This is a genomic window from Pseudomonas laurylsulfativorans, from assembly GCF_002906155.1.
GTDB lineage: Bacteria > Pseudomonadota > Gammaproteobacteria > Pseudomonadales > Pseudomonadaceae > Aquipseudomonas > Aquipseudomonas laurylsulfativorans.
In genome coordinates, this window is record NZ_MUJK01000003.1 from 1 (window position 1) to 113,441 (window position 113,441).

A 113,441-nucleotide genomic window follows, 5' to 3' on the forward strand; every position below is an offset into this window, starting at 1 on the left:
AAAGCAGCGGACCTATCACCCCCGGCACCTTCACCGGCACTTACGGCACCCTGGTACTGAATGCCAACGGCACGTACACCTACACCCTGAACACCAGCGATGTCGACTTCAAGGCGTTGCACGGCGGCGGCAACGGCACCGAAACCTTCACCTACACCATCACCGATGCGGACGGCGACACCAGCACCGCCAACCTGGTGCTCAACGTCCACAACAACGATGACCTGGTCACCCTCAACGGCCTCGACGTGTATGGTGGCGAGCTGACGGTCTACGAGAAAAACCTCAGTGATGGCACCAGCCCCAGCACGTCGGCCCTGACCCAGAGCGGGACCTTTACAGTGACTGCCCTCGATGGCCTGCAGACCTTGACCGTAGGCACCATCACTGTCATCAGCGGTGGTGTGGTCGCCGGCTTCCCGCAAACCGCCGTCACGCCGTTGGGCAGCACCCTGACCATCACCGGGTTCAACGCCACCACCGGGGTGATCAGCTACAGCTACACCCTCAACGATAACGAAACCCATCCAACGGCCAACGGCGCCAACAGCCTCATCGAGAACTTCAACGTCGTCGCTACCGATACCGATGGCGACAGTGCGACCGGACAGATCAACGTCAACATCGTCGATGACCTGCCGAGCGCCAAACCTGATTCGTCGTCGGTGACGGAGGGCGGCACAGTCAATATCAGTGTGCTGGGCAATGACATCAGCGGCGCCGATGGTCCGGCGACGGTGGTCGGCGTGCGCGCCGGTAGCAATACCGCGACGTCAGCCGTCGGTGGGTTGGGCAACCCGATCACTGGCACCTATGGCTACCTGACCCTTGATGCCAATGGCAACGCGGTGTATCACAGCAACCCGAATTCGGTCGGCGCTGCCGGGGCCACTGATACCTTCACCTACACCGTGCGCGACTCCGATGGCGATGAAAGCACCACCACCGTCACCATCAACGTGGCCAACAGCAACATCAAGGCCAACCCCGACAGCGACGTGACGGTCTACGAAAAAGCCCTCGACCTGAGCAAGGACGGCCAGGACCTGGCTGCCGGTACGGTCACCGGCAGCGACCCGGGCAATACCGGTGAAACCGCGTCCGGGACCCTGGTCGGATCTGTCTCGGGTGCCAGCGGCGCGCTCACCTATACGCTGGTCGGCAGCGCCACCGGCACCTACGGGCAGATGCTGCTCAACCCCGACGGTAGCTACACCTACACCCTGACCTCGGCACCGAAAACCTCGCCGAATGCCAACGATGGACCGAACAGCCTGAGTGAGAGCTTCACCTACAAGGCCACCGATGCGTCGGGCAACAGCAGCACCAGCACCATTGTGGTCAACATTGTCGATGACGTGCCCAAGGCGGTGGCCTCGGATCGCTCGGTGGCGGCCGTGGAGATCGATTCCAACCTGCTGATCGTGCTCGACGTCTCCGGCAGTATGGCCGATGCTTCCGGCGTGTACGACGCGTCGGGCGCGAGCCTGTCGCGGCTGGCCCTGGCCAAGCAGGCCATCAGTGCCTTGCTGGATAAATACGACGACCTCGGCGATGTGAAAGTGCAACTCGTCACGTTCAGCAGCAGCGCCACCGACAGAACCTCGGTGTGGGTCGATGTCGCGACCGCCAAGACACTGCTCACCGGCCTCACCGCTAACGGTGGCACCAACTACGACGCCGCCGTGGCGACCATGCAGACCGCGTTCAACACTTCGGGCAAGCTGACCGGCGCACAAAACGTCGGCTACTTCTTCTCCGACGGTAAACCCACCAGCGGCCAGGAAATCGGTACCAGCGACGAAACCGCGCTGAAAGCTTTCCTCGATGCCAACAACATCAAGAACTACGCGATCGGCCTGGGCAGTGGCGTGAGCAACGCCAACCTCAATCCGCTGGCCTATGACGGCAGCAGCCACACCAACACCAATTCGGTGGTGGTGACCGACCTCAACCAGCTCAACTCGGTGCTGTCCGGCACTGTGATCGGCGCACCGGTGACCGGTTCTCTACTGGGCGATGGCGGAACCTTCGGTGCCGACGGCGGCTTCATCAAAACCATCACGGTGGACGGCATCACGTACACCTACGATCCGAGCGGCAACAGCAACCAGGGCTCGCTGACGTTTAGTGGCACCGTCAACCACGGCACCTTCAATACCGTGAACAACACGCTGAGCATTGCCACCAACAACAGCGGTACCTTGCTGATCAACCTGGACTCTGGCGACTACACCTACATTTCGCAGAAAACCACCTCGGTGGTGATCACCGAAAACATCGGCTTCACCGTTAGCGACAACGACGGCGACCTGGCCAGCTCCACCCTGACGATCAAAGTCATACCTAACGCCCCGCCCGTGGCCGTCGATGATAACGTCATCACCAACGTGCTCGATGGCACCGTCGTGGTGCCGGGCGAGCTGTTGCTGGCCAACGACACCGACCCTAACGGTGATCAACTCTCGGCAACACCGACTTCCTTCACTACTGGCTGGATATCGAGGAGCGCGGACTTTGTCGGGGTCAACCAGAACTACATCTTCAACAACGCGACGGCCGTGAATATTGCCCGCAGTGCCTTTGTCAAAGACGCGACCGCCACGACCGCCATGCTGATTGTCAGTGGCGCGCTGGGTTCGGTCGGCGGCAATAGTGCTGACGATTTCATTACCGTCAACCTCAAAGACGGCGAAACCCTCAACCTGAACTACGAAACGACCGGGCGCATCGCCATGGAGTACTCGGTCGCCGGCAGCGCGTACACGCCTATCCAGAACGGCGAGACCATCCCCTCGACAGGAGGTGGGATCTACCAGATCCACATCAGCAACATCCCCAACGGCTCGGGGGGGGGCGGCAACGGCTCTGAAAACTATAAACTGACCATGACCGTCAACTTCGCCGGGGGCCATGACATTGCTCCGGACTACCACGGCACCTACACCGCCAACGACAACCATGGCGGCAGCGACTCGGCCAACGTGACCATCAGCTATCAGGACGGCCACACCCTCACCGGCACCAGCGGGGATGATGTCCTGGTGGCGGGCCCGGGCAGCAACATCATCAATGCCGGCGACGGCAATGATGTGCTCACTGCAGGCTCCGGCAACAACGAGCTGCACGGCGGCGCCGGCAATGATTTGCTCTACAGCGGCCCGGGCAATGACGCCCTGGATGGCGGCCCGGGCATCGACACGGTCAGCTACGCCCACGCCACCGCCGCAGTGACGGTCAACCTCGGTCTGCTCGGTGGGCAAAACACCCTGGGCGCGGGCACGGACACCCTGACCGGCATCGAAAACCTCACCGGGTCGAACTTCAACGACACCCTGACCGGTGACAACAATAACAACGTGATCAACGGCGGCCTGGGCAACGACATCCTCAACGGCGGGGACGGCGATGACTTGCTGATCGGTGGCCTGGGCAACAACTCCCTCAGCGGCGGGGCAGGGTCCGATACCTTCCAGTGGCTCAAGGGCAACAGTGGCCATGACGTGATCAGCGACTTCACGCCCGGCACTGACAAGCTCGACCTGTCGCAACTGCTGCAAGGGGAGAACGGCACCACGGCTTCGCTGGATGACTACCTGCACTTCACCGTCACCGGCAGCGGGCCGTCGACGGTGACCAGCATCGACGTCAGCGCCATGGCCGGCGCCGCGCCGAACCAGACCATCGACCTGGCCGGCGTCAATCTTGCCAGCTATTACGGTGTAACGCCGGGAGCGGGTGGGGTGATCGCTGGCGGGCATGATACGGCGACCATCATCAACGGCATGCTCAACGATCATTCGTTGAAGGTGGACACCGTGTGAGCTGAAAGCCTGAACGAAAAACCCGTCATCCCTGTGTAAGGGATGGCGGGTTTAATGAGAGGGTCAGCCTGACCGAGAAACCCTGCAGGTTCACGCTTGCAGGGCTTTTTTCATTGCCAGGCACTGCTGATGAAAAGCCTGCGGAGCAATCAGGTAAACAACGTCGACTTACCCTAAGACACCACCGTCAACATACAGGCCGATGCCCGAATTCTGGTAGGCGCCGGATCCGTAGAAGTGAATAAACTCTTGTTGAGACACTTTTCCGTTACTTGGAGTGAAGTTTCCACTTGGGTCTTTGACTTTATCAATTTACAGATCAGAGTTACCCGGTAGTAATCGTCCATGAATTAGACTCGGCATTGTCACCGTAATTTGCCACCGCGAAGAGTGTATAAGTGGTTTTGGCGTTCAGGTTATTGACCAGTCTGGCCCATTTACCCGTATCGTCGGTTTGTTCCGGCCTTGGGTCGATGACTCCGTTGATCTTTAGCCAGATCTGCGCTAGCGGGGCCGCATTACCCCGGGCAATTACATGGTTGTATGGCGTACTACCGTTGTCCTCGATCAGGCCGTTCGAATCGTACACGCGGGTATTGTGCGGCCTGAGGATGGACGCCACGGTAAAGGTGCGGGGCGGTTCGGAAATCTCGCCATCACCATATAGCGCCTGGGCGGTCAGGCTGTAGGAGTCGGGTGTCACATCAATCTCGATCTCCCAGAATCCGTCGCCCTCCCGGGCGGTCGCCGTTGCTCCGTCGATAGGGCTGCCGTTATTGCGCAGTTGCACCTCTTTGCCGGGCCAGCCGTAACCGCGGACTATAACCCTGCCGTCATAGGTGGTGCCGCCTTCAGGGATCACCCTCTGGGAATCGGAGACCTGACAAAGGATCAGTTTTGCATCCGATACGACGCGGAAGTCGAACACACTGGACGCTTTGCCATTGGCTGCCTTGATCTTGATGCCGTAGGTACCAGCGGTGAGTCCGTCGAAGGTGAGGTTGAACATGCCGTCAGGATCAACGGTGGTTTTCTTGCCTGTGGATGTGTCGCCGTTGAACGCTTCAACTTCCATATCGGGAGGTGCGTAGCCGGAGAACTCCAACGAGTCGCCGTCGTAGGTCGCGCCACTTTCAATCGGGCCATCCTTGCCAGCGACTTTTTCGATGATTGGCGTCTCGGTCGCCAGCACGAAAATGTACTGTGAGGAGAAATCGTAAGGTGGTCTTTTTTCGATAGCATTAAGGCTGTAGCGTTTGAAGCCAAAGTTAAAGTCGAGTCTTTTGATCCAGTTTCCTGAAGTATCGCTGGTCACATCACTGAGAGGGTGAATACGATCGCGAATGTTGAGTGCAGTATTTGCGCCGGCGGTACCCTTTAATTCCAGGACTGGGTCAAAAGTAACGCCGTTCCTGCCAACGAAATTACCGCTGCTGTCTCGGATTTCATCGAAGGTTGTTTTCGCTGTTTCTTCACTCTGCGTGGTTGAAGTGAGTGTCGAAGTATTGGGTGGTTTAGCGGTCATTTTGATGACTCCGGGTGTTGAATAGTAAGGGTGCCGGAGTGATTTAAAACCTGGTCAGATAGCTTGCCTACTATCATAAGTAACAGATACAAGTTGGTTTCCGAACAATGGTAAAAGTTGCATTGGCTGCCTGGCTACGTTGGCTTCGGCGCCCCGATCAACTGCCCCATCGCCCCGAATACACCCAACTCCCGGATAACCCCCAGTTCCCCTGATGTCTCGACCATCTCGGCAATCAGCGGCAAATCAATGCTGTGGGTCGCGCGAAAGATCGCGTCGATGAACAGACGCTTGTCTGGTTGCATGTCAATGTTGCGAATGTAGGCCCCATCAATTTTCAGGTATGCCAACCCCAAATGAGTGAGGTTGCCGATCTGGCTGAAGCGCCCGCCAAAGTGTTGCAGACCGATTCGATAACCGCTGGCAAGCAGTCTGTGGCTCAAACGCTGCAGTTCTTCAGGGGGTGGCAACTGGCGCTCGTCGATTTCCAGGGTCAGCAGCGGCGCCAGTTCGGGAAGAGAGTCGAGCAGGTCGAGGACTGCTCGCCATTGCACCTGATCGCGCAGAGTGCGGCCGGACAGGCTCAGTGCCAAGGGCCGGCGGTTGATCACCAGGTCGTCCAGCGTGGCTTCGAGCATCGCCAGGTCGAAGCGTGCCGACCAGCCGAGACGCTCGATCCACGGCAAGAAATGTCCGGCGGTAATCGCTTCGCCCCGTGGGTCGAGCAGGCGTGCGAGCACTTTGTGATGCAGCACCTGGCGGGTGTCGGCGCATTGCACGACGGGCTGGAAGTACAACTGCATTTTACCTTCGGTCAAGGCATCGTCGATCCAGGTGCGCCAGTCGTGCTGGGAATGATTCGGTGCGGTGTCACGGTGGCCCAAGTACACCCAGGGTCGCTCGAGATGTTGCCGTGATTCGGTCAGTGCCTGATCAAGTCGCAAAAGTACATTGCTGACCGGCTCACCGGGGCGGTAGGCGACAACACCCAGATGGGCAACCGGCATGCAATCGCTGGCGCCGGTCAGGCGCAGGTTCTCCAGGCTGACGCTGATGTCGGCAGCCAGGCGCTCGGCGCTTTCGGCGTCCAGACCGGGTGTCAACAGGCTGAATTCTCCACCCCGATTGCGTGCCGCCAGCCAGGTGCGACGCTCCGGCAATTGAGTCAGGCGCTTGAGCAATTCGCCCACGGCACTGATCAGTGCGTCTGTCCGTTGGCCGCCCAGTCGCTGGTTGAGCCCGTTCAGGTCGTTGATCCGCAACATCAATAAATGGCCATCGCGGCTCTGTTCGTACACTCGCAAATGGTCGGCCAGTTGCTCGTCGAGCAGGCGTCGGTTGGCCAGGCCGGTGAGGCTGTCCAGATAGGATTCGGCCCGCAGCTTTTCGCTGCGCTCAGCCTCTTCGACAAACAGAGCCTTGAGCTTTTCGACCATCTGGTTCATGGCCAGCACCACCCGTTTCAGTTCCGGTGTCCGTGGCAGGTTGGGCAGGCTGAGAAACTCGCGTTTACTGATGGCCTGGGCTTGTCGGACCATGCTGTCGAGTGGGCGGAATTGCTGGCGCAGCATCCATCCTCCAATCACCGCACTGAACAGCCCGCACAACAGCAACCAGATCAGGCTGCCGAGGGTGCTGTCCCAGAGCTTGGCCAGGGCGAATTGCGGATTGCTCAGCACTTCGACCCGTGCCAGCTGTTCCCAGCCGCGCATGATCAAGGCGTCGCCTCCTTCCGGGCGCAGGTTGACCAGGGTGACGAACCAGTCAGGCACACCGTCGATTTTCGAGGGTGCGCTGCGCTCTACCAGGGTTTGCTGATCCTTGAGCCTGATGACGCGGATGCTGCTGAAATAGCCGCTGTCGAAAATCGAACTGACCATCAGCTCCATCATTGCCGGGTCATCGACCTGTGCCGTCAGCGACAGCCCCAGCGCGGTGGCCGCGTCCTGGGCGTGGGCACGCAGCTGACTGAGCGTCTGCTCGCGGGAGCTTTCCAGGCTGGCAAAAAAACTGCCGCTGAACGCCACCAGCAGGAACAGGCAGATGGCCAGGAACAACTGTTTACGCAGTGTCATACATCGCTCCTTGCCGTGGCGGTTAGCCGTCGCCGATGTCGAAGCCTTCGGCCTGCATCTTTTTCAGCACGTCCTGCCAGCGCGAGAGCTTTTTCGAGTCGCTACTGCGCTGGCCACCGTTCTTGCCCGGCAGGTACAGGCCTTCGGCGTTGAAGGCGTACACCGGCAGCAAGTCTTTGCGTTGGGACGCGGGGCGGATTTCGCCGATCAGGTTGTCCAGCACCAGTGGGTCAGCCGTGGGGGTGCTGTAGAACGTCAGCACCATGTGCGCCTGGTTCTGGCTCAGGGCCTTGACGTAGGTGATGCGCAGTTTTTCGCTGGGAATGCCGAGTCGGCGCAGGCTGAAATACTTCGCCAATGCATAGTCCTCGCAATCGGCGGTGCCCTTGATCAGGGCTTCGACGGGCGTGGCCCAGTAATCGGTCTGTTGCCAGATGCGCGTGTCGTCCTGGAAATTCAACTGCTGATTGAAGAATCGGTTCACCGTGTTGAGCTGCTCACGCTCTGGCGCGCCGCGTGCAGCTTGCAGCATTTGACTCCACGCCTCGATCCGGCCTCGTGCCGGTCCCAGCGGGCCGTAGCGCTTTTCTACGGTTTGCAGGATCTGCGCAAAGTCCCAGTCGGCCCTGACCCCGTTGAATAAGGCCAGTAGCAAACCCGCCAGCAGCAACCAGCCGCCGAGCCGAAGTCGGAGCGCTGGCCATCCTGGACTACGCAGACTGCAGGCCATGTCTGGCTGCTCGAATTTAGGTTCGTGGAGTTTAGGTGGAGTTTTAGCAGGGGGAGGGCAGATCGTCGGCCGAAGGGGCGCTCAATGAGCTTTTTGTGGCGAGGGGGCTTGCCCCCGTTGGGTTGCGAAGCGACCCCAAACCATTTAATCCAGATATCCCTGGTACACCGCGTTCACCTGTTTTGCGACTGCTGCGCAGCCGAACGGGGGCAAGCCCCCTCGCCACAATGGTCCCGGGAAATTTCAGGACTTGCGCAGGGTTTTCTGCTTGAGGATGTACAGGGTCACCAGCACCGCACTGGTCAGCATGAAGCCCCGCGCCCAGGGCAGCGGCACCAGGTAGCAGGAAAACAGGATGCTCGCCCACATCAGACCGATGGCGTAGACCTTGCCCTTGAGCGGTATGCCGTTGCCATCCAGGTAATCACGAATCCACGGGCCAAGCCGAGGATGTTCGACCAGCCATTGATAGAAGCGCGGCGAGCTGCGGGCGAAGCAGGCGGCCGCCAGCAGCAGGAAAGGGGTGGTGGGCAATACCGGCAGGAAAATCCCGATCACCCCCAGCACCACGCTCAGCCAGCCGATGGCCAGCAGCACGTAGCGCAACATCAGGGGGCGGTTGCCTATGGGGTTGTCCATAGGCTGGATCTTAGTGGTGGCGTGGCTTGAGAATCGCCGGTTTTTCGTCTGGCGCGTTGCACAGCAGGTACAGCGCGGTCAGGGCTTCCGGGATCTGCACGATCATGTCGTCCATCAGGTTGGCATCGGCGGCAATGTCGGAGAACTCCGGCTGCTCGTCGAACAGGCCCGAACCGACCATGATCGGCAGCAGCATTTCGCTGACTTCGTCTTCGGCGGTTTCGAACCAGGCTTCTTCGCGCAGGAATACGCCTTCCATGAAACCGATGCACCAGCCGCGCAGTTCGGAGTCGTCCGGGTCGTCGCCCAGGTCAAGGTCGCACGGCAGCTCGAACTCCTCGTCGGAGGCCAGTTGGCGGGCGATGTGGGCCTTGAGGCCGATCAGCGTGGCTTCGATCTCTTCGCGCTGGGCTTCGCCACTGTAATGCGGCTCTTCGGCGAACAGTGCGTCGATCCACTCACGGTCAGGAACGGTTTCGGAACAGATCGACAGCGCAGTGAGGTAGCCGTGGGCGGCCACATAGTCCAGCGCCTCGTCATGCAGTTCATCAGCGTCGAGGAAGACTTGCAGGCGGGTTAGTTGCTCAGCGAAGGACATTAAAGGACTACCTTGGGGAATGTTCGATGCGGGAATTCTAGGCCTTCTTGAGCGCTTGGGCCAGCCGCACGGCATATTTGCCCCGTATTCCCTGTAGGAGCGAGCTTGCTCGCGATAGCGTTGGTTCAGGCTAAATCAATGTTGGCTGTGATGGCCTCTTCGCGAGCAGGCTCGCTCCCCCCGTTTTTATGCACATCAGGTTTACCGGTGTCTTATCAGCGGTGCCCTTTGCCGGACAGGGCTCGGGTATACTCGCGCGTTTTGTGATGCCCTGCTGGTGTCACGGCTGAAATCTGAAGCGTCATGCAATGCGCACTTACGATTTGTCGGTGCAGCGTTGCGGGTTCTGAACCAGCCTTGCAGGGATGTTTCGGTGATTTTTGGAGTTTCTATGCTCGAACAGGCTCAACGCGTCCTCAAGGACATCTTCGGCTACGACAGTTTCCGTGGCCGCCAGGGTGCAATCATTGAGCGCGTGGCCAGCGGCGGCGATGCCCTGGTCCTGATGCCTACCGGCGGCGGCAAATCCCTGTGCTTCCAGGTCCCGGCGCTGTTGCGCGAAGGCCTGGCCGTGGTGGTCTCGCCGCTGATCGCACTGATGGACGATCAGGTCGCCACCCTCGAAGAGCTGGGCGTAGCGGCCGCGGCATTGAACTCCACACTCAGCGCCGAGCAACAGCGAGACCTCGCCGCCCGCATTCGCCGCGGTGAAGTAAAAATGCTTTATCTGGCGCCGGAACGTCTGGTCCAGCCGCGCATGCTGTCATTTCTGCAAGGGCTGAACATCTCCCTGTTCGCCATCGACGAAGCACACTGCGTGTCGCAATGGGGTCACGACTTCCGTCCGGAATACCTGCAACTGGGTCAGTTGGCGGAAATGTTCCCCGACGTGCCGCGCATCGCGCTGACCGCCACGGCCGACAAGCGCACCCGGGAAGAAATCGTCACCCGTCTGCACCTGCAAGACGCCGAGCGCTTCCTGTCGAGCTTCGACCGGCCGAACATCTTTTATCGCATCGTGCCCAAGGAACAGCCGCGCAAGCAGTTGCTGGCGTTTCTCGCCGAGCGCCGCAGCGATGCGGGCATCGTGTATTGCCTGTCGCGCAAGAAGGTCGAGGAAGTCGCCGCGTTTCTCAGCGAGCAGGGCTTCCCGGCGCTGCCATACCACGCTGGCCTGCCCAACGATCTGCGCGCCTACCATCAGAAACGCTTCCTCAATGAGGAAGGCCTGATCATGGTCGCCACCGTGGCGTTCGGCATGGGCATCGACAAACCCAACGTGCGTTTTGTCGCCCACCTCGATCTTCCGAAATCCCTTGAAGCCTATTACCAGGAAACCGGTCGTGGCGGTCGAGACGGCCTGCCCGCGGATGCCTGGATGGCCTACGGCCTGCAAGACGTGGTGATGCTCAAGCAGATGCTGCAGAACTCCGAAGGCGACGAGCGACACAAGCGCCTGGAGCAGCACAAGCTCGACGCCATGCTCTCGCTCTGCGAAGAAACTCGCTGCCGTCGGCAAACGCTGCTGGCCTACTTCGACGAAGACATGCCCGAACCTTGCGGTCATTGCGACAACTGTGTCGATGGCGTGCAGACCTGGGACGCCACCGAGCCTGCGCGTCAGGCGCTGTCGGCGATCTATCGTACCGGTCAGCGCTACGGTGTCGGGCACCTGGTGGATGTACTGCTCGGCAAGGACAACGAAAAGGTCCGTAATTTTGGCCACCAGCATCTGTCGGTGTTTGGTGTCGGCAAGGCGATGGCCGAGGGCGAATGGCGCTCATTGTTCCGCCAACTGGTGGCCCGTGGCCTGGCCGATATCGACCTCGAGGGCTATGGCGGATTGCGCCTGAGCGACAGTTGCCGGCCGCTGCTCAAGGGGGAAGTGACCCTGGAGCTGCGCCGCGACCTCAAGGCGCAAACCGTGGCAAAAAGCAGCAAGAGCCAGGCAAGCCAACTGGTCCGTGGCGAGGAGCGGGAACAGTGGGAAGCCTTGCGCGCCCTGCGACGCAAGCTTGCCGAAGAACATGGCGTGCCGCCGTACGTCATCTTCCCCGACTCGACCTTGCTGGAAATGCTGCGCAGCCAGCCCACCTCGCTGGCGGAAATGGCCACGGTCAGCGGTGTTGGTGCGCGCAAGCTGGAGCGTTATGGCGAGGCCTTCCTCGAAGTGCTCGGCGGCCAGGTCGAGGCACCGAAAGCGGTGGCCGACGTGCGTCACGAACTGATCACCCTGGCACGGGCCGGCATGACACCGGTGCAGATCGCCGGTCAGTTGCAGTGCTCGGAAAAGAACGTCTACACCATGCTGGCCGAAGCGATCGGCAAGCAGCAGTTGTCGCTGGAACAGGCACTGGATCTGCCTGAAGACCTCATGGGCGAAGTGCAGGACGCCTTCCTCGACGGCGAAGGCGAGTTGCCGCCGGTGTCCGAAATCGCTGCGCTGTTCGCGGGACGGGTACCGGAAGGGGTTTTGTACTGCGTTCGCGCTGCCTTGCAGTCGGAATTCGAGATTTGAGACATCTGTAGTGCTGATGTAACGATTCAGTACAGATCAAGCCTTGCCTCAAATCGAGGCTCATGCTTAGCTGACTAATAATTAGTTTTAATTTATTTCAGCCTAACCATGAGTGTTTTATGCCGTTAACCGATCAACACCGCTTTGGCATGCAGTTGGCCCAGATGTCCCGTGGCTGGCGTGCCGAACTGGACCGCCGGCTGGCGGGCATGGGCTTGTCCCAGGCACGCTGGCTGGTGCTTCTGCACCTCGCGCGTTTCGAAGAAGCCCCAACCCAGCGTGAGCTGGCACAAAGTGTCGGCGTCGAAGGCCCGACCCTTGCCCGTTTACTCGACAGCCTGGAAAGCCAGGGTCTGGTGCAACGCCAGGCAGTACTGGAAGACCGTCGGGCAAAGAAAATCGTGCTCTGCGCACCGGCGCTTCCCCTGATCGAACAAATTGAAACCATTGCCACGCAACTGCGCCACGAACTGTTCGATGGCGTCGATGAGGCGGACTTGAAGGTGTGCATGCGGGTTCATGGGCACATCCTGGGTAACCTTGAAAAATCCTGAGGCATAACCGAACGCCAGGTTTTTGAGATAGCGCATTGGGCAGACTATAAGAACTACTCGGCAATATCGTGTTCGTAACGGATGTACGAACGCGTACGTGTAGTTTTTGTAGATCTCAAGGATGCTCATGCTCAAGTGTTGGCGATTGGTTTTGCGCGGTAGTTCTCAGTGGTTGCTGGCCGGGGCCGCTGTCACTTACTCGGCATGGGCGCCTGCGCTGGGCCTGGGTGAAATCACCCTGCATTCGGCGCTGAATCAACCTCTGCGTGCCGATATCGCACTGGTGGATGCGGCTGACCTTGAGGAGAACGAGCTGTCGGTGAGCCTGGCAACGGCAGACGAGTTCAGCCGTGCCGGGGTCGACCGGGTATTTTTCCTCGACAACCTGAAGTTCACTCCGGTCCTGCGCGGTAGTCGCAGCTTGATCCAGGTGACCTCCAGCAAACCGGTTAGTGAACCCTTCCTTAATTTCCTCGTGCAGCTCGATCAGCCCAACGGTCGGTTACTACGCGAGTACACGGTACTGATCGATCCGCCGGGCTCGCCAGGTGTTGTTCCTGCCGCCGATGAAGCGCTTTCCAGTACCCCGGCATCCGCATTCCCCCGTGTTCAACCGGCCGTAGCGCCGTCACCCGTGGCAAAGTCGACGCCAGCAACTGACGTCCCCGAGTTGGATCCTGCCGTGGAACAACTGGCCGCCAGCGCCCTGCAAAACCACCAGTTGCAAACCACAGTCGATGAGCTCAACGCAAAGCTGCAAGACCGGGACCAGTTGATCGCCGGCCAGAAAAAGCAGCTGGCCGAACTGCAAACCCAGTTGACGGAACTTGAGAAAGTAAAGGCGCAACCCATTGCTTCTGACGTAGTGGCGTCAGCCCCGGCTATTGCTGAGAACCCCGGGACTGGCTGGCTGCCGATTGCCGGAGTGTCAGCGCTGATGGCATTGCTGGCGCTTGCCTGGTTTGCTCGCCGCCGGCGCCAGCAGCATGAGGCCACTGCTCCGGAGGCCCTGCCGCCGTATGAGCCGTTGCCCGAACTCTTTACCGAGCCATCGGTATGGCCGCCCGTCATGCAACCAGCCACTCTGCAGCGCGACGTGGGGCCAGCCAATGAAGAGCTTGAGCTGGTCGATTGCAGTCATCCCATCCCGGTCGTTGCTGCCGTGGCAGTGGTCCCGGGTTTGGCGATGTCTGGCGAAACCGCCCCTGACGATGAGTACCGACTCAACTTGGATGAACTGTCCATGGCGTCGAGTTGGGACGTGGTCATCCCATACGAGAACAAGCCACTGGCTGCCCTGGCCGTGATCGAGCCTGCATTCGCGTTAGAGGAACAACCCGATCCTGCGGCTCGGACGACACCGGCCGGGCTATCATAGCGGCGTCGTCAAACTCTGGAGTCAGGTCCCATCATGAGCGCAAGCAAACCCGAAATCGTCATCACCTACTGCACGCAATGCCAATGGCTGTTGCGTGCGGCCTGGCTGGCCCAGGAACTGCTCAGCACCTTTGGTGATGACCTGGGCAAGGTTTCCCTGGTGCCGGGCACCGGCGGAGTCTTTCATGTTTACTGTGACGCCGTGCAGATCTGGGAGCGCAAGGCGGACGGCGGGTTCCCCGAGGCCAAAGTGCTCAAGCAGCGGGTCCGCGACCAGATCGACCCGGAGCGCGACCTGGGACACAACGACCGCACTCAGTGAGACGCAGCCTCGGCGGCAACGGCTTTCTTGCTGGAGCCACTTGAGAGCCTGCTGGACACCACAATCGCCACAATGATCAGCGCGCCCCCCAGCAACATGCGCAGGGTCGGGTTTTCATTGAACAGTAGCCACGCAACGGTGATGCCGTAGACCGGCTCCAGGGCGAACACCACGGCAGCGGTGCGTGCCTTGATCACCGCGAGGCTGGCGACGAACAGGCTATGGGCGACACCGGTACAGAACACACCGAGCAGGCCGATCCACAGCCAGTCGATGGTGCGCACTTCGCTCAATTGCGGTGCCGCGACCGGCAGCAGGCAGAGGGCAACCACCACGTTCTGGCACAACGCTGCCTGCACGGGCGGGACTCGCCCGGAGCTGGCACGGTTGGTCAGCGACAGCAGGGCGAACAGCAACCCGGAAGCCACGGCCCACAGCAGGCCGGTGGTGGCGCCGCTGGCCAGATCAAAGTCAGGCGTGACCAGCACCAGCCCGACACTCACCAGCAGCACCAGCACAATTTCGTTGGCGCGAATGCGCTCGCGGAAGATCAGCCCTTCAAGGATCACGGTAAAGGCCGGGAAACTGGCGAAGCCCAGCGTCGCAATCGCCACGCCTGCGACTTTCACCGCAATGAAGAAACTCACCCAATGCCCGGCCAGCAACAAGCCACTGAGCAGCAATCGACGCCAGTCCACGGCTTCGAGTTTCTGCCAGCGCGTTTGGCTGGCGAAGCGCGCAAAAAACGCCAGCGCGAGCACGGCGAAAGCGGCGCGGCCGAAAACGATGATCGCCGGTGACGCGGCCGCCAGTTTTCCGAACACGCCGGTCAGGCCGAACATCAATGCGCCGATATGCAGGGCGCCAAGGGCAGTACGGGGAGTCATTGCAATCCTTAACGACAATCGAACAGAGGCATCATTGAAGCGCGTAATCGCCCGGCAAGTCTGTCGGCAAACTAGCGTTTTTTGTCGCCAGTCTCGCGCCGCAGTTTTCCGGGTGATGCCCCGAACTCGCGCAGTACCGCCGCCGCAAAGGCACTCTGGGAGCTATAGCCGACTCGGCTGGCAATCTCGCCGATGGGCAGCGCGGAGTTGCGCAGCAGGCTCACCGCGATGTGCAGGCGTCGGCTGCGGATGTAGTCCATCGGCGTCTGCCCGCATTCGGCCACGAACCGGGCATGCAAACGGGCACTGGAGAGACCGGCCACCCGGGCCAGGTCGGCCACCTGCAGCGGGTACGCCGCGTACTGATCGATGTGTGCGTTCAGCGCGGCGTAGGGCAGGCGCCGACCGCCGACGGCCTCGGGTCTGGCGTTGTTGAGACTGGCCAGTAACAGCACAGCGCCTTGTTGTGCAATCAGCGGATCATCGACCGGACTGTTCGCCAGCCAACTGACCAATTGGCTTTGCCCGGCGTCCAGTGACAGACGGCCGGCGTTGTCGAGCAAACGTCTGCTGGACTCGGCGTGATCGCCCAACGACTGGGCAACCCATTGTTCGCCGGGCACATCCAGCACCAGGCAGCGGCTGCCATTGGGGCTGCCACAAGCATGATGAGCGCCCGACGGTATCACCACGAAACTCTGCTGGACCACCTGGCTGCCACGGCCGTCAACCTCGAAATCCAGGGCGCCCGAGAGCCCGAACACAAGTTGTGCGTGGTCGTGGCTGTGGACGATCAGGTCGTGGCTGTATTGGCGAAGCGTGAGGATCGGTCTCATCGCGGGTCTCCCGGTTCAGGGCGTCAGTCTACACCGAGCGGGCCTGTCAGCGCTGTCACAGGACTGACTCGTCGCTGTCATGGACCATTCACCGGGCCGGGGCAGACTTGGCAAAACTTGCCAGAGGGTTGCCCATGACCAGCGCCGAGCTCGCCAAACCCACCCGTAAGCAACGCGTACGGACTTTATGGATTTCCGACGTGCATTTGGGCACCCGGGATTGTCAGGCTGAACACCTGTCGCAGTTTCTCAAGAGCTATCACGCGGACAGAGTCTACCTGGTCGGCGACATCATCGATGGCTGGAAACTGCGCGGCGGCATGTACTGGCCGCAAGCGCATACCAACGTCATCCGTCGCCTGTTGACCATGAGCAAGCGTGGCACCGAAGTGATCTACGTCACTGGTAACCATGACGAATTCCTGCGCCGCTATTCGAAGCTGATTCTGGGCAATATCCAGTTGGTGGACGAAGCCGTGCACGTCACCGCCGACGGCCGCCATCTGCTGGTGATCCATGGCGACCAGTTCGATGTGATCACCCGTTACCATCGCTGGCTGGCCTTTCTCGGCGACTCGGCCTACGAATTCACCCTGACCCTCAACCGCTGGCTCAATCATTGGCGCGCGCGATATGGCTACGGCTACTGGTCGCTGTCGGCCTACCTCAAGCACAAGGTGAAAACCGCGGTCAGCTTCATCAGCGACTTCGAGGAAGCCATCGCCCACGAATGCGTCAAGCGTGAGCTGCACGGCGTGGTGTGCGGGCACATTCACCACGCCGAGATTCGCAAGGTCGGCGAGGTGGACTACCTCAATTGCGGCGACTGGGTGGAGTCGTGCACGGCACTGATCGAGCACTGGGATGGTTCGATCGAGCTGTATCGTCTGGCGGATGCCCAGGCGCGGGAGGCGCAGTTGAAGGCGGCCAGGGTTACCGAATTGGCCTGAAAATTATCCGGTGTGTGTGCTGGCCTCTTCGCGGGCAAGCCCGCTCCCACATTGGATATGCGCTAACTTCAGGCCGGCGCGTGCTCTTCCATTGCCGCCTTGTAGATCGAGTTCCGCGGGTGCGCAAACAAGCGCTGCATCATCGGCTCGAAAAAGCTCAACGGCAGCGTGTCGTACGCCGGGTCAAACGCCGCCGCATCGTACTTGGCACAGAACTCGACGGTCGCCTGGTACTGCGGATGGTCCTGGAATTGCTCACGCAGATGGCGATCCATGCCCAGGTGATGGAAGAAGTAGTAGCCCTGGAAAACCCCGTGCTTTTCCACCATCCACAGGTTCTCGGCGCTGACGAACGGCTTGAGGATCGCTGCCGCGATGTCCGGGTGGTTGTAGGAGCCCAGAGTGTCGCCGATATCGTGGAGCAGGGCGCAGACCACGTACTCCTCGTCGCGACCATCGCGCCAGGCGCGGGTGGCTGTTTGCAGGGAGTGGGTCAGGCGATCCACCGGGAAACCGCCAAAATCACCCTCCAGTAACTTCAGGTGCGCCACGATCCGTGCAGGCAATTGTCGCGCGTAGGCACTGAAGTCCGCGGCGATGATCGCCCAGTCTTCCTGAGTACCGTCCTGCATGTGGGTGAAGCGGGCATTGGCATTCATAGGCAACTCTCTTGTGACGGATGTCAGCTAGAACGGAACGCGCCCCAGGACCATGTCCCGGTACATGACAAAATCGCCGAGCAGGCTATAGAAGGGGTGTTGGAAGGTGGCGGGGCGGTTCTTCTCGAAGAAGAAATGCCCGACCCAGGCAAAGCTGTAACCCGCCAAAGGCAGTGCCCAGAGCAGCATCCAGGCGCCCCGACCAATGGTCAGCGCCAGTATCAAGATAACCAGCGTCGTGCCGATAAAATGTAGTCGGCGGCAGGTACTGTTGCTGTGTTCGCTGAGGTAGTAAGGGTAGAACTCAGCGAAACTGTTGAATCGTTTGACGTTTTCCACGACTGCGATCTCTGTGGTTATTGTTCTGACTGCAAGTTGTTCTGCGGGTAGCTTATTTGAGTCTAGAGTGATCAATGGCATCAGCCAGTGACAATAGGCGCCACTTTAGTATCCTTCGGTCAATAGCCGTCACATGCGGCTCATCATGTAAGAAAACGCCATGAGTGAACGAACGACTTCTGCAAGTTGGGCGATGGGGATTGTCAAAGCGCTGGAGATGGACGGCCTGGATTGCCGGGTTCTGTTCAGGCAGCTGGGGCTCGACTACGGGGCACTGGATGATCCGGATGCACGCTTCCCGCAAGATTCCATGACACGGTTGTGGCAACGGGCAGTTGATCTGTCGGGTAACCCGGCCATCGGCCTGAACATGGGCAAGGTGGTGCGACCGGCGCAGTTCCATGTGACCGGTTACGCCTTGATGTCCAGCCAGACCCTGGCCGAAGGGTTCCGGCGCCTGGTGCGCTATCAGCGGATCATCGCCGAAAGTGCCGACCTGAGTTTCAAGCTGCTGGATGAAGGCTACGCGCTGATTCTGACGGTGCATGGCGACCATCTGCCGCCGACCCGGCAAAGCGCCGAAGCTTCACTGGCCTGTGCCCTGGCGCTGTGCAGTTGGTTGACCGGGCGTACATTGCATCCACGCAAAGTGTTGGTGCAAGGCGCCGAGCCGGTCAATCTGGAACCCTACAAACAAGCCTTCCATGCGCCGCTGGTGTTCAACGCGCCTTACGATGCGCTGATTTTCGAACGCGCGGACATGGAAGCGCCATTACCGACGGCCAACGAAGCCATGGCGTTGCTGCATGACCGCTTTGCCGGCGAGTACCTGGCGCGTTTTTCCGAAAGCCGGGTGACCCACAAGGCGCGGCAGGTGTTGTGCCGCCTGTTGCCCCAGGGCGAACCCAAGCGCGACACCGTGGCGCAGACGCTGCATCTGTCCCAGCGCACCTTGCAACGGCGCTTGCAGGAAGAGGGCACGAGCTTTCAAGTGCTGCTGGACGATACCCGGCGCGAACTGGCCGAGCAGTATCTGGCGCAACCGACCATGACCTTGCTGGAAATCGCCTACCTGCTGGGGTTCGCTGATCCGAGCAACTTCTTCCGTGCTTTCCGTCGCTGGTTCGATGCCACACCCGGCGAGTACCGGATGCGGCTGATGCAAGCACCTGACGCGGTCAATGACGCCAAAATGCCGGAATACACAGCACAAACACAGTGATGATCTCCAGTCGGCCCAGCAGCATGCCGAACGACAGAATCCACTTGGCGGCGTCCGGCAGGGTGGCGAAGTTGCCCGCCGGGCCGATGGTTTCGCCGAGCCCCGGGCCGACACCGGACACGGTACTGGCCGCGCCAGTGAGGGCGGTCATCCAGTCTACGCCCAGCAGCGACAGCAGCAGCGCAATCACACAGATGGTGATTGCAAAGAAAAACGAAAAGGTCAGGATCGAGCGCACGATTTCTTCGTCGAGGCGGTGACCGTTGTACTTCTGCTTGATCACCGCCCGCGGGTGAATCAGCTGGTTAAGGTTGGCCTTGAGCAGGATATAGGCCACCTGGAAGCGGAAAATCTTGATGCCCCCCGCGGTCGAGCCGGAGCAACCGCCGACAAACCCCAGATAGAAGAACAGCATCAGCGAGAAATTGCCCCAGAGGCTGTAGTCCCCCAGTGCAAAACCGGTGGTGGTCACTACCGACGTCACGTTCAGCGCCACATGCCGCAACGCCTCCAGCCAATGCAACTGGGTCGTCCACCAATACCAGGTACCGAGCACCAGCCAGGTCACCAGCAGCATGCCGAGCAGGCCTTGAACCTGTTCATCCTTGATCAGCGCCCGACGGTTACCACGCAACGTGGCGACATACAGGGTGAACGGCAGGGCACCGAGAATCATGATGACGATCGCGACCCAATGCACCGCCGGTTGCGGCCACTTGGCCAAAGACAGGTCGGAGGTGGAGAAGCCGCCCGTGGAAATTGCCGACATCGCGTGGTTGATGGCGTCGAACAGGCTCATCCCGGCCCACCAGAACGCCAGGCTGCCGACAATGGTAATGCCGACGTAGGTCGCCACGATCAAGCGCGCCACCATGTGCGAGCGGGGCATGACTTTTTCCGAGCGGTCCGACGATTCGGTCTGGAACAGTCGCATGCCACCGATGCGCAACAGCGGCAGGATCGCCACCGCCATGCCGATGAAGCCGATGCCGCCGAGCCAGTGCAGCAACGAGCGCCACATCAGGATGCCGGGGGACATGGTGTCCAGGCCGCTGAGTACGGTTGCGCCCGTGGCGGTGATGCCGGACATGCTTTCGAAGAATGAGTCGGTGTAGCTGATGTGCTGGGTCAGCAGGAACGGCAGTGCGGCGAAGATGCACACCACCAGCCAGCTGCTGACGGTTAGCAAGTACATGTCCCGGGGGCGCAGGTGAATGTGTTCGGGGCGCCCCGGAATCACCAGCGCCAAACCGGCGACAAATGTGATCATGCTGGCCCAGAGGAATGACGGCAGGTCGCTGGTGCGATCGAAAATGACCAGCGTGGCCATGGGTACGACCATGGAGATCGCCAGCGTGATCAGGAAGATGCCGATGATGAAACCAATGATCCGTAAGGTCGGCAACGCCATGAGGTCCGCTCGGCTGATAGTGGAAAGGTCGCCATTCTACCCGCGAGGCAGGGCATGTAAACCGGCACTGCAGCGGCAGTTACAGCTAGAATAGCCGCACAAATTTTTCAGGAGGTGGCCGATGCAGGCTCTCGACGCTTTGCTCAACCGTGTTTCCGTTCCACGACTGATTGACCCTGCACCCAGTGCCGAGCAGCGCGAAGTGCTGTTTGGCGCCGCCATGCGCGCCCCGGATCATGGTCACTTGCAGCCTTGGCGTTTCCTGACGGTAGAAGGCGCGGCACGTGAGCAAATGGGTGAGTTGCTGGCCGAAGCGGCGAAGCTTTCGGACAGCGAAGTCAACGAAGCGGCCATAGACAAGGCGCGCAATGGTCCGCTGCGGGCGCCGCTGGTGGTGGTGGTGATCGCTCGCGTGCAGGATCACGTCAAGTATCCGAAGTCCGAGCAGTTGCTGGCGGCGGGCTGTGCGGCCCACGGGATTTTGCTCGCGGCCTATGCGCAGGGCATTGGTGCGGTGTGGCGTACCGGTGACCTGGCGTACTCGCCGCATGTGGCCAAGGGGTTGGGCCTGGCGGAGGGGGAAGAGGTGATTGCTTTCCTGTATCTGGGCACGCCGCAGAAAGAACCGCGAGTGGCCGAGAAAGTCGATCTGACCCAGTTCGTCAGCGCCTGGCCCGGCAAGGCCTGACACACCCCACATTGGATCAGGGTTGTACGATAGCTCCGGGCACCAACGGCAATTCAAGGCTGGCAATGAACCCGCCCTCCGGGTGATTGGCCAGCACCAGGCTACCGCCATGTCGCTCCGCCGCTCGCCGGGCGATCGCCAGCCCCAGGCCATGTCCAGCCGCGGTCTGCCCCGGCGCCCGATAAAACGGCTCACCGAGCTGACTCAAATATTCGGCGCTGACCCCAGGTCCGTGATCGCGCACGGTCACGACGATCCGCTCACCCTGACGCAGCGCCTGCATCTCGATCGGCAGGCCACCCACCGGATTGAAGCGCTGGGCATTGCGCAGCAAATTGTCAACAGCCCGTTCGATCATGGTCGGCCAGCCCTTCAGATTCAGTTGCGACTCGGCTTCGAGGTGCACGAGCTGCTCGGGTGAACCGAGTTGCGCATCCTTCTGCAAGGTGTTTAGCAAGGCATTCAGATCAACCTCTTCGGCACTGGCGTTATCGGAGTCGACCCGCGCCAGCACCAGGATTTCGCTGATCAACGCTTCCAGTCGGTCGCACTCACGGGTCAGGCGCGGCCATAGCTGTTCCCGTTCTTGTGGCCCGGCCCGTTCGGCGAGCGCCAGTGCGATACGCAGGCGCGCGAGAGGCGAGCGCAGTTCGTGGGAGACATCGCGCAGCAGTTGCCGCTGACTGCCAATTAGGCTTTGCAGGCGCGCGCCCATGCGGTTGAAGTCGTTGGCCAGCACGCCAAACTCGTCGCGACGGTTGGCCAGCTTGACCAGGCTGTTCTGTTGATACGTGGTTTGTCCCAGGTCATGCACCGCTCCGCGCAGGCGGCTGAGCGGGCGGGTGATGGAAAAGGTCACCAGCAGACTGAACAGGGTCAGCACCACCAGGGCGATCCCGAGGGCACTCAGCGGCCAGAGCAGGCTCTCGCGGTGCCAGGCGTCCAGTTCCGGGTGCGGAATGCGGTAGATGAACAGGAAGGTGTCACCGGTTTTTTCACTGGTGAACTCATCAGTCAGACGCCGCCACGGCAGACGTCGGTCCTCGTTGTTCTGGCGGGCCTCAAAGGCGGCCGCACGTTTCGGGAAGGTGCCGCGCACCACCGGATCGCCGCTCTCGTTGAGCACCTGAACGTCGATGTGATACTGGCGTTTGCGTTGCTGGAGAATGTCCTGGGCGGCGTCTTCGCCCTGACTTTCGTAGGTCTGTGTCCACTGTTCGGCCAGCGTGTTGAGGCCCGGGTGGCGGCTGAGAATCCATGCGTCCTGGTTGAGCATGTGCCCAAGCAGGATAGAAAGCCCTGCAACCAGAGCGATGGCCAGCCAGAAGCTGGCCAGGATACGCCAGAACAATGAACGCACAGAAAATCCTCAAAACGAACACAAAATAACATGTAGGAGCGAGCTTGCTCGCGAAAAGCGAATAGACAACATGTTCTGCCTGATGCTGCGCGTTATCGTTGGCGTCCATCGCGAGCAAGCTCGCTCCTACAGTAAAAACAGCAGACCCAACGGTGATAAGCCGTTGGGTCTGGGGTTAGCGCATTATTGCGCTTTTTGCGGTTGCTGCGCTTTCCAGGCCTTGAATTCAGCCCACTCGGCGCGACGCTCAGCCTGTTTTTTCTGGATCTCGTCGAATTTCTTCTGTTGATCCGGTTTCAGCAAGGTGCGCACGTCCGCTTCGGCTTTCTTGTGGTTAGCGGCCATCTCGTCTTTCATGGCTTTCTGGTCGGCTGGCGTGAGTTTCTCCAGGTACTTCTCGACCAGTTGCTTACGCTCATGCATCTGCTCGCCCATGATCTTGCGGATCTGCTCGCGCTGTTCGCGGCTCAGGTCCAGTTGACTGTAGGGGCCTTTACCGTGCATGCCGTGCATCTGACCGCCGTGGCGCGAGCCGTCCATTGGCCCATCCATGGGGCCGGTGCCTTCAGGCATGGCCATGGCAACGGTCGGCAGGGCAGCTGCGAACATCAGAGCGATAAGAGTCTTGCGCATGGTGTATCTCCTTGTCTCGTTCCCGGTACGTTCCGGATGAGTACAGATTACGGAGATCAAGGTCAGCGGCGGTCAGTGGAGCGTAAAGCTTGGGTAAAGACGCTTTTGTATGTCCCTGACAAAACACCCTCTGTAGGCGCCGGCTGCCGACGATGGCGGCTTCAGATTGCTATCGCTGGCAAGCCAGCTCCTACAAGGGCACGTTTGGTTACAGGCTGTAGTAGTAACCACGGCTGCGCAGGGCCACGATGCGCGGCCGGCCATCGGGGTGTGGGCCGATTTTCTTGCGCAGGTTGCTGACGTGCATGTCCAGGCTGCGGTCGTACAAGGTCAGCTTGCGGCCGAGGGCGATCTGCGCCAGTTCCTGTTTGTCGAGGGGCTCGCCGGGTTGCTTGAGCAGGGCTTCGAGCAGGCGGCTTTCGGAGACAGTGAGGGTGAATTCCTGTTCGTCGATGCTGACCACGCCGCGCACCGGGCTGAAACACAGGTCGCCCAGTTCCATCTGGCTGGACACCGCCGCAGGGTGACTACGACGCAGGACGGCGCGCAGGCGGGCGGTCAGTTCCCGCGGGTCGCAGGGCTTGGCCAGGTAATCGTCGGCGCCGAGTTCCAGGCCGAGGATACGGTCCAGGGGCTCGCCCCGGGCCGAGAGCATCAGTACCGGCAAGTCCGGGTGATCACTGCGCAACTGTTTGAGCAGTTCCAGGCCGCTGCCATCGGGCAACATCACATCCAGCACCACGGCCGCCGGGGAGGTTTCGGCCAGTGCACGGCGTGCGCTCTGACCGTCGTGACAGGCACGTACCTGAAACCCTTCCTGGCTCAGCCAACTGCTCAGGAGCTCACACAGCTCCTGGTCATCATCAATCAGTAACAGCTCGCTCATGACTCACTCAATTTAGCCATTGTCGACGTTTTCGACTTGCTCCACTGGCGAAGATACCGCAGAGCAGAGCCAATAGCGCTACCCCGGCGCCAATGACGAACCATTGTTGCTGGTCGGTCAGCAGGCGCGGCAGCGGACTGCTGGCCTGGGCTTCCTTGAGTTGCAGCTTCAAGCGCTGGTTCTCCTGGCGCAACCGGGCCAGCAGCGGGCTTTCGCGTTCGCTATCGGCAGTTTGCAATTGTTTGCTCAGTTCTTCCCGTTGCCGTTCGCTTTCTTTCAAGCGTTGCTGCAGCTCGGTGATCTGGCTACCGGCGCTCAGGGAAAGCGGCGTCGAGTTGCCACCCTCGGCGTATTCTTCACCGTGGGCGGGCGCCACGATCGACAACGTGACCAACATCAGGCACAACGGACCCTTGCGCATGGCGACTCCTGGTTCCAATACGAGTATTGGGAAAGTTGTCGGCCGGCAAACGAGAATAATGAGCGATTGAGAACGCGATGAGCCGATATGGTTCACCGCGTCGGGGGGGAATTACGGGAGGACTTGCTTGAACGGCTTGACCAGAACGTTGGCGTAGACACCTGCGGCGATGTACGGATCGGCGTCGGCCCAGGCCTGGGCGGCGCTCAGGGAATCGAATTCGGCGACGATCAGGCTGCCGGTGAAGCCCGCCGCGCCCGGATCATTGCTGTCGACCGCCGGGTGTGGGCCGGCCAGAACGATGCGACCTTCGCCCTTGAGCGCTTGCAGGCGCTCGAGGTGTGCAGGCCGTGCGGCCAGGCGGGCTTCCAGGGAATTGGCGACGTCTGTGGCAATGATTGCGTAAAGCATGTCAGTCCTCGGTTTTTGGCGTAGTGGTGTCGGCATCGTGCAGATGGCGGGACAGGTAGATGCCCTGGCCCACCAGGAACAGCAAAGTCATGCCCAGGCTGCCGAAGACCTTGAAGTCGACCCAGTAGCTCTGGAAGGTGAACGCGACAAACAGGTTGGCGGCACCGCAAAACAGGAAGAAGGCGATCCAGGCGATGTTCAGGCGCGCCCAGACAGGCTCGGGCAAGGTCAGCGCGTGGCCCATGATGCGTTTGATCAGCAGGCTGTCACCGACGAAGTGGCTGCCAATGAACGCCAGGGCGAACAGCCAGTTGACCACCGGGGCTTTCCACTTCAGGAACGTTTCGCTGTGGAACGCCAGGGTCAGGCTGCCGAAGACCAGGCAGGCGATCAGGGTCAGCCACTGGCTCTTCTCCAGCTTGCGCTGTTTGAAGAACAGCGTGCCGTAGACCACCAGGGAACTGATGATCAGCATGGCGGTGGCGCTGTAGATACCGCCTACAGTTACCTCATGGCCGGCAATGTAGACGACCCGGGGATCGAGTTTGAAGACGATGAAGAACAGCAGGAGCGGGATGAAATCGATGAATTGTTTCACAGTGGCAGCCAGAAGCAGGATGTGGCGGCATAATAACAAACATATGGGCGCGCGATAGCGCCAGCTGATTTGAGGTTACAAAGCCCTGTGAATGTTGATTTGCACTGCCATAGCACGGCCTCCGATGGTGCCCTGGCGCCTGCGGTTCTGGTGGCGCGGGCGTACGAGAAAGGCGTGCGAGTCCTGGCCCTGACCGATCACGACACCCTTGAAGGCCTCGATGAGGCCCGCCAAGCGGCCGCCGCGCTGGGGATGCAACTGGTCAACGGCGTCGAGTTGTCCTGCACCTGGGGCGGCGCGACCATTCATGTCCTGGGCTACGGTTTTGACGTAAATGCCGCGCCGTTGGTCGATGCCATCGCCAAATTGCATGACGGCCGCTGGCTGCGCTCCGAGGAAATCAGCCGCAAACTGGCGCTCAAAGGCATGCCGGGGGCGCTGGAAGGCGCCCGGGAGATCCAGCAGGAGCTGGGCGACAGCGGTAACGCGCCCGCCCGCCCGCATTTCGCCGACTGGATGGTACGTGAGGGGTTCGTCAAGGACCGCGCCGAGGCGTTCCGCAAATGGCTGGGCGCCGGCAAGCTGGGCGACGTCAAGCAGCACTGGCCGACCCTGGAGGAAACCGTCGAAACCCTGCGCGCGGCCAAGGCCTGGGTCAGTCTGGCGCATCCCTGGCACTACGAATTCACCCGAAGCAAGCGTCGTCGCCTGATTGCCGACTATATTCAAGCAGGGGGCCACGCCATCGAAGTGGTCAATGGTTACCAGCCTGCCGAGCAAGTGGGCAGCCTGGCCATTCTGGCCCGCGAGTTCGGTCTGCTGGTCAGTGCCGGCAGTGATTTTCATGGCCCTGGAGGCTGGTCGGAGATCGGTGAATACCGGCCGCTTCCGGAAGATTTGCCACCGCTATGGTGTCGATTCAAACATGACCCAATTATTGCCGCCGTCTGAACAGGTAGAGAATGTGAGTCAATTTTTCCAGATTCATCCGGAAAACCCGCAAGCGCGCCTGATCAAACAGGCAGTCGAGATCATTCGCAAGGGCGGGGTGGTGATTTATCCCACGGACTCTTCCTACGCCATTGGTTGCCAGATCGGCGACAAGGTCGCCGTGGAGCGCGTTCGGCGTTTGCGGCAGCTGGATGAAAAACACAACTTTGCGCTGATCTGCTGCGACCTGTCGCAACTGGGCCTGTTTGCCAAGATCGACACCGGCACGTTCCGTATCCTCAAGGCCCATCTGCCGGGGCCGTATACCTTCATTCTCAACGCCACCCGCGAAGTGCCACGGCTGTTGTTGCATCCGAAGAAACGCACCATCGGCCTGCGAGTGCCGAGCCACCCGATTGCCCTGGCGCTGCTGGCGGAATTGGGCGAGCCGTTGATGAGCGTGACCCTGATCATGCCCGGCGATGAAGACCCGTTGAGCGACCCGCATGAAATGCGCCAGTTGCTCGAACACCAGGTTGATCTGATCATCGACGGCGGCTTCGGCGGGATCAAGGCGTCCACCGTGATCAACCTCGCCGACGGCGAGCCGGAAGTCATTCGCGTTGGTTGCGGTGACCCTGCGCCGTTCATGGTCGAGGCCTAGATGTCCGCAGTAGAACCCGTCGACAGTCAGGCCGGAGCCCAGCAGGAACTGCCCTTCGCCATGGTCTATGGCCAGGCGGTCATGGAAATGCCGCTGGACCTGTACATCCCGCCCGATGCCCTTGAGGTCTTCCTCGAAGCCTTCGAAGGGCCCCTCGACCTGCTGCTGTACCTGATCCGCAAACAGAACATCAACATCCTCGACATCCCTGTGGCGGAAATCACTCGCCAATACATGGGCTATGTCGAGTTGATGCAGTCGGTGCGCCTGGAGCTGGCCGCCGAGTACCTGGTGATGGCCGCGATGCTGGCCGAGATCAAGTCGCGGATGCTGCTGCCGCGGGCAGAAACCGTCGAAGACGAAGAGGATGACCCGCGCGCCGAACTGATCCGCCGCTTGCAGGAATACGAGCGTTTCAAAGCTGCCGCCGAAGGCATCGATGGCTTGAGCCGCGTCGGTCGCGATGTGGTGGTGCCCAAACTCGACGCCCCGGAGGCCCGGGCACGCAAGCTGTTGCCGGACGTGCGCCTGTCCGAGTTGCTGTTGTCGATGGCCGAGGTGTTGCGCCGTGGCGACATGTTCGAAAGCCATCAGGTCAGCCGCGAGGCGCTGTCGACCCGCGAACGCATGAGCGATGTGCTGGAACGCCTCAAGGGCGGCGGTTTCGTGCCGTTTGTCGAGCTGTTCACCGCAGAAGAAGGGCGTCTGGGGGTGGTGGTGACCTTTATGGCGATCCTTGAATTGGTCAAGGAATCCCTGGTCGAGCTGGTGCAAAATGAGCCATTTGCCGCGATCCACGTGCGAGCCCGAGCCGAATAACGAGTCGAAACATGAACCTGACTGAACCCCGTGACCTGGCACCCTTGCTTGAAGCCTTTCTGTTGGCCTCGGGAAAGCCGCAATCTTTGGAAAGCCTGTTCGAACTCTTCGAGGAGGGCGAGCGCCCGGAACCGCCGGTCTTCAAGAAGGCCCTGACGATTCTGGCCAAGTCCTGCGATGGTCGTGCCTTTGAACTGAAGGAAGTGGCCTCGGGGTATCGCCTGCAAATTCGCGAGAAATTTGCACCCTGGGTCGGGCGTCTGTGGGAAGAGCGCCCGCAGCGCTATTCCCGCGCCATGCTGGAAACCATGGCCCTGATCGCCTACCGCCAGCCGATCACCCGTGGCGAAATCGAAGACGTGCGGGGTGTGGCGGTCAACAGCAACATCGTCAAGACACTGATGGAGCGCGAGTGGATCCGCATCGTCGGCTACCGTGACGTGCCCGGCAAACCGGCGATGTTCGCCACCACCAAGGCGTTCCTCGATCACTTCAACCTGAAAAACCTCGATGACCTGCCGCCGTTGGCCGAACTGCGCGAGCTGGAACCGGACCCGGTACTGGACTTCGACGACGCTCCGGTACCCGCTGGACTGCAAGAATTGGCCGACGCCAGCGCCGAGCCGGAAGAGCCGAAGGAAGAAACCAGTTTCCACACGTTGTTGTTGGAACTGGACAGCATGGAGGAGGGGCTCAAGACCGACTTCGACGACTTGCTGCGTGATGGCGTGTCGCCTGAGTTCGATCCGGAACAGTCGGTTATCGAGCCAGAAGTTGAAGCGGCAGAGCCCGAGCCTGAGCCGGAAATTGAACCGGAGCTAGAAGACGACATCCTTGGTGTCGCCGAAGCCCGGGAAAAACTGCTGGCCGCTGTAGCCGCCCTCGAACAACCGAAACCCGCGCCGGAACTGTCGGACGAAGAGGCCGAAGCCCTCGCCCTGGCCGAAGCCATCGAAGCCGAACGCCGCGAATTCGAAGACTGACCACAACCCTGTAGGAGCCGGCTTGCTGGCGATGCGGCCAACGCGGTGTCTCTGAGGGACCGCGGTGACGCCATCGCCAGCAAGCCGGCTCCGACAGAAGGTGGGTGACCGTCCGCGATCACCGGCCAGCGGAAAAACAAATAACCTCGCCTTGATCAGCTAGTCTCTGATGCGCAAACGCTCGCATGCGCGTATGATTCGCGACCCTTCGGCGATCCCTTCGCCCAAGTACCCAGTTTTCAGACCACACCGGGAGGTGCCCAGATGAGTATCAAAGACCAGCAAGACGACCAGCCAATCGGCCCAGCAGGCGAAAAACTGCAGAAAGTCCTCGCCCGTATCGGCGTCGGCTCGCGCCGTGACGTGGAAGCCTGGATCAGCCACGGCCGCATCAAGGTCAACGGCAAAGACGCCACCCTTGGCCAGCGTGTCGACATGCACGACGCCATCACCATTGATGGCAAGGTGATCAAGCGTGAAGAGGCCGCCGAATCGGTCCGCCGCGTGATCATGTACAACAAGCCCGATGGCGAAATCTGCACCCGTGTCGACCCTGAAGGTCGTCCGACCGTGTTCGACAAGATGCCGCGCCCTAAAGAGGGACGCTGGATCAACATCGGTCGTCTGGACATCAACACCACTGGCCTGCTGATGTTCACCACCGACGGTGAGCTGGCCAACCGCCTGATGCACCCGTCCTACGAAATGGACCGCGAATACGCCGTACGTGTGCGTGGCGAAGTCGATGACGAGATGATCGAGCGTCTGAAGGCTGGCGTTGTCCTTGAAGACGGCCCGGCCAAGTTCACCGACATCAAGCAGGCGCCAGGTGGTGAAGGCTTCAACCACTGGTATCACTGCGTGGTGATGGAAGGCCGTAACCGCGAAGTTCGTCGTCTGTGGGAATCCCAGGGTCTGGTAGTCAGCCGTCTGAAGCGTGTGCGTTTCGGTCCGGTGTTCCTCAACTCCGACCTGCCGATGGGCCGCTGGCGCGAAATGAGCCAGTACGAAGTCGACATCCTGAGTGCCGAGGTCGGCCTGACGCCGGTCGCGATGCCGCAGATGAACGCCAAGAGCAAAGACAAGCTGGACCGGATGCAGCGCAAATCCTCGCGTCCGATGGCCAAGACCGAGCGCGTGCGTACCCTGCGTCCGGCCGCTGACGCGCCAGCCGCGCCACGTGCCAGCCGCGAGCCACAGATCGAAGGCGAGCGTCCAGGGCGCAAGCCTGTTGCGCGTCAGGATGGCGAACGCGGTCCACGCACGCCACGTCCTGCCAACGGCCGTACCGAACGTGGCGAAGGTCGTGGTACGCCGGTAGCCGATCGCCCGGCCGACACCAAGCGCCCGGCCAAGCCTGCGCCGAAGCGCCCGGGGATCAAGCTGGTGGACGGTGACTCGCCATCGGGCAAGCGCCGTGGCGCACCGGCCGGTTCCGGCCAGCGTCCAGGCTTTGGTCGTCGCAAGCCGGAGTAATCGGCTGAGCGCTTCATAAAAAACGCCAACCTTCGGGTTGGCGTTTTTTTTGCCTGGCTTTATGTCTGTGGCGTTTTTGAGGCCGCCATCGCGAGCAAGCTCGCTCCCACAGGAGACCGTAGTGTTTCGCAGAAATGCGATCCCTTGTGGGAGCGAACTTGCTCGCGATGGCGTCAGTCGCTGCACCGAGAACTCCAATGTGGAAGCCCGGATTTACGCCCTGTAAAGAAAACCTGACGAAATCTGCCGAATAACCCCATGGATTCGCCTGTCTCTGGATTCCGTAAGAAAACCCTTACGCATCAGCGCCTTCCTTCCTTCTCCCAACGCTCTATCCCGCTTGTTTCAACACGCCATGCAGGGTGTTATGCGCGCCATGCCTGTCGTGCAGGTGCATAACAACAAGGAGGCGCAATGAACGCCGCAATCCAACTCCATCTCTCTGCGAGAGGCGGTTTTCCTGCCTTTCCCGTCGATGATCCACAAGGATCTGACCCATTTTTTGCAGCCGCCCGAACCTCTCGGGGCGGACACAGGCAATCCCGGCCATAGACACGCTTGTCCAGCGAGTCTGGCAGCAGGGGGTTACAGGTGTACAATGCGCCGCGTTTTACCTGTGACCTCCTGCGCAGCTGCGCAACCCTCAAGGCTATCCGCCTTGTTCACTCCGCCGCGTCACGAGCGTGTCGGGTTCGATTTCGTCACAGATAAAAACAAACAGGTGACGCATGACCGTTGTAAATACGCTGAACTCCTGGTGCCTGCGCTGGGGTTTGATCGGTGCCGCTTAACGCCTTTCTTGAGCAGCAACGTCTACTGAACATCATCAAACCTTGCGTGAGACCCTTTTCATGAGTGGACAAAACCCGCAATCAGGCGAGCTGAAACGCGGCCTGAAAAATCGCCACATTCAATTGATTGCCCTAGGTGGCGCGATCGGTACCGGTTTGTTCCTCGGCTCGGCCGGGGTACTGAAATCCGCCGGCCCGTCGATGATCCTTGGCTACGCCATCTGCGGCTTCATCGCCTTCATGATCATGCGCCAACTGGGCGAAATGATCGTCGAAGACCCGGTAGCTGGCTCCTTCAGTCACTTCGCGCACAAGTACTGGGGCGGCTTTGCCGGTTTCCTGTCGGGCTGGAACTGCTGGATTCTGTACATTCTGGTGGGCATGTCCGAGCTGACGGCAGTCGGCAAATACATCCACTACTGGGCCCCGGATATCCCGACCTGGGTCTCCGCAGCTGCCTTCTTCGTGCTGATCAACGCCATCAACCTGGCCAACGTCAAAGTGTTTGGCGAGGCCGAGTTCTGGTTTGCGATCATCAAGGTCGTGGCGATCGTCGGCATGATTGCCCTGGGCAGCTACCTGCTGGTCAGTGGCAATGGCGGCCCGCAAGCGGCGGTCAGCAACCTGTGGTCCCACGGTGGCTTCTTCCCGAACGGTGTCACGGGGCTGGTGATGGCCATGGCGTTCATCATGTTTTCCTTCGGTGGCCTGGAAATGCTCGGCTTCACCGCTGCCGAAGCCGACAAGCCGAAAACCGTGATCCCGAAAGCGATCAACCAGGTGATCTACCGGATCCTGATTTTCTACATCGGTGCATTGGTGATCCTGCTGTCGTTGACGCCGTGGGACAGCTTGTTGACCACCCTGAACGCTTCCGGTGATTCCTACAGCGGCAGCCCGTTCGTGCAAGTGTTCTCGATGCTGGGCAGCAACACCGCCGCGCACATCCTCAACTTCGTGGTCCTGACCGCAGCGCTGTCGGTGTACAACAGCGGCACCTACTGCAACAGCCGCATGCTGCTGGGCATGGCCGAACAGGGCGATGCGCCGAAGGCATTGGCGAAGATCGACAAGCGCGGCGTGCCGGTGCGTTCGATCCTGGCCTCGGCTGCCGTGACCCTGATCGCGGTGCTGCTGAACTACCTGATCCCGCAAAACGCGCTGGAACTGTTGATGTCGCTGGTTGTTGCCACCCTGGTGATCAACTGGGCGATGATCAGCTACTCGCACTTCAAGTTCCGCCAGCACATGAACAAGACCAAGCAGACGCCGCTGTTCAAGGCCCTGTGGTACCCGTACGGCAACTACATCTGCCTGGCGTTCGTGGTGTTCGTCCTTGGCGTGATGCTGCTGATTCCGGGGATTCAGACATCGGTGTATGCGATTCCGGTGTGGCTCGTGTTCATGTGGGTCTGCTACGGCATTAAGAACAAGCGCAGTGCGCAACATGCGTTGCAGGTTGCAGTGAAGTAACTCAGTCGCAGAAACAACAAACCCGGCCAAGTGCCGGGTTTGTTTTGGGCGCTGCAAAACCTGTAGGAGCTGGCTTGCCAGCGATGACGGCGTCACGTTCACCATCGTCATCGCTGACAAGCCAACTCCTACAAAAGGTGGGCCAAAAAAATGGGGGGATTCGCGGTATCCTGCACGTTCTGAATACGGACGCTTTTCCATGCTGGTGATTTCCAACAACGTGCATCTGCCGGATGCCGAGATCGAGTTGACGGCCATTCGCGCGCAGGGCGCCGGTGGGCAGAACGTCAACAAGGTCTCCAGCGCGGTGCACCTGCGCTTCGACATTCCGGCGTCGTCCTTGCCCGAGTTCTACAAGGAGCGGCTGCTGGCGCTGCGCGACAGTCGCATCACCAGCGACGGGGTGTTGATCATCAAGGCCCAGCAGTACCGGACGCAGGAACAGAACCGCGCCGATGCGCTGTTGCGGCTGACCGAGTTGATCCTGAATGCCACCAAGGTCGAGAAGAAGCGCCGCCCGACCAAGCCGACCCTCGGCTCCAAGACCCGTCGCCTCGAATCCAAGAGCAAGCGCGGTAACATCAAGGCCGGGCGCGGCAAGGTGGATTTCTAGCGGGCGTCCCGCGCCTCGCGTTGTTTCGGTGCCTGCCGGTACAGGTAAAGGCTCAGCATCAAGCCGCTGAGGGCGGCGAGGGCGGCGAACAGGAAGATCGATGCAAAGCCAAATCCTGCCGCAATCGCACCAGCCACTGGCCCGGTGATCCCCAGCGACAGGTCGATGAACAGCGAGTAGGCGCCGACGGCGGCACCACGGCTGGAGGCCGGGACCAGGTTTACGGCTTCCACTCCCAGCGCCGGAAACACCAGCGAAAAGCCGAAGCCGCTCAGCGCCGCACCTGCCAGAGCCCAATGGGCATCCGGCGCCAGCCACAGCAACAGCAACCCCAGGGTTTCCACTGACAGGCAGGCAATGGCCACTCGAAAGCCGCCGAGGCGGTTAATCAGGTTGCCGAACAGCAGGCGCGCGCCGATGAAGCTGGCACCGAACAGGCTCAGGCACAGCACCGCGTTGTCCCAGTGTTGCGTGGCGTAGTACAGGGTGATGAAGGTGGCGATGGTGCCGAAACCGATGGAGCCCAGGGCCAGGCCGCAACCGTGGGGGAAAACTCGCCCAAGCACGTGCATGAATGGCAGGCGCTCACCGGCAACGATAGGTGCGGCGGTTTTCGGCCAGGCCAGCAGCAGGCCGAGCACGGCCAGCAACACAATGCTCACGCCCATGCTCCACAAGCCCAATTGATGGACGATCAAAACGCCCAAGGGCGCACCGACGGCCAGTGCGCCGTAGCTGGCGATACCGTTCCACGAGATGACCTTGGCGGTGTTCGCCGCGCCGACCCGGCCGATACCCCAGCCAATCGAGCCCGAGCCCACCAGGCTTTCCGCGCTGCCAAGTACCAGGCGGCCGATCAGCAGGCTGATCAGGCTCAAGGCCGGCAAGCTCTGGGTCCAGGCGGAAATCAACATGAACACACCGCTCAAGCCGCAACCGGCCAAGCCATACATCACGGCCAGTTTGCTGCCCTTGTTGTCGATGATCTTCCCGGCATAAGGGCGGCTGAGCAGGGTGGCCAGGTATTGCACGCTGATCACCAGGCCCGCGACCACGGCGCCGAAGCCCAGGTCGCTGTGAACGTAACCGGGCAATACGGCCAGGGGGATGCCGATGTTCAGGTAGCCAATGAAGGTGAAAAGGACGATGGAGACGACTTGCAGCGTGACCGCCAGGGGGCGCTGGTTTTCAGGCATGGGTAAAGGTCCACGGTAAAGCAGGATAGATAGGCTGCTTATGATAGCGGTGTGGACGGTCGTTGGTTGTGAAAAAGTAAAACTATTTGCCGGGTGGTGTCATTCAGCTTTGACAGGGGCGACCAGTTGCGTGGTGACCAAGGCGGCCAGCGCATTTTCCTGGGTGCCGAAGCGTGCGAGCAACGAGGCTTGTTTCTCGGGGGAGAGGCGATTCCAGATTTCGATCATTTTTTCGGCGGTGCCAATCAAGACGCTGGCCTGCGCTTCGCTGAACTCATCGGTCATGGGTAGGGTGCTCGTTTCAGGCAGTGTGGAAAGCGCATGTTAGCGCTTTCCACACGGTCTGTACGGCGGGTGTTTCAGTCTTCTCTGTCAGCCTGGCGGCTGTCAGTGGCTTCTTTCGGCTCGGGCTGTTGGGCACCGGCTTGCTGCGTGGTCGTCTGCTCAGGTACGTGCAGGCTTGGGAAGGGGAGATTAGGAATCTCGTGCATGGTTGCGCTCCTCGCTAAGTCTGTTGATAGATCTGGTAGATCCGCGCTTTAAAAAAAGCTTGGGCAGGATACAGCACTGAAAATGACAAACGGACTTTTATATCCATTTGTTTCGACGGATGGGGTTGTATAGACAGATCCAGAGGGGGCAACACAAAACAAATGTGGGAGCGAGCTTGCTCGCGATGGCGGTGTGTCATCCAACATAAATGTCGACTGATCTACCGCTATCGCGAGCAAGCTCGCTCCCACAGGGGACTTGCAGTGTCTGATGGTTACTTGCAGACCTTGGCAATCGCCTCGGCTAACAAATCCAGGCGCGTGGCATCAATACCGGCTACGTTGGCCCGGCCGGAGTTGACCATGTACACGCTGTGATGATCCCGCAGGTTCTTCACTTGCGCAGGCGACAGGCCGGTGTAGGAGAACATCCCGCGTTGCACGCCAATGTGCGCAAAGCGCTCGCGCAAACCGTGAGGCTCCAGTGCTTCCACCAGACCGCTGCGCAGTTGGGCAATACGCAGGCGCATGGCTTCCACTTCGTCAGCCCAGAGGTTTTTCAACTCCAGATCGCCGAGGATGGTCGCGACCACCGCCGCACCGTGATCCGGTGGCGTCGACCACAGGTTGCGGGCGATGTTGGCCAGTTGGCTGCGGATGTCGGTGAGCTTGTCGGTGGTTTTCGCACAAACAATCAGCGCGCCGGTGCGGTCGCGGTACAGGCCGAAGTTCTTCGAGCAGGAGCTGGTGATCAGCAGTTCCGGCAACTCGGCGGCGAACAGTCGGGTCGACCAGGCATCCTGCTCCAGGCCATCGCCGAATCCTTGATACGCGAAGTCGATCAGTGGCAGGAGTTCGCGCTTGCGTACTACCTCCAGCACCCGCTGCCAGTCCTCGTGGGACAGGTCGAAACCGGTCGGGTTGTGGCAGCAAGCGTGCAGTAACACCACATCGCCCTTGGGGGCTTCACTGAGCGCCGCGAGCATGCCGTCGACGTCTAGACGGTTGTCGCTACCCACGTAGGGGTAGTGGCTGACCTTGACCTTGGCCGCCGCGAAAATGGTTTCGTGGATCGGCCAGGTCGGGTTGCTCAGCCATACGCCACGGCCTGGCAGGCATTGAGCGATGAAGTCGGCGCTCAGGCGCAACGCACCGGTGCCGCCCGGAGTCTGGGTGGCACCGGCGCGTTGTGCGGCGATCAGTGCCGAGTCGGCACCGAGCACCAGCTCACTGATTGCCTTGCCGAATGCCGGTTCGCCGTGACCACCAATGTAGGTCTTGGTGGTCTGGCGCTCTACCAGGCGCGCCTCCGCCAATTTCACCGACTGCGGAATCGGCGTCAGGCCCTGGGCGTCTTTGTAGACACCCACGCCCAAATCGAACTTGCGCGGGTTCGGGTCCTGCGCGTAGGCCTCCATCAGGCCCAGAATCGGGTCGCCAGGCACTCGACCAATGGCGTCGAAGTGCATTACTTGCGCCCCTCAGCGTCCTTCGCTACTTCGTCAGTGCGCGCGGCCATGATGAAGTCATTGCGGTGCAGGCCCTTGATCGAGTGGCTCCACCAGGTCACGGTCACTTTGCCCCACTCGGTCAGCAGGCCCGGGTGGTGGCCTTCGGCTTCGGAGATTTCACCGACGGCGTTGGTGAACGCCAGTGCATGCTTGAAATTCTTGAACAGGAAGACCTTTTCCAGCTGCATGATGCTGTCGCGTACTTCGATGTTCCAGTCCGGGATCTGCTTGATCAGGATCGGCAGTTCTTCATCGCTGACTTGTGGGGCGTCGGCGCGGCAGGCTTCGCAATGGGCTTGGTTCAAAGTGGACATGGTGTGTTTCCTGAAATCGAGTGTTTTTATATCGGTCGACAGTGCCGTCACGCTAAACCAAAGCAACGGTGACTGACAGACTCACTTGTCAGCAAAAGTCGCGGTTCACGCAGCCTTTGGCGGAAATTTCGGTGTGTGCAGACCCATCTGCATCGCTTGCTTGACCATGCCCATGATGTCTTCATGGGCCAGGTCGAACAGGCGCTTGAGGTTCGGCAGAACGAAGTACAGGGGCTGCAGGATGTCGATGCGGTACGGTGTGCGCATGCATTCCCGCGGGTCGAAGGCTTGATGCTCAGGCTCGTCCGACAGGCAGTAAACGGTCTCTTTCGGCGAGGAGAGGATGCCGCCGCCGTAGATGCGCTGGCCTTGCGGGGTGTCGAGCAGGCCGAACTCAATGGTCATCCAGTACAGGCGCGCCAGGTACACGCGTTCTTCCTTGGTAGCCTTGAGGCCGAGCTTGCCGTAGGTGTGGGTGAATTCGGCGAACCACGGGTTGGTCAGCAACGGGCAGTGACCGAAGATCTCGTGGAAAATGTCCGGCTCTTGCAGGTAGTCCAGTTCTTCGCGGGTACGAATGAAGGTCGCTACCGGAAACTGCTTGCTGGCCAGCAATTCGAAAAAGGTCTGGAAGGGAATCAGTGCGGGAACCCGGGCAACCTGCCAGCCGGTGGTTTCACCGAGGACCTTGTTGATTTCGCCGAGTTGAGGAATGCGGTCGTGGGGCAGACCGAGTTTTTCGATACCGTCCAGGTACTCCTGGCACGCACGCCCTTCGATCACTTTCAGTTGACGAGTGATCAGCGTGTTCCACACCGCGTGTTCTTCGGCGGGGTAGTCGATAAAACCTTGCGCATCGGGCTCGCGAGCCACGTATTGCGTCTGCTTCATGCTGCTCTCCTGCTAGGGGGATTCGTTCTTGTTATGTGCTGCTATGGACCTAGAAATACCCCATGAATTGCGCTGTTGCAGCAGGTGACCGGCGTCACTCGTGGGAAAAAACCTCGATAATCGTAAAATTTTCGTTACGAGCTGGCGATTATTGCGTGGCGACGGAGATTTTCGGGTTTGAAAAGCGTCTTTACTGTCACATAATCTTGACGACTATCTGTGCACCTCGAAAGAAAAAAGCGATCGAGCGTGTATCGCGGTACCTCTGTGGGCGCGAGCTTGCTCGCGATGAGGGCGTGTCAGGCAGCATTGAATTGCATGATCCGCCGCTATCGCGAGCAAGCTCGCTCCCACAGGGTTTGTGTTTGATATCAACCTAACTCATCGCTTGTCGGGCCTCTTTATATGCGTATCAAAGTCCACTGCCAGAACCGCATCGGCATCCTGCGCGACATTCTCAACCTGCTAGTGGAGTACGGGATCAACGTGGCCCGCGGTGAAGTGGGTGGTGAGCATGGCAACGCCATCTACCTGCATTGCCCGAACCTGATCAACATTCAGTTCCAGGCCTTGCGTCCGAAATTCGAAGCGATTGCCGGGGTCTTTGGCGTCAAGCGTGTAGGGCTCATGCCGAGCGAGCGTCGGCATATGGAGCTCAATGCACTGCTCGGTGCGCTGGAGTTTCCGGTGTTGTCGATCGACATGGGCGGTTCCATCGTCGCGGCGAACCGGGCAGCGGCGCAGCTGCTGGGTGTGCGGGTCGACGAGGTGCCGGGGATACCCCTGTCGCGGTATGCCGAAGATTTCGATTTGCCGGAGCTGGTGCGCGCCAACAAGTCGCGGATCAACGGGCTGCGGGTCAAGGTCAAGGGTGACGTGTTCCTGGCCGACATCGCGCCATTGCAATCGGAGCATGACGACAGCGAGGCCATGGCCGGTGCGGTGTTGACGCTGCATCGCGCCGACCGGGTGGGTGAGCGCATCTACAACGTGCGCAAGCAGGAATTGCGTGGCTTCGACAGCATCTTCCAGAGTTCTAAAGTCATGGCCGCGGTGGTGCGCGAGGCGCGACGCATGGCGCCACTGGACGCCCCGCTATTGATAGAAGGCGAAACCGGCACCGGCAAAGAATTGTTGGCGCGGGCCTGCCATCTGGCCAGCCCTCGAGGGCAGTCGCCGTTGATGGCGCTCAATTGCGCCGGTCTACCGGAGTCCATGGCCGAGACGGAATTGTTCGGTTACGGCCCCGGTGCCTTCGAAGGGGCGCGGGCCGAGGGCAAGCTGGGGCTGTTGGAGCTGACGGCGGGCGGTACGCTGTTTCTCGATGGTGTCGGCGAAATGAGCCCGCGCTTGCAGGTGAAGTTGCTGCGCTTTTTGCAGGACGGCTGCTTCCGTCGCGTGGGCAGCGATGAAGAGGTCTACCTCGATGTGCGGGTGATCTGTGCGACCCAGGTCGACCTGTCCGAATTGTGCGCTCGCGGCGAGTTCCGCCAGGACCTGTACCACCGCTTGAATGTCTTGTCGCTGCACATCCCGCCGCTGCGCGAATGCCTTGATGGTTTGACGCCGCTGGTGGAGCACTTCCTCGATCAGGCCAGTCGGCAGATTGGTTGTCCACTGCCCAAGCTCGCCCCGGCGGCCATGGAACGGCTCAGCCACTACCATTGGCCGGGTAACGTGCGGCAGCTGGAGAACGTGCTGTTCCAGGCGGTTTCCCTGTGTGACGGCGGGACGGTCAAGGCTGAGCATATTCGTCTGCCGGATTATGGTGTGCGTCAGCCACTTGGCGATTTTTCGCTGGAAGGTGGATTGGATGAAATTGTCGGACGCTTTGAAAAAGCAGTGCTGGAACGGCTTTATTCGGAACATGCCAGCAGCCGATTGCTCGGCAAGCGGCTGGGTGTCTCTCACACAACGATTGCCAACAAGTTGCGTGAATATGAAATAGGCAAACTTGAGCGTTGAGGTTTTTTTTAAATAAGAATTATTTTTTAATACTAACGATTCTCCTGCGCTTTTTATTCCCGTTCAAAGCTCTTGAACACTGCCATTGATCTGAATCATGGAAGTTGCCGAACAAGCCATCTAGGCTTTTCTCACAGTTTGGCAGGAGCGCTAACCATGCCATCAATGGATGACTCTACCCGGCGAGTTCGCAAAGAAACTCGCCTCTTCTATTTCCTGATCATTGTTCTGTTTCCATTGTTATCGGTGGCGATAGTCGGTGGTTACGGTTTTTTTGTCTGGTTTCTGCAAATGCTCCTAGGTCCGCCAGGCCCCCCTAACTGATTGCCATCTGTCTCTAATTCAGCAGGGAGTACGGGTCATGGAAAAGTCGCTGCACATTGCCAGCCTGGTGGTTCATGCCCGACCTGCCTTGTTCGAAGCGGTGAAAGCCAATCTGCGTCTGCTCAAGGGCGTTGAACTTCATCAGGAAAGTCCCGCCGGCAAACTGGTGGTTGTGCTGGAAACCGAACACGAAAGCCAGATTCTTCAGCGAATCGATCAGATCAACCGCTTGCCGGGTGTGCTCAACGCCGCCCTGGTTTATCACGAAATTCTCGATGTAACGGGAGAAAGCACATGCCTATGACGCGGCGAGAGTTTGTCAAAGCCCAGGCTGCCGGGATCGCGGCAGCGGCTGCGGGTCTCCCGGTGTTTACCTCTGCCAGCAACCTGATTACCGAAGAAGACATGGTTGCCCTGGACTGGAACAAGGCGCCCTGTCGTTTTTGTGGTACCGGGTGCAGCGTCATGGTGGCGACCAAGGACAACAGGGTTGTTGCAACCCACGGCGATGTAAAAGCCGAGGTCAATCGCGGGTTGAACTGCGTCAAAGGCTACTTTTTATCCAAGATCATGTACGGCGTTGATCGGCTGACTCAGCCGCTGTTGCGCATGACCAATGGGCAATATGACAAACAAGGCGAGTTTCACCCGGTGTCCTGGAAACAGGCGTTCGATGTGATGGAGTTAAAGTACAAGGAGGCGCTGAAGAACAAGGGTGGGGAATCCGTTGCCATGTTCGGTTCCGGACAGTGGACGATCTGGGAAGGGTACGCGGCCAACAAATTGATGAAGGCGGGGTTTCGCTCGAACAACATCGACCCCAATGCACGCCATTGCATGGCCTCGGCGGTCATGGGATTCATGCGGACATTCGGTATTGATGAGCCGATGGGCTGTTATGACGATATCGAAGTCACCGATGCATTCGTCCTGTGGGGGTCAAACATGGCGGAAATGCATCCGATTCTTTGGAGTCGGGTGACCGATCGGCGATTGAGCCAGCCGAATGTGAAAGTAGCCGTGCTCTCTACTTTCGAACATCGCAGTTTTGAACTGGCAGACATTCCGATGGTGTTCAAGCCACAGACTGACTTGCTCATTCTCAACTACATCGCCAATCACATCATTGAAAGCGGCTCGGTCAATAAAGACTTTGTCAGCAAGCACACCAAATTCGCCAAAGGCACCGATGACATCGGTTACGGTTTGCGTGCCGATAATCCGCTGGAGATGAAAGCCAAGAATGCCGACAAGGCGAACACCTGGACCGACATCGACTTCGAGCAATTCGCCGCTTTTGTAAAACCCTACACCCTTGAGCGCACGGCGAAGGAAACCGGGGTGCCGGCCGAGCGCCTCAAGGCATTGGCCGAACTGTACGCAGACCCCAAGCGCAAGGTTGTTTCGTTCTGGACCATGGGCTTCAACCAGCACACCCGGGGTGTGTGGGCCAACAACCTGATCTACAACATTCACCTGCTGACCGGGAAAATCAGCGAGCCGGGCAACAGTCCTTTCTCCCTGACGGGCCAGCCTTCGGCCTGCGGGACGGCACGGGAAGTAGGTACGTTCTCCCATCGTTTGCCCGCCGATCTGGTGGTGACCAACCCGACACACCGCGCCACCGCGGAAAAAATCTGGAAACTACCGGCAGGCACCATCAAGGAAAAGGTTGGATTCCACGCCGTGCAGCAAAGCCGCATGCTCAAGGATGGCGTGCTCAATGTGTATTGGACGATGGCCAGCAACAACATGCAGGCCGGGCCCAACATCATGCAGGAAGTGCTGCCGGGGTGGCGCAACCCCGAGAACTTCGTGGTGGTGTCGGATGTGTATCCCACCGTTTCGGCGCAGGCAGCCGATCTGATTTTGCCCACGGCCATGTGGGTCGAGAAAGAGGGCGCTTACGGCAACGCGGAGCGGCGTACGCAGTTCTGGCATCAACTGGTCTCGGCGCCGGGTGACGCCAAGTCGGACCTCTGGCAATTGGTCGAATTTTCCAAGCGCTTCAAAACCGATGAAGTCTGGCCGGGGGAATTGTTGGAGAGTTCACCGCAATACAAGGGCAAGACCTTGTACGAAGTGCTGTTCAAGAACGGCCAGGTCGATCAGTTCCCGGCTGATCAACTGGCTGAGGGCTATCAGAACGACGAGGCTCGGGATTTCGGTTTCTACCTGCAAAAAGGCCTGTTCGAAGAATATGCCCAGTTCGGCCGTGGGCATGGTCACGACCTTGCGCCCTTTGATCGCTATCACTCCGAGCGTGGTTTGCGCTGGCCCGTCGTCGAAGGCAAGGAAACGCTGTGGCGCTTCCGTGAAGGTTACGACCCCTATGTCGAGAAGGGCAGTGGCGTGCAGTTCTACGGCTACCCCGACAAGAAAGCGATCATCTTCGCCCTGCCTTACGAGCCACCTGCGGAAGCCCCGGACGCTGACTTCCCGTTCTGGTTGAGCACCGGTCGGGTGCTTGAACATTGGCACACCGGGACCATGACCCAGCGCGTCGAAGAGCTTTATAAAGCGGTCCCCGATGCGCTGGTCTACATGCACCCGGCTGATGCCAGGGCGTTGAATGCCCGGCGTGGCAGCGAAGTGAAACTGATCAGTCGGCGCGGCGAAATGCGTGCGCGCATTGAAACCCGGGGGCGCAACAAGCCGCCCCAAGGTCTGGTGTTCGTGCCGTTTTTCGATGCCAACAGGCTGATCAACAAAGTCACGCTCGATGCGACTGACCCGATCTCCAAGCAGACCGATTACAAGAAATGCGCGATCAGGATTGAGTTGATCAAGACGGCATAAGGAGAGCTTTAATGAATTATCGTTCACTGCCCCTGCTTGCTGCTCTGCTGGTCTGGTTGCCCGTAGCGTTTGCGGCAGACCCCGGTTACCCACTGGATGCGCCGGCACCGGACGGGCGACGAGTCGGCGGGACCCTGACCCAGGAGCTGCCGGCACCGCCCATCGCGGAGGACGAGAACAGGGACCTCAAGCGTGAACGCAACTACCCCGAGCAACCGCCCACCATACCTCACAGTATTCGCGGGTATGCCATCGACATGAACAGCAACAAGTGCCTGTCCTGTCACAGTCGTGCCAACAGTGCGCGTACCCAGGCGCCGATGATCAGCATCACTCATTACATGGACCGTGACGGTCAGGCATTGGCGGCAGTGTCGCCGCGCCGTTACTTCTGCAACCAGTGTCACGTGCCGCAAAAGGATGTGAAGCCACTGGTGAACAACAGCTTCAAGAACATCGACCAGGTCTTGCAAGACGAAATCAACCGTCAGCCGAAACCTTGAGGAGAGGCCATGAAATCTTTGCTTGCCTTGCTCAAGGATTATTGGGGTGTGCTGCGTCGGCCCAGCGTGCATTACAGCTTGGGCTTCCTGACCCTTGGCGGGTTTATCGCCGGGGTGATTTTCTGGGGCGGGTTCAACACCGCGCTGGAAGCGACCAACACCGAGAAGTTCTGCACGTCTTGCCATGAAATGCGCGACAACGTATTTGTCGAGCTGCAGGACACCATTCACTACACCAACCGCTCAGGCGTGCGCGCCACGTGCCCGGACTGTCACGTACCCCACGAGTGGACGCACAAGATCGCCCGCAAGATGCAGGCTTCCAAGGAGGTCTGGGGCAAGCTGTTCGGCACTATCAGTACCCGGGACAAGTTTCTGGACATGCGCCGGGAGCTGGCCGAACACGAGTGGGCACGGCTCAAGGCAAACGATTCCCGGGAGTGTCGCAATTGCCATAACTTCGAGTTCATGGACTTCACACGCCAGGGTAAACGCGCCGCCAACATGCACTCCACATCATTGGCCAGTGGTCAGGCGACCTGTATCGACTGCCATAAAGGTATTGCCCACAAACTGCCCGACATGAGTGGCGTGAAAGGTTGGTAGCCGGTTTTTCACGGTGTTGCCGCCAAACGGCATAATCGCGCCGGTTTTTCGTCTTCGATACATTGTTCGATTCCCTTCTGATTAGCCTCGAACCCCCTGTTTCAAAGGGGTTTTAGCCGGTGCGCGCAAGTTGGTCTGCAAATTGCTACAACCTGCGCAACACAGCAGTGGGCGGCAAACGTCCGGCAGGCAGAGGAAAGAGTGTGGACAAGTACCTTTATGTGGCAATGACCGGCGCCAGCCAGAATGCTCTGGCGCAAAAGGCTCATGCCAACAACCTCGCGAACATCTCCACCAACGGCTTCCAGAAAGACCTGGAGCAGGCCCGTTCGATGCCGGTGTTCGGTGACAGCTTTCCGGCGCGTGCGTTTGCCATGTCCGAGCGCCCGGCCACCGATTTCTCCCCGGGCTCGCTGGTGGAAACCGGCCGCGACCTCGACGTTGCCGTGCAAGGCAGCGGCTGGATTGCCGTACAGAATCCCGATGGCGGTGAAAGCTACGTGCGCACCGGCAGCCTGAACGTTGACGCCCTGGGTGTGCTGCGCGCCGGCAACGGCATGCCGGTCATGGGCAATGGCGGGCCGATTGCCGTGCCGCCGGAGCAGCAGATCGAAGTCGGTGAGGACGGCACCATCAGCATCCGCGCAATGGGCGAAGGCCCCCGGGTGATGGCTGAAGTCGACCGCATCAAGCTGGTCAATCCGGACCTCAAGAACATGACCAAGGGTCTGGATGGCTCTATCCACACCAAGGACGGCCAGCCGGCGCAGGCCGATGCCGACGTCAAACTGGTGTCCGGGTTCCTCGAGTCGAGCAACGTCAATGCCGTGGAAGAGATGACCTCGGTACTGGCCTTGTCCAAGCAGTTCGAGCTGCACATCAAGATGATGAACACCGCCAAAGACGATGACCAGGCCATGGCTCGGGTCTTGCAGATCAGCTAATTACCAGAACGTCGCGCCGTAAAACAGGCGCACGAGGAGAATCGAATGCTTCCGGCTCTATGGGTTGCCAAAACAGGTCTGTCCGCCCAGGACACCAACCTGACCACCATTTCCAACAACCTGGCCAACGTGTCGACCACGGGTTTCAAACGTGACCGCGCCGAGTTCCAGGACCTGCTCTACCAGATCAAGCGTCAGCCTGGCGCCCAGTCGACCCAGGACAGCGAACTGCCGTCGGGTCTGCAACTGGGTACTGGTGTGCGCATCGTCGGCACCCAGAAAAACTTCACCGCCGGCAGCCTGCAAACCACCGAGCAGCCACTGGACATGGCCATCGACGGTCGCGGTTTCTTCCAGATCCTGCAACCGGACGGCACCACCTCCTATACCCGTGACGGTACCTTCCACCTGGACTCCAACGGCCAGATCGTGAACGCCAGCGGCTTTGCCCTGGAGCCGGCCATTGTCATTCCGAACGACGCGCAGACCTTCACGGTAGGCCGCGATGGCACCGTGTCCATCACCGTTGCCGGCAACCCGGCTGCCCAGGTGATCGGCAACCTGCAAACCGCCGACTTCATCAACCCGGCCGGCCTGCAGGCGGTGGGCAACAACCTGTTCCTGGAAACCGCCGCCAGTGGCGCGCCGCAAGTCGGCACACCGGGCCTGAACGGTTTCGGCACCACGCTGCAGAACACCCTGGAAACGTCGAACGTCAGCACCGTTGAGGAAATGGTCAACATGATCACTACCCAGCGCGCCTACGAGATGAACTCCAAGGTGATCTCCACCGCCGACCAGATGCTCTCGTTCGTAACGCAGAATCTGTAATCAAGTCTATGGGGCGGCCATGAGGCTGCCTGCAACACCGTGAGGTAGGGTCATGAATCGCTATGTATCTGTTCTGGCACTGAGTGGGATCGTCGCACTCGCAGGTTGCGTGCCTGCGACGCCCAAGCCCAATGACCCTTACTACGCTCCGGTGTTGCCGCGCACGCCGTTGCCGGCGGCCGCGAACAACGGCTCGATCTATCAGGCCGGTTTCGAACAGAACCTCTACAGCGACCGCAAGGCGTTCCGGATCGGTGACATCATCACCATCACCCTGAACGAAAGGACCCAAGCGAGCAAAAACGCCAACTCGCAGGTGGCCAAGAACAGCAAGACCGGCATCGGCCTGACCTCGCTGTTCGGCGGCAGTGCCACCACCAACAACCCGTTCGGTGACGGCGACCTGAGTCTGAGCGCCAGCTACGAAGGCGACCGCGCCACCAAGGGCGACAGCAAGGCGGCCCAGGGCAACACCTTGACCGGCTCGATCACCGTGACCGTCGCCGATGTGTTGCCCAACGGCATCATCGCGGTGCGCGGCGAGAAGTGGATGACCCTCAACACCGGCGACGAACTGGTACGGATTGCCGGTCTCGTTCGCGCCGATGACATCGCCACCGATAACACCGTGTCGTCGACCCGTGTCGCCGATGCGCGCATCACCTACTCGGGCACCGGTTCGTTTGCCGATGCGAGTCAGCCAGGCTGGTTCGACCGTTTCTTCCTCAGCCCGCTGTTCCCTTTCTAGGTGGCTACGTTGAATTTCAGAAGTCTCATGGTGGCCGCCGTTTTGTTGTCTGCGGCCTTCAATGCTCAAGCCGAGCGCCTGAAGGACATCGCCAGCATTTCCGGCGTGCGTTCCAACCAATTGATCGGTTACGGCCTGGTGGTCGGGCTTAACGGCACCGGCGACCAGACGACGCAAACCCCGTTCACCCTGCAGACCTTCAACAACATGCTTTCGCAGTTCGGCATCAAGGTGCCGCCGGGTTCGGGCAACGTGCAGTTGAAGAACGTCGCAGCGGTGTCGATCAGTGCCGATCTGCCGGCGTTCGCCAAGCCGGGTCAGCAGGTCGACATCACCGTTTCGTCCATCGGCAACTCCAAGAGTCTGCGCGGCGGCACCTTGCTGCTGACGCCACTCAAGGGTATCGACGGTAACGTCTATGCGGTGGCCCAGGGCAACCTGGTGGTCGGTGGTTTCGATGCGGAAGGTCGCGACGGCTCGAAGATCACCGTCAACGTTCCTTCAGCCGGTCGCATCCCCGGGGGGGCGTCGGTGGAGCGCGCGGTGCCGAGCGGTTTCAACCAGGGCAATAGCCTGACGCTGAACCTCAACCGCTCCGACTTCACCACCGCCAAGCGTATCGTCGACAAGATCAACGACATGCTCGGTCCTGGCGTGGCCCAGGCCATCGACGGCGGTTCGGTTCGCGTCACCGCGCCGCTCGATCCGAGCCAGCGCGTCGACTACCTGTCGATCCTGGAAAACCTCGAAATCGATCCGGGTCAGGCGGTGGCGAAAGTCATCATCAACTCCCGTACCGGCACCATCGTGATTGGCCAGAACGTCAAGGTTTCCCCGGCCGCCGTGACCCACGGCAGCCTGACCGTGACCATCACCGAAGACCCGATCGTCAGCCAGCCCGGCCCTCTGTCCAATGGCACCACGGCGGTGGTGCCGCGTTCGAAGGTCAATGCCCAGCAGGAAGCCAAGCCGATGTTCAAGTTCGGCCCGGGCACCACCCTCGACGAGATCGTGCGGGCGGTGAACCAGGTCGGTGCGGCACCGGGTGACTTGATGGCTATTCTCGAAGCGCTGAAGCAGGCCGGCGCCCTGCAAGCCGACCTGATCGTGATCTGAGGACGGCCATCGTGGATATGCGCAAGAGCGGTCTGGTCAGCAGCAGCGATTCGGGCTCCTATTCGGATTTGAATCGTCTGAATCAGCTCAAGGTCGGCGACAAGAACAGCGACGGCAACATGCGCAAGGTAGCGCAGGAGTTCGAGTCGCTGTTCCTCGGGGAAATGCTCAAGTCGATGCGTTCGGCCACCGAAGCATTGGGTCAGGACAATCCGATGAACACGCCGGCGGCCAAGCAGTACCAGGAGATGTACGACCAGCAACTGGCTGTTTCCATGTCCCGCGAGGGGGGTGGTATCGGTCTGGCTGACGTGTTGATGCGCCAGATGTCGAAGAACAAGCCAATGGCGCCGGGTGAAGCCGCCGCAGCGTCTCTGGCCAAGCAAGAGGCCGCGAAAGCAGCCGTGCAAACGCCGGTGGCGGCAGGTACGGTCGCGATAAGTGGACCGCTGTCGCGGGTCAATGGGCAGCGACCGTTGTGGGCTTCGCGATCAGTGCATGCGCCGCAGGAAACGGGTGAGGGGACTCATCGCAATGACATGGCGCTGATCAATCAGCGCCGCCTGGCATTGCCGCCGAAGCTGGCTGACCGGCTGTTGGCGGGGTTGGTGCCTTCTGCGACGACCGCTGTCACCACGACGCTCAACAAGACAGCATTGCCGGAGCGCACGACGAGCACCGGCTCGGGGCCGCTGTACAACGGCGACTGGCTAGCGAACGCGCAGCAGGCTTCCACTGGCGGCATGCAGATTTACGGTCGCGCCATGGCACAGATTCCTCTGGCGCCTGCGAAGAAAGCGTTCAGTTCCGCCGACCAGTTCGTCAACACCATGTTGCCGATGGCCAAGGAAGCGGCGGCCCGCATTGGTGTCGATCCACGTTACCTGGTAGCCCAGGCGGCTCTGGAAACCGGCTGGGGCAAGTCGGTCATGCGTGCTCAGGACGGCAGCAGCAGCCACAACCTGTTCGGCATCAAGGCCGGTAACAGCTGGCAGGGTAGTTCGGCGCGGGCGATCACCAGTGAGTTCCGCAACGGGCAGATGGTCAAGGAGACGGCCGAGTTCCGTTCCTACGATTCCTACAAGGACAGTTTCCATGACCTTGTGACTTTGCTGCAGACCAATAATCGCTATCAAGATGTCGTGAAGTCGGCCGATAACCCGGAACGATTTGTACGCGAGTTGCAGAAGGCCGGTTACGCAACTGACCCGGACTACGCAAGCAAGATTTCGCAGATAGCCAAGCAGATGACGAGTTACCAGAACTACGCTGCGGCGGGCGTTTCCACCACGCCTTTATAGGCACAAGGTATAAGGTTTGATCCATGAGTTTGCTCAATATCGGGATGTCGGGTTTGTCCGCCAGTCACGCTTCGTTGGTGACTACGGGTAATAACATTTCCAACGTCGATACCGTCGGGTACTCGCGCCAGCAAACTGTCCAGGGCACTAAAAGCTCTATACAGAATGGCAATGTGTTCATCGGCACTGGCACTACTCTGGCTGATGTGCGTCGGGTCTATAACAGCTACCTTGATGCACAATTGCAGACCACCACTTCGCTCAATGGCGATGCACAGGCTTATCTTGGGCAGGCGACGCAAGTGGACAAGTTGCTGTCCGACAGCGGTACCGGTATTACCAAGACACTGCAGTCATTTTTCTCGTCACTGCAAACATTGTCCGGCAACTCCACCGACAACGCTTCGCGCCAGGCGTTGTTGACCAATGCCCAGGGTTTGAGCAGCCGTTTCAATGCGATGTCCCAGCAGTTGAAGCAGCAGGGTTCGTACATCAATGATCAATTGGGCTCGATGGCCGATCAGGTCAACAAACTGGCGTCGACCGTTGCGGCCTACAACAAAAAAATTGGTGAAGTCAGTGGTTCGGGGGGAACGCCCAATGAATTGCTGGATCAGCGTAACGAAACAGTCCGTCAGCTCAACGAACTGGTCGGCACACAGGTCACCGAAACCGACGGCCGACTGGATATCTACCTGGGTAGCGGGCAGCCGTTGGTTATCGGCGACACGGTCAATAAATTGCGCGTGGCGGCAGACCCGACCGACCCGACCCGCTCCTCGATCATCATGGATCGAGGCAATTCGTCGATCGATATCACCGGTGTGATGAGCGGCGGTCAGATGGGTGGATTGTTGCGCTATCGCACTGAGGTGCTGACGCCGGCGGTCAACAATCTGGGGCGTATCGCCATGGTTGTGGCTGATCAGGTCAACAAGCAGCTGGGGCAGGGCCTGGATCAGAGCGGTAACTTCGGCGCGGCAATGTTCAACAACATCAACAGCGCGGCGGCCATCAGCCAGCGCAGCATTGCCAATGCCAATAACAATCCGGCGTCCGGCAACCTGAATGTCACCATCAAAGACACCAGCAAGCTGCAAGCCAGTGATTATCAGGTGACGGTCACGGCTTCGGGCTACAACGTGCGTCGACTGTCGGATAACACCGACATGGGCAACTTTGCCTTCGCCACGCCGCCTGCCGCTGACCCGGTGATCGATGGCTTCAGTCTGAGCGTGAACAGCGGCTCGGTAGCCGCCGGCGATACCTTCAAGATCACTCCGACCCGTAGCGGTGCCGCCGACATGACTACGGTCATGACCGACACCAAAACCCTGGCGACCGCTGCTCCACTGACGTCGACCAAAGCCTCGGGCAATGGTGGCACCGGTGCTGTCAGCCAGCCGAACCTGACCACTACGCTGGATATCTACGATCCGGTCCAGCGCCTGGAAATGCAGACGGCGGTCAAGGCATCGATGCCGGTGCGCATGCTGATGACCAGTGCCAGCGCTTATGAAGTGTTCGACTCCAAGGGCAATAGCATCGGTACCGGCAGCATCGTGCCAGGTCAGAACAACGACCTGAGTATCGCAGTGCCCTACACCGATGCCGGTGGCAACGCCAAAACCTTCAATATGGGAATGACCGTCAGCGGCAGCCCTGCTTCGGGGGACAGCTTCAACATTTCCATGACGGCGGCCGACAGCACCGACAACCGCAACGCCCAGGCCTTGCTCGGTCTGCAAACCAAGGCGACCGTCGGTGCAACTGCGACCAGTCCGGGTGTGAGCTTCACCGATGCGTATGGTGGCCTGGTATCGACGGTCGGTTCGCTGACCAAGCAGGGGCAACTGGATGCAACGGCTACCGATACCATCTTGACTGGCGCTCGAAGCGCCCGCGACTCGCTGTCCGGTGTCGATCTCGATGAAGAGGCTGGCAACCTGACCAAGTTCCAGCAGTACTACACGGCCTCTTCGCAGATCATCAAGACTGCGCAGGAAATTTTCAGCACCCTGATCAATGCCCTTTAAGGAGCCGTAGAGCATGCGCATTTCTACTGCACAGTATTACGCGACGACGGCTGCCAACTATCAGCGCAACCTCAATAATGTGATGAAGGCAGCCGAGCAGGCCAGCAGTGGCATCAAGCTCGAAACGGCGGCGGATGATCCGGTCGGTGCGGCACGCTTGCTGCAACTTGAGCAGCAAAAAGCCATGCTCGGTCAGTACACCACCAATATCAACGCGTTGAATACCGCCCAGGCGCAGGAAGAAAGCGTGCTGGACAGCATCAACACCGTGCTGCAGAAAGTCAGTGAGTTGGCGGTACGGGCCGGTGCTGCATCGCTTAACGATGATGATCGCAATTCCATCGGGGCAGAAGTCGCCCAGGCTGAAGAGCAGTTGCTGAATCTGATGAACAGCAAGGACGCCAACGGCAACTACATTTTTTCCGGCGCCAGCAACAGTACTCAGCCGTTTTTGCGCAACAGTGATGGTACCTACAGCTATCAGGGCGACCAGACCCAACTGGAACTGAAGATCGGCGATTCAATGTCCCTGGGGCTCAACGATACCGGTTGGGATGTTTTCCAGCAGGCGATCAATGCTGCACGCAGTTCGACCACCATGACCGCACCCGCTGTGGATGATGGGCGCGTATCCGTATCCCAGGGGCTGGTGAGTTCCGGCCCGGCGTTCGATGCGAGTTTCCGCACTGGACAGCCTTACACGCTCTCGTTCACCAGCAGTACCGAGTTTGTGATCAAGGATGCCTTGGGAAATGACGTGACCGCCGAGGCGAGCGGTGGCGGTACATTCGATCCGAACAACAAGGATGGTTCCGACATCAGTTTTCGCGGTGTGACCTTTGCGCTGGATATCACCTACCAGGCAAGTGACACGCCCGCCGGTGCTGATGCGGTCATCGCCGGCCACAGTTTCCAGTTGGCGGCCAAGCCAGACAGTTTTGTCAGTAATCGTGCTCCGGGCAACAGCTCGGCGGCGGTGATTAGTCAAACGTCAGTGACCAACGCTGCCGATTACAAGAGCTTTTTCCCTGAGGGCGGGGCGATCCTGAAGTTCACCGCTCCCGGGACCTTCGAGATGTATGCCCGCCCAATGACCAGCGGCAGTACACCGGTGACCACCGGGGCCGTAGTGGCTGGCGTGGCGACAGCGGCCGGTGTCAGTTTTACCCTAGGTGGCACACCGCCGGTACCGGCGGCAGGTGATCAGTTCGATATCTCGGTCAATGCCCACCAGACCCAGAATGTGCTCGACACCGTCAGTCAGTTACGTCAGGCGCTGCAGACTCCTACTTCAGGCAATCCGGAGGCACAGCGCAATCTGGGCAACGTTCTCGCGTCCTCTATTGCCAACTTGGGCAACGCCAAAAACCAGGTTGACCTGGCCCGTGGTGCAATCGGTGCCCGGGGTAATGTGATGGACATGCAGCGTGATTCGATTCAAAGCACTGGCCTGATCAATGCCTCTTCGCAGTCTTCAATCAGGGAGGCCGATCCCGCTGAAGTGCTGACTCGCCTGACCTTGCAGCAAACCATGCTGCAGGCCGCGCAACTGGCGTTCGCCAAGGTTTCCCAGCTGAGCCTGTTCAACAAGCTTTGAGTCGGTCCTGACCGCTCGCGGCCAGCCCCTGTCACCGGGGGCTGGCTTTTTTTTGCTTTTTTTAATGATGCGCGGCGGGGCGGGGCGGCGATCTGGACCACAAAATCAAATAAAGCACTGAACTCTGAGTGACCCGCCAGTCAAAACGCGCATCTTCACTGTATCCTGTCTGCGGGCGGTGAAGGTGGCGGGTAGTTCAAGGTGCTTCTTGATTCCCGACGTTGCTCTTCTGGGGCCAGGCCCTGACTGTAGACGCCCTCGATTCAGCGAGCGGCGATGTTCAGCTGTTTATTATTGGGAAGCCATAATGATTGGCATAAAAAATATAGCGAGTTACGTGCCGGCAGCCGGGATTGATAATTACGCCCAGGGTGCAAAGTTCGACAAGGACGAAACCTTTATTCTTGGCAAGATCGGCTCGGCGTTTTTGCCGCGCATGGCTGCCGATCAGGAAACTTCCGATCTGTGCGTCGAAGCCGCCAATGCGTTGTTCGCCGCCAGTCCCAAACTCAAGCGTGAGTCCATCGACTGCCTGATCGTCGTCACCCAGAACGGTGATGAAGAAGGGTTGCCGCACACCGCGGCGATCGTTCAGGACAAGCTGGGCCTGCCGACTCATGTCGCTGCTTTCGATATTTCCCTGGGCTGTTCCGGCTACGTGTACGGCCTGTATGCGATCAAAGGCTTCATGGAAGCCGCAGGGTTGAAAAACGGCCTGCTGATCACCGCCGATCCGTACTCGAAGATCGTCGATCCGGAAGACCGTAACACCACCATGCTGTTCGGCGATGCCGCCACCGCAACCTGGATGGGCGAAGACGCGGTCTGGCAACTGGGCAAGTCAAAATTCGGCACCGACGGTTCCGGCGCGCCGCACCTGAAGGTCAGCGACGGCGTGTTCTTCATGAATGGCCGCCAGGTGTTCAACTTTGCCTTGTTGAAAGTTCCGGCGCACCTGCATGAGCTGCTGGATGAGTCCAATCTGCAAGCTCGCGATATCGACGCCTTCTGTATTCACCAGGGCAGCGCGGCCATCGTCGATGCCGTGGCGCGTCGCTTCGAAGAGGGCGAACCGGAGAAGTTCGTCAAGGACATGCTCGAAACCGGCAACACGGTGTCATCGAGCATTCCGTTGCTGTTGCAAAACCATGTGTTCGATTCCAAATGGACCCGCGTGGCCATCAGCGGCTTTGGCGTGGGCCTCTCGTGGGGGTCGGCGATTCTCTATCGCGGTTGATTGACTGAATCGAAGCCACAAAAAAACGCCCGGAGTTTTAAACCTCCGGGCGTTTTGCGTTTTCCTGGCGCCAGATTTTCTGGCTCTAAAGCCTTGAATATAAAGGGCTGGCACGCTGCCACTAAAAATTTGCAAAAAAACCCTCAAGCAAAGCCATCTCACGACGATAACTATTACGTAGGTTCTCTAGGCCACACCCGGCGGTTGCCAGGGCCGGAAGCCGCAGTATCCATCCAACGAGGATTTCGTCATGGCTTTAACCGTAAACACCAACATTGCCTCCCTTACTACTCAGGGCAACCTGAACAAAGCCGGCAACTCCCTGGCCACCTCCATGCAGCGCCTGTCTTCCGGCCTGCGTATCAACAGCGCCAAAGACGACGCTGCCGGCCTGCAAATCGCCAACCGCCTGACCAGCCAGATCAACGGCCTGGGCCAAGCGGTCAAGAACGTGAACGACGGTATCTCCATCGCGCAAACCGCTGAAGGCGCAATGCAGGCTTCGACCGACATCCTGCAAAAAATGCGTACCCTGGCACTGTCCTCGGCTACTGGCTCCCTGAGCGCTGATGACCGTAAGTCGAACAACGACGAATACCAGGCTCTGACTTCGGAACTGACTCGAATCTCGCAAACCACTACTTTCGGTGGTCAGAAATTGCTGGACGGTTCGTACGGCACCAAGGCCATTCAGGTAGGCGCAAACGCCAACGAAACCATCAACCTGAGCCTGGAAAACGTAGCGGCCAACAAAATTGGCTCGCAGCAGATCAAGAGCTCCGCAGTCACTCCAGCGGCCTTGGGTCTCGCAGCAGGTGACATCACTGTTACCGGTAACGGCCAAACCGCAGATATTTCTTACCTTGCCGGTGCTTCTGCCAAAGACATCGCCACCAAGCTGAACGGCGCTGTGGGTGGTCTGACTGCCTCCGCCAGCACCGAAGTCAAGTTCTCTGTCGATGCTGCTGCAGCAACGACTCCGGCTAACTTCTCCCTGTCGGTAGGTGGTGGCAGTGCCGTCAAGTTTGTTGGTGTGACCGATACTGCCAGCCTGGCTGACCAGCTGAAGTCCAACTCCGCCAAACTGGGCATCAGCGTCAACTACGACGAAGTAGCGGGCACTCTGGAAGTGAAATCCGATTCGGGTGAAAACCTGGAGTTCTCGGGCGTTGACGCTGGTGCACAAGCTGCAATCGGTGTTGATGTTAAAGATGGCGCTGGCGCCTATGCCGGTGGTACCCCAACCGCCATCCTCGACACCATGGTTGTAACCGGTCAGGTCTCTCTGGATTCCGCCAAGGGTTATTCCCTGGGTGCCGGTGCTGCGGACGGTGTTACTCAACTGTTCGGCGCTGCAACCGTGTCGTCTACCAAAACCTCGATTTCCGACACCGATGTCACCGACGCTACCAACGCTCAAAACGCGCTGGCCGTAATCGACAAGGCTATCGGCACCATCGACGGCGTTCGTTCGGGCCTGGGTGCTACCCAGAACCGTTTGACCACCACTGCCGACAACCTGCAGAACATCCAGAAGAACTCCACCGCTGCTCGCTCCACCGTGCAGGACGTGGACTTCGCTGCTGAAACTGCAGAGCTGACCAAGCAGCAAACGCTGCAATCGGCTTCGACTGCCATCCTGTCGCAAGCTAACCAGATGCCATCCGCTGTACTGAAGCTGCTTCAGTAATTTCAGCGTTGGGTAGATGACAGAGGGGCGCGTTTACGTGCCCTTTTGTCTTTTCCGTGATGAGGAGATTGGACATGGATATGAGCGTCAAGTTGAACCAGTCTTATCCAGCGGTTGCGCCGCAAACCCCGCCCGTACCGACTGATACGGTCCAGCGGCCCAAGGTTGAAGCCGTTGCCCCAGCGGCGACAGAGCCAAAGCGTGAAGAGCTGGAACAGGCGGTCACCGATATTCGCGAGTTCGTTCAGGCAAGCCAGCGTCAGCTGGACTTTTCCATTGACGATTCCACCGGCCGGGTCGTGGTCAAGGTCATCGCCACCGACAGTGGTGACGTGATTCGCCAGATCCCTTCGGAAACTGCATTGAAACTGGCGCAAAGCCTGAGCCAAGCCAGCAGCCTGTTGTTTGAAGACAAGGTCTGAGCTGGCATGAATTTTGTTGGTGTCAGCGATTGAGGCGCATCTCGCCAAGAAAGCGGCAGCCACTGGATAAGGAGAAAGACGATGGCGGGTTCAACGGTTAGCGGTATTGGTTCGAACATCGATACCCAGGCGATTGTGAAGTCTCTGGTTGACGCTGAAAAAGTGCCGAAGCAGACGCAGATCAACACTCAGACGTTGAAAGCAACCACCACGCTGTCGTCGATTGGCAAAATCCAGGCGGCGCTGGACGCCTTCCGTGGCGCTTTGGCCAACATGGGCACGGATAACAGTTTTCGTGGCTTGATCACTTCGTCTTCGGATGAAAAGGTCGCCACCATGACGGCGGGCAATGGCGCTTCCACGGGCAGCTTCGCCTTGGTAGTGACGCAGCTGGCCAGCGCCTCGAAGCTGGCGACAAGCACCTACGCCGGCGGCGCTTCAGCGGTCGTGAACAGTGGTACGACACCGACGACCCTGACGATTTCGCAGTCGGGCAAGAACTATGACTTGAGTATTCCGGCGGGGGCGACGCTGCAGCAGGTGCGCGACTCGATCAATACGCAATTTTCCACGTCCGGGCTGAGTGCCAACCTGCTCACCGATGCCTCCGGTTCCCGGTTGGTGCTGACCTCGACGGCCATGGGGGTTGGCTCGGACCTGACCCTGTCGGGTAATTCGGGTCTGGATGTCGGCGCAACAGTGGTCGATGAGCCGAAAAACGCCAAGTACAGCATCGACGGCATTGAAATGCAGTCCAAGAGCAACACCATCGCTGAAGCGGTCAGTGGCGTGAGCATCAAATTGTTGTCGGTTTCACCGACCGCTGCCAGCGCCACCAAGCCGACACCCACCACTATCTCGGTGGCTACCAGCAATTCGGCTTTGAAATCGGGCGTCAAGGGTTTTGTCGATACCTACAACGCCCTGGTCAAGGCAATCAGTGCAGAAACCAAGGTCACGATAGGCACGGACGGTAATCCGATTGCTGGCGCATTGACCGGTGATTCCTCAATGCGCACCCTGATGAGCTCGTTGCGTAATGAATTGAACACGATGTCCGGCACCGGTACTTTCAAGTCACTGGCGCAATTCGGCATCAGCACGGATTCGACCACCGGCCTGTTGGCCATTGACGACAAGAAGTGGGACAAGGCGGTCGTCACCAATGGAGCAGACATCACCAGTATCTTCAATGGTGACAATGGTCTGCTGGCGCGCATGACCACCGCCACAGAGGGTTTTGCAAAAGCTACCACGGGTACACTGGCTGAGCGTTCCAAGTCCTTGACCGAAAGCCTGACCGATCTCAAGAAACAACAGGACACCCTGGACGAGCGAATGACGCTCCTGCAGGCCAGTCTGTCGGCCAAATACAACGCCATGGACTCCCTGGTCGCCAAGCTGCGCGCGCAGAGCGACAGCATCATGACCACGTTGAACGCGTTGAATAATCCGAAAGATGATTGATAAATATCTGTCATGAACAAACCCAGGCGGGCTGTCATGACAGCGCCTGGGTTTTTTCGTTGGCGGCGAGCCGGCATTAAAGTTTTCTGTCGACCAGTCGACATAAAGAACAGAGCCTTCCCAATTTCAAGCTGTTGTCTGTCACGAGGTAGAAACATGAACCCCATGAGAGCCCTTCGCCAATACCAGAAGGTCAATTCCCATGCCCAGATCTCTGAAGCCAATCCCCATCGCCTGGTGCAAATGCTGATGGAAGGTGGCCTGGACCGCATGGCTCAGGCCAAGGGTGCGCTGGAGCGGGGTGACGTTGCACTCAAGGGCTTGATGCTGGGCAAGGCCACAGACATCATCATCGGCCTGCGTGACGGTCTGAGCCCGGAAAAAGCCGAGGATCCCGCATCTGTCCAGCAACTCGACAGCTTGTACGCCTACATGACCAACCGTTTGATGGAAGCCAACACCAATAACGATGTAGCCATCATCGACGAAGTATCGGGTTTGCTCGAAACCCTGAAAAGCGGTTGGGATGCGATTGGAAGCCCACAGGCCTGACGGCCGAGGATGACGTCATGAGTCAAGCACTGCGGCGAATTGAAGAGACCCGTGAAGCCCTGGTCGATGCCCTGGCGGCGCGCAACTGGGACATGATTGGCGAACTCGATGTGGCGTGTCGTGAATGCGTCGACGAGGTGCTCGCTGAAGCACCGATCGATGAGGGTGAGGTGCGCACCCATCTGGAGAGTCTGCTGGCGGTGTACAAAGATTTATTGACGGTGACGATGGGCGAGCGTCAGGCAATTGTTGATGAGATGTCGCAGATCAACCAAGCGAAGAGCGCCGCAAAGGTTTACCATCTGTTTGGTTAATTAATATCTGCTTAATCCAGATACCTTGCGCCATAAATTTGACTGTGAACGGTTTTTTGACTTTACTAGTGGCTGTTTCCACATTTTAGGCGTCTACAGGCATTAACGGTCTGCAAGCGTCTAGCTTGCCCACTCATTTCGGGCACCGGGTTGACTAGGGAAGTTGCTATTGCATGTGGCGTGAAACCAAAATTCTGCTGATTGATGACGATAGCGTCCGCCGCCGCGACTTGGCGGTGATTTTAAATTTTCTCGGCGAAGAAAATTTACCCTGCGGTAGCCATGACTGGCAGCAGGCTGTCGGCTCTTTGTCGTCAAGTCGTGAAGTAATCTGTGTCCTTATCGGGACGGTCAATGCTCCTGGTGCACTTCTTGGCTTGCTAAAGACACTCTCGACCTGGGATGAGTTCCTTCCGGTTTTGTTAATGGGCGATAATTCTTCCATTGACCTGCCTGAAGACCAGCGTCGTCGGGTGCTTTCGACCCTCGAAATGCCGCCCAGCTACAGCAAGTTGCTCGATTCGCTGCACCGTGCCCAGGTCTATCGCGAGATGTACGACCAGGCCCGCGAGCGCGGTCGTCATCGCGAACCCAATCTTTTCCGCAGTCTTGTCGGCACCAGCCGGGCGATTCAACACGTCCGTCAGATGATGCAGCAAGTCGCCGATACCGATGCCAGCGTGCTGATCCTCGGTGAGTCCGGTACCGGCAAGGAAGTGGTTGCGCGCAACCTGCATTACCATTCCAAGCGCCGCGAAGCGCCGTTCGTACCGGTCAACTGCGGGGCGATCCCGGCCGAGTTGCTGGAGAGCGAACTGTTCGGTCATGAGAAGGGCGCTTTCACCGGGGCAATCACCAGCCGTGCCGGTCGATTCGAACTGGCCAATGGCGGCACCCTGTTCCTCGATGAAATCGGCGACATGCCGCTGCCGATGCAGGTCAAGTTGCTGCGCGTTTTGCAGGAGCGCACCTTCGAGCGCGTGGGCAGCAACAAGACCCAGAGCGTCGACGTGCGCATCATTGCGGCGACCCACAAGAATCTCGAAAGCATGATCGAGGTCGGCACCTTCCGCGAAGACCTCTACTACCGCCTGAATGTGTTCCCGATCGAGATGGCGCCGCTACGTGAGCGCGTCGAGGACATTCCGCTGCTGATGAATGAGCTGATCTCGCGCATGGAGCACGAGAAGCGCGGTTCGATCCGTTTCAACTCGGCGGCGATCATGTCGCTGTGCCGGCATGGCTGGCCGGGCAACGTCCGCGAACTGGCCAACCTGGTGGAGCGCATGGCGATCATGCATCCATACGGCGTGATTGGCGTGGTCGAGTTGCCGAAGAAATTCCGCTACGTCGACGATGAAGACGAGCAATTGGTCGACAGCCTGCGCAGCGATCTGGAAGAGCGCGTGGCCATCAACGGTCATACGCAGGACTTCACGGCCAACGCCATGTTGCCTCCGGAGGGCCTGGACCTGAAGGACTACCTCGGTGGTCTGGAGCAAGGGTTGATCCAGCAGGCGCTGGATGATGCCAATGGCATTGTGGCGCGCGCGGCCGAGCGGCTTCGTATTCGTCGGACCACGCTGGTGGAAAAGATGCGCAAGTACGGCATGAGTCGTCGTGATGGGGATGAGCAGGCGGATGATTGACGCCTGTTTTTCAATCCATTCATTTATAAGAAGTTTTTTTAGGCACGGGTATTGCTATATCCCTCGCAACGTTCCGTTTCACTGACGGTCAGCCAAGCGAGAGAGCACAATGCCCCAAGCCGCCCAGATGTCTCCTGTCCCTGATGCCAGCGGACAATCGTCGTCCGTAGAGCAGGCGAGTCGGCTGGGCCTTGAGCAGGCATTCTCGCTGTTCAATCAGATGTCCAGTCAGTTGACCGATTCCTACAGCATGCTTGAAGCGCGGGTAACCGAGCTCAAGGGTGAACTGGCAGTGGTCAGCGCCCAGCGCATGCAGGAGCTGGCGGAAAAAGAACGCCTGGCGAACCGCCTGCAAAACCTCCTTGATCTGTTACCCGGCGGTGTCATCGTCATCGACGCCCAGGGCATTGTGTGCGAAGCCAATCCGGCGGCGTGCGAATTGTTGGGGCTGCCACTGGAAGGTGAATTGTGGCGCCACGTCATTGCCCGCTGTTTTGCGCCGCGCGAAGACGATGGTCATGAGGTCTCCCTCAAGGATGGCCGGCGTCTGTCGATCGCCACGCGCTCGCTGGACGCCGAGCCTGGCCAGTTGGTATTGCTCAATGACCTGACTGAAACCCGCCATCTGCAGGATCAACTGGCTCGTCATGAGCGACTGTCGTCGTTGGGGCGCATGGTCGCTTCGTTGGCTCATCAGATACGCACGCCGTTGTCCGCCGCGTTGCTGTACGCCAGTCATCTGACCGAACAAGAGCTACCGATCGCTACCCAGCAGCGCTTTGCCGGGCGCCTCAAGGAGCGCCTGCACGAGCTCGAGCACCAAGTGCGCGACATGCTGGTGTTTGCTCGTGGTGAGTTGCCGCTGACCGATCGCGTAACCCCTGGCCAACTGATGCAATCGCTGCAGGCGGCCGCGCTGACCCACGTGCAGGATCTGCCGATCCGCTGGCAGTGCGACAGTCACTCGGGAGAGTTGCTGTGCAATCGCGACACCCTGGTCGGCGCGATCCTCAACCTGATCGAAAACGCCGTTCAGGCCAATGCCGGTCAATTGCGCCTCAAGATTCATCTCTACACCCGCGGCAGCAACCTGCGCCTGTGCGTCAGTGACAGCGGCTCGGGTATCGATGCTGCAGTTCTGGCGCGTTTGGGCGAGCCCTTTTTTACGACCAAGACCACTGGCACAGGTCTTGGTTTGACTGTGGTCAAGGCGGTGGCGCGTGCTCATCAGGGAGAATTGCAGCTGCGTTCGCGACCCGGTCGCGGCACTTGCGCGCAGGTGATCCTGCCGCTGTTCAGCAACGCTCAGGGAGCGGAGTGACATAGATGGGCATCAAGGTTCTGCTGGTCGAGGACGACCGCGCGTTGCGCGAGGCACTGGCGGATACGCTGTTGCTCTCGGGGCACGATTACAAGGCGGTGGGGTCGGCGGAAGAGGCGTTGGCTGCCGTCGGTGGCGAGGCCTTCAGTCTGGTGGTCAGCGACGTCAACATGCCGGGCATGGACGGCCATCAGTTGCTGGGTCTGTTACGGGCGCGGCAGCCGCAGTTACCGGTGTTGCTGATGACGGCTCACGGTGCGGTCGAGCGTGCGGTCGATGCGATGCGCCAAGGCGCGGCGGATTACCTGGTCAAACCCTTCGAGCCCAAGGCGTTGCTCGATCTGGTGGCGCGTCATGCCCTGGGCAGTTTCGGCCCGACCGAGAGCGAGGGGCCGGTGGCGTTCGAGCCCGCGAGCGCGCAGCTGCTCGAATTGGCGGCGCGGGTCGCGCGCAGCGATTCCACGGTGTTGATCTCGGGTGAGTCGGGCACGGGCAAGGAAGTGCTGGCACGGTACATCCATCAGCACTCTCATCGCGCCAGTCAGCCGTTCATTGCGATCAATTGCGCGGCGATCCCGGACAACATGCTCGAAGCGACCTTGTTCGGTCACGAGAAGGGCTCCTTCACCGGCGCCATTGCCGCGCAGGCCGGCAAGTTCGAGCAGGCCGACGGCGGCACCCTTCTGCTCGATGAAATTTCCGAAATGCCTTTAGGGCTCCAGGCCAAACTGCTGCGCGTGCTGCAGGAGCGCGAGGTCGAAAGGGTTGGGGCGCGCAAGCCGATCACACTGGATATTCGTGTGGTCGCGACCACCAATCGCGACCTGGCGGGCGAAGTGGCGGCGGGGCGCTTCCGTGAGGATCTGTATTATCGCCTGTCGGTGTTTCCCCTGGCCTGGCGTCCGCTGCGCGAGCGCACCGCTGACATCCTGCCGCTGGCCGAGCGTCTGCTGGCCAAGCACGTCAATAAAATGAAGCATTCGGCTGCCAGATTATCGCCCGAGGCCCAGGCGTGCCTGATCGGTTATCCATGGCCGGGTAACGTGCGAGAGTTGGACAACGCGATTCAGCGTGCGCTGATTCTGCAGCAGGGTGGCTTGATCCAGCCGCAGGACTTCTGCCTGGCCGGGCCGGTGGCTTGCGCTCCATTGCCTGCGTTGGCTGCGGTGCCAGCGGGTGCTGTGGAAATCGAGTCCGAGTCGGCCGGTGCGCTGGGTGATGACCTGCGTCGCCGCGAGTTCCAGATGATCATCGATACCCTGCGCGCCGAGCGCGGTCGCCGCAAAGAGGCGGCCGAGCGCCTGGGGATCAGTCCGCGAACCCTGCGCTACAAGCTGGCGCAGATGCGCGATGCGGGCATGGATGTAGAAGCTTACTTGTTCGCCACCTGATCCTGATTGTGTCCCTGTAGGAGCGAGCTTGCTCGCGATGGATGTGAACGATAACGCTGGGAACCTGACACCCCGCGGTGTTCTCGGGTTCATCGCGAGCAGGCTCGCTCCTACAGGGGGCGGCGGCGATGAGAAGGGCTTTTGTGAAACAAGGCCATGGAGCTGGCACCCTTGTTGCTAACACCTCATTACCCGCCGAGTGAGTGTCAAAAAATTGCGGGTCGTCAAAGAGAGTAATCATGAGCCAAGGTATTGAATTCAATCGGTTGATGCTGGATATGCGCGCCATGCAAATGGATGCCATGTCTGCGCCGAAATCGACTGCCGTCCCTGAAGTGGCGGGCAGCAGCTTTTCTGACATGCTCGGCCAGGCCGTCAATAAAGTGAACGACACCCAACAGGCTTCCACGCAGTTGGCCAGCGCCTTCGAAATCGGCAAAAGCGGCGTCGACCTCACGGACGTGATGATTTCCTCGCAGAAGGCCAGTGTGTCGTTCCAGGCATTGACCCAGGTGCGCAACAAGCTGGTTCAGGCCTACCAAGACATCATGCAGATGCCGGTTTAAAGGACGAGATTGAGTCATGGCAGAAGCAGTCGCCGATAATGTTCCGGCCAAGGCCACTCCAATAGACGGCAAACCACCGCTGTTCGGGTTGTCTTTCCTGGAAAACATCTCCGAGATGACCGTGTTGCGTCAGGTGGGCCTGTTGGTCGGCCTGGCGGCGAGCGTGGCGATTGGTTTTGCCGTGGTGTTGTGGTCCCAACAGCCGGACTACCGGCCTCTGTACGGCAGCCTTGCCGGCATGGACGCCAAGCAGGTCATGGATACCCTGGCCTCCGCCGATATCCCGTACACCGTCGAACCCAACTCCGGAGCCTTGCTGGTCAAGGCCGATGACCTGTCCCGTGCGAGGCTCAAGCTCGCGGCCGCTGGTGTCACTCCCAGCGACGGCAACATCGGTTTTGAAATCCTCGACAAGGAACAGGGGCTGGGCACCAGCCAGTTCATGGAAGCGACCCGCTATCGTCGCGGCCTCGAAGGCGAGCTGGCCCGCACCATTTCCAGCTTGAACAACGTCAAGGGTGCCCGCGTGCACCTGGCGATCCCGAAAAGTTCGGTGTTCGTGCGCGATGAGCGCAAGCCGAGCGCTTCGGTTCTGGTTGAACTCTATTCCGGTCGCTCCCTCGAACCAGGCCAGGTCGTGGCCATCATCAACCTGATGGCGACCAGCGTTCCCGAACTCAGCAAGTCGCAGATCACCGTCGTCGACCAGAAAGGCAACCTGCTCTCGGATCAGGCGGAAAACTCCGAACTGACCATGGCTGGCAAGCAGTTCGACTACAGTCGTCGCATGGAAAGCATGCTCACCCAGCGTGTGCACAACATCCTGCAGCCGGTATTGGGCAACGACCGTTATAAGGCCGAAGTCTCGGCCGATGTGGACTTCAGTGCGGTCGAGTCGACCTCCGAGCAGTTCAATCCGGACCAGCCTGCCCTGCGCAGCGAGCAGTCGGTCAACGAGCAACGTACCGCCAGCAATGGCCCGCAGGGTGTGCCGGGTGCCTTGAGCAACCAGCCGCCGTCGCCGGCCTCCGCGCCGCAGACCACCGGTGGCGCCACCGCGTCGGCGGGCATGGTGCAGCCAGGCCAGCCGCTGATCGATGCCAACGGCCAGCAAATCATGGACCCAGCCACCGGCCAGCCAATGCTCGCGCCGTATCCGGCGGACAAGCGTCAACAATCGACCAAGAACTTCGAACTCGACCGTTCCATCAGCCATACCAAGCAGCAGCAGGGTCGTTTGAATCGCCTGTCGGTGTCGGTAGTGGTCGATGATCAGGTCAAGATCAACCCGACCAACGGCGAAACCACCCGTGCGCCATGGACTGCCGATGAACTTTCGCGCTTCACGCGTCTGGTTCAGGACGCGGTTGGCTTCGATGCCAGTCGTGGTGACAGTGTCAGCGTGATCAACATGCCGTTCTCCGCCGAGCGCGGTGAAGTGATTGCCGATATTCCGTTCTACTCGCAGCCGTGGTTCTGGGACATCGTCAAGCAAGTGCTGGGAGTGCTGTTCATTCTGGTGCTGGTGTTCGGTGTGCTGCGTCCGGTGCTCAACAACATCACCGGTGGTGGCAAGGGCAAGCAGTTGGCCGGTATCGGCAGCGACGTCGAGTTGGGTGGCATGGGCGGTCTGGATGGCGAGCTGGCCAACGATCGTGTCAGCCTCGGCGGCCCGCAAAGCATTCTGCTGCCGAGCCCGAGCGAAGGCTATGACGCACAGTTGAACGCAATCAAGAGTCTGGTGGCAGAGGATCCGGGTCGTGTGGCCCAGGTCGTGAAAGAGTGGATTAACGCAGATGAGTGATAACCGAGCCGTTGCCGCCAAACTGTCCAAGGTCGACAAAGCCGCAATCCTGCTGTTGTCCCTGGGCTCCACCGACGCTGCCCAGGTGCTGCGTCACATGGGCCCCAAAGAGGTTCAGCGCGTGGGTGTGGCCATGGCCCAGATGGGTAATGTGCACCGCGAGCAGGTCGAGCAGGTGATGAGAGAGTTCGTCGACATCGTCGGCGACCAGACCAGCCTTGGCGTCGGTTCCGACGACTATGTGCGCAAAATGCTCACCCAGGCCCTGGGCGAAGACAAGGCTAACGGCCTGATCGACCGCATCCTGCTCGGTGGCAACACCAGCGGCCTCGACAGCCTGAAGTGGATGGAGCCGCGCGCCGTCGCCGACGTGATCCGTTACGAGCACCCGCAGATCCAGGCGATCGTGGTGGCGTATCTCGATCCCGACCAGGCCGGTGAAGTGCTCGGTAACTTCGACCACAAGGCGCGACTGGACATCATCCTGCGGGTTTCCTCGCTGAACACCGTACAGCCTGCGGCCCTGAAAGAACTCAACCAGATTCTCGAGAAGCAGTTCTCCGGCAATTCGAATGCCTCGCGCACCACCCTGGGTGGCATCAAGCGTGCAGCGGACATCATGAACTTCCTCGACAGCTCCATCGAAGGCCAGCTCATGGACTCGATCCGCGAAGTCGACGAAGACCTGTCCGGTCAGATCGAAGACCTCATGTTCGTGTTCAACAACCTGGCCGATGTCGACGACCGCGGCATTCAGGCGCTGCTGCGCGAGGTGTCCTCCGATGTGCTGGTGCTGGCCCTCAAAGGGTCGGACGAAGGCGTCAAGGAGAAGATCTTCAAGAACATGTCCAAGCGTGCGGCCGAACTGTTGCGCGACGACCTGGAAGCCAAGGGCCCGGTGCGCGTCAGCGACGTGGAAACCGCGCAGAAGGAAATCCTCACCATCGCCCGCCGTATGGCCGAAGCCGGAGAAATCGTTCTCGGCGGCAAGGGCGGCGAGGAAATGATCTAACACCATGGTCAAGAATGATGATGCACCCACTGACCTGATCCGGGCCAGGGATGTCAGTGGCTTCGATACCTGGGCACTGCCCAGCTTCGATCCGCCGCAACCCGAGCCTGAGCCTGAACCAGAACCCGAGCCGCCGGAAATGGAAGAAGTGCCGCTGGAAGAAGTCCAGCCACTGACCCTCGAAGAGCTCGAAAGCATTCGCCAGGAAGCCTACAACGAAGGTTTCGCGGTGGGTGAGAAGGAAGGTTTCCACAGCACCACGCTCAAGGTCCGCCAGGAAGCCGAAGTGGCCCTGACGGCCAAGATCGGGGCGCTGGAGCAACTGATGAGCCACCTGTTCGAGCCGATCGCCGAGCAGGACACCCAGATCGAAAAATCCCTGGTCGACCTCGTGCAGCACATCACCAAACAGGTGATCCAGCGCGAACTGGCCATCGACTCGACGCAGATCGAACACGTCATGCGCGATGCCCTCAAGCTCCTGCCGTTGGGCGTGGGCAATGTGCGGCTGTACATCAATCCGCAGGATTTCGAACAGGTCAAAGCCCTGCGCGAACGCCATGAAGAAACCTGGCGCATCGTCGAGGACGAATCGTTGTTGCCTGGCGGTTGCCGGGTCGAGACAGAACACAGTCGCATCGACGCCACAGTCGAGACCCGCGTCGCGCGGGTGATGGACAAGCTGTTCGACCAGTTGCACGAGCAGGCCTTGCACCCGGCCGCGCCAGACCTGAGCCTGGAGCTTGCGGTCGACAGCAAGCCTGCAACCTCACCAGAAACGGATGCGCCTGATGCGCCTTGAGCGCACCAGCTTTGCCAAGCGCCTGGGCAGCTATGCCGAGGCCACGGGGTTGGCCGGCGCGCCGATCCTTGAAGGCCGCTTGCTGCGCATGGTCGGCCTGACCCTCGAAGCTGAAGGCCTGCGCGCCGCCATGGGCAGCCGCTGCATGGTCATCAACGACGACAGCTATCACCCGGTGCAGGTCGAAGCTGAAGTGATGGGCTTCTCCGGCAGCAAGGTCTTCCTGATGCCGGTCGGCAGTGTCGCTGGCATTGCGCCCGGTGCCCGAGTGGTGCCGTTGGCCGATACCGGTCGCCTACCCATGGGCATGAGCATGCTCGGACGGGTACTCGATGGCGCCGGTCGTGCCCTGGACGGCAAGGGCGGGATGAAGGCCGAAGACTGGGTGCCAATGGATGGCCCGACCATCAACCCGCTCAAGCGTGAGCCGATCAGCGAGCCGCTGGACGTGGGCATCCGTTGCATCAACGGCATGCTGACAGTCGGACGCGGCCAGCGGCTCGGCCTGTTTGCCGGTACCGGTGTCGGTAAATCTGTGCTGCTGGGGATGATGACGCGCTTTACCGAGGCCGACATTATCGTCGTCGGGCTGATTGGTGAGCGGGGCCGCGAAGTCAAGGAATTCATCGAGCACATCCTCGGTGAAGAAGGGCTCAAGCGTTCGGTGGTCGTGGCGTCCCCGGCGGACGATGCGCCGCTGATGCGCCTGCGAGCGGCCATGTACTGCACGCGAATTGCCGAGTATTTCCGCGACAAGGGCAAGAATGTCCTGTTACTGATGGACTCGCTGACCCGTTTCGCCCAGGCCCAGCGGGAAATCGCCCTGGCCATTGGCGAGCCGCCGGCGACCAAGGGCTATCCGCCGTCGGTATTCGCCAAACTGCCGAAGCTGGTGGAGCGGGCGGGTAACGCGGAGAAGGGCGGCGGTTCGATCACTGCTTTCTACACCGTGCTGTCCGAAGGCGATGACCAGCAGGACCCGATTGCCGACTCGGCGCGAGGCGTGCTCGACGGGCACATCGTGCTGTCCCGGCGCCTGGCCGAAGAAGGGCATTACCCGGCCATCGATATCGAAGCTTCCATCAGCCGAGTGATGCCGGCGGTGGTGTCGCCGGAACACATGACCCGTGCGCAGTACTTCAAGCAACTGTGGTCGCGCTATCAGCAGAGTCGCGACCTGATCAGTGTTGGCGCCTATGTCGCCGGTGGTGATCGGGAGACCGACCTGGCGATCTCCCTGCAGCCGCAACTGGTCAAGTACCTGCGTCAGGGCCTCAACGACAGCATCAGCCTGGGCGAAAGCGAAGCGTATCTCGCCTCGATCTTCGCGCCCGCGGCAGGCGGTTAAGCGGTCATGGCCCAGAGTCGGGCAGGAAGGCTGGCACCCGTGGTGGAAATGGCCGAAAAGGCCGAGAAAACCGCGGTCCAGCGCCTGGGGTATTTTCAAGGGCAGGTGCGCCTGGCCGAAAGCAAGCTCGCCGACCTTGAAGCCTTCCGCCTTGACTATCAGGAACAATGGATCGTACGTGGCAGCGGCGGCGTTTCGGGCCAATGGTTGCTGGGCTATCAGGGCTTTCTGGCGCAACTGGGCACGGCCATCGACCAGCAGCGGCAAAGCCTGGCCTGGCATCAAAACAACCTGAACAAGGCCCGGGAAACTTGGCAGCAGGCGTTTGCCCGGGTCGAAGGCTTGCGCAAGCTGGTTCAGCGCTATGCCGATGAGGCGCGGGCGCTTGAAGACCGGCGCGAACAGAAGTTGCTGGATGAGCTGTCCCAGCGCTTGCCGCGCGAGAATCCGTATTGAGTGTGCGTTCGAAAATTGGGCTGCCTTGCTCCCATCCATACCTGGTGCTAAACCTTCTAAACGTTTTCCAAAGACAAGGAAGCCATTAAATGTCAGTCGTTTCAGAAGTGTCCCAGGATGGGCAAAAGCTGACGATCTCGGTCAAGGGTCGTTTCGATTTCGCCAAGCATCAGGAATTTCGTCAGTCCTACGAAGATAAGCAGCTATCGGCGGTCGTGGTCGACCTCAAAGAGGCCACTTACCTCGATAGCTCGGCCCTGGGCATGCTGCTTTTGCTGCGTGATCACGCCGGTGGCGACGACTCCGATGTGCGTGTCGTCAACAGCAGTACCGACGTGCGCAAAATTCTCGCCATCTCCAACTTCGACAAGTTGTTCGACATCAGTTGATTGCCATGCAACCACTGGAGCCGCTGACGATCCTGATTGCCGAGGACAGCGCCGCCGATCGCCTGCTGTTGTCGAGCATACTGCGCCGCCAGGGGCACGAAGTGCTGACGGCGGCCAACGGCGCTGAAGCGGTCGACGCGTTTGGCCGGCAACAACCGCACCTGGTGTTGATGGATGCGATGATGCCGGTCATGGACGGCTTCGAGGCGGCCCGGCAGATCAAGGCCCTGGCCGGGGAAACCCTGGTGCCGATTATCTTCCTCACGTCGTTGTCCGAAAGCGAAGCCCTGGCCCGGTGTCTGGAGGTCGGCGGTGACGACTTTCTGGCTAAACCCTATAACCAGGTGATTCTCGCGGCCAAGATCAAGGCGATGGATCGTTTGCGGCGCTTGCAGGACACGGTGCTGCAACAGCGTGACCAGATCGCCCGGCACCACGACTACCTGCTCAACGAGCAGCGCGTGGCCAAGGCGGTTTTCGACAAGGTGGCGCACTCCGGCTGCCTGAATGCCGCTCCGAATATCCGTTATCTGCAATCGCCTTATGCGCTGTTCAACGGCGACCTGTTGCTGGCCGCCTTTACCCCGGCCGGTGATATGCACGTAATGCTGGGTGACTTCACAGGCCACGGTCTGCCGGCGGCGGTTGGCGCCATGCCCTTGGCCGAAGTCTTCTACGGGATGACAGCCAAGGGTTATGGCCTGGCGGAAACCCTGCGCGAGATGAATGCCAAGCTCAAGCGCATCCTGCCGGTGGACATGTTTTGCTGTGCGACGTTGCTGTGCCTGAGTTTTCAGCGTCGTTCGGTTGAGGTCTGGAACGGTGGAATGCCCGACGGTTACCTGCATCGCATTGCCAGTGGCGAGCGAACCCCTCTGCCGGCGCGGCACCTGCCTTTGGGGGTGCTGAGCCCGGAATCCTTCGATGAGCGCACCGAAGTGTTTCCCATGGCGCTCGGGGATCGGGTTTTCCTCTTGTCCGATGGCGTGATCGACACCTGCGACGCCAATGACCAGTTGTTTGGCGTGCAGCGATTGCAGCAGGTGTTCGCCATCAATCGTCAGCCGGAGGCGCTGTTCGAAGAGATCGAGCAGGCGCTGCGCGATTTCGGCGGTGAAGCGCGCGACGATGTCAGCATGGTCGAAATCAGCTTGCTGGAGCCGGCGCAGATTACGCCGCCGGCATTGGTCTACTCCGACAGCGGCCAGTCCTGTCCGCTGGACTGGTCGGCGAGTTTCGAATTTCGCGCCGCCACGCTCAAGCGTTTCAATCCGCTACCCTACCTGTTGCGGTTGCTGCTCGAGGTTCATGGCCTTCGGGATCAGAGCGGTGCGCTTTACAGCGTGCTGGCGGAACTCTATTCCAATGCGCTGGAACATGGCGTGCTGGGGCTGGATTCGAGCCTCAAGCGCGATGCATCGGGTTTTGCACGGTATTATCAAGAGCGCAGTGCCCGGCTCGGCGAACTGCAGGAAGGCTATGTACGGGTACATTTGCAGGTGGCGCCGACCGACGGCGGCGGTTGCCTGACCATTCACATCGAAGACAGCGGCAAGGGGTTCGATGTCGAGCGGGTGATGGCAAGACCGCTGGATGACATCCGCCTGTCGGGACGAGGGGTCAGTCTGATCCGCCAGTTGGGGCGCAATGCCCGCTGGACCGACGGTGGTCGAAGGGCACGCGTGGAGTTTATCTGGGAGGCTCTGGCATAATCCGCGCATTCTTGATCAAGGAGTGAGCAAGTGGACAACACACATGTGGATCACGGCGTGCTGAGTGCATTGCGCGAAGTGATGGAAGAGGGCTATCCGGATCTGTTGGAAATCTTTCTCGCGGACTCCGAAGAGCGCCTGAACGTCTTGAGAACAGCTGACAGTACCGAACTGCTGGTTGAAACCGCCCATAGCTTCAAGGGCAGCAGCAGCAATATGGGTGCAGTCAGGCTGACCAAGTTGTGCCACCAGCTTGAACAGCAGGCCGCAAGTTTGCCAAGCGCGGCCGTTCAGGAACTGGTCGGCAAAATCGATAACGAGTTTGCCGGTATCCGGCCTCTGTACGAAGCTGAACGACAGCGTTGCCCGGCGAAAATCTGAGCATAAGTTGTATGTGGTCTCCTTCGAGTGAAACTGGCTCGACCTTTGCAATCAACTCATTCAACTGTACTCAGAGCCCCGTGCAGCGGAGACCGTTTCATGCCCGTTACCCCCGATATTCTGCTTCAGGCCTCCAGGCAGGCCAAGACTCAGGCTGCGTCCGCCAATCCTCCGGCGCTGACCGCTGAGCCCGGAGGCAAGGCCGCAAGCTTCGCTCATGTCTATGCCAATCAGGCCCAGAACAAGCCCGATGCGGTGGCTGATGCCTCGTTCAAGCCGGGTCGTGACAAAAGCTCCGATGCCGCTGGAAAAAAAGACGCTGGCAACGACAAGTCTGCCGCCCGCGAGCGGGTGGTTGCCGATGGCGGCAAATCCTTGCCTGCCGGCAAGACGGCCGACGATGATGCGGCGGATGTCGACCAGGCTCCAGTCGTCGATGCCGCGCCGGTCGATCCGGCGCTTGATCCCTCCTTGCAGCAAGCCGTACAGCCAGTGATACCTGCGCCGACAACTCCCGCCGTGGCCGACACTGTGCCACCAGCGGTTGACGCGGCGGTTGCTGCAGCCATCACCGCGACAACCACGCCGGCACAGACCACTACAGACGGCGATTTCGATCCGGAGGCTGATCCTCTCGACGCCCTGCCAGCGTTACGTCTGGCGATGGAACAGAGCGGTCACGTGTCGGCTTCCAGCCAGGCACAGTCCAGGGCGGCACCGACCCAGGCGCAAGCCCAGGCTGACGGTGAGCTGACTTCGGCGCAAAACTTTGCCGCCGGCATGGCGACCATGCTGGATGTTCAGGCCGACAAGAACAGCGCCGGTCAGGACGGCGACAAGGCGTTCAGCGGCTTGATCGATGACGGCCTGAAGGACCTCAAGTCCGCCAGCAGCGACACCCGTGTCGATGATTTCGCCAACCGCCTGGCAGCACTGACCCAGGCGGCGACGCCGAAGACTGCCAACGCCTTGCCGGTGAACCAGCCGATCGCCATGCACCAGAGCGGGTGGACCGAAGAGGTGGTGAACCGGGTCATGTACCTGTCCAGCGCCAATCTCAAGGCGGCGGACATCCAGTTGCAGCCCGCTGAGCTCGGGCGCCTGGACATTCGGGTGAACATGGTTCCCGATCAGCAGACCCAGGTCACGTTCATGAGCGCGCATCCGGGAGTTCGTGAGGCGCTGGATGGCCAGGTCCATCGTTTGCGCGACATGTTCGCACAGCAGGGCATGGGGCAGGTCGATGTCAACGTTTCGGATCAGTCCCGTGGTTCGCAGCAAGGGCAGGAACAAGCCCGGCAAAGCCAGACCGGGCGGACCAGCGCCAGCGGCGGCCGCCTCGATTCAATGGATGACGACCTGACGCCTGGCGTCGCTGAGGTGGCTGCCAATACCACCAGTGTGATCGGCTCCAGCGCGGTCGATTACTACGCCTGACCAAACGCAAAACCCTCTGTAGGAGCGAGCTTGCTCGCGATGATCGTTAACGATAACGCGTGCTTGCTGGCTAAACGCGGCGCTCTTGAATTCTTCGCGGGCAATCGAGCGTCGACCGGCTCGCTCCTACATGGCATAACACTTGCTCTTGCCTTGCCGTGCGACTGTGAAAAACCGATTAGTGACGGATTATTGGCATGGCGAAGAGCGACGCAGCAGTAAAAGACCCCGCAACCAAAGGCAAACTCAAGCTGATTATCTTGATCGTGGTGGCCCTGCTGCTGGCGATCGGTGTGTCCGTGGGGGCGACCTGGTACTTCATGCACAGCGCTCAGAGCAAACCTGCCGCCGCCGTGGCGCAAACAGCTCCCGTCGGCAAGCAGCCAGCGATTTTCGAGTCGATGGCACCGGCTTTCGTGGCCAACTACAACCAGAACGGTCGCCAGCGCTACATGCAAGTGAGCGTCACCATGCTCGCGCGCAACCAGGTGGATCTGGATGCACTCAAGGTCCACATGCCGGTGATCCGCAACAACCTTGTCATGCTGTTCTCCGGGCAGGACTTCGCCACGCTCGCCTCGCCGGTCGGCCAGGAAATGCTGCGGCAGAAAGCCACCGCCAGCGTGCAGGAAGTGGCGCAGAAAGAGCTCGGCAAAGTGGTGATCGAACAGTTGCTTTTCACTAATTTCGTACTGCAGTAGGAACACGACATGGCCGTGCAGGACCTGCTGTCCCAGGATGAGATCGACGCGCTGTTGCATGGCGTCGACGATGGTCTGGTACAGACCGAAAATGCTGCCGAACCCGGCACCGTCAAAAGCTATGACCTGACCAGCCAGGATCGCATCGTCCGTGGACGCATGCCGACCCTCGAAATGATCAACGAGCGTTTCGCCCGCTATACCCGCATCAGCATGTTCAACATGCTGCGTCGCTCGGCAGACGTTGCGGTCGGTGGCGTGCAGGTGATGAAGTTCGGCGAATACGTGCACTCGCTGTACGTGCCGACCAGCCTCAACCTGGTCAAGATCAAGCCCCTGCGCGGCACCGCGCTGTTCATCCTCGACGCCAAGCTGGTGTTCAAGCTGGTGGACAACTTCTTCGGCGGTGATGGCCGGCACGCCAAGATCGAAGGGCGTGAATTCACCCCGACCGAACTGCGTGTGGTGCGCATGGTGCTGGAGCAGGCGTTCGTCGATTTGAAAGAAGCCTGGCAGGCGATCATGGAAGTCAACTTCGAGTACATCAACTCGGAAGTGAACCCGGCCATGGCCAACATCGTCGGCCCGAGCGAAGCCATTGTGGTGTCGACCTTCCACATCGAACTCGATGGCGGTGGCGGTGACCTGCACGTGACCATGCCGTACTCGATGATCGAGCCGGTGCGTGAAATGCTCGACGCCGGCTTCCAGTCGGACCTCGACGACCAGGACGAGCGCTGGGTCAACGCCCTGCGCCAGGACGTGCTGGACGTCGACGTGCCGATCGGTGCGACGGTGGCTCGTCGTCAGTTGCGCCTGCGCGACATCCTGCACATGCAGCCGGGGGATGTGATCCCGGTCGACATGCCGGAAGAAATGATCATGCGCGCCAACGGCGTGCCGGCCTTCAAGGTCAAGATGGGCTCACACAAGGGCAACCTGGCTTTGCAAGTGATCGAGCCGATCGAGCGCCGTTGACCGGCGCTCGTGCCCATTCGCGATTAAACCGAATTCTGAATTTTTGCTCGCCGAGGACACTGACAATATGAACACGCAAGACGACCAGGCTCTGGCTGATGAGTGGGCAGCGGCCCTGGAAGAAACCGGTGATGCCGGGCAGGCTGACATTGACGCCTTGCTGGCCGCCGATTCCGCCAGTTCCGCGTCCAACCGCCTGCCAATGGAAGAGTTCGGCAGCGTGCCGAGAAGCAACGAGCCGGTCAGCCTGGAAGGCCCGAACCTGGACGTGATCCTCGATATCCCGGTGTCGATCTCCATGGAAGTGGGCAGCACCGACATCAACATCCGCAACCTGCTGCAACTGAACCAGGGCTCGGTGATCGAACTGGATCGCCTGGCCGGCGAGCCGCTGGACGTGCTGGTCAACGGTACGCTCATCGCTCACGGTGAAGTGGTGGTGGTCAACGAGAAGTTCGGCATCCGCCTGACGGACGTGATCAGCCCAAGTGAACGCATCAAGAAGCTGCGCTGAGTGAAAAAGGTTCTGGGGGCTTTGCTGGGGGCTGCGCTGGCCGTGCCGTTCAGTGTGCTGGCGGCCGAACCGGTTGCAACGGCGACCACGGCTGCGGCACCGGCAGTGAGCAGTGGTGTGGCTGGCCAGCTGACACAGCTGGTGTTCGGCTTGCTGCTGGTGCTGGGGCTGATCTTCCTCCTCGCCTGGTTGCTGCGTCGGGTCCAGCAGGCCGGTCCGGCCGGCAAGGGGCAGGTGATCGAGATTGTCGGCTCTCGCGCACTGGGGCCGCGTGATCGCCTGATGCTGGTGCAGGTTGGCAACGAGCAGATTCTGTTGGGCTTGAGCCCTGGCAGTATCACTGCGCTGCACGTTCTCAAGGAGCCGGTGCAAGTGCCGACTACTGACAAGCCGACACCGGAATTTGCCCAGCGCCTCTTGGAGATGCTGGGTAAAGATCAGAAGGATAAGAAGTAATGGGTGCGCTACGCATCGTCTTGACGCTGACCCTGATGCTGGCCGCGCCGCTGGCATTCGCTGCCGATCCGCTGTCGATCCCGGCCATCACCCTGGGCACCAACGCACAGGGTGCGCAGGAATACTCGGTCAGCCTGCAAATCCTGCTGATCATGACCGCGCTGAGCTTTATCCCGGCGTTTGTCATGCTGATGACCAGCTTCACCCGGATCATCATTGTCTTCTCGATCCTGCGCCAGGCCCTGGGCCTGCAGCAGACGCCGTCGAACCAGATTCTCACCGGCATGGCGCTGTTCCTGACTCTGTTCATCATGGCGCCGGTGTTCGACCGGGTGAACCAGGACGCCTTGCAGCCGTATCTGGCGGAAAAACTCACGGCCCAGGATGCGGTCGCCAAGGCGCAGGTGCCGATCAAGGATTTCATGCTCGCCCAGACCCGCACCAGCGATCTGGAGCTGTTCATGCGCCTGTCCAAGCGCACTGACATCGCAACGCCGGAGCAGGCGCCGCTGACCATCCTGGTACCGGCCTTCGTGACCTCTGAGCTGAAAACGGCGTTCCAGATCGGCTTCATGATCTTCATTCCGTTCCTGATCATCGACCTGGTCGTGGCCAGTGTGTTGATGGCCATGGGTATGATGATGCTCTCGCCGCTGATCATTTCCCTGCCGTTCAAGATCATGCTGTTCGTGCTGGTCGATGGCTGGGCGTTGATCATCGGCACACTGGCCAGCAGCTTCGGCGGTGTGTCGCCATGACGCCAGAAGTTGCGGTCGACATCTTCCGTGAGGCGCTGTGGCTGACCACCATGATGGTGGCGGTGCTGGTGATCCCGAGTCTGCTGGTGGGCCTGCTGGTGGCGATGTTCCAGGCCGCCACGCAGATCAACGAACAGACCTTGAGCTTTTTGCCGCGCCTGCTGGTGATGCTGGTGACCCTGATCGTGGCGGGGCCGTGGCTGGTGCAGACCTTCATGGAGTACATCCTGCAGTTGTACGGCAGCATTCCGCAGGTCATCGGCTAAGCCATGTCTTCACTGCTGCAATTGACGGATACCCAGATCAGCACCTGGGTGGCGGCGTTCATGTTGCCGCTGTTTCGCGTCGGCGCCTTATTGATGGTCATGCCGGTGTTCGGCACATCCCTGGTGCCCAAGCGCATCCGCCTGTATTTCGCCCTGGCGATCACCGTAGTCATCGCGCCCGGCCTGCCACCGATGCCGCCAGTCAATGCGCTGGACTTGAGCGGGTTGCTGCTGATTGCCGAACAGATCCTTGTCGGCGCGATCCTGGGGTTCTCGCTGCAGCTGTTCTTCCAGGCGTTCGTGGTCGCCGGGCAGATTGTCGCGATCCAGATGGGCATGGGCTTCGCTTCGATGGTCGACCCCACCAACGGCGTGTCGGTGGCGGTCATCGGGCAGTTCTTCACCATGCTGGTAACGCTGATGTTCCTGGCGATGAACGGTCACCTGGTGGTGTTCGAGGTGCTGACCGAGAGCTTCACCACGCTGCCGGTGGGTAGCGGGTTGATGGTCAATCATTACTGGGAGCTGGCCGGCAAGCTGGGATGGGTGCTGGGCGCGGCACTGTTGCTGGTATTGCCGGCGATCACCGCGCTGCTGGTGGTCAACATCGCCTTTGGCGTGATGACCCGGGCGGCGCCGCAACTGAACATCTTTTCCATCGGTTTCCCGCTGACCCTGGTGCTCGGCCTGTTTATCGTCTGGGTCGGGCTGGCGGACATTCTCAACCAGTATCAACCGCTGGCCATCGAGGCCCTGCAGTTTTTACGCGAACTGGCAAAGGCGCGCTGAGGCATGGCTGAGAGCGAAAGCGGTCAGGACAAAACAGAAGACCCCACGGAGAAAAAGAAAAAGGACGCCCGGGAGAAGGGTGAGATCGCCCGTTCCAAGGAGCTCAATACCCTGGCGATCATGCTCGCCGGTGCCGGCGCGCTACTGGTTTTCGGTGGAGCGCTGGCCGAGGACATGATGGAGTTGATGCGCCTGAACTTTTCCCTGTCGCGGGAGGTAGTGCTGGATCAGCGCTCGATGGGCACCTACCTGCTGCACTCGGGGCAGATTGCCCTGCTGGCAATCCAGCCGGTGATGATCACCTTGTTGCTCGCCGCCTTGATCGTTCCGATATCCCTCGGCGGCTGGTTGTTCTCCGCCGGCACCATGGCCCCCAAGTTCAGCCGCATGAACCCCGGCGCCGGCCTCAAGCGCATGTTCTCGGCCAAGGCCATCGCTGAGCTGCTTAAGGCCCTGGCGAAGTTTTTCATCGTGTTGTTCGTGGCCCTGCTGGTGTTGTCGGCGGACATCGACGATCTGCTGCGAATCGCCCACGAACCGCTGGACCGGGCGATTATCCACAGCCTGCAAGTGGTCGGTTGGAGCACCCTGTGGATGGCTTGCGGGCTGATCATCATCGCCGCCGTCGACGTGCCGATACAGCTCTGGGAAAGCATCAAGAAACTGAAAATGACCAAGCAGGAAGTGCGCGACGAGCACAAAGACCAGGAAGGTCGACCGGAGGTCAAGCAGCGGATTCGACAGCTGCAGCGCGAGATGTCCCAGCGGCGGATGATGGCGGCAATTCCCGAGGCCGACGTGGTCATCACCAACCCGACGCACTACGCCGTGGCCCTCAAATACGACCCGGAGAAGGGCAGTGCGCCGGTGCTGCTGGCCAAAGGTAGCGACTTCCTGGCCCTGAAGATCCGCGAGATCGCGGCGGCCAACGAGATCTTGCTGCTGGAGTCCCCTGCGCTGGCGCGCTCGATTTACTACTCCACCGAGCTGGAGCAGGAAATTCCCGGCGGGCTCTACCTGGCGGTCGCACAGGTGCTGGCTTACGTCTATCAGATTCGACAGTACCGGGCAGGCAAGGGCAAGCGACCTGAACCGCTCAAGGATGACCTGCCGATCCCGCCGGATTTGCGCCGCGATTCCTGAGTTTCGCGCTGCCGCTGAAGGCCCCTTCGCGGCAAGCCCGCTCCCACAGGGTTCTGCGCAAGCCGCACTGGCCTGCGCCGGCCTTTTCAGCTCAGCGCCTGATTTTGAGCAGCATTCCGGCGAGGACGTCGTCCTTGTCGATAAAGTGGTGTTTTATCGCCACCAGCAGATGCCCGCCGACCAGTGCGCCACAGCACCACGATGTCCAGGTATGAATGTACTTGGCCAAGTCGTAGAGGTCGGGATCAGGGGCAACCAGAGGCGGTAAAAGAAACAGTCCCGCCACAAGAATCGGTTTGTCTGCAACAGAACTCCAGTACCAGCCTGAAAGGGGCAATGCAATCAGCGCAATGGCGTAAAGCAGGATGTGACCGATCATCGCGCCTTGCTTCATCAGTCCGCTCATGTGGTCTGGAAGCGCTGGAGGTGGATTCTTCAGGCGCCAGGCAACTCGCACGACAATCATGAAAAGCAGCGTGCTAGCCAATGCCTTGTGCAAAAAAGTGAGTTCGTGGTGGGGGTTCAGTTCATCACGCCAGTGCGTGGCCAGGATCCCCAACGCCCAACTGCTCATCCAGACAAGTGCCATGCCCCAGTGCAGCCACTTGGCGGTGTTGGAGTATTCCGTGGTTTTTGCCTTCGGCATCGTTGCCTTCCTCCTATTCAAGGTCTTGTCGATTTGCATCGTGGCGCGCGATGTTGGAGGGCGTGCATTAACCGACTATTAGGCCGGCTCAAAATCAAGGGGTCGCGACCTGCAAAAGCCCTCTGATTCGCCCCTTCGCAAAAGTTGGAAAGCTTCTTGCAGTAGCCGCCCCGAGCCTGCTTCAGGCGTCAAAAGTTTGCTTTAAAGGAACGGGGAAAACCGGTGGATCGCTCTCAGTTAATCAGCAGTGCCCGCAGCAACATTGCCGACCTCAGTCGAGGCAATCTGGGCGTGCCGCTGTTGCTGCTGGTCATGCTGGCGATGATGATGTTGCCGGTGCCGCCGTTCCTGCTCGACGTGTTCTTTACCTTCAACATTGCCCTGTCCATCGTCGTGCTGCTGGTGTGCGTCTACGCCTTGCGCCCGCTGGATTTCGCGGTGTTCCCGACCATTCTGTTGGTGGCGACGCTGTTACGCCTGGCGTTGAACGTGGCCTCAACGCGGGTGGTGATGCTCCATGGCCAGGACGGCCATGCCGCCGCCGGCAAGGTGATCCAGGCCTTCGGCGAGGTGGTGATCGGCGGTAACTACGTGGTTGGTATCGTGGTCTTCGCGATCTTGATGATCATCAACTTCGTCGTGGTGACCAAGGGGGCGGGGCGGATTTCCGAGGTGAGCGCGCGTTTCACCCTCGATGCGATGCCCGGTAAGCAAATGGCGATCGACGCCGACCTCAACGCCGGCCTGATCGATCAGACCCAGGCCAAGGCCCGCCGTTCGGAAGTGGCCCAGGAAGCCGAGTTCTACGGTTCCATGGACGGTGCCAGCAAATTCGTCCGTGGTGATGCCATTGCCGGCCTGCTGATCCTGTTCATCAACCTGATCGGCGGCATGGCGGTCGGTATCTTCCAGCACGGCATGACCTTCGGCGACGCCGGCAAGGTATATGCGCTGTTGACCATTGGTGACGGTTTGGTGGCGCAATTGCCATCACTGTTGTTATCGACAGCCGCCGCGATCATGGTGACCCGTGCTTCCGGTTCGGAAGACATGGGCAAGCAAATCAATCGCCAGATGTTCGCCTCGCCCAAGGCGCTGGCGGTGTCGGCGGGCCTGATGGCGGTGATGGGGCTGGTGCCCGGCATGCCGCACTTCTCCTTCCTGAGCATGGCGGCCCTGGCGGCCGGTGGTGCCTACCTGTTCTGGAAAAAGCAGAACACCGCCAAGGTACAGGCCCTGCAAGAGGTCAAGCGTCAGCAAGATCTGCTGCCGTCGCCAGCCCGCGCCCAGGAAACCAAGGAGCTGGGCTGGGATGACGTGACGCCCATCGACATGATCGGCCTGGAAGTGGGTTATCGCCTGATTCCGCTGGTGGACCGCAACCAGGGTGGCCAGTTGCTGGCACGGATCAAGGGTGTGCGCAAGAAACTGTCCCAGGATCTGGGCTTCCTGATGCCGACGGTGCATATCCGCGACAACCTCGACCTGGCGCCAAGCGCCTATCGCTTGACCCTCATGGGGGTGATCCTGGCCGAGGCGGAGATCTACCCGGACCGCGAGCTGGCGATCAACCCGGGGCAGGTCTACGGCACGCTCAACGGCATTACCGCCAAAGATCCGGCTTTCGGCCTGGAAGCGGTCTGGATCGAAATCAGCCAGCGAGCCCAGGCACAATCCCTCGGTTATACGGTGGTCGATGCCAGTACAGTAGTGGCTACCCACCTGAACCAGATACTCTACAAACATTCCAGTGAACTGATCGGTCACGAAGAAGTGCAGCAACTCATGCAATTGCTGGCCAAAAGCTCGCCGAAACTGGCCGAGGAGCTGGTGCCGGGTGTGGTTTCGCTGTCGCAGTTGCTCAAGGTGTTGCAAGCGCTGCTGGCCGAACAAGTGCCTGTGCGCGACATCCGCAGCATTGCCGAGGCGATCGCCAACAATGCCGCCAAGAGTCAAGATACCGCCGCGCTGGTGGCTGCCGTGCGTGTTGGCGTATCCCGCGCAATCGTGCAAAGCATTGTAGGTACTGAGTCGGAGCTGCCAGTTATCACGCTGGAGCCAAGGTTGGAACAGATATTGCTCAATAGTCTGCAGAAGGCAGGGCAAGGCTCGGAAGAGGGCGTTCTGCTGGAGCCAAGCATGGCTGAGAAGCTGCAGCGCTCGCTGATTGACGCGGCGCAGCGCCAGGAGATGCAAGGTCAGCCGGTGATTCTGCTGGTGGCCGGTCCGGTTCGCGCGATGCTCTCGCGATTTGGCCGGCTCGCAGTCCCGGGTTTGCACGTGTTGGCTTACCAGGAAATTCCTGACAACAAGCAAGTGACCATCGTTGCGACAGTAGGGCCCAACGGCTGAGGTAGTGGTTTATGCAAGTTAAGCGTTTTTTTGCCGCCGATATGCGTCAGGCCATGAAGCTGGTTCGTGATGAGCTGGGCGCTGATGCCGCCATTATCGGCAACCGCCGGATCGCCGGCGGGGTCGAGCTGACGGCAGCGCTTGATTACAAGTTGTCGGCGCTGGCGCCACGTGTACCGAACATGGAACTCGAAGACGAACTGCGCAAGACGCAATCGCGGATCGTCACCGCCCAGGCCGAATTGAGCCTGCGTGGCGAAGGCGAGAGCGACAAGAGCACCAACCGTCAGTTGTACGCCGGCCTGCCGTTGACCGCCGCCGAACCACTGATCGAGCCGACGTACAGCGAACCCCGTCGCCCCGCACCGGCCGCTGCACCAGCATCCGCTGGCGTGGATCCGCGCGCGTTGGACTCGATGCGTTTCGAGCTCAACAGCCTGCGCGAGCTCATGGAAGTCCAGCTCGGGTCCCTGGCCTGGAATCAGTTGCAAGGCAGCAGTCCGGACCAGGCCAATCTCTGGCGTCGCCTGCAACGCATTGGCCTGTCTGGCCCGCTGTCGCGCGACTTGCTGGCGCTGATCACCGAAATCGAAGAGCCCCGTCAGGCTTGGCGCATGTTGCTGGCGCACCTGGCGCGCATGATCGTTACCCCGGAAGTCGAGCCACTGGAAGAGGGCGGTGTGATCGCCATGGTCGGCCCTGCCGGCATGGGCAAGACCACCACCCTGGCCAAGCTGGCGGCCCGTTACGTGCTCAAGTACGGCGCGCAGAACATTGCGCTGGTGAGCATGGACAGCTTCCGCATCGGTGCCCAGGAGCAGCTCAAGACCCTGGGGCGCATTCTCAATGTGCCGGTGACCCACGTCGACCCGGGCCAGTCCCTGGTGCAGGCCCTGGAACCCTTGCTGCGCAAGCGCGTGGTGCTGATCGATACCGCCGGCCTGCAGGCCAGCGATCCGGCCCTGCGCATGCAGCTTGAAAGTCTGGCCGGTCGTGGCATCCGCTCGAAAAACTATCTGGTCCTGGCAACCACCAGCCAGAAACAGGTTCTAACCGCGGCTTATCATAGTTACAAGCGTTGCGGGCTCGCTGGCTGCATCCTGACTAAACTGGATGAAACGGCAAGCCTGGGCGAGGTGTTGAGCCTGGCCATCAGTCATGAGCTGCCGGTGGCGTACCTGACCGATGGTCCGAGGATTCCGGATGATCTTCATCTGCCGCGCCGTCATCAGTTGGTCAGTCGCGCTGTCAGTGTGCAAATGCAGGAAGAACCCAGCGAAGAAGCCATGGCTGACATGTTCGCTGACATCTACCACAGCCCGACCAAGCAGGTTGGCTGAGGTAATAATGAATCGTTTTTGTACCTACATCGATGGTCTGCCATGCATTGTTCCGTTTGTGAACGCGCAGCCAGTAATGTGGCCTCCGTCTAAGCAAGACAAGGTAAAGAATTAACATGGGCAGCATGCATCCCGTACAGGTTATCGCGGTGACCGGCGGCAAAGGTGGCGTCGGGAAAACTAACGTGTCAGTGAACTTGTCCCTGGCTTTGGCTGAGCTTGGCCGGCGCGTCATGCTGCTGGACGCCGACCTGGGACTGGCGAACGTCGACGTTCTGCTGGGCCTGACACCCAAACGTACCCTGGCCGACGTGATCGAGGGCCGCTGCGAACTGCGCGATGTACTGCTGCAGGGACCCGGCGGCATCCGTATCGTTCCGGCCGCATCCGGCACACAGAGCATGGTTCATCTGAGCCCTGCGCAACACGCTGGCCTGATCCAGGCCTTCAGTGATATCGGCGACAACCTCGACGTACTGGTGATCGACACCGCCGCGGGCATTGGTGAGTCGGTCGTCAGTTTCGTTCGCGCAGCCCAGGAAGTGCTGCTGGTGGTGTGCGACGAGCCGACTTCGATAACCGATGCCTACGCCTTGATCAAGTTGCTCAATCGCGACTACGGCATGAACCGCTTCCGCGTCCTGGCCAACATGGCCCAGAGCCCGCAGGAAGGGCGCAACCTGTTCGCCAAGTTGACCAAGGTCACGGATCGCTTCCTCGACGTCGCCCTACAATACGTCGGCGCGGTGCCCTACGACGAAAGCGTGCGCAAGGCCGTGCAGAAGCAGCGCGCCGTCTACGAGGCGTTCCCGCGCTCCAAGTGCTCGCTGGCGTTCAAGGCCATCGCGCAGAAGGTCGATACCTGGCCGCTGCCGGCCAACCCGCGCGGGCACCTGGAGTTTTTCGTCGAGCGCCTCGTGCAGCAAACAGCAGGACCTGTTCTATGACAGCCAGCGGTTACAACCTCTACAAAAAATCGGCCCGTGAAGCGCAGTGCGAGCTGATCGAGCGTTACGCACCGCTGGTTAAACGCATTGCTTACCACTTGCTGGCGCGCTTGCCGGCCAGTGTCCAGGTCGAAGACCTGATCCAGGCCGGGATGATCGGCCTGCTTGAAGTGTCGACCAAATATGACGCCAGCAAAGGCGCCAGTTTCGAGACGTACGCGGGCATTCGAATCCGCGGCGCCATGCTCGATGAAGTGCGCAAGGGGGACTGGGCGCCACGTTCGGTTCACCGCAATACGCGCATGGTCAGCGACGCCATTCGCTCGATTGAAGCGAAAACCGGTCGTGACGCTAAAGATCACGAAGTTGCGGCCGAACTCCAATTGAGTCTCGACGATTACTACGGAATTTTGAACGACACCCTGGGCAGCCGGTTATTCAGTTTCGACGATCTGTTGCAGGACGGCGAACACGAAGGGCTGCACGAGGATGGCGCGAGTGCTCATCTCGAGCCGTCACGTGATCTGGAAGATGAACGCTTCCAGGCTGCGCTGGCGGATGCGATTGCCAATTTGCCGGAGCGTGAGCGACTGGTGTTGGCGCTGTACTACGACGAAGAGTTGAACCTCAAGGAAATCGGTGAGGTCCTGGGGGTCAGCGAATCGCGGGTCAGCCAGTTACACAGCCAGTGCGCGGCCCGTTTGCGGGGGCGTTTGGGGGAGTGGCGAGCGCGCTGAAGGCAGTGTGGGGGCACTGCGAACGAGGCTGGTGTGGTGCTGAACTGCCCCGGTGTCGATCTGTTGTGCTCCAGACAGTCATTGAGTGCTTTGCCGGATTGATTGAAATGGCGCGTCCAGGTGCTGGGCGCGTTTAAGACTGCTTGGAGGTCGAATTGGACAAGAACATGAAAATCCTCATCGTTGATGACTTCTCAACGATGCGGCGGATCATCAAGAACCTGCTGCGTGACCTTGGGTTCACCAACACCGTCGAGGCCGACGATGGCACTACCGCCATTCCGGTGCTCAACAGCGGAAGCATCGACTTTCTGGTAACGGACTGGAACATGCCTGGCATGACCGGTATCGATCTGCTGCGTCACGTGCGTGCCGATGAAAAGCTCAAGCACCTGCCGGTGCTGATGGTGACCGCTGAAGCCAAGCGTGAGCAGATCATCGAAGCGGCCCAGGCTGGCGTTAACGGCTATGTGGTCAAACCCTTCACGGCCCAGGCGTTGAAAGAAAAAATCGAGAAGATTTTCGAACGCATTGGTTGATGAGTGCGCCACGGGGGAGCTATGGGCAATAACGAAACTTCATTGGGCGATTTTGAATCGACCCTGAAAAAACACGCCGTCGAATTGGTCGCGAGCCTTGAAAAAGGCAAGTTCGGCGACGCGGTGCAATTGATCCATGAGCTCAACCAGACCCGTGACCGCGGCCTGTATCAGGAAGTGGGCAAGCTCACTCGCGAGCTGCATAGCGCGATCGTCAATTTCCAGATTGATCCGCACATGCCGCAAGCCGAAGAAGTGTCCCAGATCACCGATGCCGCCGAGCGTCTGGGGTATGTGGTCAAGCTGACCGAGGCGGCGGCCAACCGCACCATGGACCTGGTGGAAACTGCCACGCCGCTGGTCAACAGCCTGGCGGACGAAGCCCAGGCCTTGAGCGTGGACTGGGGGCGCTTCATGCGCCGCGAAGTCGACGCGCAAGAGTTTCGCGAACTGGCCCGGCGGGTCGACGGCTTCCTGGCGCGCAGCGGCACGGACAATCGCGCAGTGTCGGGCAACCTGAACGACATCCTGCTTGCCCAGGATTACCAGGACCTCACGGGGCAAGTGATCAAGCGCGTGACCGCACTGGTCACCGAAGTTGAAAGCAACCTGCTCAAGCTCGTGCTCATGGCCAGCCAGGTGGACCGCTTTGCGGGCATCGAACATGACCGTGCAGCGATGCTTGCTGAAAAAGATCCACAAAAACATCTCTCTCAGGGTGAAGGTCCGCAGATTCATGCCGATAAAAGAGAAGACGTTGTGTCCGGTCAGGACGATGTGGACGATTTGTTATCCAGCCTGGGATTTTAGAATTTTAGAATTTTAGAATTTTAGAATTTTAGAATTTTAGAATTTTAGAATTTTAGGTTTTTTGGGTTTTTAGACCTGTAGGAGCACCCCCTTAATGAGCTTCGGCGCCGATGAAGAGATCCTTCAGGATTTCCTGGTTGAGGCCGGCGAGATTCTAGAGCAACTGTCCGAGCAACTGGTCGAGCTGGAAAGCCGCCCGGATGATGCGGATTTGCTCAATGCAATTTTTCGCGGTTTTCACACTGTAAAAGGGGGCGCCGGCTTCCTCCAGCTCAACGAGCTGGTGGAGTGCTGCCACATCGCCGAGAACGTGTTCGACATCCTGCGCAAGGGTGAGCGTCGCGTCGATTCGGAACTGATGGACGTGGTTCTTGAAGCGCTGGACGCGGTGAACAGCATGTTCAGCGAAGTTCGCGAGCGCAGCCCGATCACGGCTGCAACGCCTGAACTGCTGGCGGCATTGGCCCGCCTGGCCGAGCCGCAATCGGCGGACGCGGTGGCTGCTGCGCCTGTTGCCGCAGTGGTTGAAGCGCCTGTGGCTGAAGCCGACTCCGGCGATATTACCGATAACGAATTCGAGCAATTGCTGGACTCGCTCAATGCCGTCAAGGCACAGGCCGAGGCGCCCACGGTTGCTCAGGCTGCCGCTGCCAGCGACGAAATCACCGATGCCGAGTTCGAGTCGTTGCTCGATCAGTTGCACGGTAAAGGCCAGTTTGCCGTTGATGCGATTGCGCCGGCTCCAGCTCCGGCTGCCCCAGAAGCACCGACAGCGGCAGGCGACAGTTCCGATATTACTGATGATGAATTTGAAGCACTGCTCGACCAGTTGCACGGCAAAGGCAACTTTGCTGTCGAGGCGCTGGAGTTGGCCATTGCTTCGGTGCCTGCACCGGCAGCACCCACCGCGGCGGCGGCTGGCAGTGATCTGATTTCCGATCACGAGTTCGAAGCGCTGCTCGACGAATTGCACGGCAAGGGCAAGTTCAGCGAAGTGGGCACCGCGGCTGTGGCCAACGGTTCGAACGCTACTGTTGCGGCACCGGCAGCCAAGGCTGCGGCGCCGAAACCGGTCGCCAAGGCCCCAGAGCCAAAAGCTGAAGCCCCGGCAGCCGCTGCTGCCCCGGCATCGTCCCGCGCCCCGGCCGCGCCACCGGCGGAAAAACCGGCGAGCGAAGCCGAGACCACCGTGCGCGTCGACACTGCGCGCCTCGACGAGATCATGAACATGGTCGGCGAGTTGGTGCTGGTGCGTAACCGCCTGGTCCGCCTGGGCCTCAACAGCGGCGACGAAGCCATGTCCAAGGCCGTGTCGAACCTCGACGTGGTCACGGCCGACCTGCAGACCGCGGTCATGAAGACCCGGATGCAACCGATCAAGAAAGTTTTCGGGCGCTTCCCGCGCCTGGTTCGCGACCTGGCTCGCCAGCTCAAGAAAGAGATCAACCTGGAACTGGTCGGCGAAGAAACCGACCTCGACAAGAACCTCGTCGAGGCCCTGGCCGACCCGTTGGTCCACTTGGTGCGCAACGCGGTCGACCACGGTATCGAATCGCCGGAAGAACGCGAAGCCTCGGGCAAGGCCCGTGGCGGCAAGGTCATCCTGGCGGCCGAGCAGGAGGGCGACCACATCCTGCTGTCGATCTCCGATGACGGTAAAGGCATGGACCCGAATGTCCTGCGTTCGATCGCGGTCAAGCGCGGCGTGATGGACAAGGATGCGGCCGATCGCCTGAGCGATACCGAGTGCTACAACCTGATCTTCGCCCCGGGTTTCTCGACCAAGACCGAGATCTCCGACGTATCGGGTCGCGGTGTGGGCATGGACGTGGTGAAAACCAAGATTTCCCAGCTCAACGGCTCGATCAACATCTACTCGGCCAAGGGCCAGGGATCGAAGATCGTCATCAAGGTGCCGCTGACCCTGGCGATCATGCCGACGCTGATGGTCATGCTCGGCAACCAGGCGTTTGCGTTCCCGCTGGTGAACGTCAACGAGATTTTCCACCTCGACCTGTCGACCACCAATGTCGTGGACGGCCAGGAAGTGGTGATCGTGCGGGACAAGGCGCTGCCATTGTTCTATCTCAAACGCTGGCTGGTCAGCTCCGCGGCTCACGAAGAGCAGCGCGAGGGCCACGTGGTGATCCTTTCGGTGGGCACGCAGCGGATCGGCTTTGTCGTCGATCAACTGGTGGGCCAGGAAGAAGTGGTCATCAAGCCATTGGGCAAAATGCTCCAGGGAACTCCGGGCATGTCCGGCGCCACCATCACCGGTGACGGCCGCATCGCGCTGATTCTCGATGTTCCTAGCATGCTCAAGCGTTACGCCACACGGCGTATTTGATTCTGGTGGAGCGGGGCGCCTGGCCTCGCTCCATCTAATGGAGTGTTTATGGCAGTCAAAGTCCTGGTGGTGGACGATTCGGGGTTTTTCCGCCGCCGCGTCTCGGAAATTCTTTCAGCGGATTCCAATATCCAGGTCGTCGGCACGGCGACCAACGGCAAAGAGGCGATCGATCAGGCGCTGGCCCTCAAGCCAGACGTGATCACCATGGACTACGAGATGCCGATGATGGACGGCATCACCGCCGTGCGGCACATCATGCAACGCTGCCCGACCCCGGTCCTGATGTTCTCCTCGCTGACCCACGAAGGCGCCCGGGTCACCCTCGATGCGCTGGATGCCGGCGCGGTGGACTTCCTGCCGAAGAACTTCGAAGACATCTCGCGCAACCCCGAGAAGGTCAAGCAAATGCTGTGCGAGAAGATCCTGAGCATCTCGCGCAGTAATCGTCGTGTCAGTCACTACAGCGCCCCGGCGCCTATCGCTGCGCCAGCCCCGACGCCTGCACCTTCGAGCATTGGCAGTTACGGCGGCACTTACGGCAGCGGTGCGCCCGTGCGTCCGGCACCGGCACCGATCCCTGCACGTACGCATGCGGCCAGCCCGTCGTCTCCTGCGCCAAAACGCAAAAACTACAAGCTGGTGGCCATTGGTACGTCCACCGGCGGCCCGGTCGCCCTGCAGCGGGTCCTGACCCAGTTGCCGGCCAACTTCCCGGCGCCGATCTTGCTGGTTCAACACATGCCGGCGGCCTTCACCAAGGCCTTCGCCGAACGCCTGGACAAGCTCTGCCGCATCAGCGTCAAGGAAGCCGAGGATGGCGACATCCTGCGTCCTGGCCTGGCGCTGTTGGCCCCGGGCGGTAAGCAGATGATGATCGATGGCCGTGGGGCGGTGAAAATCCTCCCGGGTGACGAGCGTCTGAACTACAAGCCGTGCGTGGACATCACCTTCGGTTCGGCAGCCAAGTCCTACGGCGACAAAGTTCTGGCGGTCGTCCTGACCGGCATGGGCGCCGACGGTCGTGAAGGCGCGCGCCTGCTCAAGCAGGGCGGCAGTTCGATCTGGGCACAGGACGAAGCCAGTTGCGTGATCTACGGCATGCCAATGGCCATTGTCAAAGCTGAACTCGCCGACGCGGTGTACAGCCTCGACGACATCGGCAAGCACTTGGTCGAGGCTTGCATCTGATGGATGTTCTAAGCCTGATCGGCATCATCATGGCGTTCGTCGCTATCATTGGCGGCAACTACCTTGAAGGCGGTCACCTCGGCGCCCTGGCCAACGGCCCGGCAGCGCTGATCGTGCTCGGCGGCACCATTGGCGCCGCGCTGCTGCAATCGCCGATGAGTGCCTTCAAGCGCGCCATGCAGATCCTCACCTGGATCCTGTTCCCGCCTCGCGTTGACCTGGCCGGTGGCATCGACCGCGTGGTGAACTGGAGCCTGACGGCGCGCAAGGAAGGCCTGCTGGGCCTTGAAGGCATTGCCGATGCCGAGCCCGACAACTATGCGCGAAAAGGCCTGCAACTGCTGGTCGACGGCGCCGAGCCGGAGGCGATCCGCAGCATTCTGGAAGTGGATTTCTACACCCAGGAAAGCCGCGATGTCGAAGCGGCCAAGGTCTTCGAAAGCATGGGCGGTTACGCGCCGACCATCGGCATCATCGGTGCGGTCATGGGCCTGATTCACGTCATGGGCAACCTCGGTGATCCGTCGCAACTGGGTAACGGCATCGCCGTGGCCTTCGTCGCCACCATCTACGGCGTGGCCAGCGCCAACCTGGTGCTGCTGCCGATTGCCGCCAAACTCAAATCCATCGCGCTGCGCCAGTCGCGTTATCGCGAAATGTTGCTGGAAGGACTTCTGTCGATCGCCGAGGGTGAAAACCCACGCTCCATTGAGTTGAAGCTCCAGGGCTTCATGGATTGATGGGAGGCATGGATCATGGCACGTCGTCGCCAGCATGATGAACACGTCAACCACGAACGCTGGCTGGTGTCCTACGCGGACTTCATCACGCTGCTGTTCGCGTTTTTCGTGGTGATGTACTCCATCTCTTCGATCAACGAAGGCAAGTACAAGGTCATTTCCGAGGCGCTGGTCGGGGTCTTTACCGACACCGATCGTTCGCTCAAGCCGATCCCAATCGGTGACGAGCGGCCCAAGACCGTGACCCCGGCCAAGCCGCTGGTCAAGGACAGTGACCAGGTCGATGCCGGTGTCTCCGGCGCCAGCGACCCACTCAAAAGCATCGCCGATGACATCAGTGCGGCGTTTGGTGACCTGATCAGCTCCAACCAGATGACCGTGCGCGGCAACGAGTTGTGGGTCGAGATCGAGCTCAATTCCAGCCTGTTGTTCGGCAGCGGTGACGCCATGCCCAGCGACATCGCGTTCAACATCATCGATAAGGTCGCGGCGATCCTCAAGCCGTTCGACAACCCGATCCATGTCGAAGGTTTTACTGACGATCAACCGATCCGCACCGCGCAGTACCCGACCAACTGGGAGCTGTCCTCCGCCCGCTCGGCCAGCATCGTGCGCATGTTGGCGATGCAGGGGGTGAACCCCGGTCGCCTGGCTTCGGTGGGCTATGGCGAGTTTCAGCCGGTGGCCAACAACGCCACCGCTGAAGGCCGCGCCCGTAACCGTCGCGTGGTGCTGGTGGTGTCGCGCAACCTCGATGTGCGCCGCAGCCTGACCGGCACTGGAACCGCTAATGCGCAACCGGATGCCGCCTTGAAGCGTGCTGGCACACAAACTGCACCGACCCCGGTCAAGTCGCCGGGACGAGAGAACGCCGTCAATTCTCCGTCACCCGCATTAACACGTTGAGCTATTTCTCGGTCGATCCGTTCGGCCGGGAGGAACAATCCGAATGAGAGTCTGGGCAGTCGCCAATCAAAAGGGTGGTGTCGGTAAAACCACTTCCTCCATCGCTTTAGCCGGGTTGCTGGCGGAGGCGGGCAAGCGCGTGGTCGTGGTCGACCTCGATCCCCACGGCTCCATGACCAGCTACTTCGGCTACGACCCCGATACCCTGGAACACAGCAACTACGACCTGTTTCTGCACAAGGGCAACGTGCCCCAGGGTTTGCCGGGCCAACTGCTGCTGTCGACCAGTGACGAGCGCATCTCCCTGCTGCCCTCCAGCACCGCGCTGGCCACCCTTGAGCGTCAGTCGCCGGGGCAGAGTGGCTTGGGCCTGGTGATTGCCAAGAGCCTGGCGCAACTTTGGCAGGACTTCGATTACGCGGTGATCGACAGCCCGCCATTGCTCGGCGTGCTGATGGTCAATGCCTTGGCGGCGAGCCAGCAACTGGTGATTCCGGTGCAGACCGAACACCTGGCGGTCAAGGGCCTCGAACGCATGGTCAACACCCTGGCGATGATCAACCGCTCACGCAAACAGGCATTGCCATTCACCATCGTGCCGACCCTGTTTGACCGACGCACCCAGGCGTCCCTGGGCACATTGCGCGTGCTGCGCGACAAATTCCCCGACGAAATCTGGCAAGGCTACATCCCGGTGGACACGCGCTTGCGCGATGCCAGCCGTGCCGGGCTGACGCCTTCGCAGTTCGACGGCAAGAGCCGTGGCGTTCTCGCTTACCGCGCATTGCTCAAGCATCTGCTGGCGGCACAACTTGTTGCGCAGGTGGCCTGACATGACCCCGATCCCTGTAGGAGCGAGCATGCTCGCGATGGTCGTCAACGATGACGCGGGAAACCTGACACCCCGTGGCGCGCTCAGGTTCATCGCGAGCAAGCTCGCTCCTACAGGTGAGTGCGCATGAACCGCCCATTGAAGACCACCTCGCGCCCGCAACTGGCGCTGCAGTCGTACCTGGATAGCCTGCTGCAGGAAGTGACTGAAGAGTTGACGCTGCCCGTAGAGGCAGTGGTCGAGGAGATCGCGGCCGAAGCCGTATTGGACGAATTCCAGGCTGCGGTACTCGAAGAGCAGGCTCGCGATGCCCGCACAGCGACGGTCACAGCCGCCCCGGCATTGGTAGCGCCATCGACCAAGGCGCCCATTGCCGTGGCCGAAGCCCCAGCACCCATCATGGCGCCGGTGTCCTCCATCGCTCCGCTGCTTCAAGCGCTGGTGCCGCCACCGGTCGAGGTGCCGCCAGCACTGGAGCCCGCCGTCGTCGAGGCACAGCAGACACGGGTTCCGCCCGTCGTCGAAGTGCATCTGCCACCGAGCAATACGCCGCCACCGGTGGAAACCGATGGTCGTCCGTCCTGGGCTGCCGAACCTTTCGAGTGCCTGCTGTTCGATGTCGCCGGTTTGACCTTGGCGGTGCCGCTGGTGTGCCTGGGGTCGATCTATTCCCTGGCCGGTCACGAGCTGACGCCGCTGTTCGGCCAGCCCGAATGGTTCCTGGGCATCCTGCCGAGCCAGGCCGGCAACCTCAAGGTGCTCGATACCGCGCGTTGGGTCATGCCCGATCGCTACCGCGACGATTTCAAGCAGGGCCTGCAATACGTGATTTCGGTGCAAGGCTACGAGTGGGGGCTGGCGGTGCATCAGGTCAGCCGCTCGTTGCGCCTGGACCCGAATGAAATCAAATGGAGAAGTCACCGGGGTCAGCGGCCATGGCTTGCCGGCACGGTGATTGAACACATGTGCGCCTTGCTCGACGTCGCCTCGTTGGCGGAGTTGATCGCCAGTGGCGGGGCGAAGCACATGTCCGGCAGCAAGCCGAACCACAAACCGACAAAAATTAAATAAACAACAGGCGACGCCACTCGATGGCGTTGCACGGAACACACACCGCCAGGGCGGTTTCTTGAGGGGTCAGGGTATGAATGATAAGGCGACGGCGGCAAAAGGTTCCGAAGATCCGATCCTGCAATGGGTCACCTTCAAGCTGGACAACGAGACCTACGGCATCAACGTGATGCGCGTTCAGGAAGTCCTGCGTTACACCGAAATCGCCCCGGTCCCGGGTGCGCCGAGCTACGTACTGGGCATCATCAACCTGCGCGGCAACGTCGTCACCGTGATCGACACTCGTCAGCGCTTCGGCCTGATGAATGCCGAGATCAGCGACAACACCCGTATCGTCATCATCGAAGCCGACAAGCAGGTAGTCGGGATCATGGTCGACAGCGTGGCCGAAGTGGTTTACCTGCGTCAGTCGGAAATCGAAACCGCGCCGAACGTGGGTAACGAAGAGTCCGCCAAGTTCATTCAAGGCGTGTGCAACAAGAACAACGAATTGCTCATCCTGGTCGAGCTGGACAAGATGATGAGCGAAGAAGAATGGTCGGAACTGGAGAGTATCTGATTGATTCTCGAGGTTGCGGTCATTGTCCTGTTCCTGTTCTGGGCAGGCACGCTGGCAATGTTCCTGGCGTACATTCGCGCCCAGAAGCAGATCGCAGCGCAACAGGCCAAGGGTGATGCGCTGCGTGACCAGCGCATCAAGGACCTGGGCAAGCGTGTCGACGACTACCTGAATGGCAGCGTGCGCATGGGCGAAGACCTGCATGAACTGCGGGCGATCGTTGTGCCGTTGCCAGACAAACTCGCTCAGTTGGAACAACGCGACCCTACAAGCCTGTCGTTTGCCCAGGCGGCGCGACTGGTCGGGATGGGCGCCAGCGTCAACGAACTGACCCAGTCCTGCGGCTTGACCCAGGCTGAGGCGGAGTTGATGAGCAAGCTTCACAAGAACTGACAGCTGTAGGAGTTCGCTCGCGATGGGCGTTAACGATGACGCGGACCTCCTGGAGAAACGCGGCGCTCATACCTCCATCGCGAGCAAGCTCGCTCCTACAGTGGTTCTATGTCGGACACAGAACATGTGTTCACCGCAGATCACCTGTGCGAGCTTGCTCGCGATGGCGTCTTGGAATCCTCAGTAGTCATCCCCGCGTTCGGTAATGTCCTTCTCCGCAATCAGCCCATCCGGATTCTGCCCCGCCGTAAACTTCCCCTTCAAACTCCACGCAAACGCGATGATCTCGGCAATCGTCAGATACAGCTCCTGGAGAATGCTGTCCCCCAGTTCCATGAGCGCCAGCAGCCTCACCAGTTCGGCGTTTTCGTAGATCGGCACTTCGCAGTCGCGGACGATGCGCAGGATTTCTTCTGCCAGTTCTTCGACGCCCTTGGCGGTGAGTAGCGGGACGGTTTGCCAAGTGATTGGGGGCTTTGATCAAAAGTAGTTAGCAGATGATTAATCGACTGGTAGATAAAACTCGCCACCCTGAGTGTTGCAGGATAATTCGAGAAATTTTCTTCTTGTGGATATTAAGTCCTACTTTGAAAAAGACCTAAATAGACCGTCGCGGCCAACTAAGTCCTACGCGGTAAAGTATGATGTTTCCTACAGCTAAAGCTATTTTTCAACGACTTTTTTGTGCTGCCGATAATGGGTTTGTCGTTTGTGCGTTGACAAGTGTAAACATAATTCCTTAAGTTTGTTTTGTGTTCGAAAGTGGAGTGTTGAAGAAATAATCGATAAGAAGGACGGATTTATGCAAAGAATTTATATTCTGGGCGCTGGGCATATGGGGGTGCAATATTATTCGGGTTGAGAGGTAAGTATGGAGATAGCCATCTGAGGGTGGTTGAAACTAATTCAAGTCGAGCCGCATACCTCACGGCCTGCGGGTTCGAGGTAAGTGAACGGATTGAAAATATAGAATGCAATGATATCGTTATTTTAGCTGTCCCTCCTCAGCGATTTCAAACTGCAGTACGGGATAATCAGGTTCTGCTTTCTCATGAAGGCCCGGTCATATCCGTAATGGCTGGCGTTACGACGAAATCGATTTGCAGAACTTTAGGTCATCCACGACTAATTCGTTCGATTCCGAATACGGCATCAGAAGTGGGGGAAGGAATTACTATTTACTACGCTCCAGAAAATGCTGACAGTGATTTGCTTGTAACAGCACAGATGGTTTTCGGTGCGATCGGGAGCTATATAAAAGTTGATAATGAATGCTTGATTGACTCAGGCACTGCAGTCGCGGGCGGTGGCCCGGCACTGGTCGCTTATGTTGCTAGCGCATTACAGCAGTACGCGGAGAACGAGGGCTTTGACTCCGAGGTCGCTTGGAAAGTTTGTACGCAGTTGTTATACGGTACTTCAATGTTGATGAGGTCGACTGGAAAAACATCAATGCAATTATGTAAAGAGGTGCAGACGGCTGGCGGTACAACTGAGCGTGCAATCCAGGTTTTCGAGCGTAATGACTTGAATGGGACTATTGCATTGGCTTTAACAGCTGCTGCTGAGAAGTCGGTAGAGTTGGGTGGGTAGTGCATTACAAGGGGGCATTATGAGTAGTGAGAAACTGCCGTCAAAGTCTAAACGAGACAGTGCCACGAGCATGGAGGCGGATTCATACAGTGTTTATTTTGGAATGGGTCACTGTTTCAATCTTATTGATGATCCCGGAGTTTTTAAAGTCAGTCTGGCCGGAATGGCGTTTGGGTCACTGTTGACGCGTTATCTAGATAAAAAATGCATTAATGCCAGGTTTTTGGATCTTGGGACCGGGAGTGGCGTGCATTCTTTTTTGCTGAAAGGTATGGGTGTCAAGTCAGTCACCGCGACTGATATCTCCAGGGAAGCAGTTTTCGTAGCGCGGAAGAATGAGTTATGTAATTTTGGAGTGAGTACTATTGAGTTTGCATTTGGTGATCTTTTTCAAGGGCTTCCAGATGCTTCAATAAAATACGATTATATTCTGTTTAATCCGCCTGGCTGGAGGACTCCTTCTACTTCCTTTCTAGAGGCATTCAAGAAGTCAGTTGGTGTGGCAGGGCTTCCAATTGATTCTATGTTTTATGGCGATAGAACGTTGGAGCGGTTTTTTGAAGAGTTGCCAGATCATTTGAGTGATGGTGGGACAGTTTTAATAGGGCTAAATTCATTGGTCGGTATTCGCCAGGTGATGAGCAGACTTCAAGAGTTGCATGCAGGGAAATATATGATCGATTGTAGGCTTTTGGAACGACATGATTTTCCATTGCTTTTTTATACGGAGGAATGGGCGCGGATACGAAATCTGTTGATTGATGAAGTAATGAGTTGGGCAAGGAAGGGAGAAGCCTATTGCTGTATGCAGGAAGACGGTCAAGTAATATGGTCGTATGAGATAGTTGAATTAACTATGTGGGAAAGGTAGTAGGTATGCTGCCTTTTAATACACATCGACATTTTTCTATCGGCGTGCTCAGTGGGGTATTGGCAAATACGCTATTGGGTCTGTCTTCGATTTTTTGGAAATATATTGGTTCTTTGAATGCAGTGGTGTTACTCAGCTATAGGGTCTATTTATCCTTTCTAACTGTATTTCTTGTCGTGTGGGCTGGTCGGGAGTTAAGACTGCTTTTTGCTCAGCTTAATGTTAAGTTGTTACTTTTACATGCGCTCGCAGCCATGCTGATAGCGATCAACTGGGGGACCTTCATATGGGCCTCTGTCCACGGGCGGGTACTTGAAAGCAGTCTCGGTTATTTGGTGGCGCCAATTTTAAGCATTGCGATTGGTCTCATTGTTTATAAAGAATCTGTCACTGTATTTAAAGTCATAGCCGTAGCGGTTATGCTGATTAGTGTGATGAGTCTTTTGGTGTTGAATGGCGATCTTGATGTGAGAGTTTACTTGGGTATCGGTCTTGCTTGGGGTTTTTATTCGTGCTTGAAAAAAATGACCTCTTTGAGTGTGTTTAATGGTTTGTTGTTGGAGTCTCTTGTACTTTCCTTTTTATGTGCTTTGTTTTTTGTTTTTTCAGGCCTCAGTATGACGATTCCTGATGATTTTGGCTTGTGGCGTACGCTTCTGGTTTTTAGTTGTGGGGTAGTATCCATTATTCCGTTGGCGTTGTTTTCGTTTTCGGCTAAAAGACTTTCTGTAATTTCTATGGGCTTATCGCAGTTTGTATTGCCAATCACGCAGTTTTTTGTGGCAACGATAATTTACAAGCAAGCCGCTTCGCCAGTAACTATAGCGGCTCTTCTGGCTGTGATAGTTGGGTCGTTGTTAGTAGTGTTTGAACCTGTTCTAAGAAAGCAGTCTTGTTTTGGTGGAGGGGGGCGAGATGAAGTGTAAATATAAAGTGGTCGTCATTGGGCTGGGTATTGTTGGAAGTGCTTCGCTTTGGAGGCTTTCGTGCTCTGAGGGCGATGTGCTTGGCGTCGATTCTGGTGCACCGATAAACCTGTCAGGATCATCGCATGGTGCTTCCCGAATTTTTAGGCGTGCTTATTGGGAAGGTTCGTCTTATCTACCTTTACTTTCCCTGTCAGATAAGTTGTGGTATGAGCTAGACAAAACTTGTAGCAGGCACCTGATTTTTCATACTGGAGGGCTATTTATTGGGCCGGTTGCCACGGGTGTTGTACCTAAAAGTGTTGCCGTCGCCCAACAGGGTAATATCAATCATACATTGCTTTCTGCAGAGCGGACTGCTGAGTCTTTTCCAGTATTTCATGTTCTTGAGGGTATGGAGTCAGTTTATGAAAGCGGCGCGTACACTATTGCGGCGGATGATTCAAAATTACATATGGTTAATTTGGCGGTGAGGAATGGTGCTGAAGTCCGATTTGGAACTTCAGTGACGGGCATACTTAAAACCTCGCAGGGTTTGGCAGTACAGTTGGATGGGGGGCAGGTCGTTTATACAGAGCGAATTATCTTGGCGACAGGCGCTGCCATAGGTACTACCCTGATTAACGATCTCTTCGGATTGCTGCAACCTAAGAGCGTCCCCGTTTATTGGTTCAAAACAAAATCCAAGGAGGATTTTGAATTCTTAAGGGGCTTTCCCGCTTTTTTGTATCAATTGCCAGACGGGCGTTTGCTTCATGGTACACCGGAAGTCGGCACGGAAGAACCAGGAATCAAAATTGGGTTTCATAACTATCAGCAAGCCAAGTTTGATGCTGGTACTCACATTCAGCCGGTAAAGGAAAGTGATGTTGAGCAGATTTCTGCTTGTGTTGAGCAGATATTTCCCGGTTTGAATTCGATTCCGTATGCATCTAAAAAATGCATATATACGATGAGTCAGGATGAGTCCTTTGTACTCGGCGAATCAGTGGATTTGCCTGGCGTATTTTATGTTTCTGCATGCTCTGGGCACGGGTTTAAATTCGCAACTGGTTTGGGGGATGTACTTGCGAGAGCCGCGTTAAATGGCTTTCTTTCAGACGAGGTGTCGATGTTTTATGCAAGCAGGTTTTCAGATGACAATAAATAATACTAATCAATAGTTATGAAGGGCATGTGCTGATCTCTGTTGTTGAGTGTCTCTCAGCGTCGATCAATAGTCGTCCCCACGATCCGTCACATCCTTCTCCACCATCAGCCCATCCGGATCCTGCCCCGCCGGAAACTTCCCCTTCAATCTCCACGCAAACGCAATGATCTCGGCAATCGTCAGATAGAGCTCCTGCGGAATGCTGTCCCCCAGTTCCATCCGCGCCAGCAGTCTCACCAGCTCGGCGTTTTCGTAGATCGGCACTTCGCAGTCGCGGGCGATTCGCAGGATTTCTTCCGCCAGTTCTTCGTCACCCTTGGCGGTGAGGGTGGGGGCGTGGGAGCCGTCGTATTTGAGGACGATGGCCTGGCGTGGGGCGTTGAGATTTTTCATGCGGTTTCGTCGACCCAGCGTTGTTCGAGGCGGGTTTGCGGGCCTTGGGGTGGTGTTCCGAGGTGGCAATCGAGGTCACCGACGTTGAGGCCGGCGGACAGCAGGCGGTGACGCAGCCCGGCCAGATTGCTTTCGATCAGGCTGGCGGTGTACGGCCGCTCGGCCCAGAGCTGGCTGGAGAGGCTGCCCTTGATCAATTGCGCCTGGATTTGCAGCGGCCCCAAAGGCTCCATGGCGAAGGCCAGTTCCACGCGCCACAGCTGTTGCTTGGGTTCGCGTTCTTCGCGACGTTCCTTTGGCTGTTCTTTTTCGGGTGAATCTTCACGCTGGAACTTGACCTGCAGCGGCACGATGTCTTGCATATTGCGCATCGGGATTTCCAGCTGCCAGGTGCTCATCAGCCGTCCGTCGGCGGTTACGCCGGTTTGTTCCAGACTCGACAGCTGATGGCTTTGCAGGCGTGAAACCGCGGCGGCGGCCAGGCGTAGCAGGTGTTCGAGATCACCTTCACCTTCGGCGCTTTGCAACAGGCGTTCGGGCAGCGGGAACCCGGTCGGCGAAGGTTTGGCACTGACCTGACCCAGCATGCCCAGAGCATTGCGAACAAAGTTCGGCATGGCCTGGGCCAGGCTACTGGCGGCGATGATCGCGCCAAGGCTGGTGTTGGCCGGCAAGCCCTGACTCAATTGCGCGACCAGTTTGAGCAGGTCGCCTTTCATGTCCGGCGCGAGCATCGGATTTTGCCCGCTCAGCAGTTTGCTTTCGAGGAACGCACCACTGCTGGCCAAGGCCAATGCCAGGCCCTTGGGGGTGCTCAGTTGCTGGACGTCCGGCAGGCCAGCGAGCAGGCGGGCAGCGGCGCTACGCATTTCGGCGGAGGTCTGGTCCGAGGCTGGAAGATTCTGCAGGCGCTTGAGCAAGCCATCCAGCGAGCCTTGGCGGCTTTGCTGGTCGACCAGTTGCTGGGTCACCGCCAATTGTTCCTGGCGGCTGCTCAGGGGTACGAACTTCACGCTCTGGGCGTCCTGCACCTGGGCGCTCAGCAAGGTGCCGATGCGCAATGGTTGCGGGCTGTCGATGCTCAGGGTGCTGCCGCTCAGTGCGGTATTGAGCAGGCTCACCATCGAGCGAAACACCATGGGTTGGCCGGGGACCTGCGGCAGCACTTGCGAGGTCAGCACTTTGCCCTGCAGCAGGGTGCCAACCGGCAGTTGCGCGGTGTCGAGGCGGGTGAGGGTGGTGACGCTGGAAGCAATGGCCTGTTGTACTGTCACGGCCAGGTTGCCGGCCGAAGGTTGGCTGACGAGCAGCGTGGTGCCCTGGGCCAGCGGTTGATTGCTGGTGGTCTGGACCGTGGTCTGGCGGCCGCTGTCGAGGGTGACCTTGAGCAGCATCTGGAAAGTCTGATCCGCCTGCTTGAGCGACAACACTTCGGCCTGGGCGGTTTGACCGTTGCTGATCAGCCCCTCCACCGGCGTCAGCAATTTGAGCAGCTCACCGTTTACCGCCTGCGGGCGTGACGTCGCCGGGACGGTTTGCGGTAGCGGGAGGATGTTCATTTCGCCTGTCATACGCGGTCACAACCTGAGGAAAATGCACTCTTTAGAGTAAGGCCTGGCATGTATAATGCCGCGCCGTTGTATCCAAAAATGGCGAAAACTTTGCAATTGTTTGACGCAGCTCTCTAGAACAAGACGTCATTGCATCTATGCTGCATCTCTTTAACGGCCGCTCCAGTGCCGACTTGAACCGTATAAGGCCCGTGAACCCTTGACCAGTCCTGTCCTGCAAACCGTTGCCCTTGCCTGCGAGCGAGACCTTCGGCTGCTCTTCGAAAATCTCGATTTGAGACTGGCCAGTGGCGAAATGGTGCAAATCAGTGGCCCCAACGGCAGTGGCAAGACCAGCCTGCTGCGCCTGCTCTCGGGGCTGATGCAGCCGACCGCCGGTCAGGTGCTGCTCAACGGCCAGCCGCTGAACGAGCAACGCTTTGAGCTGGCGCGCAACCTGCTGTGGATCGGCCACGCGGCCGGGATCAAGGATTTGCTGACGCCGGAAGAGAACCTGAGCTGGCTATGTGCCTTGCATCATCCGGCGACCCATGAGGCAATCTGGCAGGCGCTGGCGGCCGTCGGGCTGCGCGGATTCGAGGATGTGCCTTGCCACACCCTGTCTGCCGGTCAACAGCGCCGCGTCGCGCTGGCGCGCCTGTATCTGGACAGCCCGCCGCTGTGGATCCTCGATGAACCCTTTACCGCCCTCGACAAGCAGGGCGTGGCACAGCTTGAATCGCATCTGGCCGGCCACTGCGAACGCGGTGGCATGGTGGTGTTGACCACCCACCACACGCTGAGCCGGACGCCGGCCGGTTATCGCGACATCGATCTGGGGAGCTGGGCCGTATGAGTGTTTTCGGCCTGCTGGTCGCCCGCGAGGCTCGTCTGCTGTTCCGTCGTCCGGCGGAGCTGGCCAATCCGCTGGTGTTCTTTGCCATCGTGGTTTCCCTGTTCCCGCTGGCGGTCGGACCTGAGTCTCAATTGTTGCAAACCTTGTCTCCAGGACTGGTCTGGGTCGCGGCACTTTTATCGGTCTTGCTCTCGCTGGACGGGCTTTTCCGCAGTGATTTCGAGGATGGATCGCTCGAACAGTGGGTCCTTTCGCCGCACCCCCTGGCTCTTCTGGTATTGGCCAAAGTGCTGGCACACTGGGCTTTTTCCGGCCTGGCACTGGTTTTGCTCGCACCATTGCTGGCGTTGATGCTTGGTTTACCTGCCGCCTGTCTGCCGGTGTTGCTGCTTTCGTTGCTGCTCGGTACACCGGTACTGAGCCTGCTCGGTGCGGTGGGTGCGGCACTGACCGTGGGCTTGAAGCGCGGTGGCTTGTTACTGGCACTGCTGATTCTGCCGCTGTACATCCCGGTGTTGATCCTTGGCAGTGGCGCCTTGCAGGCGGCCTTGCAGGGCATGCCGGCGACCGGTTATCTCCTGTGGCTTGGTAGCCTGACCGCCCTGGCGATAACCCTGACACCTTTTGCAATAGCTGCTGGCCTGAAGATCAGCGTCGGCGAATAATGAGGTCTGGTTAAAAAATAACCAGTAAAGGCCCAAGCTCTTCACAGTAAAGAGCAACCGTGATGGAAACAGTATGAACTGGACGTGGTTTCACAAGCTCGGCTCGCCCAAATGGTTTTACGGTATCAGCGGCAAAATGCTGCCTTGGCTGAGCGTCGCGGCGTTGCTGCTGATCAGCGTGGGCGTGGTCTGGGGCCTGGCCTTCGCGCCGCCGGACTATCAGCAGGGCAACAGCTTTCGCATCATCTATATCCACGTCCCGGCCGCCATGCTGGCGCAGTCCATCTACGTGATGCTGGCCGTGTGCGGCATCGTCGGGCTGGTGTGGAAAATGAAACTGGCCGACGTCGCCCTGCAATGCGCGGCGCCCATCGGAGCCTGGATGACCGCCGTGGCGTTGGTCACCGGGGCGATCTGGGGCAAGCCGACATGGGGCTCGTGGTGGGTCTGGGATGCACGCCTAACGTCCATGCTTATCCTGCTTTTCCTGTACTTCGGTCTCATTGCGCTGGGCAACGCGATCAGCAATCGTGACAGCGCGGCCAAGGCCTGCGCGGTGTTGGCGATCGTCGGTGTGATCAACATTCCGATCATCAAGTACTCGGTGGAGTGGTGGAACACCCTGCACCAGGGCGCGACCTTCACCCTCACCGAAAAACCGGCGATGCCCGCCGAAATGTGGCTGCCATTGCTGCTGACGGCGCTGGGTTTCTACTGTTTCTTCGGCGCGGTCCTGTTACTGCGCATGCGTCTTGAAGTGCTCAAGCGCGAAGCCCGGGCCAGTTGGGTCAAGACCGAAGTGGAAAACAGCCTGGAGGTCGCTCGATGAGTTTTGCTTCATTCGGCGACTTCATCGCCATGGGCCATCATGGCCTGTATGTCTGGTCAGCCTATGGCATCTGCCTGGCGGTATTGGCCCTCAACGTGGCGGCGCCGATCCTGGCCCGCAAGCGGTATCTGCAACAAGAGGCGCGTCGTTTGCGCCGGGAGAACGGCAAGTGAATCCGCTGCGCAAAAAGCGTCTTATCATTATTCTCGCGATCCTGGTCGGGGTCGGCGCTGCCGTCGGCCTGGCCCTGAGCGCCCTGCAGCAGAACATCAACCTGTTTTACACACCCACCCAGATCGCCAACGGCGAAGCGCCGCAAGACACACGCATCCGTGCCGGTGGCATGGTCGAGGCCGGTTCTTTGCAGCGCTCCGGCGACTCGCTGGACGTGAAATTCGTCGTCACCGACTTCAACAAATCCGTGACCATCACCTATCGCGGCATCCTGCCGGACCTGTTCCGCGAGGGGCAGGGCATCGTCGCCCTGGGCAAGCTCAATGCCGATGGCGTGGTGGTGGCCGATGAAGTGCTGGCCAAGCACGACGAGAAGTACATGCCGCCGGAAGTGACCAAGGCGTTGAAAGACAGCGGTCAATCGGCTCCAACGCCCGCAAAGGAGGGTTGATCCATGACATCCGGCATCTTTATTCCCGAACTGGGTCATCTGGCGATGATCCTGGCCCTGTGCTTCGCCCTGGCCCAGGCCGTGGTGCCATTGCTCGGTGCCTGGCGCGGTGACCGCCTGTGGATGAGCCTGGCCCAGCCGGCCGCGTGGGGTCAGTTCACCTTTTTGGCGTTTGCCTTCGGTTGCCTGACCTATGCCTTCATGGTCGATGACTTCTCAGTGGCCTATGTGGCCAACAACTCCAATAGCGCCTTGCCGTGGTACTACAAGTTCAGCGCGGTGTGGGGTGCCCACGAAGGCTCCTTGCTGTTGTGGGCCTTGATCCTCGGCGGCTGGACTTTCGCAGTGTCGGTGTTTTCCCGGCAGTTGCCGCAGGTCATGCTGGCCCGCGTGCTGGCGGTGATGGGCATGATCAGCACCGGTTTCCTGCTGTTCCTGATCATGACCTCCAACCCGTTCAAGCGCATCCTGCCGCAAATGCCCAGCGACGGTGCCGACCTCAACCCGCTGCTGCAAGACATCGGCCTGATCGTGCACCCGCCGATGCTGTACATGGGTTACGTCGGTTTCTCGGTGGCCTTCGCCTTCGCTATCGCCGCGCTGATGGGCGGTCGCCTGGACGCCGCATGGGCGCGCTGGTCGCGTCCGTGGACCATCGTGGCCTGGGCGTTCCTCGGTATCGGCATCACCCTCGGCTCGTGGTGGGCGTACTACGAACTCGGCTGGGGCGGCTGGTGGTTCTGGGACCCGGTGGAAAACGCTTCATTCATGCCATGGCTGGTGGGCACCGCACTGATTCACTCGTTGGCGGTCACGGAAAAACGTGGCGTGTTCAAGAGCTGGACCGTGCTGCTGGCCATCGCCGCGTTCTCCTTGAGCCTGCTGGGGACCTTCCTCGTGCGTTCCGGCGTGCTGACCTCGGTGCACGCCTTTGCGTCCGATCCAGAACGCGGCGTGTTCATCCTGATTTTCCTGCTGTTCGTGGTCGGTGGTTCATTGACGCTGTTCGCCCTGCGCGCACCGGTGGTCAAGAGCCAGGTTGGCTTCAACCTCTGGTCCCGGGAAACCTTGCTGCTGGGCAACAACCTGGTGCTGGTGGTGGCGGCGTCGATGATCCTGCTCGGCACCTTGTACCCGCTGATTCTGGACGCCATGACTGGCGCGAAGCTGTCGGTCGGCCCGCCGTACTTCAACGCGCTGTTCATTCCGTTGATGGGGTTGCTGATGGTGGTGATGGCGGTCGGCGTGATCGTGCGCTGGAAAGACACCCCGGTGAAATGGCTGGTGAGCATGCTCACCCCGGTGCTGCTGGGCAGTGCGGCCATGGCCGTGGTGGCTGGCGTCGCCTATGGCGATTTCAACTGGGCCGTGCTGGCGACCTTCATGCTTGCCGCGTGGGTGTTGCTGGCCGGTGTGCGTGACATCTTCGACAAGACCCGCCACAAAGGCCTGATCAAAGGCTTGCCGACCCTGACCCGCAGCTATTGGGGCATGCAGGTCGCGCACCTGGGCATTGCCGTGTGTGCGCTGGGCGTGGTGCTGTCGAGCCAGAACAGTGCCGAGCGCGACCTGCGCCTGGCGCCAGGCGAGTCCATGGACCTGGCCGGTTATCACTTCATCTTCGAAGGCGCCAAACACTTCGAAGGCCCGAACTTCACCTCCGACAAGGGCACCGTGCGGGTGATCCGTGACGGCAAGGAAGTCAGCGTGCTGCACCCGGAAAAACGCCTGTACACCGTGCAGAACTCGGTGATGACCGAAGCCGGCATCGACGCCGGTTTCACTCGCGATATCTACGTTGCCCTCGGCGAACCGCTGGGTAGTGGTGCCTGGGCCGTGCGCGTGCACGTCAAGCCGTTCGTGCGCTGGATCTGGTTCGGCGGTTTGCTGACAGGTGCAGGCGGCTTGCTGGCGGCGCTGGATCGGCGGTATCGGGTCAAGGTCAAAAGCCGCGTGCGTGAAGCACTGGGCATGTCGGGAGCCACTGCATGAAGCGTTGGTTGATGTTGTTGCCACTGGCGATTTTTCTGGTGGTCGCTGTATTCCTTTACCGTGGGTTGTACCTGGATCCGGCCGAGTTGCCCTCGGCGATGATCAACAAGCCGTTCCCGGAGTTTTCCCTGCCGTCAGTGCAGGGCGACAAGACGCTGAGCAAGGCTGACATTCTGGGCAAACCGGCACTGGTCAACGTCTGGGGCACCTGGTGCATTTCCTGCCGGGTCGAGCACCCGGTGTTGAACAAGCTGGCCCAGCAGGGCGTGGTGATCTACGGCATCAACTACAAAGACACCAACGCCGATGCCTTGAAGTGGCTGACGGACTTCCACAATCCGTATGTGCTGGACATTCGTGACGATGAAGGCTCGCTGGGCCTGAACCTCGGCGTGTACGGCGCACCGGAAACCTTTTTCATCGACGCCAAGGGCATCATCCGCGACAAGTTTGTCGGCGTGATCGACGAACAGGTCTGGCGCGAAAAACTGGCGGCCAAGTATCAGGCACTGGTCGACGAGGCCAAGCCATGAAGCGCTGGATAGCTGCCGCTGTTCTGGGCTTGAGCCTGGCGGGCGTGGCCCACGCCGCGATCGACACCTACGAATTCGCCAAGGAAGGGGATCGCGAGCGTTTTCGCGAGCTGACCAAGGAGCTGCGTTGCCCCAAGTGCCAGAATCAGGACATCGCCGATTCCAACGCACCGATTGCCGCCGACCTGCGCAAAGAGATTTTCCGCATGCTCGGCGAGGGCAAGGACAACCAGCAGATCATCGACTTCATGGTTGATCGCTACGGTGATTTCGTCCGCTACAAACCGGCCCTGAACGCCAAGACCGCCTTGCTCTGGTTCGGCCCCGCCGGCCTGCTGCTGGGCGGTGTCGTGATCATCGCGGTGATTGTCCGCCGTCGTCGTGTGCAACGCGCCGACACCCCGGGCTCGCTGTCTGCCGAGGAGCGCTCGCGCCTCGACCACCTGTTGGATAAAACCAAGAATGATTGATTTCTGGCTCGCTGCAGGTCTGCTGCTTCTGGTTGCCCTGAGTTTTCTGTTGATTCCGGTTCTGCGCAGCCGTCGCGCCCAGCGCGAAGAGGATCGTACCGCCCTCAACGTCGCGCTGTATCAGGAGCGCGTGGCTGAGTTGCAGACTCAGCAGGAAGAGGGCGTGCTCGATGCGGCGCAAATGGACGCCGGTCGCGCCGAAGCCGCTCGAGAGTTGCTGGCGGACACCGAGGGCGTCGAAGCGCCGCGGGTATCGCGTCTGGGCAAGCCCTTGCCGTTGCTGGCGGCCGTTCTGGTGCCGGTGCTGGGCCTGGGGCTGTACATGCATTACGGCGCCAGCGACAAGGTCGAACTGACCCGTGAGTTCTCCCAGGCACCCAAGTCGATGGAAGAGATGACCCAGCGCCTGGAGCGTGTGGTCGCCGCTCAACCGGATTCCGCCGAAGGCATGTACTTCCTCGGCCGAACCTATATGGCTCAGGATCGCCCGGCGGACGCGGCGAAGATGTTCGAACGCACGGTGAACCTGGCCGGTCGTCAGCCGGAGCTGCTCGGTCAATGGGCCCAGGCTCAGTATTTCGCTGATGGTAAGAAGTGGTCGGACAAGGTCCAGGCCCTGACCGACGAAGCGCTCAAGGCTGATCCGAAAGAAGTCACCAGCCTCGGACTGCTTGGCATCGCCGCGTTTGAAGGCGAGCGTTATCAGGACGCCATCGACTATTGGAATCGCCTGTTGGCGCAGTTGCCGCCAGACGACAAATCCCGCGAGGCGTTGCAAGGCGGGATCACCCGGGCTACGGAGAAACTGGTGGCCAGTGGCGGCAAGGTTGCGCAAGCACCGGCGGCCAAGGCCTCGGCGTTGCTCAAGGTCAGCGTCGATCTGGCTGCGGATTTGAAAGGCAAGGTCCAGCCGGGTGACAGCGTGTTCATCTTCGCCCGTGCGATCTCCGGACCTCCGGCCCCGCTGGCGGTCAAGCGCATGACCGTGGCTGATCTGCCGGTGACTGTCGAACTGGGTGATGCCGACGCGATGATGCCGCAATTGAAACTGTCGAACTTCCCTGAAGTCCAACTGGTTGCGCGCATTTCCCGTGCTGGCAAACCGACTGCCGGCGAGTGGATCGGTCGCAGCCAGCCCCTGGCCAGCAGCACCACCGCGCCGCAGACACTGATCATCGACAGCCCGGACAAATAACAGGAAAACGCAATCATGACCGCATTCGCTCGTATCACCCTGCTCAGCGTCGTTATGGGGTTAAGCGCTTGTGCGGTCCAGCAACCAACGGAACATCAGGCACCGCCACCGTTCCCGCCGTCACAGCCGCGTCCGACGCCATCGACGTCGCCTGTGCCGAGCAAGCCGACCATCCCGGCCAAGCCCTCCAAGCCGTTGCCACGCACCTCAGCCAGCTTCGCGCCGCCACCGGGGGGTAACAGCCATTGGGACCAGAAGCTTGGGGTGTATGTGCTGGATGACCAGCCCAATACCTTTTATCGCCAGCGTACCTATTACCGCTGGGATAACGGCTGGAGCCGGTCGATCAGTCCGAACGGGCCGTGGGAAGATACGGATATCCACGGTGTGCCGGGTGGCCTGGGGCGGCAATTCGGGCAGTAAGGCAAAAAGGTGACCGTTGGGTTGCCTTTTTTGTGGCCGTTGAAATTTCCGCGGTGGAGCCCATGTTAAGCGAGCTCAACACAAAACCCTGTAGGAGCATCCGGTCGACGCTCGATGGCTCGCGATGACTGAGTGTCAGTCACCCTCAATGCTGGCTGTCTCACTGCTATCGCGAGCAGGCTCGCTCCCACAGGATGATGTTTTTCTCACCGGCAGTCGGTGTTGTATCCACGATTTTGTCAGTGGAGCCGCACCGAACATCGTGCGCGGCGGATCGTACTCGGGTAACGTGGCCGGCGCAGATCCGACTGCCGGAGGTTGGCGACGATTACCCGGTGGTCCAGCAAGAATGGCGACACGTGAAGAGGGTGGTCTGGTGGCGGGCAGGTTGATCTATCTCATCGGACCTTCAGGTTCGGGCAAGGACAGCCTATTGGATGCCGCGCGAACGAGGTTGGCCGAACGGGGCTGCCGCATCGTGCGGCGGGTCATCACGCGATCGGCCGAAGCCGTGGGCGAAGCGGCGCTGGGCGTCAGTGCGCAGCAGTTCGCCGATATGCAGGCCCTGGGCGCGTTTGCCCTGAGCTGGCACGCCAACGGGTTGTCCTACGGCATCCCGCGGGAAATTGACGATTGGCTGGCCGCCGGGCACGACGTACTGATCAATGGCTCCCGGGGGCATTTGCAGAATACGCGCCTGCGCTATCCGAATGTGTTGGTCCTGTTGTTGACCGTGGACCAGGCTGTGTTGCGTCAACGACTGCTGGCGCGCGGGCGTGAGTCGCTGATCGAGATCGATCAGCGTTTGGCACGCAATGCCCGATTCAACGAGCAACTGCTGGCGCAAGACCCGGCCGTGCTCCTGCTCGACAACTCCGGGGCGCTTGAGCATACGGTCCAGCGTTTGCTGGCCTGCATTGACGTGCAAGTCCCTGCGTTTGACGCTGGCGGGAACGAATACGAGCAATGACGTTCATGCTCGGTCACTGCAGGAATTGGCGCAGCCTACGGTCTTTTGACCTTGATTTAGCGGCCTGTCAGGCCTTCCTGGCCAGCAACCCCTGCACATACTCCACAAACACCCGAGCCTTGGCACTGGCCATTCTCCCAGTGGGGAAAACAGCCCACAGGTCCAGGTTCGGCAGTGTCCAGTCCTTCATCACTTCCCGGACTGAACCGTCGGCCAGTTCCGGCGCGAACATCCATTCGGATGCCATGGTCAGCCCTTGGTGGGCCAGCACGGCTTCACGCAAACCCTCGGCGGCGTTGACGCGGATCCGGCCGCTGATGATCACCGATTGCTCTTCGCCGGCCTTGTTGAATTGCCAGTTTGAGCCACCACCGAGGGAGTAGACGATCGCCTGATGCCTGCACAGGTCGGCGGGGCAGGTGGGCTCGCCGTGTTTTGCGAAGTACGCCGGTGTGCCCAGCACCATGCGCCGGCATTCGGCGATCTTGCGGGCGGTCAGCCCCGAGTCGCTCAGCACGCCCATGCGCAGGGCGATGTCGACGCCTTCTTCCACCAGATTGACGTTGCGATCATCGAGCATCAGGTCGATGTTCAGTTCCGGGTTTTGCTCAAGGAAAGGCCCCAGGTGCGGAACGATGTGCAGCCGACCGAAGGTGACCGCCGCGCAGATGCGCAGGTTGCCGCTCAGCCCGCCGGCGGTACCGCGCGCGGCGTTATCGGCCTCGTCGGCTTCTTCGATGGCGCGCCTGGCCCGTTCGAAAAAGGCCAGCCCGGCCTCGGTGGGCGTCAGGCCCCGGGTCGAGCGCAGCAACAGGCGTACCGCCAACCGCGATTCGAGTTGCGCGATGGTTTTCGACACGGCCGGCTGGCCGATGTTCAGGCGCCGGGCCGCTGCGGAAAACGAGCCGGTTTCCACCACACAGACGAAGGTTTCCATTGCGCCGAGGCGGTCCATTGGCAGGTCCTTGTGCAAAAAAACCGGAGGTTAACGGAAGCCCCCTGTGGGAGCGAGCCTGCTCGCGATAGCGGTCTAACATTCAACATTGATGCTGTTTGTCATGCCGCCATCGCGAGCAGGCTCGCTCCCACAAGGGATAGGTGGCGACAGTCAGAATGCCGCTTTACCCACTGACGCACCGCCATCGACAAACAGTGTTTGCCCGGTGATGAACCCGCTCTGCTCCGACAGCAGAAACGTAATCGCCGAGGCAATTTCCTGGGGCTGCCCCAGGCGCCCCATTGGCACGCTGGCCAGATACCGCGCTTCACCTTCACTGCCCGGCGGGTTGTTGGCGCGGAACAGTTCGGTTTCGGTCGGTCCCGGCGCCACCGCATTCACAGTGACACCGCTTTGCGCCAGTTCCAGCGCCCACGAGCGGGTGAAGCTGACCAGCGCCGCCTTGGCCGCCGCATAAGCCGTGCGCTGGGCAATCCCGAGCACCGTCAGGCTGGAAATGTTCACTACCCGGCCCCAACCCTTGGCGCGCATGTTCGGCAACAGCGCTTGGGTGGCCTGCAAGGCCGAATGCAGATTGACCCGCATGACGTCGTCGAAGGTATCCAGATCGATTTCCCCGAGCGCTTGCGGGCGCACCAGGCCGACGTTGTTCACCAATCCGTCGAACTCGTACGTTTGGGCCAGGTCCTCCAGTACTTCCCTGGCCAGTGTCCGGTCGCTCAGGTCCAGCGGAAACAGAATGCCGGGGAATGTCAGGTCGGGCTTGCGGGCAATGCCCACCACGCGATGACCGGCCCGGTCCAGATGCTCGGCCACCGCCCGGCCAATGCCCTTGCTGGCGCCGGTGATGAGAAAGGTACGTCGGGTCATGACAACTCCTTGTGAGGGCATACCGCCGGCCGGGCGGCACTTGGACTGAACGGGTCAGCCGCGAATCGCATCCAGCATCGCTTCAGGCTCTGGGCGCTGAGTGTAATCGGGAATGAAAGGGCTTTCATCAGGGCCTTACATCACACTCTGTAAAACAACCAAGCGTCGCGCTCCGGGATTGTATGCTTGAGTAAAGATAACTCTAGGGTTATTTTTTGTTTTTGCCAAGCAAGGAGGCTGGTGGTGCAGAGCAGGCTATTGATCAAGGAGTTGGTGGAAGCGGGTTGGACCCTGGACCGGGTCACTGGCAGTCATCAAAAGGATTTACCGATCGGGACGGTCAAGAGCATCAGGCGGCGAGCCGGGCTTTACTGCCCGCCAGCCAGTTACATAGGAGATCCATAATGCAATATCCAATTTGTATCGAATGGGGCGACGAGAACACCGCCATCGGTATCCAGATCCCCGATATTCCAGGCGCGGTGACCGCCGGGGATACCTTTGAAGAGGCTTACAACGCAGCCGTCGAAATTGCCCACATCATGTTGCAGGAGATGGCGGCGGACGGCGATACGATTCCGATGCCGACTTCGGCGGCATTGCACCGCGGCAATCCGGAATTCGCCGACATGGGCTGGGGCATGCTGGACCTGGACATCTCGCCATACATGGGCAAGACCGAGAAGGTCAACGTCACGCTGCCCGGCTATGTGATCCAGCGCATCGATCGCTATGTGCGCGAGCACAATGTCAAAAGCCGCTCCTCCTTTCTGGCGGATGCGGCGATGGAGAAGCTGGTTCGGCAATAAACAGGAGGCGCCAGAGGCTTTCGCGCGCAGGCTCGCACACAAGGTTTGCAAGTAACCTGTGAGCGAGCCTGCTCCCGGGCGGCGATCCGACGATGCTTTAAAACTTACGCTGTCGCCAACGAAGCCTTCTGCGAAACACTCAGGAACCGCAGCAACGCCAGCAGCGGAAATGCGCTGCCGACGATCACGATCCACAACCAGCCGCCGTGTTCGTACACAGCGCTGGCCACCGAAGAGCCGAAGGCGCCGCCGATGAAGATGCTGGTCATGTACAGCGCATTCAGGCGGCTGCGGCTTTTGCCGTCGAGGGCGTACACCGCACGCTGGCCGAGGACCATGTTCATCTGCACGCAGAAGTCGAGCACCACGCCGGTGATGGCCAGGCCGATGACGCTGTACGCGGGATGGATAAACGCCGGCAGGAAACTCAGGCTGGCGAACAGCAGCGCCAGCAAGGACGCGATGCGGGTGTGACCCGCATCGGCCAGGCGACCGGCAATGGGCGCGGCAATGGCGCCGATCGCGCCCACCAGCGCGAAGATCGCGATCTCACTTTGCGATAAACCGTGATTGCGCGCCAGTTCCAGCGGCACGGCGGTCCAGAACAGGCTGAAGGTGGCAAACATGCAACCCTGGTAAAACGCCCGCTGACGCAGCACCGGTTGTTTGCGCAATAGCGTCCACAGCGAACCCAGCAACTGGCCGTAGGAAGCACTGTGATCAGGCTCACGCTTGGGAATGGTCACGGCCAGCACGATGCTGATGGCCGCCATCAACACGGCGGCAATCATGAACATCGCCCGCCAGCCGAAGTGGTCGGCCACCACGCTGGACACCGGCCGGGCCAGCAGAATGCCGAGCAACAAACCGCCCATGATCCCGCCCACCACGCGGCCACGGGTCTCTTCCGGCGCCAGGTGCGCGGCCAGTGGAATCAGGATCTGCACCGAAACCGAACTGAATCCCACCAACAGCGAAATCAGCAAAAACACGTTCGGCTGATCGGTAAACGCCGCACCCAGCAGGCTGGCGATTGCCACCAGCGTGGTGATGATCATCAACCGGCGGTTTTCCAGCAGATCCCCCAGCGGCACCAGGAAGAACAGCCCCAGCGCATAGCCGATCTGGGTCAGGGACACGATCAGGCTGGCCATGGTGTTGGTCAGGCCAATGTCGGGGGCGATCAGGCCGATGATCGGCTGGGCGTAGTAGATGTTGGCGACAATGGCGCCACAGCAGAAGGCGAACAGCAGCACCATGCCTCGGGTCATTGTCGCGGTGCCGTGGGGCACCTGGGTCGCTGGGTTCATAACGGGTCTCGTTGTACGGAAAGGAATGCGCGCAGGCTAATGGGCTGACTGAATCGGCGGAAGCGGGATTGGAGTGATAGCACTCATTCCATTGCGGAATGACTGGCGGACGCGTGCGTCGTCCGCCGAACTGCCTTGCGTCAGAACATCAAGGGTGAATGATACATTCACTTACATCTGCTTCGATAGCGTGCTTATGTTCTCTCTCCATGTGTCAAAACCGGAGGGCCGCTCCATGAAGGTGAAGTTTCGTCAGCTGATTCGCTGGGTTTCAGTCGCCACCTTGCTCAGCGTCTTCAGCGCTGGCCTGGCTCAGGCCGAGGATGCACCGGGCACGCGCATTGGTGTGCGTGGCGAGATTACGGGCGTCAGCCCGGACGTTTTGAAAGTCCATGCCAACAGCGGCGACAACGTGGTGATCCATCTGACCAATGACACCAAGGTCCGCGCCGTGACCCTGGCCAACATCGAAGACATCAAGCCCTGCAGCTACATCGGCTCAGCGGCTATTCCTCAGGAGGATGGCTCCCTCAAGGCCTTGGAGGTCCACGTTTTCCCGCCGATGTAGCCAGCGAGTGGCAACCGGCCATCCGAAGAAAAACCCGTATGGCCCCGACAGCTAGAATCTACAGGGGGGATCACTTCAATGTGTCCTTACAAGCGGGAGTATCACGATGAAAGTCGTATCTTCGCTGGCGTTAGTCGTAGCGATCGGCGGGCTCTGTGGCTGTTCGACAGTGCCTGACAGCCAAGTCACCAACGTTCCCCTGAATGGCACCTCGATCAATGCCGGGAATATTGGCCGGCCGATCATGATGCCCAGCGGGCAGGACACCGTGTTCTGGTTTGCAGTCAGTGGCGAGCCCATGGGCAGCGCGCTGCCGGGGCGCTTGATGGCTTACATCTATCCGGGCAGCTGCGAGAACCTGGGTGCGAAACCGGCCTATGACATGAACGACGGACCCAATGCGCGGTTCTATTCTGCGGCCTCGCACCAGTACTTCTGGAAGAGCGCACCAGTCGCCGTCGAGACCCTGCGAGCCGGTGGCTACGCCTTGGTGGTGCGTGAAAGCCCGGCTGACGGTCACCAGGCCATTTTCTGC

General features: G+C 59.7%; 116 protein-coding genes and 1 pseudogene (1 of these 117 running past the window's edge). 88 read left to right on the plus strand and 29 right to left on the minus strand.

Annotated elements, in window-relative coordinates; genetic code table 11:
* A partial coding sequence (locus B0D71_RS10240) for a beta strand repeat-containing protein (RefSeq protein ID WP_133160923.1) occupies nt 1–3,824 on the plus strand: 3,824 nt, incomplete at its 5' end.
* A 325-nt stretch (nt 3,825–4,149) separates the two neighbouring features.
* Here the strand turns inward: B0D71_RS10240 and B0D71_RS10245 are convergent.
* From B0D71_RS10245 to B0D71_RS10265, 5 genes are all read right to left on the minus strand, one after another.
* Entirely contained in the window at nt 4,150–5,349 is a 1,200-nt protein-coding gene (locus B0D71_RS10245) for a carboxypeptidase regulatory-like domain-containing protein (RefSeq protein ID WP_103394676.1), read from the minus strand.
* 134 nt (nt 5,350–5,483) lie between these two features.
* The gene (gene lapD / locus B0D71_RS10250; RefSeq protein WP_103394677.1) at nt 5,484–7,424 is read right to left on the minus strand and encodes a cyclic di-GMP receptor LapD; all 1,941 of its coding nucleotides are present in this window, start codon (nt 7,422–7,424) and stop codon (nt 5,484–5,486) included.
* Nucleotides 7,425–7,446: 22 nt separating this feature from the next.
* Complete coding sequence (gene lapG / locus B0D71_RS10255; RefSeq protein ID WP_103394678.1) at nt 7,447–8,154, minus strand: cysteine protease LapG; 708 nt, start codon at nt 8,152–8,154, stop codon at nt 7,447–7,449.
* A gap of 243 nt (nt 8,155–8,397) precedes the next feature.
* A complete protein-coding gene (locus tag B0D71_RS10260; RefSeq protein ID WP_103394679.1) occupies nt 8,398–8,793 on the minus strand; it encodes a YbaN family protein in 396 nt (131 codons plus the stop codon).
* Between the two features lie 10 nt (nt 8,794–8,803).
* Nucleotides 8,804–9,391 carry a UPF0149 family protein gene (locus B0D71_RS10265; protein ID WP_046816855.1) on the minus strand — a complete coding sequence of 196 codons (588 nt, stop codon included), beginning with the start codon at nt 9,389–9,391 and terminating at the stop codon, nt 8,804–8,806.
* 391 nt (nt 9,392–9,782) lie between these two features.
* On the opposite strand from B0D71_RS10265, the gene recQ reads away from it, so the two are divergent.
* The 4 genes from recQ to B0D71_RS10285 all read left to right on the plus strand — a co-directional run bounded on the left by recQ (nt 9,783) and on the right by B0D71_RS10285 (nt 14,162).
* Complete coding sequence (gene recQ / locus B0D71_RS10270) at nt 9,783–11,909, plus strand: DNA helicase RecQ (protein WP_103394680.1); 2,127 nt, start codon at nt 9,783–9,785, stop codon at nt 11,907–11,909.
* 119 nt (nt 11,910–12,028) lie between these two features.
* Nucleotides 12,029–12,463 carry a MarR family transcriptional regulator gene (locus tag B0D71_RS10275; RefSeq protein ID WP_103394681.1) on the plus strand — a complete coding sequence of 145 codons (435 nt, stop codon included), beginning with the start codon at nt 12,029–12,031 and terminating at the stop codon, nt 12,461–12,463.
* 127 nt (nt 12,464–12,590) lie between these two features.
* Nucleotides 12,591–13,841: a FimV/HubP-related protein gene (locus B0D71_RS10280; RefSeq protein ID WP_103394682.1), complete on the plus strand. Its 1,251-nt coding sequence runs from the start codon at nt 12,591–12,593 to the stop codon at nt 13,839–13,841.
* Between the two features lie 33 nt (nt 13,842–13,874).
* A complete protein-coding gene (locus B0D71_RS10285) occupies nt 13,875–14,162 on the plus strand; it encodes an Rdx family protein (protein ID WP_103394683.1) in 288 nt (95 codons plus the stop codon).
* On the opposite strand, the gene B0D71_RS10290 is transcribed toward B0D71_RS10285, so the two are convergent.
* The gene (locus tag B0D71_RS10290) at nt 14,156–15,049 is read right to left on the minus strand and encodes a DMT family transporter (RefSeq protein ID WP_103394684.1); all 894 of its coding nucleotides are present in this window, start codon (nt 15,047–15,049) and stop codon (nt 14,156–14,158) included. The two genes, B0D71_RS10285 and B0D71_RS10290, sit on opposite strands and share 7 nt — an antisense overlap.
* A gap of 71 nt (nt 15,050–15,120) precedes the next feature.
* A complete protein-coding gene (locus tag B0D71_RS10295) occupies nt 15,121–15,885 on the minus strand; it encodes a helix-turn-helix transcriptional regulator (protein WP_103394685.1) in 765 nt (254 codons plus the stop codon).
* Between the two features lie 134 nt (nt 15,886–16,019).
* Between B0D71_RS10295 and B0D71_RS10300 the strand changes: the two genes are divergently transcribed.
* Nucleotides 16,020–16,835: a UDP-2,3-diacylglucosamine diphosphatase gene (locus B0D71_RS10300; RefSeq protein ID WP_103394686.1), complete on the plus strand. Its 816-nt coding sequence runs from the start codon at nt 16,020–16,022 to the stop codon at nt 16,833–16,835.
* A gap of 68 nt (nt 16,836–16,903) precedes the next feature.
* Here B0D71_RS10300 and B0D71_RS10305 read toward each other — a convergent pair whose 3' ends face one another.
* Both B0D71_RS10305 and B0D71_RS10310 read right to left on the minus strand, forming a co-directional pair.
* A complete protein-coding gene (locus B0D71_RS10305) occupies nt 16,904–17,494 on the minus strand; it encodes an HD domain-containing protein (protein ID WP_103394687.1) in 591 nt (196 codons plus the stop codon).
* A gap of 27 nt (nt 17,495–17,521) precedes the next feature.
* Entirely contained in the window at nt 17,522–17,833 is a 312-nt protein-coding gene (locus tag B0D71_RS10310; RefSeq protein ID WP_103394688.1) for an Mpo1-like protein, read from the minus strand.
* A 160-nt stretch (nt 17,834–17,993) separates the two neighbouring features.
* Here B0D71_RS10310 and B0D71_RS10315 point away from each other — a divergent pair, with 160 nt between their 5' ends.
* A complete protein-coding gene (locus B0D71_RS10315) occupies nt 17,994–19,055 on the plus strand; it encodes an AraC family transcriptional regulator (RefSeq protein ID WP_103394689.1) in 1,062 nt (353 codons plus the stop codon).
* Here the strand turns inward: B0D71_RS10315 and B0D71_RS10320 are convergent.
* Entirely contained in the window at nt 19,012–20,466 is a 1,455-nt protein-coding gene (locus tag B0D71_RS10320; RefSeq protein WP_103394690.1) for a TrkH family potassium uptake protein, read from the minus strand. The two genes, B0D71_RS10315 and B0D71_RS10320, sit on opposite strands and share 44 nt — an antisense overlap.
* A 121-nt stretch (nt 20,467–20,587) precedes the next feature.
* Between B0D71_RS10320 and B0D71_RS10325 the strand changes: the two genes are divergently transcribed.
* Complete coding sequence (locus tag B0D71_RS10325; RefSeq protein WP_103394691.1) at nt 20,588–21,154, plus strand: NAD(P)H nitroreductase; 567 nt, start codon at nt 20,588–20,590, stop codon at nt 21,152–21,154.
* A gap of 16 nt (nt 21,155–21,170) precedes the next feature.
* On the opposite strand, the gene B0D71_RS10330 is transcribed toward B0D71_RS10325, so the two are convergent.
* From B0D71_RS10330 to B0D71_RS10355, 6 genes are all read right to left on the minus strand, one after another.
* Nucleotides 21,171–22,514 (minus strand): sensor histidine kinase, encoded by a 1,344-nt coding sequence (locus B0D71_RS10330; RefSeq protein WP_103394692.1) that lies wholly within the window; start codon nt 22,512–22,514, stop codon nt 21,171–21,173.
* A gap of 183 nt (nt 22,515–22,697) precedes the next feature.
* Complete coding sequence (locus tag B0D71_RS10335; protein ID WP_103394693.1) at nt 22,698–23,147, minus strand: LTXXQ domain protein; 450 nt, start codon at nt 23,145–23,147, stop codon at nt 22,698–22,700.
* Between the two features lie 208 nt (nt 23,148–23,355).
* On the minus strand, nt 23,356–24,033 hold the full coding sequence (locus B0D71_RS10340) for a response regulator transcription factor (RefSeq protein ID WP_103394694.1): 678 nt from the start codon (nt 24,031–24,033) through the stop codon (nt 23,356–23,358).
* Nucleotides 24,034–24,040: 7 nt separating this feature from the next.
* Entirely contained in the window at nt 24,041–24,454 is a 414-nt protein-coding gene (locus tag B0D71_RS10345) for an SH3 domain-containing protein (protein ID WP_103394695.1), read from the minus strand.
* A 111-nt stretch (nt 24,455–24,565) separates the two neighbouring features.
* Entirely contained in the window at nt 24,566–24,865 is a 300-nt protein-coding gene (locus B0D71_RS10350; protein ID WP_008021382.1) for a YciI family protein, read from the minus strand.
* Nucleotide 24,866: 1 nt separating this feature from the next.
* Nucleotides 24,867–25,463 (minus strand): septation protein A, encoded by a 597-nt coding sequence (locus B0D71_RS10355; protein ID WP_103394696.1) that lies wholly within the window; start codon nt 25,461–25,463, stop codon nt 24,867–24,869.
* Nucleotides 25,464–25,550: 87 nt separating this feature from the next.
* On the opposite strand from B0D71_RS10355, the gene B0D71_RS10360 reads away from it, so the two are divergent.
* The 7 genes from B0D71_RS10360 to arfB all read left to right on the plus strand — a co-directional run bounded on the left by B0D71_RS10360 (nt 25,551) and on the right by arfB (nt 33,212).
* Nucleotides 25,551–26,414 carry a PHP domain-containing protein gene (locus tag B0D71_RS10360; protein ID WP_103394697.1) on the plus strand — a complete coding sequence of 288 codons (864 nt, stop codon included), beginning with the start codon at nt 25,551–25,553 and terminating at the stop codon, nt 26,412–26,414.
* A gap of 13 nt (nt 26,415–26,427) precedes the next feature.
* Entirely contained in the window at nt 26,428–27,057 is a 630-nt protein-coding gene (locus B0D71_RS10365; RefSeq protein WP_103394698.1) for an L-threonylcarbamoyladenylate synthase, read from the plus strand.
* Nucleotides 27,058–27,117: 60 nt separating this feature from the next.
* Nucleotides 27,118–27,876, plus strand: coding sequence for a segregation and condensation protein A (locus B0D71_RS10370; protein WP_173862173.1), 759 nt, complete (start codon nt 27,118–27,120; stop codon nt 27,874–27,876).
* An 11-nt stretch (nt 27,877–27,887) separates the two neighbouring features.
* Nucleotides 27,888–28,859 carry an SMC-Scp complex subunit ScpB gene (scpB, locus tag B0D71_RS10375; protein ID WP_103394699.1) on the plus strand — a complete coding sequence of 324 codons (972 nt, stop codon included), beginning with the start codon at nt 27,888–27,890 and terminating at the stop codon, nt 28,857–28,859.
* Nucleotides 28,860–29,123: 264 nt separating this feature from the next.
* Nucleotides 29,124–30,335, plus strand: a complete 1,212-nt coding sequence (gene rluB / locus B0D71_RS10380) for a 23S rRNA pseudouridine(2605) synthase RluB (protein WP_103394700.1) — start codon at nt 29,124–29,126, stop codon at nt 30,333–30,335.
* Between the two features lie 851 nt (nt 30,336–31,186).
* Nucleotides 31,187–32,599, plus strand: coding sequence for an amino acid permease (locus tag B0D71_RS10385; protein ID WP_103394701.1), 1,413 nt, complete (start codon nt 31,187–31,189; stop codon nt 32,597–32,599).
* A 199-nt stretch (nt 32,600–32,798) separates the two neighbouring features.
* Nucleotides 32,799–33,212, plus strand: a complete 414-nt coding sequence (gene arfB / locus B0D71_RS10390) for an alternative ribosome rescue aminoacyl-tRNA hydrolase ArfB (RefSeq protein ID WP_103394702.1) — start codon at nt 32,799–32,801, stop codon at nt 33,210–33,212.
* On the opposite strand, the gene B0D71_RS10395 is transcribed toward arfB, so the two are convergent.
* The 6 genes from B0D71_RS10395 to phhA all read right to left on the minus strand — a co-directional run bounded on the left by B0D71_RS10395 (nt 33,209) and on the right by phhA (nt 37,615).
* Complete coding sequence (locus B0D71_RS10395) at nt 33,209–34,408, minus strand: MFS transporter (RefSeq protein ID WP_103394703.1); 1,200 nt, start codon at nt 34,406–34,408, stop codon at nt 33,209–33,211. The two genes, arfB and B0D71_RS10395, sit on opposite strands and share 4 nt — an antisense overlap.
* A 99-nt stretch (nt 34,409–34,507) precedes the next feature.
* The gene (locus B0D71_RS10400; protein WP_103394704.1) at nt 34,508–34,693 is read right to left on the minus strand and encodes a hypothetical protein; all 186 of its coding nucleotides are present in this window, start codon (nt 34,691–34,693) and stop codon (nt 34,508–34,510) included.
* A gap of 74 nt (nt 34,694–34,767) precedes the next feature.
* Nucleotides 34,768–34,899 (minus strand): hypothetical protein, encoded by a 132-nt coding sequence (locus tag B0D71_RS32080; RefSeq protein WP_008051162.1) that lies wholly within the window; start codon nt 34,897–34,899, stop codon nt 34,768–34,770.
* A 275-nt stretch (nt 34,900–35,174) separates the two neighbouring features.
* Entirely contained in the window at nt 35,175–36,368 is a 1,194-nt protein-coding gene (locus B0D71_RS10410; protein WP_103394706.1) for an amino acid aminotransferase, read from the minus strand.
* A complete protein-coding gene (locus B0D71_RS10415; protein WP_007975310.1) occupies nt 36,368–36,724 on the minus strand; it encodes a 4a-hydroxytetrahydrobiopterin dehydratase in 357 nt (118 codons plus the stop codon). Before B0D71_RS10415 ends, B0D71_RS10410 begins: the two co-directional genes overlap by 1 nt.
* Before the next feature lie 105 nt (nt 36,725–36,829).
* Nucleotides 36,830–37,615, minus strand: coding sequence for a phenylalanine 4-monooxygenase (gene phhA, locus B0D71_RS10420; protein ID WP_103394707.1), 786 nt, complete (start codon nt 37,613–37,615; stop codon nt 36,830–36,832).
* Nucleotides 37,616–38,020: 405 nt separating this feature from the next.
* Between phhA and B0D71_RS10430 the strand changes: the two genes are divergently transcribed.
* From B0D71_RS10430 to flhB, 40 genes are all read left to right on the plus strand, one after another.
* The gene (locus tag B0D71_RS10430; RefSeq protein ID WP_095945466.1) at nt 38,021–39,580 is read left to right on the plus strand and encodes a sigma-54-dependent transcriptional regulator; all 1,560 of its coding nucleotides are present in this window, start codon (nt 38,021–38,023) and stop codon (nt 39,578–39,580) included.
* 156 nt (nt 39,581–39,736) lie between these two features.
* A complete protein-coding gene (locus tag B0D71_RS10435) occupies nt 39,737–39,904 on the plus strand; it encodes a periplasmic nitrate reductase, NapE protein (RefSeq protein ID WP_095945465.1) in 168 nt (55 codons plus the stop codon).
* A gap of 37 nt (nt 39,905–39,941) precedes the next feature.
* Nucleotides 39,942–40,208, plus strand: a complete 267-nt coding sequence (locus tag B0D71_RS10440; protein ID WP_103394709.1) for a chaperone NapD — start codon at nt 39,942–39,944, stop codon at nt 40,206–40,208.
* Complete coding sequence (gene napA / locus B0D71_RS10445; RefSeq protein WP_103394710.1) at nt 40,199–42,703, plus strand: nitrate reductase catalytic subunit NapA; 2,505 nt, start codon at nt 40,199–40,201, stop codon at nt 42,701–42,703. The genes B0D71_RS10440 and napA overlap by 10 nt, the downstream gene beginning before the upstream one ends.
* Nucleotides 42,704–42,714: 11 nt before the next feature.
* Nucleotides 42,715–43,206: a nitrate reductase cytochrome c-type subunit gene (locus B0D71_RS10450; RefSeq protein WP_103394711.1), complete on the plus strand. Its 492-nt coding sequence runs from the start codon at nt 42,715–42,717 to the stop codon at nt 43,204–43,206.
* A 9-nt stretch (nt 43,207–43,215) separates the two neighbouring features.
* Complete coding sequence (locus B0D71_RS10455; RefSeq protein WP_103394712.1) at nt 43,216–43,812, plus strand: cytochrome c3 family protein; 597 nt, start codon at nt 43,216–43,218, stop codon at nt 43,810–43,812.
* A gap of 203 nt (nt 43,813–44,015) precedes the next feature.
* The gene (locus tag B0D71_RS10460) at nt 44,016–44,756 is read left to right on the plus strand and encodes a flagellar basal body rod protein FlgF (protein ID WP_103394713.1); all 741 of its coding nucleotides are present in this window, start codon (nt 44,016–44,018) and stop codon (nt 44,754–44,756) included.
* Nucleotides 44,757–44,801: 45 nt separating this feature from the next.
* Nucleotides 44,802–45,587 (plus strand): flagellar basal-body rod protein FlgG, encoded by a 786-nt coding sequence (gene flgG, locus B0D71_RS10465; RefSeq protein WP_007975316.1) that lies wholly within the window; start codon nt 44,802–44,804, stop codon nt 45,585–45,587.
* Between the two features lie 52 nt (nt 45,588–45,639).
* The gene (gene flgH / locus B0D71_RS10470; RefSeq protein ID WP_103394714.1) at nt 45,640–46,335 is read left to right on the plus strand and encodes a flagellar basal body L-ring protein FlgH; all 696 of its coding nucleotides are present in this window, start codon (nt 45,640–45,642) and stop codon (nt 46,333–46,335) included.
* Between the two features lie 27 nt (nt 46,336–46,362).
* Nucleotides 46,363–47,451 carry a flagellar basal body P-ring protein FlgI gene (locus tag B0D71_RS10475; protein WP_103394715.1) on the plus strand — a complete coding sequence of 363 codons (1,089 nt, stop codon included), beginning with the start codon at nt 46,363–46,365 and terminating at the stop codon, nt 47,449–47,451.
* Nucleotides 47,452–47,462: 11 nt separating this feature from the next.
* The gene (gene flgJ, locus B0D71_RS10480) at nt 47,463–48,752 is read left to right on the plus strand and encodes a flagellar assembly peptidoglycan hydrolase FlgJ (RefSeq protein WP_103394716.1); all 1,290 of its coding nucleotides are present in this window, start codon (nt 47,463–47,465) and stop codon (nt 48,750–48,752) included.
* 23 nt (nt 48,753–48,775) lie between these two features.
* Entirely contained in the window at nt 48,776–50,788 is a 2,013-nt protein-coding gene (gene flgK / locus B0D71_RS10485) for a flagellar hook-associated protein FlgK (RefSeq protein WP_103394717.1), read from the plus strand.
* Nucleotides 50,789–50,801: 13 nt separating this feature from the next.
* Entirely contained in the window at nt 50,802–52,385 is a 1,584-nt protein-coding gene (locus B0D71_RS10490; protein ID WP_103394718.1) for a flagellar hook-associated protein 3, read from the plus strand.
* Nucleotides 52,386–52,692: 307 nt separating this feature from the next.
* Nucleotides 52,693–53,622: a ketoacyl-ACP synthase III gene (locus B0D71_RS10495; RefSeq protein ID WP_103394719.1), complete on the plus strand. Its 930-nt coding sequence runs from the start codon at nt 52,693–52,695 to the stop codon at nt 53,620–53,622.
* Between the two features lie 250 nt (nt 53,623–53,872).
* The gene (locus B0D71_RS10500) at nt 53,873–55,312 is read left to right on the plus strand and encodes a flagellin N-terminal helical domain-containing protein (RefSeq protein ID WP_103394720.1); all 1,440 of its coding nucleotides are present in this window, start codon (nt 53,873–53,875) and stop codon (nt 55,310–55,312) included.
* A gap of 74 nt (nt 55,313–55,386) precedes the next feature.
* Nucleotides 55,387–55,734: a flagellar protein FlaG gene (locus B0D71_RS10505; protein WP_103394721.1), complete on the plus strand. Its 348-nt coding sequence runs from the start codon at nt 55,387–55,389 to the stop codon at nt 55,732–55,734.
* Between the two features lie 81 nt (nt 55,735–55,815).
* Complete coding sequence (gene fliD / locus B0D71_RS10510) at nt 55,816–57,201, plus strand: flagellar filament capping protein FliD (RefSeq protein WP_103394722.1); 1,386 nt, start codon at nt 55,816–55,818, stop codon at nt 57,199–57,201.
* Between the two features lie 156 nt (nt 57,202–57,357).
* Nucleotides 57,358–57,753, plus strand: coding sequence for a flagellar export chaperone FliS (fliS, locus tag B0D71_RS10515; RefSeq protein ID WP_103394723.1), 396 nt, complete (start codon nt 57,358–57,360; stop codon nt 57,751–57,753).
* 17 nt (nt 57,754–57,770) lie between these two features.
* Complete coding sequence (gene fliT / locus B0D71_RS10520) at nt 57,771–58,067, plus strand: flagellar protein FliT (RefSeq protein ID WP_103394724.1); 297 nt, start codon at nt 57,771–57,773, stop codon at nt 58,065–58,067.
* Between the two features lie 173 nt (nt 58,068–58,240).
* Nucleotides 58,241–59,716, plus strand: a complete 1,476-nt coding sequence (locus B0D71_RS10525; protein ID WP_103394725.1) for a sigma-54 dependent transcriptional regulator — start codon at nt 58,241–58,243, stop codon at nt 59,714–59,716.
* A gap of 109 nt (nt 59,717–59,825) precedes the next feature.
* Nucleotides 59,826–61,037, plus strand: coding sequence for a sensor histidine kinase (locus tag B0D71_RS10530; RefSeq protein ID WP_103394726.1), 1,212 nt, complete (start codon nt 59,826–59,828; stop codon nt 61,035–61,037).
* A gap of 5 nt (nt 61,038–61,042) precedes the next feature.
* On the plus strand, nt 61,043–62,428 hold the full coding sequence (locus B0D71_RS10535) for a sigma-54-dependent transcriptional regulator (protein ID WP_103394727.1): 1,386 nt from the start codon (nt 61,043–61,045) through the stop codon (nt 62,426–62,428).
* 239 nt (nt 62,429–62,667) lie between these two features.
* Nucleotides 62,668–62,994: a flagellar hook-basal body complex protein FliE gene (gene fliE, locus B0D71_RS10540; RefSeq protein WP_008021337.1), complete on the plus strand. Its 327-nt coding sequence runs from the start codon at nt 62,668–62,670 to the stop codon at nt 62,992–62,994.
* A gap of 16 nt (nt 62,995–63,010) precedes the next feature.
* Nucleotides 63,011–64,798 carry a flagellar basal-body MS-ring/collar protein FliF gene (gene fliF / locus B0D71_RS10545; protein WP_103394728.1) on the plus strand — a complete coding sequence of 596 codons (1,788 nt, stop codon included), beginning with the start codon at nt 63,011–63,013 and terminating at the stop codon, nt 64,796–64,798.
* Nucleotides 64,791–65,810, plus strand: a complete 1,020-nt coding sequence (gene fliG / locus B0D71_RS10550; RefSeq protein WP_103394729.1) for a flagellar motor switch protein FliG — start codon at nt 64,791–64,793, stop codon at nt 65,808–65,810. The genes fliF and fliG overlap by 8 nt, the downstream gene beginning before the upstream one ends.
* Before the next feature lie 4 nt (nt 65,811–65,814).
* Nucleotides 65,815–66,612, plus strand: coding sequence for a flagellar assembly protein FliH (fliH, locus tag B0D71_RS10555; RefSeq protein WP_103394730.1), 798 nt, complete (start codon nt 65,815–65,817; stop codon nt 66,610–66,612).
* Nucleotides 66,602–67,960 (plus strand): flagellar protein export ATPase FliI, encoded by a 1,359-nt coding sequence (gene fliI / locus B0D71_RS10560; RefSeq protein ID WP_103394731.1) that lies wholly within the window; start codon nt 66,602–66,604, stop codon nt 67,958–67,960. The genes fliH and fliI overlap by 11 nt, the downstream gene beginning before the upstream one ends.
* 6 nt (nt 67,961–67,966) lie before the next feature.
* Nucleotides 67,967–68,416, plus strand: a complete 450-nt coding sequence (fliJ, locus tag B0D71_RS10565) for a flagellar export protein FliJ (protein ID WP_103394732.1) — start codon at nt 67,967–67,969, stop codon at nt 68,414–68,416.
* A gap of 89 nt (nt 68,417–68,505) precedes the next feature.
* Entirely contained in the window at nt 68,506–68,805 is a 300-nt protein-coding gene (locus B0D71_RS10570; protein ID WP_046037706.1) for an STAS domain-containing protein, read from the plus strand.
* Nucleotides 68,806–68,810: 5 nt separating this feature from the next.
* Nucleotides 68,811–70,517 (plus strand): ATP-binding SpoIIE family protein phosphatase, encoded by a 1,707-nt coding sequence (locus B0D71_RS10575; RefSeq protein ID WP_103394733.1) that lies wholly within the window; start codon nt 68,811–68,813, stop codon nt 70,515–70,517.
* 30 nt (nt 70,518–70,547) lie between these two features.
* Nucleotides 70,548–70,898: an Hpt domain-containing protein gene (locus B0D71_RS10580; RefSeq protein WP_103394734.1), complete on the plus strand. Its 351-nt coding sequence runs from the start codon at nt 70,548–70,550 to the stop codon at nt 70,896–70,898.
* A gap of 99 nt (nt 70,899–70,997) precedes the next feature.
* On the plus strand, nt 70,998–72,335 hold the full coding sequence (locus B0D71_RS10585) for a flagellar hook-length control protein FliK (RefSeq protein WP_103394735.1): 1,338 nt from the start codon (nt 70,998–71,000) through the stop codon (nt 72,333–72,335).
* Between the two features lie 197 nt (nt 72,336–72,532).
* Complete coding sequence (gene fliL, locus B0D71_RS10595) at nt 72,533–73,036, plus strand: flagellar basal body-associated protein FliL (protein ID WP_103394737.1); 504 nt, start codon at nt 72,533–72,535, stop codon at nt 73,034–73,036.
* Nucleotides 73,037–73,045: 9 nt separating this feature from the next.
* The gene (gene fliM, locus B0D71_RS10600; protein WP_103394738.1) at nt 73,046–74,014 is read left to right on the plus strand and encodes a flagellar motor switch protein FliM; all 969 of its coding nucleotides are present in this window, start codon (nt 73,046–73,048) and stop codon (nt 74,012–74,014) included.
* Between the two features lie 67 nt (nt 74,015–74,081).
* Nucleotides 74,082–74,528, plus strand: a complete 447-nt coding sequence (gene fliN, locus B0D71_RS10605; protein ID WP_103394739.1) for a flagellar motor switch protein FliN — start codon at nt 74,082–74,084, stop codon at nt 74,526–74,528.
* A complete protein-coding gene (fliO, locus tag B0D71_RS10610) occupies nt 74,529–74,984 on the plus strand; it encodes a flagellar biosynthetic protein FliO (protein ID WP_103394740.1) in 456 nt (151 codons plus the stop codon).
* A complete protein-coding gene (gene fliP / locus B0D71_RS10615; protein WP_103394741.1) occupies nt 74,984–75,742 on the plus strand; it encodes a flagellar type III secretion system pore protein FliP in 759 nt (252 codons plus the stop codon). Before fliO ends, fliP begins: the two co-directional genes overlap by 1 nt.
* Nucleotides 75,739–76,008 carry a flagellar biosynthesis protein FliQ gene (gene fliQ / locus B0D71_RS10620; RefSeq protein ID WP_007948918.1) on the plus strand — a complete coding sequence of 90 codons (270 nt, stop codon included), beginning with the start codon at nt 75,739–75,741 and terminating at the stop codon, nt 76,006–76,008. Before fliP ends, fliQ begins: the two co-directional genes overlap by 4 nt.
* 3 nt (nt 76,009–76,011) lie before the next feature.
* Nucleotides 76,012–76,797, plus strand: coding sequence for a flagellar biosynthetic protein FliR (gene fliR, locus B0D71_RS10625; RefSeq protein WP_103394742.1), 786 nt, complete (start codon nt 76,012–76,014; stop codon nt 76,795–76,797).
* A gap of 3 nt (nt 76,798–76,800) precedes the next feature.
* Complete coding sequence (gene flhB, locus B0D71_RS10630; protein WP_103394743.1) at nt 76,801–77,940, plus strand: flagellar biosynthesis protein FlhB; 1,140 nt, start codon at nt 76,801–76,803, stop codon at nt 77,938–77,940.
* Nucleotides 77,941–78,031: 91 nt separating this feature from the next.
* Here the strand turns inward: flhB and B0D71_RS10635 are convergent, their stop codons facing one another.
* The gene (locus tag B0D71_RS10635) at nt 78,032–78,586 is read right to left on the minus strand and encodes a cytochrome b (protein WP_103395255.1); all 555 of its coding nucleotides are present in this window, start codon (nt 78,584–78,586) and stop codon (nt 78,032–78,034) included.
* A gap of 222 nt (nt 78,587–78,808) precedes the next feature.
* On the opposite strand from B0D71_RS10635, the gene flhA reads away from it, so the two are divergent.
* The 14 genes from flhA to B0D71_RS10705 all read left to right on the plus strand — a co-directional run bounded on the left by flhA (nt 78,809) and on the right by B0D71_RS10705 (nt 93,350).
* Nucleotides 78,809–80,938: a flagellar biosynthesis protein FlhA gene (gene flhA, locus B0D71_RS10640; protein ID WP_103394744.1), complete on the plus strand. Its 2,130-nt coding sequence runs from the start codon at nt 78,809–78,811 to the stop codon at nt 80,936–80,938.
* 11 nt (nt 80,939–80,949) lie between these two features.
* Nucleotides 80,950–82,278, plus strand: a complete 1,329-nt coding sequence (gene flhF / locus B0D71_RS10645; protein WP_103394745.1) for a flagellar biosynthesis GTPase FlhF — start codon at nt 80,950–80,952, stop codon at nt 82,276–82,278.
* Between the two features lie 116 nt (nt 82,279–82,394).
* Nucleotides 82,395–83,225 carry a flagellar synthesis regulator FleN gene (fleN, locus tag B0D71_RS10650; RefSeq protein ID WP_007975361.1) on the plus strand — a complete coding sequence of 277 codons (831 nt, stop codon included), beginning with the start codon at nt 82,395–82,397 and terminating at the stop codon, nt 83,223–83,225.
* The gene (gene fliA, locus B0D71_RS10655; RefSeq protein WP_103394746.1) at nt 83,222–83,962 is read left to right on the plus strand and encodes an RNA polymerase sigma factor FliA; all 741 of its coding nucleotides are present in this window, start codon (nt 83,222–83,224) and stop codon (nt 83,960–83,962) included. Before fleN ends, fliA begins: the two co-directional genes overlap by 4 nt.
* A 167-nt stretch (nt 83,963–84,129) precedes the next feature.
* The gene (locus B0D71_RS10660; protein WP_003183998.1) at nt 84,130–84,501 is read left to right on the plus strand and encodes a chemotaxis response regulator CheY; all 372 of its coding nucleotides are present in this window, start codon (nt 84,130–84,132) and stop codon (nt 84,499–84,501) included.
* Between the two features lie 21 nt (nt 84,502–84,522).
* Nucleotides 84,523–85,311: a protein phosphatase CheZ gene (locus B0D71_RS10665; protein ID WP_103394747.1), complete on the plus strand. Its 789-nt coding sequence runs from the start codon at nt 84,523–84,525 to the stop codon at nt 85,309–85,311.
* 94 nt (nt 85,312–85,405) lie between these two features.
* Complete coding sequence (locus tag B0D71_RS10670) at nt 85,406–87,658, plus strand: chemotaxis protein CheA (protein WP_103394748.1); 2,253 nt, start codon at nt 85,406–85,408, stop codon at nt 87,656–87,658.
* A gap of 48 nt (nt 87,659–87,706) precedes the next feature.
* Entirely contained in the window at nt 87,707–88,849 is a 1,143-nt protein-coding gene (locus tag B0D71_RS10675; RefSeq protein WP_103394749.1) for a protein-glutamate methylesterase/protein-glutamine glutaminase, read from the plus strand.
* Entirely contained in the window at nt 88,849–89,589 is a 741-nt protein-coding gene (locus B0D71_RS10680) for a flagellar motor protein (RefSeq protein WP_103394750.1), read from the plus strand. Before B0D71_RS10675 ends, B0D71_RS10680 begins: the two co-directional genes overlap by 1 nt.
* 15 nt (nt 89,590–89,604) lie before the next feature.
* The gene (motD, locus tag B0D71_RS10685) at nt 89,605–90,495 is read left to right on the plus strand and encodes a flagellar motor protein MotD (RefSeq protein WP_103394751.1); all 891 of its coding nucleotides are present in this window, start codon (nt 89,605–89,607) and stop codon (nt 90,493–90,495) included.
* Between the two features lie 43 nt (nt 90,496–90,538).
* Nucleotides 90,539–91,327 carry a ParA family protein gene (locus B0D71_RS10690; RefSeq protein ID WP_085723329.1) on the plus strand — a complete coding sequence of 263 codons (789 nt, stop codon included), beginning with the start codon at nt 90,539–90,541 and terminating at the stop codon, nt 91,325–91,327.
* A gap of 126 nt (nt 91,328–91,453) precedes the next feature.
* The gene (locus B0D71_RS10695; RefSeq protein ID WP_103394752.1) at nt 91,454–92,398 is read left to right on the plus strand and encodes a CheW domain-containing protein; all 945 of its coding nucleotides are present in this window, start codon (nt 91,454–91,456) and stop codon (nt 92,396–92,398) included.
* Between the two features lie 73 nt (nt 92,399–92,471).
* Nucleotides 92,472–92,957 (plus strand): chemotaxis protein CheW, encoded by a 486-nt coding sequence (locus tag B0D71_RS10700; protein WP_007980742.1) that lies wholly within the window; start codon nt 92,472–92,474, stop codon nt 92,955–92,957.
* Nucleotides 92,958–93,350 (plus strand): DUF2802 domain-containing protein, encoded by a 393-nt coding sequence (locus B0D71_RS10705; protein ID WP_103394753.1) that lies wholly within the window; start codon nt 92,958–92,960, stop codon nt 93,348–93,350.
* Between the two features lie 180 nt (nt 93,351–93,530).
* Here the strand turns inward: B0D71_RS10705 and B0D71_RS10710 are convergent, their stop codons facing one another.
* Entirely contained in the window at nt 93,531–93,818 is a 288-nt protein-coding gene (locus B0D71_RS10710) for an EscU/YscU/HrcU family type III secretion system export apparatus switch protein (RefSeq protein WP_103394754.1), read from the minus strand.
* A gap of 423 nt (nt 93,819–94,241) precedes the next feature.
* Here B0D71_RS10710 and B0D71_RS10715 point away from each other — a divergent pair, with 423 nt between their 5' ends.
* Genes B0D71_RS10715 through solA form a run of 4 tightly spaced genes read left to right on the plus strand, consistent with a single transcriptional unit; the run spans nt 94,242 to nt 97,890 of the window.
* A complete protein-coding gene (locus B0D71_RS10715) occupies nt 94,242–94,943 on the plus strand; it encodes a pyrroline-5-carboxylate reductase family protein (protein WP_205885992.1) in 702 nt (233 codons plus the stop codon).
* A gap of 19 nt (nt 94,944–94,962) precedes the next feature.
* Nucleotides 94,963–95,814 (plus strand): methyltransferase, encoded by an 852-nt coding sequence (locus B0D71_RS10720; protein WP_103394755.1) that lies wholly within the window; start codon nt 94,963–94,965, stop codon nt 95,812–95,814.
* 5 nt (nt 95,815–95,819) lie between these two features.
* A complete protein-coding gene (locus B0D71_RS10725) occupies nt 95,820–96,740 on the plus strand; it encodes an EamA family transporter (RefSeq protein ID WP_103394756.1) in 921 nt (306 codons plus the stop codon).
* Entirely contained in the window at nt 96,730–97,890 is a 1,161-nt protein-coding gene (gene solA, locus B0D71_RS10730; protein WP_103394757.1) for an N-methyl-L-tryptophan oxidase, read from the plus strand. The genes B0D71_RS10725 and solA overlap by 11 nt, the downstream gene beginning before the upstream one ends.
* Before the next feature lie 63 nt (nt 97,891–97,953).
* On the opposite strand, the gene B0D71_RS10735 is transcribed toward solA, so the two are convergent.
* Nucleotides 97,954–98,283, minus strand: coding sequence for an EscU/YscU/HrcU family type III secretion system export apparatus switch protein (locus B0D71_RS10735; protein ID WP_103394758.1), 330 nt, complete (start codon nt 98,281–98,283; stop codon nt 97,954–97,956).
* The gene (gene fliK / locus B0D71_RS10740) at nt 98,280–99,854 is read right to left on the minus strand and encodes a flagellar hook-length control protein FliK (protein WP_103394759.1); all 1,575 of its coding nucleotides are present in this window, start codon (nt 99,852–99,854) and stop codon (nt 98,280–98,282) included. Before fliK ends, B0D71_RS10735 begins: the two co-directional genes overlap by 4 nt.
* Nucleotides 99,855–100,053: 199 nt before the next feature.
* On the opposite strand from fliK, the gene ccmA reads away from it, so the two are divergent.
* The 11 genes from ccmA to phnN all read left to right on the plus strand — a co-directional run bounded on the left by ccmA (nt 100,054) and on the right by phnN (nt 108,391).
* A complete protein-coding gene (gene ccmA, locus B0D71_RS10745; RefSeq protein ID WP_103394760.1) occupies nt 100,054–100,689 on the plus strand; it encodes a cytochrome c biogenesis heme-transporting ATPase CcmA in 636 nt (211 codons plus the stop codon).
* Nucleotides 100,686–101,354, plus strand: a complete 669-nt coding sequence (ccmB, locus tag B0D71_RS10750; RefSeq protein ID WP_007980754.1) for a heme exporter protein CcmB — start codon at nt 100,686–100,688, stop codon at nt 101,352–101,354. Before ccmA ends, ccmB begins: the two co-directional genes overlap by 4 nt.
* Before the next feature lie 73 nt (nt 101,355–101,427).
* Entirely contained in the window at nt 101,428–102,183 is a 756-nt protein-coding gene (locus B0D71_RS10755) for a heme ABC transporter permease (RefSeq protein ID WP_103394761.1), read from the plus strand.
* Complete coding sequence (gene ccmD / locus B0D71_RS10760) at nt 102,180–102,356, plus strand: heme exporter protein CcmD (protein ID WP_007980758.1); 177 nt, start codon at nt 102,180–102,182, stop codon at nt 102,354–102,356. The genes B0D71_RS10755 and ccmD overlap by 4 nt, the downstream gene beginning before the upstream one ends.
* Entirely contained in the window at nt 102,353–102,808 is a 456-nt protein-coding gene (ccmE, locus tag B0D71_RS10765) for a cytochrome c maturation protein CcmE (RefSeq protein ID WP_008052305.1), read from the plus strand. Before ccmD ends, ccmE begins: the two co-directional genes overlap by 4 nt.
* A gap of 3 nt (nt 102,809–102,811) precedes the next feature.
* Nucleotides 102,812–104,800, plus strand: coding sequence for a heme lyase CcmF/NrfE family subunit (locus B0D71_RS10770; RefSeq protein ID WP_103394762.1), 1,989 nt, complete (start codon nt 102,812–102,814; stop codon nt 104,798–104,800).
* Nucleotides 104,797–105,333 carry a DsbE family thiol:disulfide interchange protein gene (locus tag B0D71_RS10775; protein ID WP_103394763.1) on the plus strand — a complete coding sequence of 179 codons (537 nt, stop codon included), beginning with the start codon at nt 104,797–104,799 and terminating at the stop codon, nt 105,331–105,333. The genes B0D71_RS10770 and B0D71_RS10775 overlap by 4 nt, the downstream gene beginning before the upstream one ends.
* Nucleotides 105,330–105,803 (plus strand): cytochrome c-type biogenesis protein, encoded by a 474-nt coding sequence (locus B0D71_RS10780; RefSeq protein ID WP_103394764.1) that lies wholly within the window; start codon nt 105,330–105,332, stop codon nt 105,801–105,803. Before B0D71_RS10775 ends, B0D71_RS10780 begins: the two co-directional genes overlap by 4 nt.
* Nucleotides 105,796–106,998, plus strand: coding sequence for a c-type cytochrome biogenesis protein CcmI (gene ccmI, locus B0D71_RS10785; RefSeq protein WP_103394765.1), 1,203 nt, complete (start codon nt 105,796–105,798; stop codon nt 106,996–106,998). Before B0D71_RS10780 ends, ccmI begins: the two co-directional genes overlap by 8 nt.
* Before the next feature lie 15 nt (nt 106,999–107,013).
* Nucleotides 107,014–107,421: a hypothetical protein gene (locus tag B0D71_RS10790; RefSeq protein WP_103394766.1), complete on the plus strand. Its 408-nt coding sequence runs from the start codon at nt 107,014–107,016 to the stop codon at nt 107,419–107,421.
* A gap of 376 nt (nt 107,422–107,797) precedes the next feature.
* A complete protein-coding gene (phnN, locus tag B0D71_RS10795; protein WP_103395256.1) occupies nt 107,798–108,391 on the plus strand; it encodes a phosphonate metabolism protein/1,5-bisphosphokinase (PRPP-forming) PhnN in 594 nt (197 codons plus the stop codon).
* Nucleotides 108,392–108,458: 67 nt separating this feature from the next.
* Here the strand turns inward: phnN and B0D71_RS10800 are convergent, their stop codons facing one another.
* Both B0D71_RS10800 and B0D71_RS10805 read right to left on the minus strand, forming a co-directional pair.
* Nucleotides 108,459–109,346: a LysR family transcriptional regulator gene (locus tag B0D71_RS10800; RefSeq protein WP_103394767.1), complete on the minus strand. Its 888-nt coding sequence runs from the start codon at nt 109,344–109,346 to the stop codon at nt 108,459–108,461.
* Nucleotides 109,347–109,499: 153 nt separating this feature from the next.
* Nucleotides 109,500–110,219, minus strand: a complete 720-nt coding sequence (locus B0D71_RS10805; RefSeq protein WP_103394768.1) for an SDR family oxidoreductase — start codon at nt 110,217–110,219, stop codon at nt 109,500–109,502.
* Nucleotides 110,220–110,462: 243 nt separating this feature from the next.
* Between B0D71_RS10805 and B0D71_RS10810 the strand changes: the two genes are divergently transcribed.
* Together B0D71_RS10810 and B0D71_RS10815 are read left to right on the plus strand one after the other, a co-directional pair.
* On the plus strand, nt 110,463–110,624 hold the full coding sequence (locus B0D71_RS10810; RefSeq protein ID WP_103394769.1) for a type II toxin-antitoxin system HicA family toxin: 162 nt from the start codon (nt 110,463–110,465) through the stop codon (nt 110,622–110,624).
* Complete coding sequence (locus B0D71_RS10815; protein WP_103394770.1) at nt 110,624–111,028, plus strand: type II toxin-antitoxin system HicB family antitoxin; 405 nt, start codon at nt 110,624–110,626, stop codon at nt 111,026–111,028. Before B0D71_RS10810 ends, B0D71_RS10815 begins: the two co-directional genes overlap by 1 nt.
* A 104-nt stretch (nt 111,029–111,132) precedes the next feature.
* On the opposite strand, the gene B0D71_RS10820 is transcribed toward B0D71_RS10815, so the two are convergent.
* Complete coding sequence (locus B0D71_RS10820; RefSeq protein ID WP_103394771.1) at nt 111,133–112,338, minus strand: MFS transporter; 1,206 nt, start codon at nt 112,336–112,338, stop codon at nt 111,133–111,135.
* A gap of 235 nt (nt 112,339–112,573) precedes the next feature.
* Between B0D71_RS10820 and B0D71_RS10825 the strand changes: the two are divergent.
* Nucleotides 112,574–112,900 (plus strand): annotated as a pseudogene (locus B0D71_RS10825) (hypothetical protein); the annotation flags it as partial.
* Between the two features lie 112 nt (nt 112,901–113,012).
* On the plus strand, nt 113,013–113,441 hold the 5' portion of the coding sequence (locus B0D71_RS10830) for a hypothetical protein (RefSeq protein WP_103394772.1). 15 nt of this gene lie beyond the right edge of the window; 429 of the gene's 444 nt are visible here — the first part of the coding sequence; the start codon lies at nt 113,013–113,015; the stop codon falls past the right edge of the window.

Coding starts and splice junctions, on each gene's coding strand:
- ccmI (WP_103394765.1), top strand. CDS start 105,796: ATGATTGATTTCTGGCTCGCTGCAGGTCTGCTGCTTCTGGTTGCCCTG.
- B0D71_RS10340 (WP_103394694.1), bottom strand. CDS start 24,033: ATGAGCGAGCTGTTACTGATTGATGATGACCAGGAGCTGTGTGAGCTC.
- B0D71_RS10385 (WP_103394701.1), top strand. CDS start 31,187: ATGAGTGGACAAAACCCGCAATCAGGCGAGCTGAAACGCGGCCTGAAA.
- fliS (WP_103394723.1), top strand. CDS start 57,358: ATGAACCCCATGAGAGCCCTTCGCCAATACCAGAAGGTCAATTCCCAT.
- flhF (WP_103394745.1), top strand. CDS start 80,950: ATGCAAGTTAAGCGTTTTTTTGCCGCCGATATGCGTCAGGCCATGAAG.
- B0D71_RS10505 (WP_103394721.1), top strand. CDS start 55,387: ATGGATATGAGCGTCAAGTTGAACCAGTCTTATCCAGCGGTTGCGCCG.
- ccmD (WP_007980758.1), top strand. CDS start 102,180: ATGAGTTTTGCTTCATTCGGCGACTTCATCGCCATGGGCCATCATGGC.
- B0D71_RS10695 (WP_103394752.1), top strand. CDS start 91,454: ATGAACCGCCCATTGAAGACCACCTCGCGCCCGCAACTGGCGCTGCAG.
- B0D71_RS10455 (WP_103394712.1), top strand. CDS start 43,216: ATGAAATCTTTGCTTGCCTTGCTCAAGGATTATTGGGGTGTGCTGCGT.
- fliF (WP_103394728.1), top strand. CDS start 63,011: ATGGCAGAAGCAGTCGCCGATAATGTTCCGGCCAAGGCCACTCCAATA.
- scpB (WP_103394699.1), top strand. CDS start 27,888: ATGAACCTGACTGAACCCCGTGACCTGGCACCCTTGCTTGAAGCCTTT.
- B0D71_RS10260 (WP_103394679.1), bottom strand. CDS start 8,793: ATGGACAACCCCATAGGCAACCGCCCCCTGATGTTGCGCTACGTGCTG.
- B0D71_RS10415 (WP_007975310.1), bottom strand. CDS start 36,724: ATGTCCACTTTGAACCAAGCCCATTGCGAAGCCTGCCGCGCCGACGCC.
- B0D71_RS10275 (WP_103394681.1), top strand. CDS start 12,029: ATGCCGTTAACCGATCAACACCGCTTTGGCATGCAGTTGGCCCAGATG.
- B0D71_RS10475 (WP_103394715.1), top strand. CDS start 46,363: ATGGTGGCCGCCGTTTTGTTGTCTGCGGCCTTCAATGCTCAAGCCGAG.
- B0D71_RS10805 (WP_103394768.1), bottom strand. CDS start 110,219: ATGACCCGACGTACCTTTCTCATCACCGGCGCCAGCAAGGGCATTGGC.
- B0D71_RS10280 (WP_103394682.1), top strand. CDS start 12,591: ATGCTCAAGTGTTGGCGATTGGTTTTGCGCGGTAGTTCTCAGTGGTTG.
- B0D71_RS10815 (WP_103394770.1), top strand. CDS start 110,624: ATGCAATATCCAATTTGTATCGAATGGGGCGACGAGAACACCGCCATC.
- B0D71_RS10570 (WP_046037706.1), top strand. CDS start 68,506: ATGTCAGTCGTTTCAGAAGTGTCCCAGGATGGGCAAAAGCTGACGATC.
- B0D71_RS10575 (WP_103394733.1), top strand. CDS start 68,811: ATGCAACCACTGGAGCCGCTGACGATCCTGATTGCCGAGGACAGCGCC.
- napA (WP_103394710.1), top strand. CDS start 40,199: ATGCCTATGACGCGGCGAGAGTTTGTCAAAGCCCAGGCTGCCGGGATC.
- B0D71_RS10370 (WP_173862173.1), top strand. CDS start 27,118: ATGGTCTATGGCCAGGCGGTCATGGAAATGCCGCTGGACCTGTACATC.
- B0D71_RS10755 (WP_103394761.1), top strand. CDS start 101,428: ATGAACTGGACGTGGTTTCACAAGCTCGGCTCGCCCAAATGGTTTTAC.
- B0D71_RS10800 (WP_103394767.1), bottom strand. CDS start 109,346: ATGGACCGCCTCGGCGCAATGGAAACCTTCGTCTGTGTGGTGGAAACC.
- fliE (WP_008021337.1), top strand. CDS start 62,668: ATGAGCCAAGGTATTGAATTCAATCGGTTGATGCTGGATATGCGCGCC.
- B0D71_RS10430 (WP_095945466.1), top strand. CDS start 38,021: ATGCGTATCAAAGTCCACTGCCAGAACCGCATCGGCATCCTGCGCGAC.
- B0D71_RS10535 (WP_103394727.1), top strand. CDS start 61,043: ATGGGCATCAAGGTTCTGCTGGTCGAGGACGACCGCGCGTTGCGCGAG.
- B0D71_RS10700 (WP_007980742.1), top strand. CDS start 92,472: ATGAATGATAAGGCGACGGCGGCAAAAGGTTCCGAAGATCCGATCCTG.
- B0D71_RS10325 (WP_103394691.1), top strand. CDS start 20,588: ATGCAGGCTCTCGACGCTTTGCTCAACCGTGTTTCCGTTCCACGACTG.
- fliA (WP_103394746.1), top strand. CDS start 83,222: ATGACAGCCAGCGGTTACAACCTCTACAAAAAATCGGCCCGTGAAGCG.
- flgH (WP_103394714.1), top strand. CDS start 45,640: ATGAATCGCTATGTATCTGTTCTGGCACTGAGTGGGATCGTCGCACTC.
- B0D71_RS10440 (WP_103394709.1), top strand. CDS start 39,942: ATGGAAAAGTCGCTGCACATTGCCAGCCTGGTGGTTCATGCCCGACCT.
- B0D71_RS10775 (WP_103394763.1), top strand. CDS start 104,797: ATGAAGCGTTGGTTGATGTTGTTGCCACTGGCGATTTTTCTGGTGGTC.
- fleN (WP_007975361.1), top strand. CDS start 82,395: ATGGGCAGCATGCATCCCGTACAGGTTATCGCGGTGACCGGCGGCAAA.
- B0D71_RS10295 (WP_103394685.1), bottom strand. CDS start 15,885: ATGAGACCGATCCTCACGCTTCGCCAATACAGCCACGACCTGATCGTC.
- fliJ (WP_103394732.1), top strand. CDS start 67,967: ATGGCCCAGAGTCGGGCAGGAAGGCTGGCACCCGTGGTGGAAATGGCC.
- fliL (WP_103394737.1), top strand. CDS start 72,533: ATGGCGAAGAGCGACGCAGCAGTAAAAGACCCCGCAACCAAAGGCAAA.
- B0D71_RS10410 (WP_103394706.1), bottom strand. CDS start 36,368: ATGCACTTCGACGCCATTGGTCGAGTGCCTGGCGACCCGATTCTGGGC.
- B0D71_RS10300 (WP_103394686.1), top strand. CDS start 16,020: ATGACCAGCGCCGAGCTCGCCAAACCCACCCGTAAGCAACGCGTACGG.
- fliD (WP_103394722.1), top strand. CDS start 55,816: ATGGCGGGTTCAACGGTTAGCGGTATTGGTTCGAACATCGATACCCAG.
- B0D71_RS10790 (WP_103394766.1), top strand. CDS start 107,014: ATGACCGCATTCGCTCGTATCACCCTGCTCAGCGTCGTTATGGGGTTA.
- B0D71_RS10690 (WP_085723329.1), top strand. CDS start 90,539: ATGAGAGTCTGGGCAGTCGCCAATCAAAAGGGTGGTGTCGGTAAAACC.
- B0D71_RS10305 (WP_103394687.1), bottom strand. CDS start 17,494: ATGAATGCCAATGCCCGCTTCACCCACATGCAGGACGGTACTCAGGAA.
- B0D71_RS10400 (WP_103394704.1), bottom strand. CDS start 34,693: ATGACCGATGAGTTCAGCGAAGCGCAGGCCAGCGTCTTGATTGGCACC.
- motD (WP_103394751.1), top strand. CDS start 89,605: ATGGCACGTCGTCGCCAGCATGATGAACACGTCAACCACGAACGCTGG.
- ccmB (WP_007980754.1), top strand. CDS start 100,686: ATGAGTGTTTTCGGCCTGCTGGTCGCCCGCGAGGCTCGTCTGCTGTTC.
- B0D71_RS10725 (WP_103394756.1), top strand. CDS start 95,820: ATGCTGCCTTTTAATACACATCGACATTTTTCTATCGGCGTGCTCAGT.
- B0D71_RS10665 (WP_103394747.1), top strand. CDS start 84,523: ATGGGCAATAACGAAACTTCATTGGGCGATTTTGAATCGACCCTGAAA.
- B0D71_RS10585 (WP_103394735.1), top strand. CDS start 70,998: ATGCCCGTTACCCCCGATATTCTGCTTCAGGCCTCCAGGCAGGCCAAG.
- B0D71_RS10635 (WP_103395255.1), bottom strand. CDS start 78,586: ATGCCGAAGGCAAAAACCACGGAATACTCCAACACCGCCAAGTGGCTG.
- fliR (WP_103394742.1), top strand. CDS start 76,012: ATGTCTTCACTGCTGCAATTGACGGATACCCAGATCAGCACCTGGGTG.
- B0D71_RS10435 (WP_095945465.1), top strand. CDS start 39,737: ATGCCATCAATGGATGACTCTACCCGGCGAGTTCGCAAAGAAACTCGC.
- B0D71_RS10500 (WP_103394720.1), top strand. CDS start 53,873: ATGGCTTTAACCGTAAACACCAACATTGCCTCCCTTACTACTCAGGGC.
- fliQ (WP_007948918.1), top strand. CDS start 75,739: ATGACGCCAGAAGTTGCGGTCGACATCTTCCGTGAGGCGCTGTGGCTG.
- fliK (WP_103394759.1), bottom strand. CDS start 99,854: ATGACAGGCGAAATGAACATCCTCCCGCTACCGCAAACCGTCCCGGCG.
- B0D71_RS10680 (WP_103394750.1), top strand. CDS start 88,849: ATGGATGTTCTAAGCCTGATCGGCATCATCATGGCGTTCGTCGCTATC.
- B0D71_RS10345 (WP_103394695.1), bottom strand. CDS start 24,454: ATGCGCAAGGGTCCGTTGTGCCTGATGTTGGTCACGTTGTCGATCGTG.
- fliM (WP_103394738.1), top strand. CDS start 73,046: ATGGCCGTGCAGGACCTGCTGTCCCAGGATGAGATCGACGCGCTGTTG.
- fliP (WP_103394741.1), top strand. CDS start 74,984: ATGGGTGCGCTACGCATCGTCTTGACGCTGACCCTGATGCTGGCCGCG.
- B0D71_RS10350 (WP_008021382.1), bottom strand. CDS start 24,865: ATGCTTTACGCAATCATTGCCACAGACGTCGCCAATTCCCTGGAAGCC.
- fliT (WP_103394724.1), top strand. CDS start 57,771: ATGAGTCAAGCACTGCGGCGAATTGAAGAGACCCGTGAAGCCCTGGTC.
- flgG (WP_007975316.1), top strand. CDS start 44,802: ATGCTTCCGGCTCTATGGGTTGCCAAAACAGGTCTGTCCGCCCAGGAC.
- B0D71_RS10820 (WP_103394771.1), bottom strand. CDS start 112,338: ATGAACCCAGCGACCCAGGTGCCCCACGGCACCGCGACAATGACCCGA.
- B0D71_RS10770 (WP_103394762.1), top strand. CDS start 102,812: ATGACATCCGGCATCTTTATTCCCGAACTGGGTCATCTGGCGATGATC.
- arfB (WP_103394702.1), top strand. CDS start 32,799: ATGCTGGTGATTTCCAACAACGTGCATCTGCCGGATGCCGAGATCGAG.
- flhB (WP_103394743.1), top strand. CDS start 76,801: ATGGCTGAGAGCGAAAGCGGTCAGGACAAAACAGAAGACCCCACGGAG.
- B0D71_RS10670 (WP_103394748.1), top strand. CDS start 85,406: ATGAGCTTCGGCGCCGATGAAGAGATCCTTCAGGATTTCCTGGTTGAG.
- fliI (WP_103394731.1), top strand. CDS start 66,602: ATGCGCCTTGAGCGCACCAGCTTTGCCAAGCGCCTGGGCAGCTATGCC.
- B0D71_RS10285 (WP_103394683.1), top strand. CDS start 13,875: ATGAGCGCAAGCAAACCCGAAATCGTCATCACCTACTGCACGCAATGC.
- B0D71_RS10335 (WP_103394693.1), bottom strand. CDS start 23,147: ATGCGCAAGACTCTTATCGCTCTGATGTTCGCAGCTGCCCTGCCGACC.
- B0D71_RS10395 (WP_103394703.1), bottom strand. CDS start 34,408: ATGCCTGAAAACCAGCGCCCCCTGGCGGTCACGCTGCAAGTCGTCTCC.
- B0D71_RS32080 (WP_008051162.1), bottom strand. CDS start 34,899: ATGCACGAGATTCCTAATCTCCCCTTCCCAAGCCTGCACGTACCTGAG.
- flgK (WP_103394717.1), top strand. CDS start 48,776: ATGAGTTTGCTCAATATCGGGATGTCGGGTTTGTCCGCCAGTCACGCT.
- B0D71_RS10490 (WP_103394718.1), top strand. CDS start 50,802: ATGCGCATTTCTACTGCACAGTATTACGCGACGACGGCTGCCAACTAT.
- B0D71_RS10450 (WP_103394711.1), top strand. CDS start 42,715: ATGAATTATCGTTCACTGCCCCTGCTTGCTGCTCTGCTGGTCTGGTTG.
- B0D71_RS10525 (WP_103394725.1), top strand. CDS start 58,241: ATGTGGCGTGAAACCAAAATTCTGCTGATTGATGACGATAGCGTCCGC.
- lapG (WP_103394678.1), bottom strand. CDS start 8,154: ATGGCCTGCAGTCTGCGTAGTCCAGGATGGCCAGCGCTCCGACTTCGG.
- solA (WP_103394757.1), top strand. CDS start 96,730: ATGAAGTGTAAATATAAAGTGGTCGTCATTGGGCTGGGTATTGTTGGA.
- B0D71_RS10290 (WP_103394684.1), bottom strand. CDS start 15,049: ATGACTCCCCGTACTGCCCTTGGCGCCCTGCATATCGGCGCATTGATG.
- B0D71_RS10315 (WP_103394689.1), top strand. CDS start 17,994: ATGAGTGAACGAACGACTTCTGCAAGTTGGGCGATGGGGATTGTCAAA.
- B0D71_RS10530 (WP_103394726.1), top strand. CDS start 59,826: ATGCCCCAAGCCGCCCAGATGTCTCCTGTCCCTGATGCCAGCGGACAA.
- B0D71_RS10265 (WP_046816855.1), bottom strand. CDS start 9,391: ATGTCCTTCGCTGAGCAACTAACCCGCCTGCAAGTCTTCCTCGACGCT.
- B0D71_RS10660 (WP_003183998.1), top strand. CDS start 84,130: ATGAAAATCCTCATCGTTGATGACTTCTCAACGATGCGGCGGATCATC.
- fliN (WP_103394739.1), top strand. CDS start 74,082: ATGAACACGCAAGACGACCAGGCTCTGGCTGATGAGTGGGCAGCGGCC.
- recQ (WP_103394680.1), top strand. CDS start 9,783: ATGCTCGAACAGGCTCAACGCGTCCTCAAGGACATCTTCGGCTACGAC.
- B0D71_RS10675 (WP_103394749.1), top strand. CDS start 87,707: ATGGCAGTCAAAGTCCTGGTGGTGGACGATTCGGGGTTTTTCCGCCGC.
- B0D71_RS10735 (WP_103394758.1), bottom strand. CDS start 98,283: ATGAAAAATCTCAACGCCCCACGCCAGGCCATCGTCCTCAAATACGAC.
- lapD (WP_103394677.1), bottom strand. CDS start 7,424: ATGACACTGCGTAAACAGTTGTTCCTGGCCATCTGCCTGTTCCTGCTG.
- rluB (WP_103394700.1), top strand. CDS start 29,124: ATGAGTATCAAAGACCAGCAAGACGACCAGCCAATCGGCCCAGCAGGC.
- fliG (WP_103394729.1), top strand. CDS start 64,791: ATGAGTGATAACCGAGCCGTTGCCGCCAAACTGTCCAAGGTCGACAAA.
- B0D71_RS10495 (WP_103394719.1), top strand. CDS start 52,693: ATGATTGGCATAAAAAATATAGCGAGTTACGTGCCGGCAGCCGGGATT.
- B0D71_RS10320 (WP_103394690.1), bottom strand. CDS start 20,466: ATGGCGTTGCCGACCTTACGGATCATTGGTTTCATCATCGGCATCTTC.
- B0D71_RS10720 (WP_103394755.1), top strand. CDS start 94,963: ATGAGTAGTGAGAAACTGCCGTCAAAGTCTAAACGAGACAGTGCCACG.
- B0D71_RS10245 (WP_103394676.1), bottom strand. CDS start 5,349: ATGACCGCTAAACCACCCAATACTTCGACACTCACTTCAACCACGCAG.
- phhA (WP_103394707.1), bottom strand. CDS start 37,615: ATGAAGCAGACGCAATACGTGGCTCGCGAGCCCGATGCGCAAGGTTTT.
- B0D71_RS10780 (WP_103394764.1), top strand. CDS start 105,330: ATGAAGCGCTGGATAGCTGCCGCTGTTCTGGGCTTGAGCCTGGCGGGC.
- fliH (WP_103394730.1), top strand. CDS start 65,815: ATGGTCAAGAATGATGATGCACCCACTGACCTGATCCGGGCCAGGGAT.